The organism is Mesorhizobium sp. M8A.F.Ca.ET.208.01.1.1, assembly GCF_004791315.1.
GTDB lineage: Bacteria > Pseudomonadota > Alphaproteobacteria > Rhizobiales > Rhizobiaceae > Mesorhizobium.
This window is the reverse complement of record NZ_SRUT01000001.1, coordinates 687,085-799,461: the sequence shown is the minus strand read 5'-3', so window position 1 is coordinate 799,461 and position 112,377 is coordinate 687,085. Positions and strand designations below refer to the sequence as shown.

Here is a 112,377-nt window from a genome sequence, read left to right as displayed (position 1 = left end):
GGAAGAACAGGCTGGCGACCGTCCACCACAGCGTGTTGACCAGCGCCTGCCCCAGCACCTGGTCCGAAAACATCGCCTGATACTGCCCGAGCCCGACATATTCCGACTTGAAGGCGGAGAACTTGCGGAAGGAATAGCTGATGCCGATGACCAGCGGCACGAGCAGCACCACGACCAGCAGGATGATCGCCGGGCTGAGATAGAGCCAGGGCTCGATGGCAGCGTGTGTGAGCCACTTACGTCGCGGCTTGCCGACAGATCGTATTTCGGACACGGCATAGGTCATTGGCTGTGGAACGTCCTTTGGGAGCGCGGCGTTGGCGACAAGCGTCCTTCTCCCCGTTCAACGGGGAGAAGATGCCGGCAGGCAGATCACGGGCGGCGCCAGCTTCTGAGAACTCAGCGCTGCCCCTCATCTGGCCCTGTCGGGCCACCTTCTCCCCGTGAACGGGGAGAAGGAAAAGCCTGCGCTTACTTCTTGTTCTTCGCCAGCCAGTCCTGCTGCTCCTTGGTCAGGAAGGCAGCCCACTGGTCGGCGACGTCCTTGGCCGTCTTCTGGCCAAGCAGCACTTCCTGGAAGTTCTTGATCGCCACCTGGTCGACGAAGTTGCCAAGGTTTTCGAGGTGCGTCGGCGGCGTCACCATCTCATATTTGGCGCCGTCGCTCAGTTCGGTGAACCAGCCCTTGAACTGCTCGGTCTTGAAGTGGGCGTCCTGGTCGGCGCCCTTGTGGATCGGGATGACGCCGACTTCCTTGGCCCATTCCAGATTGTCCTTCGGCGAGAGCAGCGTCGCCATCAACTTCCAGGCATCATCCTTGTGCTGCGAGTTGGCGAACATCGCCCAGCCGGCATAACCGAGCGTCGGATAGGACTTGCCGCTCGGACCGGTCGGCATCGGCGCCACGGCGAAGTCGTCGGCGCTCATCTTGTCGGCGATGCCGAGCAGTGCATCCGGATCCTGGTTGAGCATGGCGCAGGTGCCGGAATAGAAGCCGGTGACCGTTTCGTTGAAACCCCAGCTCACGGCATCCTTCGGCGCCAGGCCGTCCTTGTACATGTCGGCCAGCATCTGCAGGCCCTTGACCGAGCCCTCTTCATTGATGGTCGAGGTGCCGTCCTCGTTGAAATAGCCACCCTTGCCGGCGGCGATGTTCATGAACATGTGCATGCCGTTGAAGGCGCCCGGCCCGCCGCGCAGGCAGTAGCCGTATTTGCCGGGAATGGCCGAGATTTTCTTGGAATCGGCGACGAATTCGTCAAGCGTCGCCGGCGGACCGTCGAGGCCGGCTTGCTTGAACAGCTTCTTGTTCCAGAACAGCGCGTTCACATAGTAGCCGTAGGGGATCATGAACTGGGTGTTGTTGACCGTCGAGCCGAACTGCTTGGCGCGGTCGCCGAGCGTCTTGGCGTCGTCCCACTTGGCCATATAGGGGCCGAGATCCTCGAGCTGAGCGTTGTTGGCGTAAAGCCCCATCCAGCGTTCCGGCATCTCGACCACATCGGGCGTATCGCCGGCCTGCACCATGGTCAGGAATTTTTCAAATGCCTGCCCCCAGGGCAGCGAGACCAGCTCGACCTTGACGCCCGGATTGGCCGCCTCGAACTCGGCAATCTGCTTTTTCAGGAACTCCGTGCGCGGCGGGCTGGTGATGACCTCGACCATTTTCAGGGTCGAATCGGCGAGCGCGCCCCCGGCGGAAATTGCCAGCCCCGCGACGGTGGCAAGCATGACGGTCAGTTTTTTCATGTTCAAGACTCCCATTTTGAACCCGCTTGTTATTTTCTGGCTTTTTCGAAGGCCTGGGCGACATCCGCCCATAGATCCTCGACACTTTCCAATCCGACATTGAAGCGGATGGTTCGGGGGCTGACGCCGAAGCGCGCCATCGAATTCAGTCCCGGCGTCTGCTCCAGCGACGCCTTGGCCGGCACGACCAGGCTCTCATGCCCACCCCAGCTGACGCCGATGCGGAAATATTTCAACGCGTCGACGAAGACGGGAATGTCGATATCCTCGGTAACTTCGAACGAGAACAACCCGCCATAGCCGGCAAGCGTCGCCTTGCCCGGATGGTTCGAATAGACGGGGTGGTTGACCCGCTCGACATTGCCATGCGCCTTCAGCCGTTCGGCGATGGCGAGCCCGCTCTTCATGTGGTGCGGCAGGCGCAGCGGCAGCGTGCGCAGGCCGCGCAGCAAGAGCCAGGCCTCGAACGGTGACAGCTTGCCGCCGAGATAGGAATAGGTCTGCTCGTTGATGTGTTTGATGTGCGCGGCCGAGCCCGCCACCACGCCGGCAACGGTGTCGCTGTGGCCGCCGAGATATTTCGAGGCCGAGTGCAGCACGAGATCGACGCCGTGCGAGATCGGCTTCTGGAACACCGGCGTCGCCCAGGAATTGTCGATGGTGGTGATGATGCCCTGCTCCTTGGCCAGCCGGGTCAGATGCGGCAGGTCCTGAAGCTCGAACATCATCGAGGTCGGGCTTTCCAGATAAAGCAGCTTTGCGCCGGGCAATGCCGCCGCCACCGCATCCGGGTCCGAGCCGTCGACATAATCGACCTTGATGTTGAGCCGCGGCAGGAGCCGCTCGAACAGCCGGTAGGCATCGCCATAGCAGTTGCGTACCGCGACGATGCGCTCGCCCGCCCCGACGAAGGCAAGCACGGTGGCGCTGATCGCTGCCATGCCGCTTGAAAAGCCGCGCGCGGCCTCGGCGCCTTCGAGCGCCGCGACACGCGCCTCGAACTCCATGACCGTCGGATTGTCGCCGCGCGAATAGATCGGCTGCTTTCGCTTGCCGGCAAAGGTATCGGCCATTTCGGCGTAATTGGCGAAGGTGAACAGCGACGTCTGGTAGATAGGCGGCACGACGGCGCCGCCGGGGAACGGTTCATCATGCGCCAAAAGCGTCGCCGCCTCGGCGAGATAGTCTTGATCGAAACCGGCTGGGTGCTCGTTCATCTCAGGTCCGAAAGTTTGAGTTTGGCCGCACCGCGCTTCAGGTCGTCCTCGACGGTGGCGATGAGCTTCAGCGCCTCGCCGCGGGCGCCTTGCGGATCACGCGCGGCGATGCACTCGTAGATGGTGCGGTGATAGGGAAAGCTGGCATGGCCGAAATCGCGCACGCCGAGTGGATGTTCCCAGAAGCGGTGGAACAGTTCGTGCATGGCCGCGATGATCTGTTCGAACAGCGGATTGCCGGAGACCCGGTAGATCGCCTGGTGGAATTCCCAGTCCTCTTCCGATGACATGCCGTCCAGGGTGCGAAACGCCTGCTCCATGATATCGAGCTTGCGTTCGATCTCGGCAATGTCGGCGGGGCTTGCCCGCTCGGCGCACAGTGCCGCCGCTTCCGCTTCCAGTGCGCGGCGGATTTCCAGCGTCTGCATCAGGCTGGTGAAATCATTGCCGCCCGCCAGCGTCAGCGGCAGATGCAGCATATCGGGCGATACGGCCGCCTTGAGATAGGTGCCGCTGCCTTGCCGGCGCTCGACCAGGCCCAATCCCTCCCACCGCGTCAGCGCCTCGCGCACCGTGTTGCGGCTGACCTTGAGCCGTTCGGCCAGGATGCGCTCGGTCGGCAGTCGCTCACCAGGCTGCAAGGCCTCGGCGCGGACGAAGCCCACCAATGCCTTCAGCACGGCGTCGTCGCGCGCCGTCGTCTGAATGGGTGGCAGGCTGTTCTGGTCCACACTTCCTCCAAGTGGTCCAATGGTCCAACCAATTTCTGCATAGATGGAGCCTCCTGTCAATCGCTTGTCAGGAGGCAGCCGCCTTCAGCCTGTGGAAGCCAGCCTTCAGCCCGTGGAAGAGTGTGACGCGCTGCGTTCGGAAGGACACCCGGCTGCGGCAGCCGGTCCGAACCATCTGGTCAGCGCATCGGCCAATCCCTGTGGAGTCCCAACTCCTACCCAGGCCACATATCCATCGGGCCGGATCAAAACCGCGCCGGGCGCAGCGACCGTTCCGAGTACGGGAAGCTCCCAGGCGCCGGCATACCTGGCGTCGATCTGCCGGATCCGGCCGGCCCAAGGCGCACTGTCCAGTCTGCCTGGTTCACCGAAATGGAGGAGCACCGGCCGCGCGTCGTGCAGCAAGGTAAACACCCGCAACGGCCCGTTGGCGGTGAGCAGATCGAGGTCGGGCATTCGCCGCCCAAGCAGCGCGTGCCCTTCCCCGAGGTCGTAGTGGACACCCAGGCCGGACATCTCGGCGGCGATTCGTTTGCGTGGCCCGTCCATGGCGAGCAGTTCGGCAAACGTGTCGCCCAGAGCCTTGGTGCGGTCGTCCCTGCGACGAAGCGCGACCTGCGCCATCGCATTGCGCAGCACGCGGGCGGCAACCGGATGGCGTTCGGCATGGTAGCTGTCGAGCAGGCTTTCAGGGGACGTCGCCTTGACCACCTGGGCCAGCTTCCATCCCAGGTTCACCGCGTCCTGCACGCCGATATTGAGGCCCTGTCCGCCCATTGGGGGATGGATGTGCGCAGCATCGCCGGCGAGCAGAATACGTTTGTTGCGGTAAGACGCGGCCTGGCGTGTCATGTCGGTGAACCGGGAAATCCAGGTCGGATTGTGGACCCCGTAATCGGTGCCGTAAACCGCGACAAGCGCCTCGCTGAGATCGCGCAGCGTAGGTTCGCCGCCAATGGTCAGATGCCTCTCGGTCAACACCACACCCACGCGGTCGCTTTCTTCAATCTTGCCTATCGCATGAATACCGTAGGCGTCGCTGCGAAAGCCCCATGCAGGTTCCTCAGACATCTCGACGTCGGCGATCATCCAGCTCATCGTCGGATCCCACCCGTCGAACGCGATGCCCGCCGCCTTGCGGATGATGCTGCGTCCTCCGTCGCAGCCGACGAGATATTGCGCTCTCAGGCACCGACCACCGGACAGTTCGACGTCGACGCCATCGTCATCCTGTGCGAGGCCCGTGACGTCCTGTCCGCGATAGATCGGCACCCCCAACTGGCTGATCCAGTCGGCCAACAGCCGCTCGATATGGTTTTGCCGCAGCGCCAGCAGATAATTGTGCCGCGTGGGAAAATCGCTGATGTCCAACCGGATCATGTGGAAGCCCACGGACGGCGATAGCTGTCCCTGTGACAGGAACCGGTCGGCAATTCCACGCTGGTCGAGTACCTCGATGGTGCGTGCGTGCAGGCCACCCGCTCGCGAGCCGATGAGTTCCTGGTTGGGCCGCCGCTCGACAATGGCCACATCGACGCCCGCCAATGCGAGTTCGCCACCCAGCATCAACCCGGTCGGACCGCCTCCGGCGATCACCACTGCACGGTCCCGACCTACTTGGCCTCTTGGCAACAATTCCGGCATTCGCCACTCCCGTTTCGGTTAACTTGGGTCGTGGTTTTACGGGAACAGCCAGGTCTTGCAGCAAGCCCCTTGTACGCCATATGTATGAAATGGAGGGGGTAGCCTCTCGCCTTCCCCTCTGCATACGGCAGTGAAAAGGTCGCGCGTTGCGAAGCGATAGCGCGCGAGGTGCCGTTAGAACCCAGGAAAGCGTTCTTCAGATCCTGCCGCGCACAAAAAAGCCCCGGCACTTCCGGGGCTTGGCGCGGAATCCTGATGTCATGTCGGACAAGAGGGGGCCGGTCGGCGTTTGGCAGCGGTACGAGGAGGCCACTATGTGCCAGCGCCGGCCGGCCGACCCCACGGACCCAGGAGATGCGGCGGACCTGAGCATCATGGGGTATTCCTGAGGGACCGAGCCGGCTGTCTACCCTCGTGCCGGCTTCGTCTTGGCCTGCACATTTGCGCAAGAGCTTATGAAAATCAACAGTTTCTTAACCAAGGCTCGCGAATCGCTTGGATTAAGGTAAATGGGTAACCCTGTTGGGTTGACCGGATAATCGGGCCCGGACCGTCAGGCCGCCTTGGCAACGACGCGGTTGCGGCCGCCGCTCTTGGCTTCGTAGAGCGCGAGATCGGCGCGCTTCATCAGCGCGGCCGCCGTATCCACGCCCTTCAGCACCGATGACACGCCAACGCTGACGGTGACCTCGATCGTCTTGCCGTCGGCGCCGATGGCGAAAGGCTTCTGGGCGATTTCGGCACGGATGCGTTCGGCCACCTTCTCGGCCACGGTGCCGTCGGTGTCCGGCATCACCACCACGAACTCCTCGCCGCCGAACCGGCAGGCAAGGTCGATACCCCTGACGTTCTTGCGCAGCCGCCGCGCGAATTCGCGCAGCACCTCGTCGCCGCCATCATGGCCGTGCGCGTCATTGATGGACTTGAAGCGGTCGAGATCGGTGATCATCACCGACAGTGGCCGGCGCCGCGCCACTGCGCGGTCGAACAGCGTCTGCAGATGGCTGTCGAGATAGCGGCGGTTGTGCAGCCCGGTCAGGCCGTCGGTCACGGCCATTTCGATGGTCTGGGTGACGCTGGCGCGCAATTGGTCGTTGTAGCGCTTGCGGCGCACCTGGGTGCGCAGCCGCGCCGTCAGTTCCTGCTGGTCGATCGGCCGCATCAGATAGTCGTTGATGCCGAGTTCGAGCCCTCGGATGAGGCGCTCTTCCTCGCCCTCCTCCGCCAAAAGGATGATCGGCACAAAACGGGTGCGGTCGAGCGAGCGCAGTTGCGAGCAGAGCCTGAGCGGATCGAAATCGGCGAAGGTGGTCGAGATCATCACGCATTCATAGGGCGTTTCGGCGGCCTGGAAGAACCCGGCATGCGGATCACCGGTGACGTCGAGATCGGCACGGTCGCGCAACATCTTCTGGATGCGCTCGACCGACGATTTGCGCTCATCGATCAAAAGTACTTTCGGCGTCGTGTCCTCGGACGCGAAATTGCGGCTCAAAAGTTCCTCGATGCCTATGTTGCGTGTGGTCGAGGCGCGTAGCCGAAGCTCGTCGGTCAGCGACTTCAGGCGGACCAGGCTCTTGACGCGCGTCATCAGTTGCAGGTCGTTGACCGGTTTGGTCAGGAAATCGTCGGCGCCGGCCTCCAGCCCGCGCACGCGGTCTGAGACCTGGTCGAGCGCGGTGATCATCACCACCGGAATGTGCGACGTCGCCGGATCGCTCTTCAGCCGCCGGCAGACCTCGAACCCGTCCATATCGGGCATCATCACGTCGAGCAGCACGACATCGACCTTGCCGTTCTCGCAGGTCTCGATCGCGTCGGGCCCGTTGGTGGCGGTCAGCACCTCGAAATATTCGGCCAGCAGCCGGACTTCCAGCAGCCTCACATTGGCAGGGATGTCGTCGACGACGAGGATCCGCGCGGTCATTTCACAAGGCTCCGGCTCGGCTGGAAGGGCACATCAGGCATCGCCCAGATAGGATTTGATGGTTTCGATGAAGCGCGGCACCGAGATCGGCTTCGAAATATAGGCCTCGCAGCCACCCTGGCGGATGCGCTCCTCATCGCCTTTCATCGCGAAGGCAGTCACGGCAATGACCGGGATAACGTGCAAATCATCGTCCTCCTTCAGCCATTTGGTCACTTCCAGCCCCGACACTTCGGGCAGTTGGATATCCATCAGGATAAGGTCCGGCCGGTGTTGGCGCGCCAGGTCGAGCGCCTCGAGACCGTTGCGGGTTCGCACCGTCTCGTAACCGCTAGCTTCGATGAGGTCCCGAAAGAGCTTCATATTGAGCTCGTTGTCCTCGACGATCATGACCTTCTTAGGCATCGACATCCCGTCCCGACCGTCCTCCGCCCGGAGGTGACCGTCATGCGCTCTTTCCTTGAACGCACCAAACCCTGCTTCACTATACGGCAATATGATTGACGAAACGGAAACCCGCGGCCTGCAAAGCAGCACGAATTCCGCCTCGACTCCCTGCGCGTCCAATAGGCGCGCCACACTCTAATGGCTTGCCGCAAGCAACTCTTGCCATTACTGCGGGAGAGACTCATTCCACACACCGAAGGTAGTGATGGCAAACGCAGCGTCAATGCGCGAAGAGGCGGAAAACATTGCCGTGAAGGCATTGGGCTTCGTTGCCGCCGATCCCGAGCTTCTACCGCGCTTTCTGGCGATCACGGGAATAGAGGCGCATTCGATCCGCCGGGCGGCAGGCGAGCCGGGTTTCCTGGCCGGCGTCCTGCAGTTCATTCTCGCCCACGAGCCGACCTTGATGCGTTTTGCGGAGGAAACCGGCACCCCGCCGGCGGCAGTCGGCAAGGCGCTGCGCGCCTTGCCGCTCGGCGACGACAATCACGAGCGTTCCACATGAGCGATGATCCCGAAACCGCGCGCCAGATCGAGGAACTTGCGGCCGACGACCGGCCGCTGCTGGTGCTCGACGTCGACGATGTGGTGCTCGAATTCATCCGCCCGTTTCCGTATTTCCTCAAGGCACGCGGCTATGGCCTGACACTGGCTTCCTTCCGGCTGACCGGCAACATTGCCGAAACGGCCAGCGGCCGCCTGATCGAACAACCCGAAGTCACGGCACTCCTGGGCGATTTCTTCGACGCGCAAGCTGATTGGCAAAGCATCACCGATGGCGCCGCGGAGGCCCTGACGGGACTTGGAGGTCGCGCGGAAATCATATTGCTGACGGCCATGCCGCACAGGCATCGCGCCGCGCGCCGCGCCCATCTCGATGCGCTGGGACTAGCCTATCCGCTGCTGACCACCGAGATGGCCAAGGGCCCGGCGGTGGCCAGGCTGCGCGGCAAGACCGGGCGGCCCGTGGTCTTCGTCGATGATCAGCCGCACAATCTGGCGTCGGTGCGGGAATCGGTCGCCGACTCAAATCTTTTCCACCTGATGGCCGACAATTCGCTGCGCGCGTTCCTGCCCCCGGTCTCGGACGATGTCATCGTCGTCCAGGACTGGCACGAAGCCGCGCCGAAGATCGCGAGCGCTCTGGGACTACAGGCGCTTTGACGCAATTCCGGGGGGAATTGCTGGAGGGCTACCCCCTCAAGGGTTCAGCTTGGCCCCTGCTCCGCCATTATCGGTGCCGCCGCTATTGCTGCCTTCGTTAGCGCTACCGCCGTTAGCGCCACCGCCATTGTCATCGCCGCTCTCATCGTCCGCGCCGCCACCATCATCGACACTGTCATCCACCGCCGGATCGGCCGGCTTCAGCATGACGCCGTTGACAGTGACCGAACCGTCGGCCTTGGTGTTGATAGCCCATTCCAGCTTGCCGTCCGGCAGCGTCTTGGCAAAACCCTTCGCCATGAGAGCGACAGGCACGTACTGCCCGACCTCCGGCTCCGCCTTCGCCGCTTCCTGCAGGTGCTCCATGATCTTGTCGAAACCGGCGACATCGACGGTCAGATTTGCATCGGGCTTCTGGCCGAAGGTCGTCATCTCGCCTTCGAGCGCGATCTCCATGTCCTTGTTCTTCACGGTGCTGTGGCCGATGACGACCTTCGGAGTCTTGGCCAGGAAGTCGGCCTTGAGCTGGTCGCCAAACTCGGCCGGCAGTGGCGGATCCTGATTGAGATCAAAGGCTTCGATCGCCTTCTTCGCCATACTGTCGAGATCGATGCTGGCGCCGCCGAAGTTCAGGTCGATATCGGTGGGCAGCAGTGCCACGCTCCAGCTCGGCAAGAGCTGCTGCGGCACGGTCAGCCCCGAAGCCTTGATGCCATAGCTGATCTTGCCATTCTGGGCGACGCCGTCGGAGCCGAACGCTATGCCGAGCTGGGTCGCTCCGAACGTGCCGATCGGGCTGTCGACCGCAAAATCCTTGAAGCCATAGGTCCCGTCGATACGCTCCCACACCGGAAGCGCGGCGAGCAGAAGCGACTTGAGCTGCGCCTGGTTTGCCTTCAGCGTCTTCTCGTCCTCATTGGCCACGGCAAACGCCAGGAGATCGAGCAGCGGCTTGGTCTCGACGCCCTTGCCGCTGGCCTCCACCGACAATTCCGGCGACTTCACGGTAACGGGAAAATTCAACCCGCTCTCGGGATCATTGAATTTTATCGCTTCGACGAAGTTCGCAATCTTTTGCGTCGTCGTGAAATCGACGCCGCCATTGGCTGCCTTGGCCGCGGACAGGGTCGCGGTGCCGGCACCGGCGCTCGCATCCATCTGCTGCTTGGCGTCCTGCGACGACATCGTCATCCCGGCAATCGAACTGGTGGCGCTGCTGAACGCCGCCAGCTTGGGGTCGTAGACGCCGCTGCCCTTGCCGTCCTTGATCGAAAACCGCGTGCTCTGCTTTCCCTCGGGACCGTTGAACTCGAATGAGGCGCTCTGCGAAAAGTCCATCGAGACATCCCAGGACCCGTCGCTGCGCGGCTTGACCAGCAGGGCGTAGGGCGCAAAGTCGAATTTCACCATCTTCTGGTCGGGGAAGGTCGCGGCAAGCGCCTTGAAATCAAACACGATCTTGTAGGCGTCGCCTTCGGCCGAAACCTTCAGGATACCCTTGTCGAGTGCCTGTTTGCCGACATAGCGCGACAGGTCATCGGACAATTGCTTCGCGCCCTGGCTGTCGACGGTCTGGCCGAAAGCAGGCGCGCTGAGCAGAAACGCGGTAAAGGCAATTGGCAACATACGGTTCACGGGAATTCTCCGTTCGGTCGAAGGCAAAAATCGTTTCGTATCTCTGGTAGGGAAATACCATCCCGACTGCAAGACGATGACAGTCAGGCAATCGGCTTCAACGTCAGCCGCATCAGCGGCCGGCGGATGGTTTCGTCGACGACCAGCCGCACACTCTGGCATCGCTGCAATAATCCAATAATCAAGGATTCAGTTTCGCCCCGCCCTTGCCGCTATCGTCCACGGCCGGATCGGCGGGCTTCAACATACCGCCATTGACCATCACGGAGCCATCAGACCTGGCGTTGATCACCCATTCCATCCGCCCATCCGGCAACATCTTGGCAAATCCTTTGACGGCCAATGCGAAAGGAAAATATCGTGCCGCTTCCGGTTCGGTTTTGGCCGCAGCCTGCAGTGCCGCCACGATCTTGTCATAGCCCGCGACGTCGACGGTCATGGTTGCATCTGGCCGCTGGCCGGGAAAGGTCGCCTCGCCCTCCAGCGCGATCTCGGTGCCGCCATTTTTGATGACGCTGTGGCCCATGATGAATTTTGGCGTGTTGGCCATGAAGTCGGACTTGATCTGATCGCGGAACCCCGCCGGCAGCGGCGGGTTCTTGCTGAGATCGAATGTCTCGATCGTCTTTCTGGCCATGCCGTCGAGGTCGATGTTGGCCCCGCCGAATCTCAGATCAAGCTCGGTAGGGAGCACTGCGGCGATCCAGCTCGGTATGACCTCAGGAAAGGTCAAGCCGGAGACCTTGATGGCATAATCGACCTTACCGTTCTGGGCGATGCCATCAGCCCCGAATGCAGTGCTCAGTTCCGCTGCACCCCAATTGCCTGCGTAGGTATCAAACGCAACGTTCTTGAATGTATAGGTCCCGGCCACCCGATCCCACAGCGGCAGCGCGGCGAGCAGAAGCGCTTTGAGCTCGGCTTGGTCGGCTTTCAACCGGGCCTCGTCTTCATCGGCTACGGCGAATGCCAACAGGTCCAGCAACGGCTTCGTCCGCATAGCTTTGGCGGTTACATCCACGACGAGATCCGTCGTCTTGATCGCTCCGACGGCCCGGCCGTCGATTTTGACCGTTTCGACGAAGTCGGCCATCGCTTGTGTCAGATTAAGGTCGACCCCACCGCTCGCCGACTTGCTGGCGCCGAACTTGGAAGTGCCCGCGCCGACGCTGAGGTCCGTTACTTGCCTGGGCATGCGCGAGGTCATCGTCATGCCGGCTATCGAACTGGCACCGCTGGTAAATGCCGCCAGTTCAGGATAATAGGCGCCCGTGAACTTGCCATGCTTGATGACGATCTGCGCGCTTGTCTGGCCACTCGGATCATTTACCTGGACTGACCCGCTGGTCGAAAAATCCGAGGAGACGTCCCAGCCGCCGTCGCCGCGCGGTTTGACCAGCAGCGTGTAAGGCGGGAAATCGAACTTCGGCAGATCCTTCTTCGGTAAGCCCGCTGCGATCGCCTTCAAATCGACGGTGATCTTGTAGGCATCGCCTGCGGTCGAAACCTTCAAAATGCCTTCGTTGAGCAACTGTTTGCCGACATAGCGCGACAGCTCATCGGAGAGCTGCTTTGCGCCCCGATTGTCAACCGCCTGCCCCCAAGCGGGCACGATCACCGCAAAAACAAGCACAACTGGCAGAATACGCCTCACTTCAACTCTCCCTCTTCAGCCCGCATGAGCAGAATCGCTTCACCGCTAGTAAAATACCGGTGCAATCGCAAGATGAGGTTCTCCTCTACAGCATCAGCCGCATCAGCGGCCGACCGGCCTTGCGCTCCACGAGCCTCTCGAACCCGGCCTTCTCGAACACCCCAGATGAGCCGACGAACAGGCCGATCGAGCGCGAATCGCGGGACAGGTCTATCGGGCAGGCCTCGACAAGCCGTGCCCCGTTCCTGCGGGCGAAATCGATGCCGCCTTCGACGAGGCGGTGCGTGATGCCCCTGCCGCGCGCCTTGGCGCGGATGAAAAAGCAGGAGATCGCCCAAACGGCCGGATCGGAAGCGTCGGCGGGATCGATCGGCGCCGACCCCCTGCCCTTGTTGTTCCATTCGGGCACGTCGGCGCGTGGACCGATCTGCATCCAGCCAACCGCCTTGCCGTCCTCGAAGGCCAGCAGCCCGGGCGGCGGGCCAGCCTCGATGCGCGCCTTGATGTGATCCTTGTTGCGTTCGCGACTGCTCTCGCGCCGCGCCGCCGGGGCCAGCCGGAAATGCGTGCACCAGCAGCCGTAGCAGGCGCCCTGCTTGCCGAAAAGGTCCTCGAATTCAGGCCAGAGCTCTGGTGCCAGCGGCACTATGGTCGTGCTCATGCGTTCTCCCCAGGCCAGGCTTGTCGCTGGCCCTGCGCTGTCGTACCATTGCATTTGTTCTCTTTATGTTCGCAGTGATGGCGGCTCCTGTCAACAATCCCGATCACGGTTTTTGTCGTGACTGCCTGACGTTTCAGCGTGGCGAAACGCGCCGCTGCGAACGCTGCGGCAGCCCTCGCCTTGCCCGCCATCCCGAGCTTTACCGGCTGCACCTCGCCCATATCGATTGCGATGCCTTCTACGCGGCGATCGAAAAGCGCGACAATCCCGCGCTCAAGGACAAGCCGCTGATCATCGGCGGCGGCAAACGCGGGGTCGTCTCCACCGCCTGCTATATAGCGCGCATTCGCGGCGTGCGTTCCGCCATGCCGATGTTCAAGGCGCTCGAGGCCTGCCCCGAGGCGGTGGTGATCGCACCCAACATGGAAAAATATGTGCGTGTCGGCCACGAGGTGCGCGCCATGATGCAGGCGTTGACGCCGTTGGTCGAGCCGCTGTCGATCGATGAGGCGTTCCTCGATCTCGCCGGCACCGAGCGGCTGCACGGCCTGCCGCCGGCGGTGGTGCTGGCGCGCTTCGCGCTGGCCGTGGAGAAGGAAATCGGCATCACCGTGTCGGCCGGCCTGTCCTATTGCAAGTTCCTCGCCAAGATTGCATCGGACTTCCGCAAGCCGCGCGGCTTTTCGGTAATTGGCGAGGCCGAGGCGGTCGGCTTCCTGGCAACGCAGCCGGTGACCGTGATCTGGGGCGTCGGCAAGGCGTTCAACGCCACGCTGGAACAGGATGGCATCCGCACCATCGGTCAGCTCCAGAAGATGGAGCGTAGCGACCTGATGCGTCGCTACGGGGTGATGGGCGAACGGCTCTACCGGCTTTCGCGCGGTGAGGATGTCCGCCGCGTCGACCCCGACCAGGATGCCAAGAGCGTATCGGCCGAAACCACTTTCGACACCGACATCGCCTCGCTGGACGAGCTGACCTCGGTGCTGAGGGGCCTTTCTGAAAAAGTCTCGGCGCGGCTGAAGAAGTCAGGCATTGCGGGTCGCACCGTGGTGCTGAAGCTGAAGACCCAGGATTTCAAGCTGCGCACGCGCAACCGTCAGCTTGGCGACCCGACCCGGCTCGCGGACCGCATCTTTTCGACCGGCGTGGAGCTTCTTCGCAAGGAGACGGACGGGACAAAATTTCGATTGCTTGGCATCGGCGTCAGCGACCTTTCGGATGTCGACAAGGCCGACCCACCGGATCTGGTCGATGTCCAGTCGCGCAAGCGCGCTATGGCCGAAGGCGCCATCGATGCGTTGCGCGACAAATTCGGGCGCAAGGCGGTGCAAACCGGCTACACCTTCGGCAAGGGCCGCGACGCCCATCCGCCGGAGCCGCTTGAGGATTGAACCAGATCAGCTGCGTCGAAGGTCGATGCGGCTGGTCACGACGCTCTTTCCGGTCTTGGGATCACGGTCGACCACGGTCAAAACAATGCCGTCCGCCCCGTTTTTCTGTACGGTAAGCTGCGCGGTGCGGTCGCCATTGACCTCCTTGGCCCAGCGGATGGCGAGGTTTATGGCATTGCCAGAACGATTTCCGTTCAGCTGCGCCGGTCCGGTGCGCGATCCCACATAGACGCCGCTGTATTTGGCGCCGCTGGTCTTCAGACGGGCGCTGATGGCGCGTGTCACCAGGATCAGGCCGCGGCAGTTGCCGTCGAGCGACAGCGAAGACGATGTCGCATCCGATTTGAATGTGCAGGAAACGCTGACCGTCGGCGCCTGCGTCGTCACCTGAACAGTTCCCTTGCCGGCGAAACTGCCCTGGAAGGACTGGAGAAATTTGCTGTCGTCGGCACGCGCGGCAGTGGCCGCGACGAGCAGGCATCCAGCAAGCGCAAACCGCGTGAGTGATGTCATCGAAGGTCTCCTTGTGACTGGGTGGAGGGGCAATCGGCGATGCTCAGGCGGGATCCAGCGACTCAACGCACCTTGCCATGTCAGGTTCCGACAAGACTGTTTTGCAGCAGCGCGCAAAGTCTCTGGCCCAGTCAAATGGGGCGGCTAGTGGTTGCGGCAAAAACCCCGGCTTGCGACATAGCGGACATGGCACCCACCCCTTCGATCCCCAAGGCCGCGTTCTGGATGGCGCTGTCGATCACGTCGTTCCTGGCGATGTCTGTCGCCGGCCGCGCCACCACGGCCGAACTCAACGTCTTCCAGGTGCTGGAACTGCGCTCGGTGATCGGCTTCTTTATCCTCTTGCCGCTGGTGTTTGCGAGCGGCGGGTTTGCGGCGATGCGCACGCAACGTCCCCTCGCCCATCTCGCCCGAAACGTCATCCACTATACCGGGCAGGCGGCATGGCTCTACGCCTTGACCTTGATTCCGCTGGCCGTGCTGATTTCGATCGAATTCACCACACCGATCTGGACGGCTATCCTGGCGGTGACTTTTCTTGGTGAAAGGCTGTCCAGGCCAAAGCTTGCCGCGATCGTGCTGGGCCTGATCGGCGTGGTGGTCATCGTTCGGCCCGGTGTGGGCTCGGTCGATCCGGGCCATCTCGTCGTGCTCGGCGCCGCGGTCTGCTTCGGCATCTCGGTGGTCATGGTCAAATCGCTGACGCGGACGGACAGCGTCGTACGCATCATCTTCTGGATGCTGATCATCCAGTCGGTGGTCGGCCTCGTTCCAGCCCTTTACGAGTGGCGCAACCCGCCACTGCAACTGTGGCCGTGGATCGTGCTGATTGCCTTCACCGGCATGTCGTCCCACTTCTGCATGGCCCGCGCGCTTGGCTATGCCGACGCCACCGTCATTTCGCCGATGGATTTCCTGCGCGTGCCGTTGTCGGCGCTGATCGGCTGGCTGCTCTACAGCGAACAGATCGACGCTTTCACCGCCGGCGGCGCACTGCTCATCCTGATGGGCAACCTGCTCAATCTACAGCGGAAACCGGCAAGGCGGGCGGAAGTGGCCGCTTCGTAAAACCGCCGCCGATCAGTCGCCCTCGTTCGGTATGTTGAGGACGTGTCCGCAGGCCTTGCAGTGCACGGCGTCCGGTTCATGCCGCTGCAACCCGCACTGCGGGCATGGAAAGAACACCTTGGCCGGCCGAAAGATCGCCTGCGCCAGCCTGACGAACAGCGATATGCCGATGATCATGGTGACGATCGCCGTCAGCTTGCCGGCGATGCCCGGCAGCACGATGTCGCCGAAGCCGGTCGTCGTCACGGTCGCGACGGTGAAGTAGAGCGCGTCGATGTAGTTTTCCAGCCCGGCTCCGTTGCGGAAGAAGAACGTGTAGACGAAGCCCGTGATGACAAAGAGAAAGGTCAAAAGATTGATGACCGCGTGGCTTGCCTCGCGCCAGGGTCTCAGGCCGCGCATCTCGAAATGCCGCCAGATCGAACCGCTGCGCGATAGCGACCACAGCCGCAGAATGCGCAGAAAGCCTAGATTTGCGAGCGCCGTCGGCATCAGCAACGTCAGAAGGATGAAGGCATCCACCCAGAAGGTCGGCTGCTTCATCAGGCGCAGCATGTCGTTTGAGGCCAGCAGCCTGGCGCCCAGATCGGCGGCGACGAGGGCCGCCACGGCATAGTCCAGCCACAGAAACGAGGCCGATTGCTGGATGACCGGCGTGGCGATGAAGAAGGCGATGATGGCGAGGTCGATGATGACAGCGACCAGTTGGAACCGGAACGCGGCGGGCGAGCGTCCATGATAGAGCCTGCGCAGCGTGTCGCGCAGCTGTGCTGTCGCGGAGAGATTCTGCGGTGCCTTGCTGTCGGCGCCTCTCATGCGGATCGCGACAGCGTGAGCAGCGGATGCCTTCCCTGGGATTGCCGTCTGGCAAGCGCGCGGATCACACCAGTTCCACTTCGACCACGCCCGGCACGGCGCGCATCGCCGAGGCGATCTGCGGAGAGACGCGATAGCCGCCCTGCAAGGCAATCTCGACCTCGCCCTGCGCCTCTTCCTTGATCACGATGATGCTCACCTGGCTCTCACCGCGCTGGGTGAGCTGGGATTGGATCATCGAGGCAGGCCCATCGTTCCGGACGAAAATGCGCAGCGCCTTCTGGATGCGGCTTGCTTCGTCTTCCAGCGATTGGACGGAGTTGATGCGCAGGTTGACACCCTCGGGCCTGTCTTCCGCCGCGACGGTGATGACAACGGAGCGGCCGGCTTCGAGGAGATCGCGGTACTGGGCCAATCCTTCTGAAAACAACACGGCCTCGTACTGGCCGGAGGTGTCGGAAAAGGCCACCACGCCCATCTTGTTGCCGGTGCGCGTCTTGCGCTCCTGCTTGCTGGTAACGGTGCCGGCAAGCCTGCCGGCGGAAGCGCCGCGCTTGACGGCAGCGGAGAACTCCGCCCAGTTCTGCACCCGCATCTTCTGCAGCGCCGCCTTGTACTCGTCGAGCGGATGCGCCGAGAGATAGAAGCCGACGACCTGGAATTCGCGGTGCAGCCGGTCGGCGGCGAGCCACGGATCGGTCGGCGGCAGGTTGAGCGCCTGCGACTGGGCGCCGAGCGAGGCGCCGAAAATATCGGCCTGGCCGGAAACGGCGTTCTGCTGGGCGAGTGACGCCAGCCCCATCATCCGCTCGACGCCAGCCAACATCTGGGCGCGATCGTGGCCGAAGCAGTCGAGCGCGCCGGCCATGATCAGGCTCTCGAAAACCCGCTTGCCGACGATCTTCGGGTCGACCCTCTCGCAGAAATCGGCCAGGCTCTTGAACGGCTTTTCTCCGCGAACGGCGACGATGTGCTCCACCGCGGCGTCGCCGACGCCCTTGAGGGCAGCCATCGAGTAATAGATACGGTTCTCGCCGACCTCGAAGGCACGAAAACTGGTCATCACCGACGGCGCCAGGACCTCGATGCCGAGGCGCAGCGCATCCTGGCGGAAGTCGGCGAGCTTGTCGGTGTTGCCCATGTCGAGCGTCATCGACGCCGCCAGGAACTCGACCGGATAATGCGCCTTGAGATAGGCGGTCTGGTACGAGACGACGGCGTAGGCGGCAGCGTGCGACTTGTTGAAACCATAGTCGGCGAACTTGGCCAGCAGGTCGAAAATGAAGTCGGCTTGCGGCTTGGCGACGCCGCGCTCGACCGCGCCGGAGACAAAGCGCTCGCGTTGCTTGTCCATCTCGGCGCGGATCTTCTTGCCCATGGCGCGGCGCAGAAGGTCGGCTTCGCCGAGCGAATAGCCGGACAGCTCCTGCGCGATCTGCATCACCTGTTCCTGGTAGACGATGACGCCTTGCGTTTCCTTCACCAGATGGTCGATCTTGGGATGGATCGAGGCCATCTCCTCCTCGCCATGCTTTCTGGCGTTGTAGGTCGGGATGTTTTCCATCGGGCCCGGCCGGTAGAGCGCGACCAGCGCGATGATGTCCTCGATGCAGTCGGGCCGCATGCCGATCAGCGCCTTGCGCATGCCGGCGCTTTCCACCTGGAACACGCCAACCACCTCGCCGCGCGAGAGCATCGCGTAGGTCTCGGGATCGTCGAGCGGGATGGTCGCGAGATCGATGTCGATGCCGCGGCGACGGATCAGCTTTACGGCGGTCTCCAGCACCGTCAGCGTCTTCAGGCCGAGGAAGTCGAACTTCACCAGCCCGGCCTGCTCGACATATTTCATGTTGAACTGGGTGACAGGCATGTCCGAGCGCGGATCGCGGTACATCGGCACCAGTTCCGACAATGGTCGGTCGCCGATGACGATGCCGGCGGCATGCGTTGAGGCATGGCGGTAGAGGCCTTCCAGCTTCTGCGCCATGTCGAGCAGCGTCTGGACGATCGGCTCCTTCTCGGCCTCCTCGGCAAAGCGTGGCTCGTTGGCGATGGCATCGGCGAGCTTGACCGGATTGGCAGGGTTCTGAGGTACCATTTTTGAGAGCTTGTCGACCTGGCCATAGGGCATCTGCAGAACACGGCCGACGTCGCGCAGCACCGCGCGCGCCTGCAGCGTACCGAAGGTGATGATCTGGCCGACCTGGTCGCGGCCGTATTTCTGCTGGACGTAGCGGATCACCTCCTCGCGGCGATCCTGGCAGAAGTCGATGTCGAAATCGGGCATCGACACGCGGTCCGGATTGAGGAAGCGTTCGAACAGCAGTGAGAAACGCAGCGGATCGATGTCGGTGATGGTCGTCGAATAGGCGACCAGCGAACCGGCACCCGAACCACGCCCCGGCCCGACCGGAATGCCTTGTGCCTTGGCCCATTTGATGAAGTCGGCGACGATCAGGAAATAGCCGGGGAATTTCATCTTCTCGATGATGCCAAGCTCGAATTCGAGCCGCTCACGATATTGCTCGACCGTGTAGCCCGGTGTCGGTCCGTGCAGGGCAAGCCGGGCATCGAGCCCTTGGCGCGCCTGGCGGGCCAGTTCCTCGGCCTCGGCCTTTTCGGCGGCGTCCTTGTCGGAGGCATCGCCGCCCGTGAAACGCGGCAGGATCGGGCTACGGGTTTTCGGATAGTAGGAGCAGCGCAACGCGATCTCGACCGTGTTGTCGATCGCTTCCGGCAGGTCGGCGAACAATTTCGCCATGTCGGCCTGGCTGCGCAGAAAATTGTCCGGCGATAGCCGGCGGCGGGTGTCGACGGCGACGACCGAACCTTCGGCGATGGCGATCAACGCATCGTGCGCCTCATACTCGTCGAGCGACGAGAAGAAGGCCTCGTTGGTGGCGACCAGCGGCAATTCATGGGAATAGGCGAGATCGATCGAGGATTTCTCGATCATGCGATCATAACCCGAAACCCGGTCCAGTTCGACATAGAGGCGGTCGCCGAACATCGCCTTGAGCGTGAGCAGGCGCGCCTCGGCGAGATCGCGGCGGTCTTCCTTCAGGGCTATGCCGATCGGACCGCGCGGCCCGCCACTGAGGCAAATCAGGCCGTCACATTGGCCGTCCATCATTTCGGTGGTCAGGTGCACCGCTTCACCGGGCGGTGTTTCGAGGTATACGCGGCTGACCAGCCGGACGAGATTGGAATAGCCGGCTTCGGTGGCCGCGATCAGCACCACCGGCCGCATGTCGGGACCTTGCCGACGGCGATCACGCTGGCCATCGCTGTTTTCGCCGGAGAAGGCGAGAGCGATCTGGCAGCCGATGATCGGCTGGATGCCGTCCTTCACCGCCTTCTGCGCGAACTCCAGCGCGCCGAACAGATTGTTGGTATCGGTGACGGCGATGGCCGGCGCTTCGTCCTTGACGGCATGGCCGACGATCTTGCCGAGTTGCAGCGCGCCTTCCAACAGCGAATAGGCCGAATGCACGCGCAGATGGACGAACGGCCGTGCCGGTATTTCAGGCCGCGCGGCAGCAATCGCGGCTTCGCGCTTCAGTGGGTCGCGTGGAAGTCTGTCGTCCGCCATGGTTTTTCGCGCTGCCGAAGGTCTTTGAGTCGATGAGAATGTATTGTCCGGGACCGGGCGATACCAGTCCAGCACAAACGACTACTGACCACAGGCTTCCAGCCCGCTCACGCGAATTCCATGATTACCGCGTCGACAGCCAGGCTGTCGCCCGGCTTGGCGTTGAGTTTCGAGACGACAAGATCGCGCTCGGCGCGCAGCACGTTTTCCATCTTCATGGCCTCCACCACGGCCAAGGTTTCGCCGGCCTTGACCTCCTGGCCCTCGGCAACGGCGATCGACACGACAAGCCCGGGCATCGGGCAGAGCAGCAGTTTCGACGTGTCCGGCGCCACCTTTTCCGGCATCAGCCGTTCAAGCTCGGCGTTGCGCGGCAGCATGGCTCGCGCCGTCACAGACATACCTTTCCAGGCGATGCGCAGGCCGTTCGCGACAGGCCGGATCTGGGCGGCGACCCTGTGCTTGCCGACCGTACCGCGCCAGATGAGGTCGCCCGGCCGCCAGTCGGACGAAACGGTCAGCGCCTTGCCGCCATCGATGGACAGGTCGATTTCCATCGGGATGGAAATCATGCCTTCGAGGATCGACGCCGAGAGATAGTCCTCGCCGATCTTGACCACCCAATCACGCTTGAGCGCTCCCGAATGCGGCGCCAGCCGCCCACCCAGCCGGTCGAGACGGTCGCGGCGCAGCAGTTCCACCGCGGTGGCGATCGACGCCAGCACGGCCTTTTCCTCGCTATTCGGCACGATGGGGGCAAAACCGTCGGGATATTCCTCCGCGATGAAGCCAGTCGATATCGCCCCTTCCCGCCAGCGCGGATGCTGCATCAGTGCCGCCAGGAACGGGATGTTGTGCTCGATGCCGTCGACCACAAAGCTGTCGAGCGCTTCCGACATGGCGTCTATTGCCTCGAGCCGAGTCGGCGCCCAGGTGCACAGCTTGGCGAGCATCGGATCGTAGAACATCGAAATCTCAGAGCCTTCCGTGACGCCTGTGTCGTTGCGGATGACGATGTCGCCGAATTGCCCTTCCTCCGGCGGCCGGTAGCGCGTCAGCCGGCCGATCGAAGGCAGGAAATTGCGGTACGGGTCTTCGGCGTAGAGCCGGCTTTCCACCGCCCAGCCGTTCAGCTTGATGTCGCCCTGCTTCAAGGTCAGCTTTTCGCCGGCGGCGACGCGGATCATCTGCTCGACCAGATCGATGCCGGTGACGAGTTCCGTCACGGGGTGCTCGACCTGCAATCGTGTATTCATTTCAAGGAAATAGAAGTTCTTGTCCTTGTCGACGATGAACTCGACGGTGCCGGCGCTCTGGTAGTCGACGGCCCTGGCCAGCGCCACCGACTGTTCGCCCATGGCCTTCCTGGTCTTGGCATCGAGGAAGGGCGATGGCGCCTCCTCGGCGACCTTCTGGTTGCGGCGCTGGATCGAGCATTCGCGCTCGCCGAGATAGAGCGCGTTGCCATGCGCGTCGGCCAGGACCTGGATCTCGATATGGCGGGGATCGACGACGAATTTCTCGATGAACACCCGGTCGTCGCCAAACGAACTCTTGGCTTCAGAGCGTGCCCGATCGAACCCGTCGCGCACTTCAGACTGGTCCCAGGCGATGCGCATGCCCTTGCCGCCGCCGCCGGCCGAGGCTTTGATCATGACGGGATAGCCGATCTCGCCGGCGATCTTTTCGGCATGGTCGGCATTTTCGATGACGCCGAGCCAGCCGGGCACGGTGGAAACCTTGGCGGCGTTGGCGAATTTCTTCGATTCGATCTTGTCGCCCATCGCCTTGATGGCTTTGGGTTTCGGCCCGATGAAGACGATGCCTTCCGCTTCCAGCGCTTCGCAGAAGGCGGCCCGTTCGGACAGGAAGCCGTAGCCGGGATGCACCGCCTGAGCGCCGGTTGCCTTGCAGGCGGCGATGATCTTTTCCGGCACGAGATAGCTCTGCACGGCCGGCGAAGGCCCGATATGCACCGTCTCATCGGCCATTTCGACATGCACGGCATCGCGATCGGCGTCGGAGTAGACGGCGACCGTGGCAATGCCCATCTTGCGCGCCGTCTTGATGACGCGGCAGGCGATCTCGCCACGGTTGGCGATCAGGATCTTGGTGAACATGCAGGCAGAATTCCCCTCCGGCGAACAGTTTAGTTCTATGGACTATGTCGCCATGTCTCAAGTACCGCGATGGACGACATGAAAGCCGCGCCTGCGACCCGCCATAGCGCTCCCTGCTGAGCCGGTTGTCGAATGGTGTGCTATCTGCGTCAACAAAGCCGACATTTCGTCTCATCTGACAGTTGATGAGCAGCCCAAAACCTGAAAACTTGGACACAAAAATCGCCTTGGAGGAATTGCCCGATGAAAACCCGCGCTGCTGTCGCTGTCGCCGCCGGAAAGCCGCTGGAGATCATGGAGGTCGACCTCGAGGGTCCGCGCGAGGGCGAGGTGCTGGTCGAGATCAAGGCGACCGGCATCTGCCATACCGACGAGTTCACCCTGTCGGGCGCCGATCCCGAAGGCCTGTTTCCGGCGATCCTCGGCCATGAGGGCGCAGGCGTCGTCGTCGATGTCGGCAAGGGCGTCACCTCGGTCAAGAAGGGCGATCACGTCATCCCGCTCTATACGCCCGAATGCCGCCAGTGCCCGTCTTGCCTGTCGCGAAAGACCAATTTGTGCACGGCGATCCGCGCGACCCAGGGGCAAGGCCTGATGCCCGACGGCTCGTCGCGCTTCTCAATCGGCAAGGACAAGATTTTTCACTATATGGGCTGCTCGACCTTCTCCAACTTCACCGTGCTGCCCGAGATCGCGGTCGCCAAGGTCAACCCCGACGCTCCCTTCGACAAGATCTGCTACATCGGCTGTGGCGTGACCACAGGCATCGGTGCGGTCATCAACACCGCCAAGGTCGAGCAAGGGGCCACCGCCGTCGTCTTCGGCCTCGGCGGTATTGGCCTCAATGTCATCCAGGGCCTGAAGCTTGCCGGCGCCGACATGATCATCGGTGTCGATTTGAACAACGACAAGAAGGCCTGGGGCGAGCGCTTCGGCATGACGCATTTCGTCAATCCGAAGGAGATCGAGGGCGACATCGTCCCCCACCTCGTCAACATGACCAAGCGCGGCGCCGACCAGATCGGCGGCGCCGACTACACCTTCGACTGCACCGGCAACACCAAGGTGATGCGCCAGGCGCTGGAGGCTTCGCATCGCGGCTGGGGCAAGTCCGTCGTCATCGGCGTCGCCGGCGCTGGCCAGGAGATTTCGACAAGACCGTTCCAGCTGGTCACCGGCCGCAGCTGGATGGGCACCGCCTTCGGCGGCGCGCGTGGCCGCACCGACGTGCCCAAGATCGTCGACTGGTACATGGACGGCAAGATCCAGATCGACCCGATGATCACCCATACGCTGAAGTTAGAGGACATCAACAGGGGATTCGACCTGATGCATGAGGGCAAGTCGATCCGGAGTGTCGTGGTTTACTGAAGACGGCCACATGCCGCCTGCCAATCGGCCAGCGACCTCTGTGGTGAAACATGGGAGGAAATGGAATGGCGGAGAAACTGCATCCGAAAATCGACAATGGGCTGCCAAGGGAAAGCGCGAGCTTTGCCGGCGGCACGCTGGTCTGCGCCTGCACCAGCAAGCCGGTCAAGGTGAAGGTCAAGGGCCAGATCGCCCACAACCATGCTTGCGGCTGCACCAAATGCTGGAAGCCTGACGGCGCGGTGTTCTCGGTGGTGGCGGTTGCCGGCACCGGCGACGTCACCGTCACCGAGAACGGCGACAAGCTCAAGGTGGTCGACCCCTCGGCCTTGATCCAGCGCCATGCCTGCACCGGCTGCGGCGTCCACATGCACGGGCCGGTCGAGCGCGACCATCCATTCAAGGGCCTGTCCTTCATCCATCCCGAGCGCTTCGAGGAGGATGGCTGGTCGCCACCGGGCTTCACCGCCTTCGTCTCGTCGATCATCGAATCGGGCGTCAACCCGAAGCGGATGGACGGCATCCGGGCCCGGCTGAAGACAATCGGGCTGGAGCCTTATGACTGCCTCAATCCGGGCCTGATGGATTACATCGCCACCTGGACGGCGAAGAAGTCCGGCGCGCTGCCCGCCTGACAACTGTGACAATTCAGGTATGGGGCCGGATGCGTTTCCGGCCCCTGCTTGTTTCTGGAGAGACAATGCCCGCACCAGCCATCTACGTCGACGCCGATGCCTGCCCGGTCAAGGCCGAGGTCGAAAAGGTCGCCGGACGCCATGGCGTCATCGTCACTTACGTTTCCAATGGCGGGCTGCGTCCCTCCCGCGACCCCATGATCCGCAATGTCGTGGTGTCCAAGGGCGCCGACGCCGCCGACGACTGGATCGTCGAGAACGCGAAGCCTAACGACATCGTGGTGACGGCGGACATTCCGCTTGCCGCCCGCACGGTGGCGCTCGGCGCGCATGTGCTGGGACCGACCGGGCGGCCCTTCACACCGGAAACGATCGGCATGGCGGTAGCGATGCGGGACCTCAAGCAGCATCTGCGCGAAACCGGCGAAAGCAAGGGCTACAATGCCGCCTTCGCGCCGCAGGACCGCTCGCGGTTCCTCGGCGAACTCGACCGTATCTTGCGGCGCGCGCTGAAATCCGCCACACCGGACTAGCAACAAAGCGCCATCCAGGTAGAGACCGCCATGGCCGCCGAAACCCCGATCGAGAAACCCATGCAGCGCCACATGCTGTTTGCGGTATCGGCGTGTCTCGGTGCGTTTGCGCTGCTTGTGGCGTTGCTGCTGCACGCCCCGCTCGCCTATTCGATCGGCGCCAACGCATTTTTCGCCGCGTACGTCATTCTTGTCGTTAGCCAGATGCCCAAACTCACCGGCAAGTATCTCAGCAAGAATGCACGCGCCACCGATCAGCCGGTGCTGGTCATCTTCGCGGTGACGCTCGTTGTCGTCGCCTTTGCCGTTGTCTCCTTGTTCCTGCTGATCAATCGGAAAGATGGGGATCACCCGATCCAACTCGGCTTCGCGCTGCTGTCGATCCCGCTCGGCTGGTTCACCATCCATGCCATGGCGGCGCTCCACTATGCCCATGTCTACTGGATGGACGGCGACGCGGTCGACGCCGAAACCAAGAAGAAAATCCCGGTCGGCGGCCTGCTGTTCCCGGGCGACAAACGCCCCGAGGGTTGGGACTTCCTCTATTTCTCGACCGTCATCGGCATGACGGCACAGACGGCCGACACAAACATCTCGACGACGCACATGCGTTGTGTCGTGCTTGTCCACTCGGTCCTGTCGTTCTTCTTCAACACCGTCATCGTCGCCGCGGCCGTCAATCTCGCCGTCAGCCTGGGCGGTCCGTAATAAATCCGTGATCGGATGAAACATCGGTTTGGATCGCGACGTATCAGGAGGACAATGAACACGTAGACCAAGCCGCAGGGCCGGGAGACCAGACAAGATGGAATCGGTTGCCAGAAGCCAATCCGAAATTGGACCGGGTGTCCCCGCTTCAAAAGAGAAAACCTTGATCTACCGGCAGTCGCGCTGGACGCGGCTGACACACTGGCTCTGGGCCATCTCATTGTTTTTCATGCTGCTGTCCGGCCTGCAGATTTTCAATGCCCGGCCGCAGCTCTACATCGGCAAGCAATCCGGCTTCGACTACAGCAACACCATTTTCGCCATAGGCGCCGAAAACACCAATGCCGGTCCGCGCGGTTACACCGCAATCTTCGGGCACCGCTTCGACACGACAGGCGTCTTCGGTTGGTCGGGCCCTGCCGGTAACGAGACGGCGCGCGGTTTCCCATCCTGGGCGACGATCCCCTCCTATTATGACCTCGGCACAGCCCGCGTGATCCATTTCTTCTTTGCCTGGATCCTGACCACGACTTTGCTGGTCTGGCTGGTCGCCAGCCTGATCAACGGTCACATCCGCCGCGATCTGGCGCCGCGCCTGGATGACCTCAAACGCTTGCCACAGGACATCGCCAATCACGCCAGGCTCAAATTCCACCACACGCGCGAATACAACACATTGCAGAAAATGGCCTATGGCGGCGTGCTGTTCGTGCTCTTGCCGCTGATGATCATCACTGGCCTGGCCATGTCGCCGAGCATGAATTCGGTGCTGCCCTTCCTCAACGATCTGCTCGGCGGGCGGCAGACGGCACGCACTATTCATTTCACCGTCATGGCTCTGCTGGTTGCCTTCTTCATCATTCACATCCTGATGATTCTGGCCGCCGGTCCGATCAATGAGCTGCGTTCGATCATCACCGGCTGGTACCGCACCGATCCTCCCGCGCATGACGACAACACATCCGAGAGGAGTGCCTGACATGGCAAAATTCGAGATCAGCCGCCGGAAATTCCTCACCGCCGCCAGCCTTGGCGCTTCCGGCATCATGCTGTCGGGTTGCGACGCCTTCGACAGCCAGCTCAGCATCGGCAGCGGCCTGCGCGGTTTCCTCGAAAACGCCAATGGCCTCACCCACAGGGCACAACGGTTGCTGGGCGGCGGCAGTTCGCTGGCGCCGGAATTCACTGAAGCCGATATTCGTCAGCCAATGCGGCCGAACGGCGTCACCGCGCCGGATGACGACGCATACAAGGCCCTGCTCGCCAACAACTTCGCCGATTGGCGCCTGGAGGTGTCGGGCCTCGTCGAAAAGCCGCTGTCGCTCACCCGCGAGCAGCTCATGAACATGCCGAGCCGCACCCAAATCACCCGCCATGACTGCGTCGAGGGCTGGAGCTGCATCGCCAAATGGACGGGCACGCCGCTGTCGCTGCTTCTTGACCAGGCGGTGGTCAAGCCGCAGGCGCGCTATGTCATGTTCCACTGCCTCGACACGATCGACCGCAGCCTGTCGGGCGACATCAAATATTACGGGACGATCGACCTGATCGATGCCCGCCATCCCCAGACGATCCTTGCCTATGGCCTGAACGGCAAGCCGCTGCCGGTCGAGAACGGCGCGCCGCTGCGCGTCCGTGTCGAGCGCCAGCTCGGCTACAAGATGCCGAAATATCTCTACAAGATCGAACTGGTCGACGGCTTTGCCAATATTGGCGGCGGCCGCGGCGGCTATTGGGAGGACAACGGCTACGACTGGTACGGCGGGATTTGATGGCCGTCCGCATAGAGGTCGAGCACGATCTGTCGCCCATCGAGTTGAGTTCGCTCGAGGAGCGTCTCCATCGCGACAACCGGCGTATGACGGACCGCGACGACGACCGGGAACTGGCCTTTGTCATCCGTGATGATGCGGGACACGCGATCGGAGTAGCCGCCGGCTATTCCTGGGCGGGCACGTGCGAGCTCACATTGACGTGGATTGACGAGGCTCACCGAGGCCGCGGCTACGCAAGGCAATTGCTCGACGCTTTTGTCGCCGAGGCGGCCGATCGCGGCGTCAAGAAGATCTGGGTCGCCAGCCACGACTTCCAGGCACCAGCCCTGTATGAAAAGGCCGGCTTCGAGCGCATGGCCGAACTGGCGGGATGGCCCGAAGGCCATTCCAACATCATCCTTTGTAAAACGGTAGCGGCGGCCGGCGCGGCTTAGGCAACCTTGTCGAGCAACGGCTTCAGCGCCGGATGGATTTCCGGCGAGGCATGCTTGATCAAGGTCAGCAGTGCACGCTCATTCTCGTACAGAGGCCGGTTGACCCCGATATATCCGACCAGCCAGCCGGCTTCACCGGCATCGATCGTCTCGGCGCGTCGGGCCAGCGCCTCGGTGGCCCTGTTCTTCGCCTCCCACTCGGTCTCTATGTCGTCAGGTGACCGATAGGCCTCGATGATGCCGGCAAGACCACCGGAGACCATGCGGCTGAAGAAACCGCCGATTTCCGGACCCGCGTGATCGAGGAAGGTTTCGTGGCGCAGCGCCACCTCGCGGGTGGGCGCCTCGTAACCGGCCGAGCACATGACGAAATTGGCGATCGCCTTGACGAACAGATCGTTCCAGGACGGATCGTTGTTGGCCTGGGCTGTCCGCTCGTTGATCCTGAACAGCACCTCGGCCTCGGCCCGGGTGATGGCGATGTTGCCGTCGCCACCATGGGCATGGAGGATACGGCGAAGAAGCTCGACTTCCGTTTTGGCGATCAGTCCGGGCACCAGCACACCGCCGAGCATCAGCGGTCCCTTGCCGTCGACGACCGCGTGGGCGACTTGCTCCAGCGCGTAGACGCAAAGCCGGCTCGGCGATGATTTCGCCTCTTCCAGCACGTGGACCAGCAATTCGAGTTCGGTCCGGCTGTCGACCATGCCGTCGCGCGAAATCGTGCGGACCAGCCAATCGGCATTTTCCTGCGAAATATAGCCCGAGGGCTTTTCCTGGTGGACGATGTAGTCGGTGACCGCCTCGACGAAGAACGGTGCCCATTCCGCGCATTTGTCTCGCGCCGTCTGATCGAGCGCGAACAAGGCCTCGGCTTCGCCCCGGGTCACCACGCCGTCTGCGAACACGTCGCGGCGCAGCATCACGACATCCTCCGCAGCAATCCGGTTCTTCGACGTCAGCCCCGCCACCGGAGCGCTCATGATCAATTCGCCCATCTGTCGTCCCCGTCCGCCCAACGCGTCACATCGGCCTGCTATATCAAGAGTGTCTTGAAAAACCGCCAAATGGCGTGGTTAGCGAAGACTTGTGAGATCAATGTCGCCCAAAAGTGTGCAGCGGTTTTGGGAGAACGACATGCATCAACAAAGATCTAAAGCGCGGGACGCGCTTAGATGTCGCTGGGAGGTGACAAGGTGTCGCCGACGGGCTATGGATGGCGCGTCGAGGGCTCAGGGTTTGAGTCCTACCTGTTTGCGGGAGAGAGCAGCGAGAGCTGCCGCCGAAGGGGAAATCGCCCGAAATCTCTCAGGCAAAAGAACCGTAGACGGGAAAGACACTCTGGAAAGTCGGGGCTTGCCCCCGCGCCGAAGGTGTAAGCGCCGCTGACAGAGTTCCGGCTGCGCGAGTCTCTCAGGCTTCAGACAGAGGGGCACGGACTGGTCGCCATCAGCGACCGATTGCGTGCGACTCTGGAGACGACATGACGGGCGACGACAAACACCTTCCCCTCGAAGACATCCATACAGCCGCCGGTGCGCGCTTCGGCGCCTTTGCCGGCTGGTCGATGCCGTTGACCTATCCGGCCGGCGTCATGAAGGAGCATCTTCACACCCGCGAACATGTGGGGCTGTTCGACATCTCGCATATGAAGCTGTTCGAGGTCGGCGGGCCGGAAGCGGCTGCGCTGTTGAGCCGCGCTTGCCCGCTGGACGCCGGCACGCTCGAGATTTCGCAGTCCAAACTGACGTTCTTCCTGAATGAGGCAGGCGGCATTCTCGACGATCTGATCGTCACCCGACTTGGCGACGACCGCTTCATGGTCGTCGCCAACGCCGGCAACGCCATCGCCGATGAAAAGCATCTGCGCGCGCTGGCGGCTGATTTCGATGTGCAGGTCGAGCCGCTCGACCGTGTCTTCCTGGCCATCCAGGGCCCTGAAGCCTGGGCCGCCCTTTCCCGCGCAGGCATCGAGACCGGCTCGCTGCTGTTCATGCATGGCGTCGAGCCACGGAAAAACTGGTTCATGAGCCGGTCGGGCTATACCGGCGAGGACGGTTTCGAGATCGGCCTGCCGGAGGCGGACGCACGGGACCTGGTCGCCAAACTGCTCGAGGACGAGCGCGTGCTCTGGATCGGCCTTGCCGCGCGCGACAGCCTTCGGCTCGAAGCCGGCCTCTGCCTGCACGGCCAGGACATCACGCCGGAGACCGACCCGGCCGCGGCGGCGCTGATGTGGGCAATCCCAAGGGATACCAGGGCTTCCGGCGCCTTTATCGGTGCCGACGCCTTGCGCGCCGCCGTGGAGCGGGGCCCGGCGCAAAAGCGCGTTGGGTTGAAGCCCGAAGGCCGCCAGCCGGTACGCGCGGGCGCGGCGCTATTCGACGCCGACGGCAACCCGGTCGGCCATGTCACCTCGGGCGGCTTCGGCCCGTCCGCCGGCCATCCGGTGGCCATGGGCTATGTCACCACATCGTTGGCAAAGACGGGAACGCGAGTTTTCGCCGATGTGCGCGGCACGAAGATCCCAGTCGAAATCAGTTCCCTGCCCTTCACCCCTCATCGCTACCGCAAAGGATGAATTCCATGGCAACAACCTATTTCACATCAGACCACGAATGGCTCCGCGTCGAAGGCGGCACCGCTACCGTCGGCATCACCGATTATGCGCAGGAGCAGCTCGGCGACCTCGTCTTCGTGGAACTGCCGGAAACGGGAAAGAAGCTCGCCAAGGGCGATACCGCCGTCGTGGTCGAATCCGTCAAGGCGGCCTCCGACGTCTACGCGCCGGTCGACGGTGAAGTCACCGAGGCCAACGGCACGCTGTCTTCCGACCCATCACTGGTCAATTCGGCGGCGACCGGCGCCGGCTGGCTGTGGAAGATGAAGCTCGCCAACGAAAGCCAACTCGCCAGCCTCATGGATGAGGCCGCCTACAAAGCCCATATCGCCTGACATCAGGAACTTGTTGACATGACCGCTGCCCCCTACCCGTTCTCGGCCCGCCACATCGGACCCGGCCTTGCCGACGTCAGAGCCATGCTCACCGTCATCGGTGTTCCCTCGGTGGAGACGCTGATCAGTCAGGCCGTGCCGAGATCGATCCGCCTCGACCAGCCGCTGGACCTGCCAGCGCCAGCCAGCGAAGCCGAAGCGCTTGCCGAATTGTCCGCGACCATGGCGAAGAACAGAGTGCTGAAGAGCTTCATCGGCGCCGGTTACCACGGCGTCCACGTGCCGCCGGTCATCCAGCGCAATCTGTTCGAGAATCCGGCCTGGTACACCGCCTACACGCCTTACCAGGCCGAGATCAGCCAGGGCCGGCTGGAAATGCTGTTCAACTTCCAGACGCTGGTCACGGAACTGACCGGCCTGCCGGTGGCATCGGCTTCGTTGCTCGACGAGGCAACAGCAGTCGCCGAAGCGGTCGGCATTGCCCTGCGCCACCATCGCGACAGGCGCACCAAGGTGGCGCTCGCCGGCACGCCGCATCCGCAGACACTGGACGTGGTGCGCACCCGCGCCGAGCCGCTCGGCATCGAGATTGACGGCGAGGAGATCGACGACAACACCGCCGCCCTGCTCGTCTCATGGCCTGACACCTTCGGCGTCTATGGCGACCACAAGGCGGCGATCTCCAAGGCTCGCGCTGCCGGCGCGCTGGTCGTTTTCGTCGCCGATCCGCTTGGCCTGACGCTGACCGACGCGCCGGCAAAGCTCGGCGCCGACATTGCGGTCGGCCCGATGCAGCGCTTTGGCGTGCCGATGGGTTTTGGCGGCCCGCACGCCGCCTATTGCGCCGTCTCCGACAAGCTGACGCGCCTGATGCCCGGTCGCCTGGTCGGCCAGTCGACCGATAGCAAGGGCCGGCCGGGCTACCGCCTCGCCTTGCAGACGCGCGAACAGCATATCCGCCGCGACAAGGCGACCTCCAACATCTGCACCGCGCAGGCGCTGCTTGCCAATATGGCGACCGCCTACGCGATCTGGCATGGTCCGGTCGGCTTGCAGGCGATCGCCGGGCGCATCCACGCGCTGGCCAACCGCCTGGCAAGCGGCCTCGAGGCTGCGGGTGTATCGGTGCTCGGCTCCAGCCGTTTCGACACGGTGACGGTGGAGACCAAAGGCAAGGCTGCCCAGATCGCCGCCGCCGCCGAAAAGAGCCACCGGCTGCTGCGTGTGCTCGACGCCGACCATGTCGGCATCAGTTTCGACGAAACCTCGACCAATGCCGATCTCGAGGCGATCGCAGCCCTGTTCGACGCCAAGGCTGCTTCTTCGGCCGACAGCACGGTGCCCGGCAAGCCGCGCGGCAAGGAGTTTTTGACCCAGCCGGTCTTCCACGAGAACAAGTCGGAAACCGAGATGATGCGCTTCCTGCGCCGGCTGGCCGACAAGGACCTGGCGCTCGACCGCGCCATGATCCCGCTGGGCTCCTGCACCATGAAGCTCAATGCCGCGGCGGAGATGATGCCGGTGAGCTGGCCGGAAATCGCCAACCTGCATCCCTTTGCGCCGGCAGCGCATTCGGCCGGCTACCGCGCCATGATCGGCGAGTTGGAAGGCTGGCTGGCGGAGATCACCGGCTTCGACGCCGTGACCTTGCAGCCCAATGCCGGCAGCCAGGGCGAATATGCCGGGCTGCTGGCCATCCGCGCCTATCACCGCTCGCGCGGTGAGGGTCATCGCACCGTCTGTCTGATCCCCTCTTCCGCGCATGGCACCAATCCGGCGAGTGCCGCGATGGCTGGCATGAGCGTCGTCGTCGTTCGCTGCCTGGAAGACGGCAACATCGACATGGACGATATGCGCGCCAAGGCCAATGAGCATTCCAGGAATCTCGCGGCGCTGATGTTCACCTACCCCTCCACGCATGGCGTCTACGAAGAAGGCGCGCGCCATCTCTGCGCGCTCATCCATGAGCATGGCGGCCAGGTCTATTTCGACGGCGCCAACCTCAACGCGCTGGTCGGACTTGCCCGTCCCGGCGACATCGGCGCCGACGTCTGCCACATGAACCTGCACAAGACCTTCTGCATCCCGCATGGCGGCGGCGGACCGGGCGTCGGTCCGATCGGCGTCAGGGCGCATCTGAAGCCCTATCTGCCCGGCCATGTCAGCGAAGGCTCGGCGCATGCCGTGGCGGCCGCCCCGTTCGGCAGCGCTTCCATCCTGCCGATCACCTGGATGTACATCCGCATGATGGGCGCTTCCGGCCTCAAGCAGGCGACCGAGACGGCGATCGTCTCGGCCAACTACGTGGCGACGCGGCTCGCCCCGCACTTCCCGCTGCTTTACAAGGGCAGGAGCGATCGTGTCGCCCATGAATGCATCCTCGACACCCGCGTGCTCAAGGAGAGCGCCGGCATCAGTGTCGAGGACATCGCCAAGCGCCTGATCGACTATGGTTTCCACGCGCCGACCATGTCGTTCCCGGTCGCCGGCACGCTGATGGTCGAGCCGACCGAGTCCGAGCCCAAGCGCGAACTCGACCGTTTCTGCGAGGCCATGATCGCCATAGCCGGCGAAGCGGCGAAAGTGGCCAAAGGCGAATGGCCCTTGGCCGACAATCCGCTGGTCAACGCACCGCATACGTCAGCCGAGGCGCTGGCCGGTCAATGGACCCACCCTTACTCGCGCCTGGAAGCGGCCTATCCCGCCGGCGACGCCGACACCGCCGCAAAGTACTGGCCGCCGGTATCGCGCATCGACAATGTCGCCGGCGACCGCAACCTGGTCTGCTCCTGCCCGCCGCTGTCGGATTATCTGGGTGCTGCGGAATAGCTACGCGGAGCGCAAGGCCGGCTTGATCGGTTCGGCCTTGCCCATCCTATTGTGGCTGATGACGCAGTTTCGGCCGGCGCGCTTGGCCGCGTAGAGCGTGGAGTCGGCCCTGGCCAGCACCTCGTCGAGGGTGCTGCCGTCGGCCTCGCCGAACCCGATCCCGCCGCTGACCGTGCTGCGCAAGGGGCCGAGCGGCGTGGGCACGACTTCCGTGCCGAAAGCGACACCGATCTTGCTGGCAAGATCATAGGCCCGCTCTTCCGTCATCCGCGACATGACGATCGCGAACTCCTCGCCGCCCAGGCGAAAGGCGTCGACCCCGGTCCTGGCATATTTCCGGATGACGGCACCGAAACGGCACAGGACCTGATCCCCGACCGGGTGTCCATAGATGTCGTTCGTCCGTTTGAAGTGATCGAGATCGAACATGACGATCGCCATGAACGGGCCGAAGGTGCGCTCGCCATAAAGCGACGTCAGGCCCCGGCGGTTCATCAGCCCGGTCAACGGATCGGTCATGGTCTCGGCCTTCAGCTCGATCTGCGCCTGCAAATGATGGAGCGAAAGCGTCAACGCGCCGAGGCCGGTCATACAGGCCACCGCCACGACAGAGTTTAGGCGTTCGGCCCAATTGTCGGGCGCGACACCGAGCGTCCACTGCCCTTTGGCCATCAGAACCACGCCGCAAAGGGCAAACGACAACGCACAGGTGCCGCTCAGGAACGAAACCACCAGCAGGATGCGGCGATCGTGACTGCCATTGATCCAGAACATGGCCCCGATCGTCGAGAGCAGCACGGTAACCGTCGCGTAGGTGATCACGAAACCGATACCGTCAAGGCCCGTGAAGGTCACGGCCGCACAGACGGCCATGGCGGCAAATGTCGGAGCAATCACACGCCTGTGGTCCGGCACACCGAGATATTGCATGGCCGAAATGCAGATGATCAGAAAACCCAGGCTGAGCAGCGCCAGCGCGATCTGGCAAAGCAGCGGATCGGGCTCCCTGGTATAGCGCCAAAACAGGATTACATGCGCGACGAGCACGAGAATGCCGCATGCCACCGTCAGCACGAATCCGGCCCGCGGCGCGGTGGCCCAGATCGCGAACATGGTGACACTGAGACAGATGCCCGACAGCGCGGCTGCGAGCAGGAGCGAACTGAAATCCAGCATATCGGGCGGGGGCCTCTCGAGCGTCGGCGGTTGCGCCGCATTCTAGGTCAGCGGCAGCCCTCGGACATGGTTTTCAGGCAATCTCTCGACCCAACCTGCGGATAGGGTTTACAAAGCGTCGATGCCACCTGTGCCGAAACCGCACCCCTGGCCGGCGCGCGGATCAACCGGCATCAGCCCTTGTTGAGCAAGGCGAGGTTGGCGTCGACAACGGTGGGATCGGCCATGCCGGCCTTCGCCTCCAGCAGCAGTGCCCTGGCCTTCGTCTTGTTGCCGCGCAACAATTGCGAATAGCCCATATTGTTGACGATCCGCGGTTTGCGGCCGGCGACTTTCAAAAGCTGGCCATAAGCGCGGTCGGCGAAGTCGAAGCGGCCGAGTTCGTCATAGGAAGCCGCAAGCCCCATCCAGGCCTCCGCATTGTCGGCCTTCAATTCGACGGCCTTGCGGAAATGCTGTTCGGCAAGACCATAATTGGCGTCGCGAAACTGCGCCTTGCCTTCCGCCAGGTCGGATGTGTCGACATCCTTGGCAGTCGGCTGGATGGCGGTTGTCTTGGTCGTGTCGACGTTGGTGTTCGTCGTGCACCCGGTGATCATCAGGGCGGTTGCCATCGTGGCCACCGCCGCAAATTTTATCTGACGCATGCCCTGCCCCGTCGCCCGATTTGCCGGGTCGTTCTTCAGGGAAAGACACTACAGCACAGCGATTAAGCTTCGGTGCCGAAATGCGGCTAACTTTTAGTGTCCCGAATACCGGCCATTAACCACGGGTCGCGACGCCCTCGATACCGCAGGGTTCTTACGGCTCCATGGCCCTGAGCTCGCCCGGAACCGGATAACGGCTGCCGTCATAGCGCAGCCGGTAGGTTCGGTTCACAGGTTTGCCGGGATGAGACTGGCACTCGCCATCCGTGTCGGGGGACGGCTCGTCGGTATCCGTCCGCTCGACCGCGGTGATGTCACGATAGCCGTGATGTCTCGCCGCGCCCATCGTCAGGCTGACCCGACTGGAATGAAAGGATCCCGCGCAATTGGTATCGCCTTCGCCACCATTACCGGCAACGACAAGGCCATCGAGCACCATGCGCAGTGCATCGCCGGCGACGGCATAGAGCCGCAGGTCGGTTTCGCTGAAGGGATCGGCCTGCGAATGATTGGCCATCTCGATACGCAGGCCAAAGGCGGTGACACCGGGCGCCAACCCATAGCGGCCGGTATCGAATTCGATCTTGCGGATAGCGATGGCATCGTCGGTTACCAGCCCGGGCTGGAGCAAGCGCTGGCGCACTTGCTTGCTGTTCCTGTCGACGACCAGAAGCTCGATATCGCCAACATGCCCGTCGTCCCTGGATTGGGCGCTGTCGGTCAGCGGCACCGCGACCAGCAGCAGATCGTCATGGGCGGGCCAGATCTTGCAGATCAGGCGGAATGGCGAATCGCTGTCCTGAGGCGCCAAGGCGATGCTGGTGTGGGGCTCGAGCGTGAATGAGGCACCATCGGCGCTCTTGAGAGCCTTCGGATAGGCCTGCTGCACCAACGCGGCGGCATCGCCGCAATCGCCAGCCGCGGCCTGGGCGGGTGACAAGCCCGCCGCGGCGAGGCCCAGCAACAGAGTGGGCAACAGTATTCGCATGGACTTCTCGCTGATTACGGACGTTACAGGTCCCGATTGCGTGCATGTCGCGCGAATCGGTCGCGACCGGCGCGCTTTAGTGACCCGTCATTTTGACGATGATGGGAATGACGGCGATCATCAGCACCACCGGCAGGATGCAGACCACGACCGGCACGGACATCTTTGCCGGCAAGGCGTGCGCCTTCTCCTCGGCCAGCGACATGCGCTTGTGGCGCATTTCATCTGAAAACACCCTGAGCGCGCCCGACAGGCTGGTGCCGAGTTCCTTCGACTGCTGCAGGAGCGTGGCGAAGGAGCGCACCTCGTCCAGGCTGAGGCGATCGGCGAGCGCCTTCAGCGCGTCGTCGAGGCTGCGTCCCGCCCGAAGCTCCAGCGACACGAGCTGCAAATTCTGGCTGAGCGACGGATAGGTCTTGGCGAGTTCTTTCGAAACGCGCTCGACGCCCGCTTCCATGCTCATGCCGGCATCGGAGCAGACGATCATCAGGTCCATGAAATCGGGGAAGCCGTTGCGGTATTCGCGCATCTTTTCCCGAACCTTCTGGGTCAGCACCAGACCCGGCAAGAAATAGCCGGCAGCGCCCGACAGGATGATGAAGGTCCACCGACTGGTCATGGTAGCGTCCGGGCTGGCCATCCACCGGTTGAGCACGAAGACGGCGAACGTCGTGCCGATCATTGCCGTGAACCGGATGAGGAAGAACATGCCGACGGCGCGCGGCTCCATGTAACCGGCCTGGATGAGCTTCAAACGCAGGCGGGCGACATTTTCCGGGTCGCTCTTGGCGTAGAATTCCTGCGCCCTCTTCACCGCCTTCTCGCGCACGACGCCGCTATTCTTCTTCTGCACCGGTTCGGGCTTGGCCGCCACCGGACCGTGGTCGACCTTGAGCCGGCGCTTGACTTCATTGCGGTCACCCTTCGCCGCCACCATCGGCCAGGCGACCGCGGCGACTCCGACGAGCAGCAAGAGGACCGCAACCGGCATCAGCGAGGCCGGCGCGAGCGAGGCGAGGAATTCGATGACGCTCTGCATGTCAGAACCTGAAGTTCGACATCTTGAACATGATCAGATTGCCCAGCATCAGCCAGGTAACCGAGCCGCCGATCATGTACCACGTCTTCGGCACGCCCCAGACGTCGCTGTAATATCCCGGCATCATGGCCATGATGGCGGTGAACAGCAGCGCCGGCACGGCAGTCAAAATGTAGGCCGACAGGCGGCCTTCGGTCGAAATCGCGCGCACCTTGCGGCGCAGCTTGCCGCGTTCGCGGATCGTCGTCGACAACCCATCGAGGATTTCGCGCAGATTGCCGCCCGAACTGGTCTGGATCGACACGGCGGTGACGAACAACGGCAGGTCCTCGTGGCCTACCCGGTCGAAAAGCGAGTTCAGCGCCGAGACCAGGTCGGAACCATAGGTGACTTCGTCGGCAATGACGCCGAATTCCGTACCGATCGGATCGGGCATCTCGCGCGACACCATGGCAATCGCCACCGGAACCGGATGACCGGCCTTGAGGCCCCGCGTGATCAGTTCCAGCGCCTCCGGCAACTGCATGCCGAAACGTTTCAGCCGGCGCTTGCGCATGGAGCGCATCGCCATGACCGGCAGCAGCGGCACCAGCATGACGAACAGAATGAGCCCCATCAACAACGGCAAGCCGCGCGAGATGGCGAACAGCGTCATGGCCATCGCCACGCCGCAGGTGATCGTCAGGAATTTCGACAGCGGCATCACCATGCCCGACTGCGTGCGCAAGGCACGGAACCGGTCCGGCGAGAACAGCGACGTTCCCGCGTCGAGACCGCGCTCCTTGCGCAGTTGGATCAGCACCTGCTCCTGGCTGATCTTGTTTTCCTGAAGTTTCATGCGCCGGTTGATGGCGGTGCGCTTGTCGCTGCGGCCGGCATAGAGCAGGTAGACCGCCTCGGCGACCAGGATGCCGGTCAGTGCGGCCCCGGCATAGACGACATAGATCGCGCTGAACCCGTCGAACACCCCGGCTACTCCTGCGGCCGGCCGGGTTCGAAATAGCGTCCCGGAAAGTCGATGCCCATGGCGCGCAGGTCCTCGAGGAAGCGCGGCCGGATCCCGGTTGCCTCGAAGTAGCCGAGAATGCTGCCGTCGGCATCCATGCCGGTGCGCACGAAGCGGAAGATTTCCTGCATCTGGATGACATCACCCTCCATGCCGGTCACCTCGGCGACGCTCGTCACCTTGCGCTTGCCGTCGGAAAGCCGGGTCAATTGGACGATGATGTCGATGGCGCTGGCGATCTGGCTGCGGATCGACTGCACCGTCATCGGCATGCCGGTCATGCCCAGCATCTGCTCGAGGCGTGAAATGGCATCGCGCGGCGTGTTGGCATGGATGGTCGCCATCGACCCTTCATGGCCGGTGTTCATCGCCTGAAGCATGTCGAATGCCTCCTCGCCGCGGCACTCGCCGAGGATGACGCGGTCTGGACGCATGCGCAGCGCGTTCTTGACCAGGTCGCGCTGTTTGAGCTCGCCATGGCCTTCGATGTTGGCCGGGCGCGTTTCCATGCGCGCGACGTGGGGCTGCTGCAATTGAAGCTCCGCCGCGTCCTCGATGGTGATCAGCCGCTCGTCTTCCGGAATGAAGGCCGACAGCGCGTTGAGCATCGTCGTCTTGCCTGTGCCGGTGCCGCCCGAAATGATCGTCGTCTTGCGGGCATGCACGGCCGCGGCCAGCACTTCGGCCATGTTTTGGGTGATGGCGCCGAATTCGACCAGCCTGTGCAGGCCAAGCTTGTTCTTGGAGAACTTGCGGATCGAAACCAGCGGACCGTCGACGGCCACCGGGCGGATGGCTGCGTTGAAGCGCGAGCCGTCCAGCATGCGTGCGTCGACCATCGGCTGCGATTCGTCGACGCGGCGGCCGACGGCCGCCACGATCTTGTTGACGATTCTGAGCAGATGCGCCTCGTCCTTGAACGGGATGTGGACCTGCTGCAGCTTGCCTTTCTTTTCGACGAAACAGTTCTGGTGGCCGTTGATCAGGATATCGTTGATGTCGGGGTCCTTGAGCAACGGCTCGAGCGGGCCGAGGCCGACCATCTCGTCGACGATATCGTCGACCAGCGCGTCGAGTTCGGCGGTATTGATCGCCATCCGCTCCTGGCGGGTTTTTTCCGATACGAAATCATGCACTTGCCGGCGCATCTCGTCCTTGGGCAAGCGCTCCAGCGCGACGAGGTTGATCTCCTCGAGCAGCATCCGATGGATGCGCACCCGGGCATCGAGCACCTTGTTGGCATTCTTTGCCGGTGCCGCTTCCGGTTTCGCCGGCAAAGCCTTTCGGCTGGTCGGGATAACGACGGCATGATGCGCGACCGGTGTCGATTCCGCCGGTCGCTGCGGGCGGGCGTCGCGATTCTGCAGGGTGGAAAAACGGCTGGTCATCCAGCTTTCCTTTTCAACAGGCCCCTGCCGAAACCGAATAGCGACTTCGACTTGCTCGCGGTCGCCACCGACTCTTCCGGAAGGATGATCTTCTTCAGGTCGTTGACGACATTGGCGTTGGGATCGATCTCGTGCAGCGGCACGCCGCGGTCGACCGCCTCGCGCACCAGCCGGTAGTTGTTGGCGATGCCGCCGACAAAATGCTCGCCAAGGATTTCCTGGACATCCGCCTGCTTGATGCCGTTGTCGAACATCTTCTGCTCGAAACGGTTGACGATCACGTTCGGCTTCACTTCCTTGCCGGCGGTCTCATAGACGGCCTGGATCAGCCGCTGCGTATGGCGCAGGCACGGCACCGTCATTTCAGCAACGATGTAGAGCTTGTTGGAACCGAGCAGCACCGTTTCCGTCCACGGAAACCAGGTGCGCGGCATGTCGATGACGACATTGTCGAAATAGGCCGAGACGAGGTCCAGCATGCGCACCACGACATCGGTCTTGAACGAGCGCATTTCGGCCGGATGGGTCGGCGCCGCCAGCACGCAAAGTCCGCTGGCGTGCTTGGACAGCATCACATCGAGCAGCTGCCGGTCGAGGCGCTCGGGTTGGTTCTCGATTTCGGTGATGTCGAAACGCGGCTCCAGATCGAGATATTCGGCGCAGGCACCTTGCTGGAAATTGAGGTCGACCACACAGGTCGAGGCGCCGCGCGTCACCGAATGATGCAGCTGGAACGCGGTCTGCAGCGCCAGTGTCGTGGTGCCGACGCCGCCGGCGGCGGGCATGAAGGTGTAGATTTGCGACTCGGTGTTTTCCTCGCGGCCGGGTCCCTGCAACGCTCGCACGACCGAACGCACGAGGTCGGCCGTGGTGATCGGCTTGACCAGCAAGTCGGCGACCTTGAGTTGGACCAGGATGCGGACAGCGGCGGCGTTGAACTCCTGCGTGACCACGACCACCGGTGCCTTGCCCTCGAGCCGGCGCATCACACGTTGCAGTGACTCGATTTCTTCCAGCTTCGCCGCATCCATGTCGACGATAACGACGCCGAACTCGGCCTCCTGAACCTCGCCGCGCAGTTCGGTGACGTTCTTCTCGACCGTCATGAGCTGGATGATCTCGGAGGCGGCAAAGGCCGTCTTCGTGTCCTGCGCGAAGGTCCGGTCTGTCGATACGAGCAGGATCTTCTTGGTGCTGTTTGCCATTCTCGCCGCCTGTGAGGTCGATCGCCGTCTGGATCAGTTGCCGGTGGTCGTTTGCGCTGCCTTGGCACCGGCCGCCTGGTCGGGCGTGGCGGCCCCGGCATCGCCACGCTTGGCAGGCACGAGAAGCCTCGTGTTCTGGACGCCGTACTTCCACGGGTCAACCATCTGCATGACGGTGTTGGCGGCCTGCGCCTCACCGGCGGCTGTCGTCACGCCTTCGCTGCGCACATAGTCGTCGCTGGTACAGCCGCTTGCCAAACCGGCAAGAAGCAGTGCGATGCTCGATCTCAGGACCAGACGCATGGCTTCAGTCCTTCGGCAGGTCGAGGAAATGGCCGACTTTGGTCGCGGAAGCGCCCCGCGCAGCGCTGCCGTCAGCCAGCGCCAGCGCACGGTTGGTGTCCGGCGCCTTCACTTCCTCGGTGTTGTTGAGGAAATAGTCGACATTGCTGGCGGGCTGCGTGCCATCGGTCGGCTCAGCCATTTTCTTCGACGGATCGACCGGCTTGACCAGATAGGGCGTGACGATGATGACCAGGTCGGTCTCGCGCCGCTGATAGGATTTCGACGAGAACAGCGACCCCAGCACCGGCATCTTGCCGAGACCGGGTATGCGAGACGTGATGATGTCGTTCTGGGACTGCAGCAGCCCGGCGATCATGAAGCTCTGGCCGTTCTTCAGGTCGACCGAAGTCTTGGCGCGGCGCACGATGAACCCCGGCACCGAAATGTTGCCGATATTGTACGATGCCGACGCATCGATCGAGGAGACTTCCGGCGCGATGTCGAGGCTGACCAATCCGTCCTTCAGCACGGTCGGCGTAAAGTCCAGGCTGACGCCGTAGTTCTTGTAGCTGACGGAGATATTGCCATTGTCTTCGGAAACCGGGATGGGAAATTCGCCGCCGGCGAGAAAGCTCGCCGTTTCGCCGGAGCGAGCAATCAGGTTCGGTTCGGCCAACCTTCGGGCAAGGCCGCGCTCCTCCAGCGCCTTGATGGCGATATCGATCGAGACGCCATTGGACAGCAGCCGGCCGATGATCTCGCCGGTGCCGGCCGCCGGGACCGGGCCTGGATTGATCGAGACGTCGCGACCGCCGAAGCCGTAAGCGAAATTGGCGCTGTATTTCGCGCCCAGATCCTGCCCGGCCTGGCGATTGATCTCGACGAAGCGGACATTGAGCTGGACCTGCTGCGACGAGGAGATATTGACCGAATTGATCACCTCCTCGTTGCCGGAGAAGCGGGTGGCGATCTTGTTTGCCTTTTCGGCGGCGACCGCGTCATCCGCCTCGCCCGAAAGCACCACGCGGCCATTGGCCGAGCCGACCTTGATCTTGGCGTCCGGCACGCTGGCGCGGATGGTGCTCGCCAATTGGTCGGTGTCGAGCGTCACTTCGATGTCGATGGTGCCGACGAGCTGCTTGTTCTCGTCGAACAGCGCAATGCCGGTGGTGCCGAGATTGTTGCCCAGCACATAGAAGGATTTGTCGGTCAGCGGATTGACGTTGGCGATCTCCGGATCGCCGATGACGATCTGGTAGAAGGCCGCGCTCGTCATGATCGTCTTGGGCTTGCCCTTGGCGACCTTGATCGACGCATTCCTGGTCGACGAGACATGGACGATGTCGTTGTCCGCGTTGGCCGCGCCGACGAAGGCGAGCATGCCGCTCGCGGCCAGTGAAGCCGCCATCGCCAAGGCGCGCACCAAACGCAACCGATCCGTCATTCGATATAGGGTATGCATCGCCATTATCCCGTCCCGCCCGGTCCCCACCGGTCTTTACTTCTGATCCCGCGAAGGAACCTTGTATTCCTCGGCCTGCGTGCCGCGTGTCACGATGACCGTCTTGAACTTCGGCTTCTCCGGCTCCTTTGCGACGGCATCGAACAGGGAGCCGGCCGCCGCCTGGGCCTTGGAAGCCACAGATCCGCCGAAGGAAGAGATGGTGGTGACGCCGTTCTTGCCGTCGCCGCCTTCGCTGGCGGAGCGCAGCGAAAGCGACAGCGTGCCGACGGTGCGGGCCAGCGCCACTTTCTGCGCGCCGTCGCTCGTCACCTCGATGGTCACGGAATTGGCCACCTGCGGCGTCGTCTGGCGCTCGTCGGCGCCCTGCCCGACGCTCAGCACCTTGGCGTCGGCAACGACGATTTCCGAGGTGATGGTCGAACCGGCCGCGCCTTGCGCGTTCTTGGCGACTTCCTGGATTTCGCCGGCATCGCGGGTCAGCACGACATCGACCCGGTCGCCCGGCGTGACGAAGCCGCCGACGCCGGCGATCTCGTCGGTGCGGATGGTGACCGCCCGCATTCCGGGCGTCAGCATATTGGACAGCGTCGCGCGGCCGTTCGGTCCGGACAGCTTGGTGAGCAGCACCGGCTCGTTGACCTCGATCGGCGACAGCACGACCCGGCCACCTTCGCCGAGCAACCCGTCGATGGTCGCAAAGGCGCCCTGCGGCAGGGAATCCTGCGGCCACGGGATTTCGCTGAGTTTGGTGCGATCGAGCTCCATGCCATAACGCAATGGCGCGGTCGCCACCACGATCGTCTTGAATTCGATCCTGGGTGAGGCCGGAGCGGCGATCGAGGCCGTCTTTTCCTGGGCATCGGCCTGGGCCTGGCTCTTGACCCAGAAATCCGCGGCAAAGATCGAGATCGCGCCGAAAACGGCGGCGATGCCGATCATCGTTATGGCCTTGCCCCTCACACCTAAACCCCTGACGCCCGCAGTTTCTTGTTATGTTGGGCTCACGCTAGTCGGCATTGTTAAAGAATCAGGAATCTTGTGCGGTGGCATTCGACCTATTTCCGCCCGCTTGGTTATCGAATGGTTTTAGGGTAAGAGGGGTTAAATCCCCGAACGTAACAGGAACCTCCGTCGCTTGGCGCCGAAAAGCGTGGCAGTATCGACGGGTGATTCGCAGCACCGGACCCTTATGGTTGGCATGGACGACAACAACGATCTCTTCGGCAACATCGACAAGCAGCCGCAGCCGGTTCGCGCGCCGGCGCGCCCAGCGGATCCGCTGGTGCAAGCGGCCGCCAGGCGCCCGGCCGCGGCCAAGGATGGCAGCGAGGGTTACAGCGCCGCCGACATCGAGGTGCTCGAAGGCCTGGAGCCGGTGCGCCGCCGGCCTGGCATGTATATCGGCGGTACCGACGACAAGGCGATGCACCATTTGTTCGCCGAGGTCATCGACAATTCGATGGACGAAGCGGTTGCCGGCCACGCCACCTTCATCGATGTCGAGCTTTCGGCCGACGGCTATCTCACCGTCACCGACAATGGCCGCGGCATCCCGGTCGATCCGCATCCGAAATTCAAGAAGCCGGCGCTCGAAGTGATCATGACGACGCTGCATTCGGGCGGCAAGTTCGATTCCAAGGTCTACGAGACCTCCGGTGGCCTGCACGGCGTCGGCGTTTCCGTCGTCAACGCCCTGTCGGACCATCTCGAGGTCGAAGTCGCGCGCGGCCGCCAGCTTTATCGCCAACGGTTTTCACGCGGCATTCCGGTAAGCGGTCTGGAGCACCTCGGCGAGGTGCACAACCGCCGCGGCACCAGGACGCGTTTCCATCCCGACGAGCAGATCTTCGGCAAGGGTGCGGCCTTCGAGCCGGCACGGCTCTACCGCATGACGCGCTCCAAGGCCTATCTATTCGGCGGCGTCGAAATCCGCTGGACCTGCGATCCTTCCCTCATCAAGGAAAAGGATCAGACGCCGGCCAAGGCGGAATTCCATTTTCCCGGCGGCCTCAAGGATTATCTGAAAGCGTCGCTAGGCGACGAATTCCAGGTGACGCGCGAAATCTTCGCCGGCAAGAGCGACAGGCAAGGCGGCCATGGTTCGCTCGAGTGGGCGGTGACCTGGTTCGGCGGCGACGGCTTCATCAATTCCTACTGCAACACCATTCCGACCGGTGAAGGCGGCACGCACGAGGCCGGCTTCCGCAATGTCCTGACGCGCGGCCTGCGGGCCTATGCCGACCTCGTCGGCAACAAGCGCGCCTCGATCGTCACGTCGGAAGACGTCATGATCTCGGCCGCCGGCATGCTGTCGGTGTTCATCCGCGAGCCGGAATTCGTCGGCCAGACCAAGGACAGGCTGGCGACGATCGAAGCGATACGCATCGTCGAGACCGCGATACGCGACCCGTTCGACCATTGGCTGGCAGACAATCCGCAAGAAGCCTCGAAACTGCTCGACTGGGTGATCGCGCGCGCTGACGAACGGGTGCGCCGCCGCCAGGAAAAAGAGGTGTCGCGCAAGAGTGCGGTGCGCAAGCTGCGCTTGCCGGGCAAGCTCGCCGACTGCACGCAGAACGCGGCGGCAGGTGCCGAACTCTTCATCGTCGAAGGCGATTCCGCCGGCGGCTCCGCCAAGCAAGCGCGCGACCGTGCCAGCCAGGCCGTCTTGCCGCTGCGCGGAAAAATCCTCAACGTCGCCAGCGCCGGCAATGACAAGCTGGCCGCCAACCAGCAGATATCGGACCTGATCCAGGCGCTTGGCTGCGGCACGCGGTCAAAGTATCGCGACGAGGATTTGCGCTACGACCGCGTGATCATCATGACCGACGCCGATGTCGACGGCGCCCACATTGCTTCGCTGCTGATCACCTTTTTCTACCAGGAGATGCCGGCGCTGGTACGCGGCGGCCATCTCTATCTGGCGGTGCCGCCGCTTTACTCGATCAGGCAAGGCGGCAAGGTCGCCTATGCCCGCGACGACGCCCACAAGGACGAGCTTCTGCGCACCGAATTCACCGGGCGCGGCAAGGTCGAGCTCGGCCGCTTCAAGGGCCTGGGCGAAATGATGGCCTCGCAGCTCAAGGAGACCACCATGGACCCCAGGAAGCGCACGCTGCTCAGGGTCGACGTGATCGACGCCGAGGCGGCGACCAAGGATGCGGTCGATGCACTGATGGGCACCAAGCCCGAAGCCCGCTTCCGCTTCATCCAGGAACGCGCCGAATTCGCCGAGACGGAAGTGCTGGATATCTAGCCGCTGGCGAGTTTAGCTTGCGTCCCTGACATGGAGACCGGCATGTGACCTGGGCGCGGCTGAAAACCTATTTCGAGACGAGCCTGGCCGGCCTGACGCAACCGACGCGATCGGACTGGATCTTTGCCCTGCGCACCGTTTCGGCTGGCATGATCGCGCTTCTCGCCGCCTATGCGCTGAAGCTCGACCATCCGCAATGGGCGATGATGACGGTGTTCATCGTCGCCCAGCCGGTTGCCGGCATGGTGCTGGCGAAAGGCTTCTACCGGCTGCTCGGCACGCTTGCCGGGGGTGTCGCGGCAATCGGCATCACCACGGCGTTCGGCACCGGCCCCTGGATTCTGGTGACGGTGCTTGCCGTCTGGATAGGCATCTGCACCTTCGTCTCGTCGCTGCTGCGCAATCCCGAAGCCTATGGCGCCGCCCTTGCCGGCTACACCGCCATGATCATCGGCCTGCCCGCTTTCGGGCAACCGCATCTGGTCGTTGACCTAGCGGTCGCGCGTTGTGCCGAGATCGTGCTCGGCATCGTCTGCGCCGGCCTCACCAGCCGGCTGATCCTGCCCAAACTGGCCAGCGACGCCATCATCTCGCGGCTGAAACGCTGCATTCTCGACCTCGCCACTTACGCCGGCGGAGCGTTTTCCGGCGGGGATCGGGCAACGCTGATCGGCCTGCACCGGAAGCTTGTCGCCGACACCCAGACGCTTGGCGAGATGCGCGCCTATGCCAGGCTCGAAGCGCCGAGTTTCGCACCGCGCGCGCATCCGGTGCGACGCACGATCGGACAACTGCTCTCGGCTCTTTCGGCGGCGCGCGCGCTCTATTCGCATGCCGCTCCGAAAAACGCGGCCCTCATCCCGGTGCGCTCGGAGCTGCAAGCCCTTGTAGGCGAACTGGCAACCAAGCCGGGAGCGCTGGACGATACCTCGCCCTGGTTGGCGCGGCTCGACGCGATCTCAACCAAGGCCCGGCAAATGCCCGATGCCTCGGTCGATCAGGGTGAGGACAGGGTCGGAACCATCACCCGCCTCACCATAGCGGCCGATTTCGCCGAGGCGCTGAAACAGGTGCTTCGTGGCCTGGACGCGCTGCGCGCGCCGGTGACCCGCCGACCAGGTCCTGGCAGCCAGCAGCCGGCCCTGGTGGTGCATCGCGACTATCCCGGTGCCGCACGCAACGCCATCCGCGCGGCCGTTGCCACGCTGTTGGTCGCGGCTTTCTGGCTGACGACGAAGTGGTCGGAGGCGGCCGGCACCGTCATCCTGGTTGCCGTCGTGTCGAGCCTGTTTGCCGCTCGCCCCGATCCCGTGCAGGTATCATGGGGTTTCTTCAAGGGAACGCTGCTCGCTTTGCCGTTCGCCTTTCTCGTCGGCCAGATCGCGCTTCCCGCCCTGCCCGGCTTCGGGTGGTTCATGCTGTTCGTGGTGCCCATCATGGTGCCGGCGGCACTCGCCATGGCCAATCCGCGCTATGTCGGCGTGGCGACGGCCTTCGCCATCAATTTCCTGGCTTTCCTCAGCCCGCATCAGGCGATGACCTATGATCCCGGCCCCTTCTTCGCCGGCTCGGCATCGATCCTGGTCGGCATCCTGCTGGCGATCGGCGTCTTCATCGTCGTGTTGCCGGCGGATCCGTGGCTCGCGGCCGACCGCATCGTGCGGGCCATGCGCGAGGATCTGGCGCGGCTTTGCCTGCATGAGCGCGTGCCGAGACGTTCGGCTTTCGAGAGCCTCGCTTATGACCGGGTCAACCAGTTGATGCCGTTGGTGCAGAATTCCGGCGGGAAGGGCGAGGCTGTGCTGGGCGGCGGGGTCGCCTCGGTCACGGTCGGCCTGGAAATCCTGCGGCTGCGCAGTGCCAGCCAAAACCACGCCATCCCATCGGAAACGGCGCTTTCAATCACCAACTTCCTGAGGGGACTGGCGCGCGAGCTGCTTTTCCGTGCCCCTGGCGATCCGCAAACAGCGACCGTCGCCGTCGCCCGGCAGTATGCGGCGGGCATCGCCCAGCGAAACGCCACCGGCGACATGCTGCAGATCGCGGCGTCTCTGCGCATCATCGCCGCGGCGATGGAGGATTTCCCGGATTTCTTCGCGAGGGATAAAACCTAGGCTGCGGCGATCGCCAGTGCGTGCCCCCGCGCATTCTCGCGCAGGGCGTCAAGGTGGATCGACTTGACCAGAGCGGCAAGATCGCCTTCGGCGGATTGCCCACCCAATTCCTTGAGCATCAGCCAGCTGACCTCCTGAACGCCGGCGACGCGCTTGCCGTTGGCAACCTCACGCCAGATCTTCAGGGCGCGCAGGATGACCGCATGCGTGGCGGCAGCCAGGCCGGCACTGCGGAACAGCGCCTGCAGGACCACGTCGTGCCCGCCGGCCAGCAGCGCCCTCACCCGTGGCTCGGACTGCTGGCTGAGCGCGACCAGCGCCGAGCCGAAGAAATCGACCTTGCCGTGCGCGATAGTGCGGATCAGGAAGCTCGCGGTCAGATCGCCACGCAGCCTGAGATGCTCGATCAACGCCGCATGCTCTTCCTGGCGCGTGCCTTCGATCAGCGTCACCGAGGCCTTGACGCAGGCCTCCCGCATGACGCGTTCTGCACGCGCGGCTCCCATCAACGCCATGACCAGCGGCGATGTCTTCAATGTCTCGCCAAGCTTGATGAGCAGCATGTGCCGGCAGTCGGCGGGCAGCCTGATATCCGATATCAGCGCCTCGCGCACCAAAGGCAGATGCCCATGGCGCTCCGCCATGCGGCGGAAACTCATCGAAGCGATGGCGGCACCGGTGTTGGCGAGAAGCACGGCGCAGGCCTCCGCCTCGCCGATCTCGGCGATGGCCGCCGACAGCGCCATCGAGACGAGCGGCCGATCGGCGATCAGTTTCTGCGTTGCCTTCTGGCTCGCCGCCACGCGGTTGATCAGATCGGCGTCGGTGAGCAGTGGCGAGCGCGCCAGCACGACACCGGCGACTTCCGGCTGGTCGGCGGCAAGCACGCTTATGATCTGCAGCGGCGCGTGGTGGCTCATCGAGAGCGCTTCCGCCATCGCCAGGCGCACCTTCGACGAGGCGTCGTCGAGCAGCAGCGTCAGCGCCGCTTCGGCGGCGCAGCGGTCCTCGAACGGCAATTCGGAATTGACATAGGCCCGGGCCAGCGCATTGGCCGCGGCGGCGCGCTCCGACACCCTGGCCGTGTAGATCCATTTCAGAAAATGCGAAACAACAACCATGCCCGTCTGCTTACGCCCCTAGCCGGAAGGTTTCCGGCCCCGTGAGGACGGTAGGCAGAAATGGTTTACGAACGGTTCACCATGTTCATTAACTGGCTTGCGAGCGCTGGATGCAGCGCCTATCAACCGTCAGACAGCGCAGGAGACGGAAATGGCCGGGCTATATCTCGAGGAGTTTGTTGTCGGCCATGTCTTCCAGCACACGCTGCGCAAGACCGTCACCGAGAGCGACAACATGCTGTTTTCGGTGATGACGCTGAACCCGCAGCCGCTGCATATCGACTTCGATTTCGCCGCCAAGAGCGAATGGGGCAAGCCGCTGGTCAACTCGCTGTTCACGCTCGGCCTGATGATCGGCATCTCGGTCAACGACATCACGGTCGGCACCACGGTCGCCAATCTCGGCATGAAGGAAACCGTGTTTCCGCATCCGGTCTTCCATGGCGACACCATCCGTGTCGAGACATCTGTCGTCTCGGTGCGCGAGTCCAAGTCGAAGCCCGACCGCGGCATCGTCGAATTCGAGCACCGCGCCTACAACCAGCATGGCGATCTGGTCGCCAAATGCACCAGGCAAGCGATGATGCTGAAGAAGGCGGCCTGATGCGCTCGCTGCTGTTCGTTCCCGGCGATTCCGAGCGGAAGCTGGAAAAGGGATTCGGCGCCGGCGCCGACGTGGTCATCGTCGATCTCGAGGATTCCGTGGCGCCGCGGAACAAGGCGCAGGCGCGCGAGATAGCGGCGCGCTTCATCCTCGAACGCAGGGGGCAAACCAACCCGGCGATCTATGTCAGGGTCAATGACCTCTCGACCGGGCTGACGGACGATGATCTTGCCAAGCTCGTTCCGGCAAGGCCGGACGGCATCATGCTGCCAAAATCGAACAGCGGCCAGGATATGCAGCAGCTCGCAGCCAAGCTCAGGGTTCGCGAGGCCGAGAACGATCTGCCCGACGGTTCGATAAAAATCCTGCCGATCATCACCGAAACTCCGGCGGGCCTGCTGGCGGCCGCGACCTATGCCGGCGCAAGCGTGCGGCTTGCCGGCCTGACCTGGGGCGCGGAAGACCTGTCGGCCGCGGTCGGCGCGCGTGCGGCCCGCGACGAGCGCGGCCACTACACCGACCTCTTCCGTCACGCCCGCCTGACAACCATCCTCGCGGCCGGGGCCGCGGAGGTCGCCGCGATCGACACCGTGTTTCCGAATTTTCGCGACATGGCGGCCTTCGCCGTGGAATGCACCGAGGCCGAACGCGACGGCTTCACCGGCAAGATGGCGATCCACCCGGATCAGGTGCCCGTCATCAACACCGCCTTCACGCCCTCGGCCGCGGCGGTGAAACAGTCGGCGGCCATCGTTGCGGCGTTCGAGGCAGCGGGAAATCCCGGCGTCGTCGGCATCGACGGCAAGATGTTCGACCGCCCGCATCTGCGGCTGGCCGAACGCCTACTGGCGCGCGCAAGGGCGGCCGGTATACACATCTGACAGCTACTTTTGTTCCCAGCGCGGTCGGCGCATCGAAAAGACCTCGTCGACGCTGGCATAGTCCATATAGCCGAGACGAGCGACATTGCCGGCCTTGGTGATGTCGAACAGGCCATCCTTCAGGAAGGCATCGTCGATATGCACGCCGATCACTTCACCGGCGACGACGACGGCGCTCGTTGGCGATCCGTCGAGCGCCTTTGGGCGAAACACTTCCGTCACCCGGCATTCGAGCGCCGCGGGTGCCGCCGCCACGCGCGGCGGCCTGACGAGACGCGACGGCGCCATGGCGAGATCGGCATAGACGAACTCGTTGACCCCGCGCGGCGCGGCGACGGACGTGTAGTTCATCTTCTCCGCAAGGTCGCGGCTGACCAGATTGGCGACGAACTCGCCGGTTTCCTGCGCGAACGAGGCGCTGTCCTTCTCGCCCTCGGAGGAAAACCAGACGATGAAAGGCCGGGTCGAGACGGCGTTGAAGAAGGAGTATGGCGCGAGATTGACCTCGCCGGCCTTGTTCAGCGTCGATATCCAGCCAATCGGACGCGGCGCCACGATCGCCTTCGACGGATCATGCGGCAGGCCATGCCCCTTGGACGGCTCGTAGAACATTCAGCCCGCCCAAGGTCCGGTATAGTCCGCATAGAGTTTTGCCGGATCGGGCCGTGGCCGCTCCGGCGCCTGGCCCGCATAAGAGCCGATATGGATGAAACCAACGACGCGCTCCTGCGGCGCCAGTCCGAGGATCGCCCTGCCCTCCGGCACGTCGGAATACCAGTTGCTGATCATGTTGGTGCCGTAGCCAAGCGCATTGGCAGATATCATCAGATTCAGCGCCGCCATGCCTCCGGACAGGAACATCTCCCATTGCGGGATTTTCGGGTTCTCCCTGGGAATTGATACGACACCGATCACCAGCGGCGCGCGCGAGAACCGCGCCAGTTCCTGGTTGCGGCGGCCTTCCGTCAACGGTCCTTCACGTTGTTCAGCCAGCGCCGCCAGTTGTCTGCCGATCTCGATGCGGGCCTCGCCGCGATAGAGGATGAAGCGCCAGGGTTCGAGCCGTCCATGGTCGGGCACGCGTGTGGCGGCGGCAATCATCGTGGCGATATCGGCGTCGCTGGGCGCAGGCTCCTTGAGATCGGGAATCGGCGCTGAATTTCGGGTCAGCAGGAAGTCGATGATCGGCGACGCCATGGGCGCAAGTCTCCTGGACATTCTGTCTTGAGCTGAAGCGCACCATCGGGAATTCGGGCGGCTCGGGCAAAGGCGCGCTAGCGCCGGGCTGAAGAGTCACGGATCGGACTCTTAAGCCTTGAAATTGCCACCGCCATGGGCTTCAACGCAAGGCATGTTTGAGGGGCGACTGCGTCTTTTCCTGGTCCGGCTCTGCGCCGCGCTGTTCCTGCTGCCGGTCTCCATGGCTGTCGCGCAGGAAAAGGATGGCGTTGGCGACCTGAAACTTCCCGGAATTTCGAGCTATGCGACGCCGAAGAGCGGGACCCCGCTGGCGCTTGGCGGCGGTGGCGCCATCACCCTGTCGGCCCAGTTGACCGACAAGGGCACCGACATCACCCGCGGTCTCGTCTGGCGCGTCTTCAAGCCTGAAGCCGTCAACGGCAAATTGCCGATGGTCGCCTCCGCGCATGGCGGCAGCGCCGTCTTTCAGCTCGAACCCGGCAGCTATCTGGTCCACGCCTCTTATGGCCGCGCCGGCGCCACCAAGCGCATCACCGTCGGCAAGGAAGCCAAGCGAGAAAGCCTGGTGCTCGATGCCGGCGGCCTGAAGCTCGACGCGGTCCTGTCCGGCGGCGTGCGCATTCCGCCGAAAAAACTGCGCTTCTCGATCTATGAGGGCACCGCCGAGGCCAATGGCGACCGCGCGCTGATCATCCCCGATGTCGAACCCAACAGTGTCGTGCGGCTCAATGCCGGCATCTACCACGTCGTCTCGACCTATGGCGCGGTCAATGCCGTCATCCGCTCCGACATCCGCGTCGAGGCCGGCAAGCTGACCGAAGCCACCGTCGAGCATCACGCGGCCGAAATCACGATGAAGCTGGTGCGCGAAGCGGGCGGCGAAGCGATCGCCGACACATCCTGGTCACTGCTCAACGAATCCGGCGATCCGATCAAGGAAACCGTCGGCGCTTTCGCTTCGATGGTGCTCGCCGAAGGCGACTACACCATCATCGCCAAGAACCGCGACCGGATCTATCAGAAGGATTTCACGGTCGTGGGCGGGCAGAACCAGGAAATCGAGGTTCTCGCCACCGAAGCAGCGGCCATGGATCCGGAAGAAGGCGCGGACTGAAGCAATTCCAGCAAAGGTGCGAAGCGGTTTCGCGTCCGGAATTGCGTAAAAGCAAAGAGATAGAGCATTGGAGGCGACCTCGTTTTCGCCGGAGATGCCCTTTCAGGCCGCCAGTTTCGTTCGGGCCGGCAGGAAAGGAATGCGCCGGCGAGGCAGCTCTGGCGCCAGGTCGAACACGCCGCGATAAAGGCGATCGAGCAACGCTTTGCGGTCGCGCAACGGCTCCAGTTCGCTCCAGCTGAGCACATTGCCGACGCGCACCTCGATCGCCTTGCCGGACAACCGCGCGAATTCACGGATGAGCAGCGAGGTGCGCAAGGTCAGCGAGGCCTTGCCGACGAATTTGGCCACACGCCCGTCGCGCTCGGCCATGTTCATCGGCCCGCTGACCAGATGGAACAGCCTGCCGTTCTGCCCGGAGAAATGCATGGGGATGACCGATGCCTTGGCTTCCTGGACGAGACGGGCCGGAAACATCTTCCATGGCAGGTCGCGCGCCCGGCCAAAACCCTTTGGCGCGGTGGCGACGCCGCCGGCCGGAAACACCACGATGGTGACACCTTCCTTGAGCAGCCGAACCGCTTCATGGCGCACCGCCATGTTGTTCTTCACAGCTTCCTTGGTCTCGGAAAAGTCGATTGGCAGCGAATAGGGCCCCATCTCGCGAATCCTGAGCAGATCCTTGTGGATCATCACTCGAAAAGGTCGCCCGAGTTGCTCTGCCAGTGACAGCACGGCGATGCCGTCGCCAATGCCGAAGGGATGGTTGGCAATGATCACCAGCGGCGTGTCGGGCAATTGCGCGGGCGGCCATTGGTCGGGCGTTCGCACGCCTACATCGATGAGGTCCAGCATGCGGCTGAACACACGCTCACCGGTCGGCACAACCTGATGGCGCCAGAATTCATAGAGCGCTGCGAACCGGTCGCGGCCCGAAAGGCCTTCCACCGAATGAATGAACCAGCGCGCCAGAGCCGGCTGGTGCGGGTTGGCATAGGAAAGCTCGGGAAATGGTCGTTCGCGCGATTTCAGCTTGAGCATAGCGTTCCAGTACAACATCGCCGTGACAGGGATATGAAAATGGCGGTGGATCGCTCCACCGCCATTCGATCGAAAACAGTCCGAATTAAGCAGCGCGCTTGCGTCGGCGATCAGGTGTGACCGCTTCTTCGGTCAGCCGTTCGATCGCTTCGGCAAGGCCAAGCGATTCCTGGTCGCGCGAACCGAGCCGGCGGATATTGACGGTCTGCTCCTCCGCCTCGCGCTTGCCGCAGACGAGGATGACCGGCACCTTGGCCAGGCTGTGCTCACGGACCTTGTAGTTGATCTTCTCGTTGCGCAGATCGGCTTCCGCCAACAGCCCGGCGGCTTTCAGCTTCGCCACGACCTCGTTCGCATAGCTGTCGGCGTCCGACGTGATGGTCGCCACCACCACCTGCAGCGGTGCGAACCACAGCGGGAAATGGCCGGAATAGTTCTCGATCAGGATGCCGAGGAACCGCTCCATCGAGCCGCAGATGGCGCGATGCACCATGACAGGCTGCTTCTTCTCGGAATCCGAGCCGATGTAGAAGGCGCCAAAACGCTCCGGCAGGTTGAAGTCGACCTGCGTCGTGCCGCATTGCCATTCGCGGCCGATCGCATCCTTCAGCACATATTCGAACTTCGGCCCGTAGAAGGCGCCCTCGCCCGGATTGATCGAGGTCTTGATCCGATTGCCGGAGCGCGTCCTGATCGTTTCCAGCACGCTGCCCATGATCGCCTCGGCATGATCCCATGCCTCGTCGGTGCCGACGCGCTTGTCCGGCCGCGTCGACAGCTTGACGCTGATTTCGTCGAAACCGAAATCGGCGTAGGTCGACAGGATCAGGTCGTTGATGCGCAAGCACTCGGAAGCCAACTGTTCCTCGGTGCAGAAGATATGCGCATCGTCCTGTGTGAAGCCGCGCACGCGCATCAGCCCGTGCAGCGCGCCCGATGGCTCGTAGCGATGCACATTGCCGAATTCCGCAAGTTTTACGGGCAGATCCCGGTATGACTTCAACCCATGCTTGAAAATCTGCACGTGACCCGGGCAGTTCATCGGCTTCAGCGCGAAGACGCGGTCATCGTCGGTTTCATCGCCGGCGACCGTCACCTTGAACATGGCGTCGCGGTACCAGCCCCAGTGGCCCGACGTCTCCCACAGGCTCTTGTCGAGTACCTGGGGGGCATTGACCTCCTGATAGCCCTGCTCGTCGAGGCGGCGACGCATGTAGTTGACCAGGTTCTGGAACATCTTCCAGCCCTTGGCGTGCCAGAAAACCACGCCCGGCCCCTCTTCCTGAAAATGGAACAGGTCCATTTCGCGGCCAAGCTTGCGGTGGTCGCGCTTCTCGGCCTCCTCCAGCATCGTCTGGTAGGCTTCGAGCTGCGCCTGGTCGGCCCAGGCCGTGCCATAGATGCGTGTCAGCATCGGGTTGTTCGAATCGCCGCGCCAATAGGCGCCGGCCACCTTCATCAGCTTGAAGGCGTTGCCGATCTGGCCGGTCGAGGCCATGTGCGGACCACGGCAAAGGTCGAACCAGTCGCCCTGCGCATAGATCTTGAGATCCTGATCCTCGGGAATGGCGTCGATCAGTTCGAGCTTGTAGCGCTCGCCCTTGTCGGCAAAGACCTTTTTTGCCCTGTCGCGCGACCAGACCTCTTTGGTGAACGGCTTGTTGCGCGCGATGATCTCGCGCATCTTCTTCTCGATCACCGGGAAATCGTCCGGGGTGAACGGCTCGTTGCGGGCAAAGTCGTAATAGAATCCGTTCTCGATCACCGGCCCGATGGTCACCTGCGTGCCCGGCCACAATTCCTGCACGGCTTCTGCCAACACATGCGCGGTGTCATGGCGGATGAGTTCCAGCGCACGCGGGTCTTCGCGGGTGATGATCTCGACCTTGCCGGATTTGCCCACGGGATCACTGAGGTCGCGCACGGTGCCGTCGATGGCATAGGCCACGGCCTTCTTGGCCAGCGACTTGGAGATCGACTCGGCAAGGCCGGCACCGGTCATTGCCGCGTCATAGTCGCGGACGGAGCCATCGGGAAATGTCAGGGAAACGGAATTCAGCATATGGTTCTCCTATCCAGTCCCGCAAACGAGCGCGGGTGGTTGAAATGCATGTCGCCCAAAAATGTATGGCGGTCCTGGATTACGACATGCACAAGATAAAGCCGGAAGCGCCAATCACATGGACAAACGGCAGCGCGCGGGTTTTAGAGGCAGTGCCGGGCCAGGTAAAGAGTGCTGACTGGCCCGGCCGTCAGGAAATGTCGGCAGAGATGTCGCAGACACGTCGCCCAGGCTTGCGCACATCCCCGCAATCGTCTGGAATTGTCGATATGGAAAACGCAACACCCAGCCGAACCGCCCTTGGCGTCGCCCGCATGAGGGCTCTGCATCAATTTTCACCGCAGGCAGGGTTGTTTCGCGATGCCTACGCGATCGCGATTCTGGGTGAAGCCGCTCCCGCGGCGCAGGAGCTTGAGGAGGAAGACGAGCGCCGCCTGCGCATGCGCCTGTTCGTAGCAGCGCGCGCCCGCTTCGCCGAGGACTGGCTGGCGGCGGCAGTGCGTCGCGGTGTCCGCCAACTCGTCGTACTTGGCGCCGGCCTCGATACGTTTTCGCTGCGCAATCCGTATCCGGACCTCAGCGTGTTCGAAGTCGATCACCCGGCCACGCAAGCCTGGAAACGCAGATGCATTGCCGATAGCGGTCTTGCCGAGCCAGCCGCCACCAGATTCGTGCCGGTCGATTTCGAGCGGCAAAGCCTGTCTGCGGAACTGGCCGAGGCCGGTTTGCAGTCGACCGCGCCGGCCTTCTTCATCTGGCTGGGGGTCGTACCCTACCTGACGAAGGAAGCGATCTTCAACACATTGTCCTGGATAGCCGGTATCCCCGGCTCGGAGGTCGTGTTCGACTACAGCGAGCCGACCGAGAACCGCGATGCGGCGGGACAGGCGGCCCAGGCCTTCCATGCGGCGCGCGTCGCGTCTGTCGGGGAGCCTTGGATCAGCTTCTTTGTTCCGGCAGAGCTGGCGAAATCCCTGACTGAACTCGGCTTCGACGAGATCGAAGATCTCAAGAGCGGCGATATCGCCGCTCGCTTTTCCGGAGCACCGAAGGCAATGACGAGCAATTCCGGCGGCCACATCATCCGCGCCCGCCGAAGCGCTTAAGCAAATCCAGGAAAAGCGTGCAGCGGTTTTCCCGGGAGAAGCGCGTAGCGCTTCCCCTTGGGAATTGCGTGGAAATCAAACTCATTTCATCAGCTGCGGCAGGTCCTTCAGGAACGCGGCCCGTGTCGCCAACCCCTTCGGCATGTCGGTCCGCTTCGCATCGACGACGAGCCGGGCGAACACGATCTGGCGGCCGTCTTTCCGCGCCCAGCCGACAAACCAGCCGAGCGAGCGCTTGTCCTTGCCGCCCTCGCCGAGCCTGGTGCTGCCGGTCTTGCCCTGAACGGCCCAATTGCCGGCCTTGAAGCTCGGTATGATGGCCCGTGTCATTTCATGCGCCTTGGCCGACACTGGCATAGTGCCGGCGAGCAGTTGCCGCAGGAAGGCGACCTGTTCGACCGGCGTGATCTCGAGCGAGGAGTTCACCCAGGAATGGGTCAGTCCGTCATCCTTGCCGGGTTTGCCGGAAACGTCGCCGTTGCCGTAGTTGAGCTTCGATACGTAGCCGGCAAACTTCTCGGCTCCAAGCCTGCGGGTGATCTCGCGTGAGAACCAGATGATGGAATCACGTTCCCAGATCGTCGGATCGACGGTTTTCTGGTCGCGCTTCACCGCCTTGAACTCAGGCTTGTAGTCCCATGCCGGAGTGTGTTGATCGGTGAGGATGCCTGCGTCGTAGCCGATCAGCGAAAGCGGCACCTTGAACGTCGATGCCGGGCTGAAGCGCTGGTCGCAGGTACCGTCCTGGTAAAGCGTCTTGCCGCTCTGGGCGTCGGCGATGAGCGTGCAGTGCACATCCGCGAGCGGCGCCGATTGAGCGCGCATCGGAAACCCCAACAGCCAGGCAAGCAGGAACAGGATTCCGGCAAAGATGAAGGGAAGACGGTCGATGTTGCGCATGGGATGCTCGCTCCAGGAGGGGTTCGCGAGCGGGCTTAGCGAGGGCTCTTGTCTCGATTTTGTCTCAAATGCGCAGTTGTTGTGCAGGCTTGCGTTAACCCTACCGGATCGTAAACCGGCGCGGCTGGCGCCGCGTGAGCAGCTTCCTCATCCCTGCGCTTCGCCTCGCTTACGGCCGATCCCCCAGTACCGCCATGGCATGAACCAGGCATAACGGGGCGCCAGAACCTCCGGCACGAGGTCGATGCCGTGCGTGCCGAATGGACCGCAGCGCAGCACGCGGAACAACCCCATCCAGCCACCGGCCCAAAGACCATGACGGGCGATTGCCTCATGCGCATATTCCGAACAGGTCGGCAGATGCCGGCAGGAATTGCCGACAAAGCCGGACAGCGTCAGTTGGTAAAGCCGCACGAGCGAGGTGCCGAGCACGCGGCCGGGCGTCTTGCGCCAAGGGCCGGGCCAATTGCGGCCGCGCATCGACGCTCCGGCTGTATGCGCATGCCCGTGCTGGTCGCCCACTGCGATCTCCGCGTTTCCAGCTGATAGATGTGCGCTTGCGCCGGAGAACGCAATCCCGCTCGCCCCGCCGTCACGGGCGGTAACGGCGAAATGGCTGCCGGTCGACCGGAGGTGCCCACCGGCCAGGGTGGTGGAGCCACTCTTCGTGATGCCTTGCATCGCGTCTTTCGTCACGCCATTGAAACGTCGCGATCCGCATGACATCGCCGAGGATGTTCAGGAACTGGACCATGGCCGTGTCTCCTTTGACCGGATTAGACCGCTGCTGGCCTTCGCCTTCAAACGAGTATAATTTCCCCTTCGGATAATCCTGGGTTATGCGAAAATGAAGCGTGGACGCCTGCCTCTGACGGCATTGAGGAGCTTCGAGGCGGCTGGGCGGCATGTGAGCTTCAGCAAGGCCGCCGAGGAGCTTTTCGTCTCGCAGGCGGCGATCAGCCGGCAGATCCGCGAACTCGAAACCTTCCTGCGCCAACCGCTTTTCGAACGGCACCATCGCCGCGTCGAACTGACGGATGCGGGCCGCCGGCTGCTTGCTCAACTGGTCAGGAGTTTCGATGCGATTGACCGCCTGCTCGACGATCTGGCCGCCAGCCCGGCCCAGTTCGTGGTTCGCGTCAGCGTCGAACCTTCGCTCGCAGCGGTGTGGCTGGTGCCGAGGCTCAACCGGTTCCGGCAGTTGCGGCCCGACATCGACGTTTCCCTCGAAGTCGACCCAAGGCTGATCGAGTTCCGCAGCGACCAGCCCGAACTTGCCTTGCGTTTCAGCTCACGCTCGACGTCATGGCCCCGTAGCGAGGCCGAACGGCTGGCTTCAACGGTCGATTCGCCGGTTCTGTCGCCGGCGCTGCTTTCATCGGGCCCAACCCTCGAGAAGCCGGCCGATCTTGCTCGCTTCACGCTTTTGCACGAGGAAAACCGCCAGGGTTGGGCGCGCTGGTTCGAGGCGGCGGGCGTGCCTGCCGATGCCGTGCCCGCGCGCGGGCCGATGCTTGCGGACGCCTCGCTCTCGAAGCAGGCCGCGCTGCTTGGACATGGGGTGGCGCTGGGCGATATCCTTCAGATTGGCGAAGAATTGGCGACCGGGGCACTGGTCAAGCCGTTCGACATCGATGTCGCGTCCGGCGCTTATTGGCTGGTGGCCAGGAGTTTGCACGATCTCTCCGAACCGGCAGCGGCCTTCGCCGATTGGCTGAGGGGCGAATTTGCCGACAGCAGGCTGGCGCTGAAAGCGCCGGCCTGAGCCATTGCCCTGGCAAGATTCCGCTACTTTGCTTTGTATTTTCGAAAAGTTTGTCGAGATCGTTGACGTCCAGGGGCGGATGTCCCGCCGCAGGGTCGTCTGCCGGGTTGAATGTGACGACGATGTCCCGCCACAAATCATAGTGGGCGGCGTAGGATGCCAGCCCGGGAAACGGCGCGCAGCGTGTGATTGCCCGAATGGCGGCTTCGGCTACCTTGTCCCGTGGCGGTGTCACGGGGCCGACGATTTTTGGCGGGCCGGAGAGCGATCCGTCCTTGTTCAGGCTGATCCGAACGCGTGCAATGCTTGTGGGCATGCTCCAACAGGCTTGGATAGCCTTCATGAGATAGTCGCCGATATCGCGCTGGACCGCTGGTTCCGCCCCGCACGAGCCGCCGCTCGACACAAGTGAAGCGGCAAGAATGCCGGCGAACATGAGGTTATTGCATGAATGACCGGCTGTGCCCTGGCTGGACCCGCCTGCCGCCGTAAGGCCAAAGCCCACGCTCAGGCCGCTTCGTCGGCGCGCTTCTTCTCGATCTGGCCGATCGCGTCGACCACCGCGTCGAAGGTCAGCATGGTGGACGCATGGCGCGCCTTGTAGTCGCGCACCGGCTCCAAATAGCCGAGGTCGGCGAAGCGGCCTTCCGGCGGCGCGCCGTTCTCCTTCAGCATCTTCAGCATGGTCTCGCGCACCGCCCGCAATTCCTCGGCGCTGGCGCCGACGACATTTTGCGCCATGATCGAGGACGATGCCTGGCCGAGCGCGCAGGCTTTCACGTCGTGGGCGAAGTCGGTAACCACGCCGTCCTCCATCTTGAGATCGACGATAACGGTCGAACCGCACAGCTTGGAATGCGCCTTCGCGGTCGCGTCGGGATGATCGAGCCGGCCGATGCGGGCGATGTTTCCGGCAAAACCGAGAATTTTCGCGTTGTAGACGTCGTTGATCATTATTTTCCAATCCGTCGCCGCCAAGCGAACAGCGATTGCCGTTGTTGCGTCTTTCATTCGCTCGGCACGACCATATATAATGCTGGCAGTCCGGTATCGACAAGGCGGCGAACGCCACCGTCGTTGCCGGGAAGTTCACGCCGCTTACGGGGCTGGAAACGGGGCGAGTTTCCGACACCGAAAGGTCGTGGTCCGTTCAACTCGTTCCTCCTGAGAGAGGAACTACGGGAGACGCCTTTTATGGATGCCGTCATCAAGAAGCTCATGCCCCAGTCCGCCTACATGGAAAAGCCGGTCACCGACCGCCCGAGCGAAGCCGAAGTCGAGGCTGCCGTGCACACCTTGCTACGTTGGACCGGCGACAATCCGGATCGCGAGGGTTTGATCGACACCCCCAAGCGCGTGGCCAAGGCCTACCGTGAAATGTTCGGCGGCTACGACATGTGCCCGGCGGACGAGCTCGGCCGCACCTTCGAGGAGGTCGCCGGCTACGATGACCTGGTCATCGTCAAGGACATCCAGTTCCATTCGCATTGCGAGCATCACATGGTGCCGATCATCGGCAAGGCGCATGTCGGCTATCTGCCCGACGGCAAGGTGGTCGGCCTGTCGAAGATCGCTCGCGTCGTCGATATCTTCGCCCATCGCCTGCAGACGCAGGAAGCGTTGACCGCGCAGATTGCCGGTGTCATCCAGGACGTACTCAACCCGCGCGGCGTCGCCGTCATGATCGAGGCCGAGCACATGTGCATGGCCATGCGCGGCATCCGCAAGCAGGGCTCAACCACGCTGACCTCAACCTTCACCGGCGTCTTCAAGGATACGCCTGAAGAGCAGGTTCGTTTTGTCACCATGGTGCGCGGCGGCGGGGCGTGAGCCCCTTGCCGACGTCACGGTCAACAGGAAAATAGACCTGATATGTCGGCACTGGAATTCCCGAAAGCTCCGTCAGACAAGAAGACCCTGGAAGAAGGCGCGGTGTTCTCGCCGCGCTTCGACGCCAACGGCCTGGTCACCGTCGTCGTCAGCGATGCCGCCGACGGCATGCTGCTGATGGTCGCGCATATGAATGCGCAAGCGCTGGCACTGACGCTGGAGACAGGCATCGCCCACTACTGGTCGCGCTCGCGCAACACGCTCTGGAAGAAGGGCGAAACCTCTGGCAATTTCCAGCATGTCGTCGAGATGCTCACGGATTGTGACCAGGATGCGTTGTGGTTGCGCGTGAAAGTGTTGGGCCACGACGCAACTTGTCACACTGGCCGACGTTCATGCTTTTATCGGACGGTGGGGCTGATCGACGGCAAGGGGACGCTTGCCGACGACGGCAGCAAGCCGCTGTTCGATGCGGAAAACACGTATCGGAAGCCATCAGCTTGAACCTTCTGCCTCACATCAACCACACAGATTCATCATTTCGATACGGCCCATCCGTATATTAGCTTTGGGACAAGGGAGATCATGATGCTCGAATGGGCGTCATTGCGTAGCAGACCAGACGTCAGGGAGGCCAACGGCCTGTCCTCGACCGGCGGCGCATCCGAAACAAAATCCCCCAAGAAAACAGGTATTTCGCTGGCGCTCGGCGGCGGTTGCGCCAGAGGCTGGGCGCATATCGGCGTGCTGCGCGCGCTCGATGAAGCCGGCATCGAAGTTTCGATGATTGCCGGTACCTCGATCGGTGCTCTGGTCGGCGGCTGTTATCTTGCCGGCAAACTGGATGAGTTGGAAGAGTTCGCCCGCAGCCTCACCAGACGGCGCATCTTCGGCCTGCTCGATCTCAACCTGCGCGGCAGCGGCCTCTTCGGCGGCATGAAACTGGACGCGCGCCTGCGCGAGCACGTGGCCGGTATCCGCTTCGACGATCTGTCAAAGCCATTTGTCTGCGTCGCATCGGAAATCCGCACCGGCCACGAGATCTGGCTGTCGAGCGGTTCGCTGATCACGGCCATGCGCGCATCCTACGCACTGCCCGGCGTGTTCGAGCCGGTCGATTGCAACGGTCGTGTGCTGGTCGACGGCGCGCTGGTCAATCCGGTGCCCGTTTCGGTCTGCCGCGCCTACGAGCAGCCGCTCGTCGTGGCGGTCAACCTGCACTACGACCTGTTCGGCCGCGCCGCCGTGATCAAGCACAGTGCCGGCGAACTGGTTATCGAAAAGGACGCCCCAAGGCCCGGCCAGGTCAACGCCCAGCACCAATCGCACCAGACGCGTCTGGGCATCACCGGCGTGATGGTCGAAGCCTTCAACATCATCCAGGACCGCATTTCGCGCGCCAGGCTTGCCGGGGATCCGCCCGACATGTCGCTGCAGCCCAAGCTCAGCCATATCGGCCTGACCGAATTCCACCGGGCCGACGAAGCGATCCAGCTCGGTTACCAGGCGACGATGGCGCAGATCGGCGAACTGACGCGGCTGCAGACGGTTCTCGCCTAGATCATCTAACTCTATTCGCTTGCGCACAAACTGATTGCAAGATGCAATTGGTCATGGTGATCTGCGCCAATTGAAGCGGAGGTGCCGATGGCCAGGATTGTCTATTCCATGCTGACGTCGTTGGACGGCTACATCGCCCGATCGGACGAGGACATCGGCTTGCCGGTACCCGAAGCAGAGCTGCACCAGCATTTCAACGACATGATGAGACAGGCCTCCGCCGTGCTCGCGGGACGGCGCATGTACGAGACCATGCGCTTCTGGGACAACCCTGAGCGCGAGACCGGCGCCACCGAGGTCGAGCGGGATTTTGCCCGTGCATGGCGGGAGACGCCGAAGATCGTCTTCTCGACCACGCTTCAGCAAGTCGGGGCCAATGCCCGGCTGGTGGATGACGATGCCGAGAACACGGTAAAGTCTCTCAAGGCACGGGCCGATGGCCTCGTCATCCTCGGCGGCGCCGATCTTGCGGCGTCCCTGGCACGAGCCGGTCTCATTGATGAATACCGGCTCTACATGCATCCTGTGGTGGTGGGTGGCGGCAAGCCATACTTCCAATCCGGCCTGTCGCTGACGCTGAAACCGCTCGGCACGGAAAGTCTTACCCAGGGCGTGACGTTGCTGCGTTATGCACCGGCCAGCTGAATTGCCCGGTTTCCGCCGCGCGGCTATGCCCGCGCAGCATCGATGATGCGAAACTGCACCGTGCGGTTGCCGTTCCAGTGATTGCCCGACAGCGAGCCGGCGACATGCACGGTCTTGCCTCGGTTCTTGAACAGGAATTCGCCGAGCACGGTGTCGACGGCGCGAAAGGCGATCGCCTGGATGCGGCCGCCGCTCTCCGACTGCAAATCAGCCCGAATATGGTTGGTGCCGACCGGCCTGATATCGACCAGCCGATGGCGCGGCAGCACGAAAACCGGCGCGACATGCCCGGCGCCGAAGGGGCCTGCCTTTTCCAGCGCGTCGAGCAGGCCGAGCGTCGCGCCTTCCGCGGCAAGCGCGCCGTCGATCGCCAGGCTTTCCTCATCCTGCAACCGGAAAACGTCGGCAGCCGCGCGCTCCTCGAAGAAGGCCCTGAGTTCGCCCAGCCTTGCGCGCTCGACGGTGATGCCGGCGGCCATGCCATGGCCGCCGCCCTTGACGATGAGCCCGGCAATGGCCGCCTCGCGTACCAGCCGGCCAAGATCGAAACCCGACACCGAACGGCCCGAACCGGTACCGATGCCCACAGCGTTGAAGGCGATGGCAAAAGCCGGCCGGCGCGCATGATCCTTCAATCGCGAGGCCAGCAGGCCGACAATGCCGGGATGCCAGTTGTTGCTGGCGGTGACGACGATCGCCGGGCCGCTGCCGCCCGCCAGCTCGGCATCGGCCTCGGCGCGCGCGGCGGCAAGCATCTCCTGCTCCATCAGCTGCCGCTCCTGGTTCAGCCGGTCGAGCGTCTCGGCGATGGTCTGCGCCTCGACCGGATCGTCCGTTGCAAGCAGCCGGCTGCCGAGCGCCGCATCGCCGATGCGTCCGCCCGCATTGATGCGCGGGCCGATCAGATAGGCGAGATGGAAGGTGCTGATCGGCTCGCCGATGCGCGACACCCGCGCAAGGGCAGCCATCCCTTCATTCTTCTGCTGCCGCGCCATTTGCAGGCCCTTGACGACGAAGGCGCGATTGACGCCGGTGAGCGGCACCACGTCGCAGACGGTCGCAAGCGCCACGAGATCGAGCAGGGAAAGCAGGTCCGGCGGCGCGGCGTCGGTCATCGCGCGCAGCACCTTCGCAGTCTGCACCAGAGCGAGAAAGACCACGCCGGCGGCACAGAGATGGCCCTGCCCGGAAAGGTCGTCGTCGCGATTGGGATTGACGACGGCATGCGCCGCCGGTAGCGCGCCGCCAACCTGGTGGTGGTCCAGCACCACGACATCGGCGCCCGCCTCCTTGGCTGCCTCGACGGAAGCGGCGCTGTTGGTGCCGCAATCGACGGTGACGATCAGCGTCGCGCCGCGCGAGACCAGTTCGCGCATGGCATCGGGATTGGGACCGTAGCCTTCGAAAATACGATCCGGGATATAGATTTCCGACGGCACCGAGAAATGCGCGAGAAACCGCTTCAGCAAGGCCGACGAGGCCGCGCCATCGACGTCGTAGTCACCGAAGATCGCTATTTTTTCCCGGGCCACGACGGCGGCGGCGATGCGGATGGCGGCCTTGTCCATGTCGGTCAATGAGGCCGGGTTCGGCAACAGGTCGCGGATCGTCGGGTCGAGAAACCGCTCGGTCTCATCAGCGGTCACGCCGCGTCCGGCAAGAACGCGCGCGACGATGTCCGGCACGCCATGGCCTTGCGCGATGGCGAGCGCGATCATGTCCTGCCGTTCGGTCAGCCGGTGCTCCCAGGAGAGACCCGTAGCCGACTGCCTGACATCGAGGAAGAGGCGCCTTTCGCCTGTCATGCGCTTTGCCAACTCATGGTTGGCCGCAGAATAATGCATGTCGCCAAAAAGTGTGCAGTGGTTTTGGGATAACCACATGCACAAACAACACCCGAAAGCGCGTCGCGTTAACGCGACGCGCTTTAGGGCCAAAGGCCGGCAAAGCCAAGCGGTTCGCGGCAGTAGGCGTCGCAGAAGAATTCAAGAACAACTACGCTTTCCGCTTTTCAGCCTGTCGTCGGCTGCATCTCCCTTCGTCTTTTCCCGACCGTCCTTGAGCCAGGCCATGAAGAGTCGATCGAACCTGAACGTGACGCCGCATTCACGGGTGAGAAAGCGGCCCGCGTTCTGGGTGTTGCGATAGGATTTTGTGATGGGAGTGGCACGCAGGATCGGATCCGCGTGCCAGTCAAACGCCTTCATCGTCAATCCTTGCGCGGCCAGGTTCAGATACCGCCAATGGCTAACAACTGCGACCCGGCTCCGCAAGCAGGTCTAGAACTTATCCAAATCCTGGTGCCGGGCCTTGATCTCCCGCACGGTGCGCGACGAGGAGCGCAGCACGATCGTATGCGTGGTGATGTAGGTGCGGCCGAACCTGACGCCGGCCAGCATGTTGCCGTCGGTGACGCCGGTGGCCGCGAACAGCACGTCGCCGCGCGCCATGTCCTCGGCCCGATAAACCCGCTTCGGATCGGCAATGCCCATCTTTGCCGCACGGGCGATCTTCTCCGGCGTATCGAGGATCAGCCTGCCTTGCATCTGGCCGCCGGTGCAGCGCAGCGCGGCCGCGGCCAGAACGCCTTCCGGCGCGCCTCCGGTACCGAGATAGATGTCGATGCCGGTTTCTTCCGGGTCGGTGGTGTGAATGACGCCGGCGACGTCGCCGTCGCCGATCAGGCGGATCGCGGCGCCGGTGGCACGCACGGCGTCGATCAGCTTGGCGTGGCGCGGCCGGTCGAGGATGCAGGCCGTGATGTCGGATACGGCGGCGCCCTTCGCCCGGGCGACACTGGCGATGTTGTCGGCCGGCGAGGCATCGATGTCGATGACGCCTTCTGCATAACCAGGGCCGATCGCGATCTTGTCCATGTAGACGTCGGGTGCGAACAGCAGGCTGCCCTTCTCGGCGATCGCGATCACGGCGAGCGCGTTCGGCAGGTTCTTGGCGCAAATCGTCGTGCCTTCGAGCGGATCAAGCGCGATATCGACCGCCGGGCCTTTGCCGGTACCGACCTCTTCGCCGATATAGAGCATCGGCGCCTCGTCCCGCTCGCCCTCGCCGATCACCACCGTGCCCTTGATGGCAAGGCGGTTGAGCTCCTCGCGCATGGCGTCGACGGCGACTTGGTCGGCAGCCTTTTCGTCGCCGCGGCCGCGCAGCCTGGCGGCCGCGACGGCAGCCCGTTCGGTGACGCGCACCAGTTCCATGGTGAGTATCCGGTCAAGGCCGGCGACGATATTCTGGGCCACATTCATTTCGGCAAATCCTCGTTTGACGCCGCCTCCCGCCGGAGGCGCGCCTGTTTTGTCAAACGAGCATGACAACGGCAAGACCTGCCGGTGGATTTATCGAAAGGATAGCAATATCAATCGATTGAACCTTATTCTTGAAACAATGCCGGCCCGGTTCGAGACGAACCGGGCCGGCACGAAACGGGAAATTGCAGTTCTTGGCGGCCTAGAAAACCGCGAGGTATTTGAGCAGCGAAATAATGCCGATGATGATGACGATGATCTGCACGATCTGCCTCATCCTGGCGTCGAGCGGCAGCCGCTGCACCAGATAGAGAACGAGAATGATGACGAGAAACGTGATCAGGATGCCGATCAACACGGACGAAGCCATGGTGCCCTCCTTCAATGATGTCCTGAAAAGAAACGAGCCGGCATAGCCGGCTCAATACCGACGCGCTCAGTACCAGCGGCGCGACGTGTCGTTCATCGACTGGCCGACGGCGATCCCGGCCAGAAAGCCGAGCAGGCCGATAAGGCCAACCACGGCGGTCGTCGTGCCCGGATTTTCGCGCGCGACGTCCGAAACCGCCTGGGCCTGGCTGCGCAACTGTTGTGCCGTCCGCGAGGCACGCGAAGCGGCTGTCTCGTAGAAATCCGATGCCTGTTCGCTGGCATCATCGAGCATTTCCGCGCTGCGCGCCGAAATGCTCTTGTTGATCTTGGTGATCTCCTTGCGCAGGTCTGCGATCTGCTTTTCCAGCGTCTTCTGGATGTCGCCGATGTCAGGGCTGTCGGATTTGTTGGTATCGGCCATGAAGCGGCTCCCTTGGTTGCTGACCAAGAGAACGGCGCCGACGCCAATTCGTTCCGGGATATCCTCATCGAACCGAAATGCGCCGGCAGTGGTTATGCCCAGAGATTCCGGGGGCCTGCTACCCTGCCCGCTCGATGCGGATGACCTGCGGCTTGTCGGTCAGATGGCCGTCCTTGGTGATGCCGTCGACGGCCTTGCGCACGGCGGCCTCGGTGGTCTCGTGGGTGACGAGGATCACTGTCTTCTGCGCCGCCGCCTCGCCGCTGACCGCATGCTGGACGATCGATTCCAGCGAAATATCATTGTCGGCCATACGCTTTGCGATCGCCGCGAACACGCCGATGCGGTCATGCACGGTCAGCCGGATGAAGTAGCCGCCGGCATGGCTGCGCATCTGCGCCTTCCTGTAGGGTTTCAACTCCTTCGCCGGCCGACCGAAGACAGGACCATGCTGGAAGCCGGGCCGGCTCTTGGCGATGTCGGCGACGTCGCCGATGACCGCCGAGGCGGTGGCATTGCCGCCGGCGCCGGGGCCGGAGAGCAGCAACTCGCCCAGAATATCGGTCTCGATGGCCACCGCATTGGTGACGCCGTGCACCTGCGCGATGACGGAAGCCGTCGGCACCATGGTCGGATGGACGCGCTGCTCGATGCCGCTCTCTGTGCGCTGGGCGACGCCGAGCAGCTTGATCCGGTAGCCGAGATCGCCTGCCGCACGGATGTCGGCCTGGGTAATGTTGGAAATGCCTTCCATGTAGATGTCGTTCGCCGCGATCCTGGTGCCGAAGGCTAGGCTGGTCAGAATCGACAGCTTGTGCGCGGTGTCATGGCCCTCGATGTCGAAGGTCGGATCGGCTTCGGCATAGCCCAGCCGCTGCGCGTCCTTCAGCACGACGTCGAAGGAGACTCCCTCGGCCTCCATGCGGGTCAGGATATAGTTGCAGGTGCCGTTGAGAATGCCGAACACACGGTTGACCGAGTTGCCGGCCATCGCTTCACGCATCGTCTTAATGACGGGAATGCCACCGGCTACAGCGGCCTCGTAGTTGAGCAGCACGCCCTTCTTCTCGGCGATTTCGGCAAGCGCCACGCCATGCTTGGCAAGCAGCGCCTTGTTGGCGGTGACGACATGACGGCCGGCTTCGAGCGCGGCTTTCACCGAGGCCCGCGCCGGCCCCTCATCGCCGCCGATCAGCTCGACGAAAACGTCGAGCTCGGCGGTCTGCGCCATCTTAACCGGATCGTCGAACCAGTTCGCGGCGCTTAGATCGATGCCACGGTCGCGTTTCCGGTCGCGCGCCGAAACCGCCGACACGATGATGTCGCGCCCGCATTGGCGGGTCAGTTCCGTCGCCTTGTCGCGCAACACGCGCGCCACCGATGCGCCGACCGTGCCGAGTCCGGCAATTCCAACACGCAGTGCTTCAGCCATGGAAGGCGACGCCCCTCAAATCAGATCGAATTTGTATTTACCGGTGGGCGGAAAGCGGCACCACATTGTTGGGCTGCTTGGCGCTGGTCGACAGGAAGCGCTTGATGTTGCGCGCCGCCTGGCGGATCCGGTGCTCGTTCTCGACCAGCGCCACGCGCACGAAATCATCGCCATGCTCGCCGAAACCGACACCAGGCGCCACCGCCACATCGGCGTGTTCGATGAGCAGCTTGGAGAATTCGAGCGAGCCGAGATGACGGAACGGCTCCGGGATCGGCGCCCAGGCGAACATCGAGGCCGCTGGTGCGGGAACGGTCCATCCGGCGCGGCCGAAGGCATCGACCATCACGTCGCGGCGCTTGTGATAGATGTCACGCACCTCGGCGATATCGGCACCGTCGCCATTGAGCGCGTGCGCGGCCGCCACCTGGATCGGCGTGAAGGCACCGTAATCGAGATAGGATTTGACCCGGGTCAGCGCCGAGATCAGCCGCTCATTGCCGACGGCGAAGCCCATGCGCCAACCGGGCATGGAGAAGGTCTTCGACATCGAGGTGAACTCGACGCAGACGTCCATGGCGCCCGGCACCTGCAGCACGGAAGGCGGCGGATTGCCGTCGAAGTAGATTTCCGAATAGGCAAGGTCGGACAGGATGATGATGTCGTTCTTCTTGGCGAAGGCCACCACGTCCTTGTAGAAATCGAGCGAGGCCACCAGCGCCGTCGGGTTCGACGGATAGTTGAGGATCAGCGCCAGCGGCTTCGGGATCGAATGGCGGACGCCGCGCTCGAGCGCCGGGATGAAGCCGTCATCGGGCTCGACCTGCAGCGAACGGATGACGCCGCCCGACATGATGAAGCCGAAGGCGTGGATCGGATAGGTCGGATTGGGGCACAGGATCACGTCGCCGGGCGCGGTGATCGCCTGCGCCATGTTGGCGAAGCCTTCCTTCGAGCCAAGCGTGGCCACCACCTGGGTGTCGGGGTTGAGCTTCACGCCGAAGCGGCGGGCATAGTAGTTTGCCTGGGCGCGGCGCAGGCCGGGAATGCCGCGCGATGAGGAATAGCGGTGCGTGCGCGGATCGCGCACGACCTCGCATAATTTGTCGACGATGGCCTTGGGCGTCGGCAGGTCCGGATTGCCCATGCCGAGGTCGACGATGTCGGCGCCGCGCGAACGGGCGCTGGCCTTGAGCCGGTTGACCTGCTCGAACACATAAGGCGGAAGCCGGCGGACCTTGTGAAATTCTTCCATGGCAGTTCCAGACAGCAAAGGGAGCCCCGGATATGTTAGGGCATTGGGCGCGCGCTATATACTCATTTGCAGGTAGGGTCGAGGGCGGGGTCGCATTTGCCTTCGATCTGCGTCAGCGTCTGCGGACCATGTTTCTTCGCGAGATCGGTTAGCGCCGCCTGGTTGGTGACGGCAGCGCCGCCTCTTTTGGCACGCTGCGCGTTCTCGTCGGCCTTCAACTGGGCCAGCTTGGCGTTCTTCTCGGCCTCGGTGAACTGTTTCGCCGCCACTTGCGGCGGGATGTTGAGGTTCGGAAAGGTGCCGGTATCCTTCGGCCCCGCGTCGGTGGCCATCGGCACCGGACCGCCGGTATTCGTGCTCGAGCACCCGGCGATGGCCACGAACATGATCGCAGCGCCGATGCGGAAAAAATGGCCCGCACCGAAAAAAACAGTCTCGCCAAACTTAATCGTCATATTGTTTCCTTGGCAGCCGGGGTAGAGCGAGATTGGACCCTGTCGGATGTCCCATGTTAATATGTCAAGAAAACGCTTCCGGAGGAACCCCGCGAACCATGTCCAAAACACCCGATTCGGGCAAAGCGGAAGATGGCGGACCTTCGACGGTCGAGCAATATCTGGTGAAGGACCCGGAACGCTTCGCGCTGAACATGGCGCGGATGATCGAACAGGCCGGCAAGGCGGCATCCGCCTGGGCTGAACCGCGCGAAAAGGGTGAGGTGCGCGACCACGTCGCCGAGCCTGTCGTCGACATGGTCAAGACTTTCTCCAAGCTCAGTGAATACTGGCTTGCCGATCCGCAGCGCGCGCTCGAAGCGCAGACGCGGCTGTTCGCCGGCTATATGACGGTTTGGGCGAACGCCATCCAGCGCGTCAGCCCCAACGCCGAGGGTGCCGACGATGCCGTCAAGCCGGAGCGCGGCGACAAGCGCTTCCAGGATCCGGAATGGGGCCGCAACGCCTTCTTCGATTTCCTCAAGCAGGCCTATCTCGTCACCTCGCGCTGGGCGTCCGAACTGGTCGACCACGCCGAAGGCCTGGACGAGCATACCCGCCACAAGGCGAGCTTCTACGTCAAGCAGGTATCCAACGCCATCTCGCCGTCCAATTTCATCCTGACCAATCCCGAATTGTTTCGCGAAACCGTCGCCTCCAACGGCGAGAACCTGGTGCGCGGCATGAAGATGCTGGCCGAGGACATCGCCGCAGGCAAGGGCGACCTGAAATTGCGCCAGGCCGACTATTCGCCCTTCGAGATCGGCAGGAACATCGCCACCACGCCCGGCAAGGTGGTCGGGCGCAGCGATGTCGCCGAGATCATCCAGTATGATGCGGCGACCGAGACGGTGCTGAAGCGCCCACTGCTGATCTGCCCGCCCTGGATCAACAAGTTCTACATCCTCGATCTCAACCCGCAGAAATCCTTCATCCGCTGGGCGATCGAGCAAGGCCACACCGTTTTCGTCATCTCCTGGATCAATCCGGACGAACGTCACGGCGCCAAGAACTGGGAAGCCTATATCCGGGAGGGCCTGCAATACGGCCTCGACACGATCGAGAAGGCGACCGGCGAACGCGACGTCAACGCGATCGGCTACTGCGTCGGCGGCACGCTGCTGGCGGCGGCACTGGCGCTGATGGCTGGGGAAGGCGACGACCGCATCAAGTCGGCGACCTTTTTCACCACGCAGGTCGACTTCACCCATGCCGGCGATTTGAAAGTGTTCGTCGACGAGGAACAGGTCGCGGCGGTGGAAAAGTCGATGAACGAAAAAGGCTATCTCGACGGCACCAAGATGGCCACCGCCTTCAACATGCTGCGCTCGGGTGACCTGATCTGGCCCTATGTCGTCAACAACTACATGCGCGGCAAGGATCCCCTGCCCTTCGACCTGCTCTACTGGAACGCCGATTCGACCCGCATGGCGGCGGCCAACCATTCCTTCTACCTGCGCAACTGCTATCTCGAGAACAACCTCTCGCGCGGCACGATGGAGCTGGCGGGCCACACGGTCTCGCTCGGCGATGTCACCATCCCGGTCTACAATCTCGCCTCCCGGGAAGATCACATCGCGCCGGCTTTGTCCGTCTTCCTCGGCTCGAAATATTTCGGCGGCCCGGTCGAGTACGTGATGGCGGGATCGGGACATATAGCGGGCGTCGTCAATCCGCCCGCATCCAACAAGTACCAGTACTGGACCGGCGGCCCGCCGAAAGGCGACTTCGATCAGTGGATAGAAAGGGCCACGGACCATCCCGGATCCTGGTGGCCGCATTGGCAAAGCTGGATAGAGGCCAAGGACAACACCCGCGTACCTGCCCGCAAACCCGGCAAGCATATGAAAACCTTGGGCGATGCTCCCGGTACCTATGTCAAGGTGCGTGTGTAACGGACTGTAATGTGTGGTGAGTTGACGGCCCCCTAAAAGCGGGCGAAATGGTGTCGTCAACCATCAAGCAGCCGCAATTCGGCAATCGCTGCAAAAATACTTACAGGCTTGCTGATTTGACACAGGTCTCGTTTCCGGATCGGAGACAAAGGTCACCCTGACGCGGACATGCCAGTCAGCGACACGGATGTACCGACCGGACGTCGAGGGGGAATTTGACTTTGAAATCAGCAGGATGGAGCCTCGCAAAGGGAGAACGCCGCGCCATTGTGGCAGCGCTCTGCTCCGTGCTTCTGGCCTCCTGCACATCGGCTGGCGACCCGACGATGTCGGTTGGAATGCCGGGCTATAATGCTTCCGCATCGGACATCCACGCCGCCTCCACGGGCAAGCCCCCAGCCGCCACCGATTCGTCGTCGCAGGTGGCGACGGAGCAGACGACCGTGATGAGCGAAAGCGACGCGGCACTCCCCGAGACAGTTGCCTACGTACCCGTGGCCAAGCCCCAGGCCGCTTTCCCGCTTCCCACGCCGGCCGGCGCGGAAACGATCGCGGGACAGACGCCGCAGGCCCTGCAGCAGCCGGTACAGACGGCGCAGCAGACCGACGCGGTCGCCCAGAAGATCGCCGCCGCCGATGCCGCCGCGACGGCGCCGAAGCCGGCTGCGGCACCGGTGATGAACAATCCGGTCTATGTGACCGCCGGCGAGGCGCCGCAAGCCGAGGCTCCGAAGAAGAAAGGCTTCCTGGCCTCGATGTTCGGCGCCACCCCCGCTTCGGCGACGCCCGCGCCGCTGCTCAACCCACGATCGGGCGAACAGCCGACCGTGCAGGCCAAGCCCGCTCCGGCAAAGCCGATCATCACTTTGGCCTCGGCCGATTCCACGGCAAAGCCGATACAGTTGGCTTCGACCGGTGACGAAGCCGGTCACATCACCGGTAGCGATGCCTTGCCCGGCGTGCGCCAGACGGCCCTGTTCGAGATCAAGCGCAAATCCGGCCTCGACGACGAAAGCGACGTCGACCTCAACGAGGACGAAGGCTCGGGCGGCAGCTATCAGGTTGCGTCGGCCGCCGGCATGGCCCGCCTGGCGCCCAACGGTCTCCTGAAGCAGAATGAGAGCGTGGACGTCGCCTGCCTGAAGCCGTCCCTCGTGCGCGTGCTGAAGACGATCGAAGGCCACTACGGCCGCAAGATGATGGTGACCTCCGGCTATCGCGACCCGGCCCGCAACCGCCGCGCCAACGGCGCCAAGAATTCGCTGCACATGTATTGCGCCGCCGCCGACATCCAGGTGCCCGGCGTCTCCAAATGGGAGCTGGCGAACTACATCAGGACCATGCCAGGCCGCGGCGGCGTCGGCACTTATTGCCACACCGAATCGGTCCATGTCGACGTCGGCCCCGAGCGCGACTGGAACTGGCGCTGCCGCCGGCGCAGTGGCGGTGGCGACGGCTGACAGCGTCAATGGACCTGAGCCTGTTGGGCTCCGCCAATAGCGCTCCCGTGAACCTTCAAGATTGGCCGAAGCCGGCTCGACTTCGTCACTCCTGTGCGAAGCAGACGCGAAGCCTTGTCGCGACGGCCCGAGGACGACGAAGCGACTGACGTCACCGCAAATTGCCAGGCCCTGCCAACCCTCGCGAAATCGCTGATCTGGCGGGCCGGAAAAAAGTTGTCCAAGGCGGCACCTAACGGGTTGCCGGTTGCGCGCAACGTCAGTATAAGCCGCTTCGTCTGAGCGCGCCCATCGTCTAGCGGTTAGGACACCGCCCTTTCACGGCGGTAACAGGGGTTCGATTCCCCTTGGGCGTACCACCTTCATTTAATTACCCTTTTTCTTCAAAGCCTTACGGCGGTGAATGTCCAACCTTTCGACACGGTTGGACAAACCTTGTTCGCTTTTTGCCCTCGCGACCTTCTCCATGCCGGTATCGCCGAGGCGGCTGCGATTGAACTTCTTGACATAGGTCCGCGCCTCGTCCGGTGTGCGATGGCCGAGGAAAGCCATGATTTCGAGCTCGCTAGCGCCGGCGTTGGCAAGGCGCGTAGCACCAGCTTTGCGAAGGCCATGCGACGAGCAGTGTGGCAGACCCGCGGCGACGCACTGGTCGTGAAACCAATTGCCGAATGACGTCGCCTTATAAGGCCTGTCCCCGGTATGGGTAAGGAAGAGAAGGCGGTCGACCGGGAGATTCCGGAGCACCTCCAGCAATTCCTCCAGGATCGGCAGATCGACTTCACCTCCGGTCTTCTTCCTGCGATAGCTGATGCGCCCGTCCCTGACGTTCTGACGGCCGAGAGAGGCAACATCCTGGCGCGCAGCGCCGGTGTTGAGGATCAGCCGCAGGGCCAGTACGGGCTTGCTTGCAATCCCGTGATGCTCTTCAAAGTGCAGCACCTCCGGCTCGGTCCATGTGTGGAAGCCGTCCGGGTTCTCCTTGTAGCGCTCAGCGCCAATAGTAGGGTCATCGGACCGCAGGCCCTTCTTGATCCCGAATCGTGACAGGCGACGAAGCAGCTTCAGCAGCCGGTTGGCGGCAGCAGGCGAATCCGCCTTCTTCGCGATGATGGCTTCGACGTGTTCGGGTCGAAGGGTCGAGAGGTGGCGCGTGCCGTATTCCCGGCTGAAGCGGTCGAACTCGTTACCGAGATTCTTCTGGGAGATCGGCGCGAGCTTCTTCCATTTCGGCGTCCGCTTGTAGTGCTCGATCAGCCAATTGAAGGTGCCGTGCTGGTGATGGCGCACCGAGGCCTCCGCGGGGTCGCCGCTGGCGGCTTTCAGATAGGCCGAACGGAATTCCTCCGAGCCATATTCGCCGGGGATGTAGGCGCTCGCCCTGCCCTTCCTACGGAAGCGCCAGCGGGCTTTGCCGTGGCGATCGAACACGCGTGCAATGCCAGGGAAAGGGTTCTGCGCGCGCCGCTTCATTTGAGCACGTCGTCCCATTCGTTGGGTTTGGCATCGACGGAGGGACCGCGTTCGACGGCGGCCGTCTCGACCAAGACTTCGATGCGGCCATCAGGATGAGAGACGAAGCGCGCACGATCATAGCCAGCGAGCTTTGCCGCCTTGAAAAGGCGGGTCGCGTCAGCCTGGGTGATCAGCGCAGCGCGGTTTGCCATCGCCTTCTCAGCCCACCCTGACCAGAGCCAACGCATCCATGACGTGCTGCACTATCGTCTTCAAATTGACGAAAGTGACCGCACCTGTCGGGTTCGACAGACACGAGATCAAGGGATCTTCGCCAGCTCCGAAAATGAGAAAAGTCAGCCTCGATTTAGGGCGATCCGCGGCATCGACGGTTTCATTCGAATCAAAATCGAATATCCGGTCGCCCGGCTTTGTCCCATCCCCCATGAAAAAGCCGACAATGCTGTCCCTAATGGAGCGACCGTCGTTTAGGAAAAACTCTTCAATGTAATGGCCGAGACCCATGCCAAAATACTGGTCTTGGGCGAACTCAATAGCGTCTTCGGCGGCTAGCCCATGATGGGTAAGCACGACTATGGCGCGAACGATGCAGACGTCAGTCAACGAATAGAAATGGTTCTGTCTCCGATCAGTTTGGGTCTCTGGAAAAAGGCCGTTGCGCCGGCGCCACGCACGCAGCGTCACCTGCTTGCATCCAGCCGCCTCGCACACCTGAGGGGCAGAAAATTGCTTGCCGCTAGCCGCAATCACCTTGGTCGCCTCCGAAAAACTCACGCTACAGGTGTAGCGCAGATTCGCAGACGATACAAGCGTAGCAAAAATAGAAACTGGTGACATTCCTCAGGGTAAAGCTGCCGACAGTCGGCGGCTTTTGCAGCGTTCCGGGACGGAACGGTCTGTCGCCACCACAGCCGGGTCTGCAATTTGCTGACCCACATGACAAAGGTGCGGAATCCGCACCGACACGGTGCGGTGGGGAAATTCCCCACCGCTTGGCGAACTGCGGAATTTCCGCAGTAGTTTCGACAAAGGGAGGCCAATTTAGCCACCCAATTAACCTGTTACAGCAGCCGTTCCCCGTGAAACATTTGAGCGTTGCGCCTTGGCGACCCGGCGGATATCGCTGCCCAAGACCTGCGTGATCTTGTCGCCTTCATCGAATACCCACCTGCCATGCACTTCGAGCTTGATCTGGATGTCTTCCAACGACACGGCCTTGAAGCGCAGGATTCTGCCGGCCGCCCGATCAGTTCGCCTGAACTGAGCCACGAACGCTTTGTCGACGGCAGCAAAGCCGCTCTTGTGTCGCGCCACCTCATAGGCAGCGTCCCAGGCCTCATCCTGGGCTCTGTTGACTTCTTCCAATGATGTCCGTTTCGGTTGAGCCGGACGCATCGCAAAAAACCGCTGCTCGGCCGCGGTGAAAATCTTCCGGTGCTTGTTGAGCGTTCGAAATTCGACGTTGAACGCTTTCTGCAATGCCTGCAGCTCGAGAGCCACGCCGCCAGCTTGGCGAGTCTGCAAATTTCCATCGGCCGCGACCGCGACGGCAGTAGGCATAGAGATCGCCGCGAGGCCGGCTGATGCGCCCATGATGGTCCGGCGGGACACGTGTTGGTTCAAAAAACCCTCCATCGGTTGGCCTCCTACCGCCAGTGGAATCATAAGCCGTCGCGTCCCAGCGACGAGACCATGCCCCTCTGCTTTTTGGGCGTATCCCCCGGCGCCGGCCGACGTGGTTTCTACTTTCTCAACTCTGCGCTGGTTTTCCTCGGCGGATCGCCGTGCGTGGTCGAGGACGAGCTGCTGAAGATCGGGCGGAGCCTTGAGGTATTCTGAAAGCAAGGTGACGAAGGCGTGCTTGCGCTGGCCATCGGCCGCCACAGGCTTGATGTTCGACATGATGGATTTTCCTCTCGCGGTTCGAACCGGCTGTTCAAAGCCGGCGGGAAAACCGTTCTGGGACAGAACGGTTTCCCAACATCCGGCGGGCGGCGCCGGAGCCGGGGGTTGAACACTGGCCGCGAGACCAGTCAGAACGCCTTTAGGCTCTCGCCCTGGACATATTGCGTCCTGCCCCCGGCCGCGATAACGTGGCCGAAGTCGGACGCCCGCTAGGGCGGCCATGCGCATCGCAAGCCCGCCAAGGCCCGCGAACGCGCCTCAGCAGAGCCTTACGGCGCCAAACCGTAGTTTTCTGCAGTATCGCGGTCAGGGTGTTCAAACCCGCGATCAGATTCCGCTTATTCGCCAAGATCGTCAACTCCCCTCCCGGGGGAAAACAGACGGGCCGAAAACTATTCCAGACGGGAAGAGTTTTCATCCGCCACAAGTCTTTCGACCTGGTCTTGCGCGCGTAAAAATGTCAGCGCAGTATTCAAGTGGGACGTGTGGGGATTGGCCTATGTGGCTTCCGTATCTTTCAATCATCGCAAGCATTGTCGCGGCGGCGCTCGGCTTTCGAGCCTCGACTGTCAAGATTCGGGACAGTATCGACGACATGATGCCGGACATAGCCCGGCAAGGGAAATGGGCGAGCTGGGCAGCTTCGGCCGCCGCCGTCGCCGTGGTGCTGCAATCGCTGGATCGGCTTCTACAATGATCTGCCGCACACGATCAGCCGGCGAGCGCCAGGCCGACACCGATGCCGAGGCCGATAGCCACGCCGGTGGCGAGGTTGCCGGCGAACTTCAGGACGAAAAGGCCGTAGCGGTCTCGCAGGCTGGGCTGCGGGGCTTTCAGGAGGCGGGCAAGCTCGTCGAGAGCGGTTTCCATGGTCGGGCACCATAAACCGACGTGATTCGGCTGTGAATCCCTCGTTTGCAACTTTTGTGCTTGTTAGGAATTATGTCCTCTAGGTGGGGCGATTCCTCAAACGAGAGAGATCGCAATGGCTAGGTCAAAGCCGTCAAAGCAGTTATCCCAGGCTGAAATCGAGCGCTTCCTGGCAGCAGCGGAAGCGCTGCATAAGAGCATCGTCAAGCCGTTCATATCGCCTCACTGCGACCATTACCGGTCTACCCGTGTCTTGCATGAGGTTCTGCTGAAAACCGTGCGGGACGTCACCGGTAAGGAAGTCGAGTTCATTCAATGGAACACCACGGGGCCGGTTAGGACGCCTATGGCTGGCTAGCGCAACCGGCTCGGCGGCGCGTTGGCGGCCCGCCGGCCGAGCCGCTTAGATCGAGGCTGGCGACACCTTCTTGATCGTGCCGAGCGTGTAGGCGGAGGACACGATACCCAGCCAACTGTCATGGAAATTTGTGCCGTCATCAGAATACTGCATGACAAACCATTGAGGCGAGCGCCCTACAGCATCTTTGTTCGGCGCGATGCCAACCTGGTTCAGGATCTTGCTCTGACCTGAGCCAAAATCCATGATGACATCGAACGACTGGCCGTCCCATTGAGCACGGTCTGCTGACAGGTTACCATTCGTGAGGTCGCTAAGTGCACCGTCTCTAAGTGCGACAGACGTTGACAGGGTCGCCGAACTCATCGCGTTGGCTCCACCGATGGTCTCATAGACCTCCAGCTCTGACATGCCTGAATAATTCTCGCCACGCGTCATGACAGTAAAATTCACCATCCGCCACCATCTGTGACTGGTCAGGGGGTTGTCTACGGGTGTGTCACCGATATGCGGGCGAGCGCTTGCGTAGGGGTGAATTTCGGGAAGCGTCACCGTGGCCCAGCGGTTCTTCAGATACCCCTCGATGCGCTTAATGTCATTGTCGGAGGGCACCGCATTGAGGACTATTATCTCCGCCCAATCGGCCCCGCCACGCGAAGTTCCACGGTCAAAATTGATGCTGTCGAATGATCCAGCAGCAGAACCGGCTGTCTTGAGTCCTACGATGTTCCAGGTGCTTTGGCCCGTAAAACCCTGAATGCTGGGATTTACCGTGGCACCGTTGCGACGTGCTGCCGTATCCCGCCAGTCAGCATCGCCGTACAGGACATTCACGAGGGGGTCAGCCACCAGATAGCCTTCCTGATGTGAAGTCCCGCCACGATGGAATGGGTAGGTTGACCCGGTACTGCCGAACAGGAACCCGCCGCCCTCCAAGCTTGCATTAGCGCCGGTGCCAACCACCGCAAATATCGCTTTGGCCGTGGTGATCGCGCTTGTCCACGACATCTTCCTCCCGCTCGAAACAGGAGGATTGCCCACCGGCCCGCAATCTATGACATTTACTCCGCCCAGCTGTGCCGACGAGGAGTAATTGGGCTTGTTGGTCGCTTCGGTAAGGTGGTTGTTGTTGCCGCTCTTGTCGTTCCAGGCCGAGATCAGGCTGCTCGCGGCGGTGATCGTCGCCAGATCCTTGGCGTCGTGCCAGGCCAGCAGCCCTGTGAGATTTGCTGGCGTCCATGCAGCGGGTGGCGGCACGGCTCCCCGTTGCCATGTCTTTCTGTCATTGAGCATGTGGACGAACATGGGAATTCCTTTTCCTTAAAACGGCCAGGCCAGCGCCAGCACGACGCCAGCGGCCAAGGTGAACGTGAGATAGGCGGTCATGCCGCGTCGTCCGGTAGCTTGCCGCCGGGCACCACCGTCAACAAGGGCTTGGCGTCCTGCAGAAAGCTGACCACGATTGAGCCGGCAAACAACGGCTCTAAGCGCACCCGAACCTGTTCGGCCAGGTCCGGCATGATCTGCTGACTTCCGTCGCCGCGCTTGTTGGCGTCAGTCATGGCGCAGATAATGAAGCCGGTCAGATGCGCCATGGCCGCGTGTGCCGGATCGCATCCGGGTGCGTTCAATTGGTCCATCGATATCTCGCGCACAAAGCCGCGCGTGACGTGCGCTGACCAGTCCGCATTCTCGGCCTCGAATGGGCCGAGTCCTGGGTTCGGGAAGGTCATTTTGGCCTCCGACCGTTCCGCGTCGTAGCCTCTCGCTGCAAGAACTGCTGCAGTCGGGTGAGCGCGATATCACCGATGGTCAAGTCGGAGATCTGTTCCCCGCCCGGCAACTGCAGGACGATAGGTGTGCGCTGGTTGCCTGCGCCCGACGGTGCAACAGACGAAACCAGCCCGCCGCCAGCGTATCTCGGGATCGCCATTGAGCGATTGAAGTTGTCGACGAAGCCGCCAAGCGAGAACCCGCGCAGCGCGTCGAGCGGGATAGCCCCTTGGTTGAGCGCATTGAAGAAGTTGAGGCCGTACTTCCGCACAGCTCGCGCTTGCATGACGAATTCGGTGTCGGACAACCAAGCCAAGATGGAATCGCTCGTCGGACCGCCGGGACCGCTGACGAAGCCGCCGCCGGCAAAGCCACCATGTGAGCCACCGGACTGCGAAGCCGACGAGGAGCCGGCCTGTGCGCGCAACGACGAGGCTGCCGCTGCGGCCTCCCGCAATGCCGACAGGATGCGCGCGATCGCGGACTCGATCTGACTGGCGAGGCTGGTGACAATGCCTTGCAGGCCCGTAAAGCCGCCTTGCAGCAGTGCCCGGATGCCGTTGAGGATGGCGCTGAACTTTCCGGGCAGCGTCGTGAACGGTGCCACGATAGCCTCTGCGGCGGCCTGAGCGGCACCAGCGTCAAGATTGCCGAGCGAACTGTTGAACCCGCTGGCGGCCTCCTGTGCAGCCGGCGCGATTGCGCTGATGCTGTTGGTGATTTCATCCGAGACACCGCCCACAGCATTGCTGGTGTCGTCGACGCTGGACTTCAAGCTGTCGAGAGCCTGCTTCCCCTGTTCGGTGCGCTGGGCGATACCGTTGACGACGTTGAAAGTCTCGGCGGTAAGCTTGTCGCCGCCGCCTCGGATGACCGTAATCGTCTGGCCCAACGCCTCAACCTTGGCCTTCGTCGTGTCGGCAGCGGCTCCCGCATTGGTGAGTCCCGCGTTGGCATCGGTGCCAAGAGCCTGGAAGCCGGCACCAGCCTGGCGCGCCTGGAAGGCGGCATCGGTGATCTTACCGGTGAGCAGATCGAGGAAGTCCGCCGACGGCTTGATCTTGTCCTGCAAACCGGTGGCCTTGTCGGTCAAGTGCACAAAGGCATCCGCTGCGGCGTTGAGTTCGGGATTGGCGGCGCCGATCTTCTTAATCGCGGCGAGATAGGCCTCGAGGCTCCCACCGGCGGCGAAGTCCCGAAGGGCTTGGCTGAAGGGGTTTTCCTTGGCTGGCGCGGCGGCCAGGTCGCGCAGGCGCTTGATCTCGGCTTCGAATGCCGGCACCAAGTCTTGCAAGGCCGCACGCTGTTGAATGATCAGACCGTTGCGAATCTCGTCGGTCATGTTTTTGACGGCATTGCCGGCCCGCCCGTAGGCGTCCTTAACGCCCTCGACCAAGCCCTCGTGACGCTGGAGTGCTGCCGTAGCCTGGTCTGTGCGCGTCGCCCAAAGCAGGATGCCGCTGCCGATGAGGGTGATTGCCGCGATCCAAGGATTTGCCCTGGCCAAGCCGAACAGCAAGACAACGGCATCCTTCGCCGCGATGACGGCAGAGTAGAGCGCCTTGAAGCCGCCCGTGATCTGCCCGGCAATAAGCACCAGCCCGATAGCGTCGCCAGAAACGTGGGTGCCGAAAATGCCGTTGAGCGCCGTTGCCGTCAGGTCGAGCCCGGCGCGCAACTTGTCGATCGCGGCAAGAACGATGGTGGACGCTTGGGCCATCGATTGCCCGAAGGCGATGGCGCCGTCTCTCCATTCCAAAACCCATTTGTTCGACACATCCGCGTCATTGCCGGTCAGGGCGTTGACGAAATCGAGCATGAGCGGAAGAGCCTTGGTGGCGATGTCTTGGGCAAAGCCTTGGATGGCGGGCCGAAGCTGCTTGATCCGTTCTGTCAACGCCGTGGCGGCTTGAGTGATGGCAGGCGCAAACAGCAGACCAAGCTGAAGTTTCACGCCGCCGGCTGCAGCAGACACGCTGTCGAGCGCGTCGCCGAGATTGTCACCAATCTTTGCCTGGGCATCGGTAAGCGTGACGCCGAGCGCCTTCGCTTCCGCGCCAAGGTCGATGAGGCCCTTCTTGCCTTCGTTGAGAAACGGCAGCAACTTCGCGCCGCTCTTTCCGAATAGCTGAATTGCCAGGGCCGATTTCAATGCACCGTCTGGTAGTTTGGAAAAAGCGTCGGCGAGGTCGAGCAGGACGACGTCCGGGGTGCGCAAATTGCCCGCCGAATCGCGGATGGAAACGCCGAGTTTCTTGAACAACTCGATTGCCGACTTCGAACCGTTGGCAGCCGCACCAAGCGTCTTGTTCAACTTCGACATGCCGGCGTCGAGGTCGGCCTGTTCGAGGTTGCTCATTTTCGCAGCAAAGGCGAGTTCGGTATATGCCTGGGTGGTGACACCAGCGCTTTGCGCAGCCTTGCCAGCCTGGTCGGCGGCTTCGCCAGCCGAAGACGCCAATTCCAACACAGCGGCGCCGGCGCCCGCCGCAGCGGCGGTGATGGCCGTTCCCAGGATGGCGACGTTCTGGCCGAATGCGACGAGGTCGGTGCGCGCCTTGCTGAGCGATGCCGACAGCTTTTGGAAATTCACTGATGCCGCGATCTTCTGCAGGTCGCGGAAAGCTCGCTCGCCGGCTTCGCCCATGCTCTTGAGCTGCGCCTCGATCGCGGCGCCGCCTTCCAATGCCACTCTTTGGACAATTGGTGCTTTGGCCATGTGTCAGCCCTCCGGATTTAGATGCTTGAAATAGAGATCGCCCAAGCGGCCCGCGGCGCGCTCGGTGATCTCGCGGATTTGCAGTTTGTCTTTGATCGATGCGCTCGGGATGCCGATGAACAACGGCACCGCCTGTTTGGCGCCAGTGCCTGACGCACCCTTGCGCAATCTCGCGTTGGAAACCTTGCCGACGTTGCCAGCCGCGCGCTGTCGTGCCGAGACCCCTATATTGGCCGCCAGGAGTGGCGCCTTGCCAGGGCGTTCGATTGTGAATAGCGGACCTATCTGCCGGACGTACAAAGCCGGCGTCATTTTCTGCCGGCCGATCCTCTTCGGTGTCGACGGCAGAGGTAGCCACAGGAGCGGCTTGCCGCCGATCTCACCGCCAGTCTCGAAAATATTGCTGTGACGGACTTTCGAATAAAGCACCGCGGCGGCGTCTATCGAGTTCCGGTCGGTCGGATAGATCTGCCCGCGAAACGTGTTCTGGAAACGGTTGGAGAAGCCGGCAGAGGCCATGTTCTGCCGGCCTTCACGCTTCACGATGTCGGCGAGTTCCTTCATGGCGCCAGTGCCGGCAGCGGCGATCGGGTCCTTGATCGACGCCATCGCGGAGGCGAACTCGCCCTTGCCATAGCTGTACCGGAAGCGCGCGGTCATGGTGCTGTTGCTGCACTACGGTTGATACTGGACATGTCGAGCCCCTTTCCTTCCGTTGATCCTTTAGTGCCGCGCCAACGATAGGGCCGGCGAAGGCGAATTCCGTTGCGCTCCAAGGCGCCAGCATCAGAGCATCGTCACCGCGAGGATGACGCCGCAGGCCAGAGCGAAGACGAGCCAGTGCAAATGTCTCTCAATGCTCCGTTTCAGACTGAGGATGCAGCGAGGCAAGGCGGCGTACTGCCAAGCGGTAGGCCCTCGGCGTTTCCAGCCGGATCGTGGCGCTAACTTGCTTGGCGTTCGGATCGCTCTCCCGGCGGCCAAGGACGTCGAAGCAGCAGAGGAACGCGAAGGCGGCCATCTCCTGCCCGGTCATTTCGCGGAGGTCCATGCTTTTTCAGGGCCTCACTTGAAGACCGAGGCGAGCGTTCGCCTTGTCGATCGCGGCTTCCCACGACTTATCGATGGCAGCCTGGTCGCGGGCTGTCGCCGATGCGCCTTGAAAATGGCTCTCGACGCTCGCGCCGCCGCCATAAGTCCTTAGGGCCGTCGCTTCGTAGGCAGAGACGCGCTCCGCCTGAAGCTGAGCAAATGCCGCCTTTTGGGTAGTTCCGGCTTTGATAAACGCAAGTACCCGCTCCGGTTTTCCCATCATCGCGCAGGTGGCAGCCATGTCGGTCATCTCGCGGCGAATGGCTTCTGCCTGGACGGCCCATGTGGCGTCGATGGCCGAGAAATGCTGGAGTGAAGGCGCCCAATCGGCGGCCGGCATATCATCCAGCTGCGCCGCGTTCCAGATTTCGGCGAAAGCCAGGTTCGACGCCATCTGCTGGCCCTTGAACTGTGCATCGAATGAAGCGGCCAACGCCTCGACGGCCTTGTCGTGCGACCGGACGAACTGCCAGAACTTCATTGCCATCGTGGCCGGGGTTTCCAGGATCGGCGGCGGCGGCGGCGGAGCCCATCCCCCGGCCAGCATGCTGGCGATCGGATTGGAATAGCGGGAATAGTCAAATGCCGCGGCACGCACCGCCGGCGCGGCCAGCACTTTGGTGGCGTACTTTTTCGCTACCGCCTGTTCGGGGTTCATCCAGGTCTCAGCCGTGACCTCGGCCTCGATCTCGGCGCGGGCGCGGCCCGTGCGTGCCGTGTAAATGTCGACCATGTTGTTGTCGGTTGCCTTGAGGCTCTCGAGATTCTTCTCATGGTCGTCGACATTGCCGATCGAAACCATACTCGCCCGGTGGACCATCATCAGCGTGCCGGTGTTCATCGTTATGGTGTCGCCGGCCATCGCAATGAGCGAACCCGCCGAGGCTGCGACGCCGTCAATGGTGACATCCACCTTGCCGGGATGATCCTTCAGCATGTTGTAGATGGCAACGCCGTGGTCAGCATAACCGCCGCCCGAATTGATGCGGACGCTGATGTCCCTCGTCCCGACCTTTGCCAGGGCGTTCTTGACGTCGATGTCGGTGAAGAACTCCTCGTCCGGCAGGAGCTTGGCGCCGACGGTGCCGAAGAGAACGATTTCGCCTTTGATGAGCACATCCATTTTCTGATTCCTCCTTGGAAAGTTTAGGCCGGCAGCGCGCTGTCGGCCGCAAGAACGGCACGTGGATCCGCGTCGATCCGGCGCAGTATTTCGATGCCCGCAGCCTCGGCGGCACGCAGAAGCGCTTCCTCGGCCATTTCGAGCTCGAGGAGCTCGGCGTCGAGCTTGGCCAGCATCTGCTTGTGTGCTTCAGCAGTCGGACCGTCGCCGGCGGAATATTCTGCGCTGATCTCTGCAGCCAGGCGCTCGCGCATCAGAGGAGCCGCAAAGGCAAGGGCGAAGAAACCCGCGGCGCTTTCGATCACGGCCGGCGCCCTGTAGCCGTCGCGCTCGGTAAAAACGCGGGCGCTGAAAGCGCGCTCGGTCATGTTGGCCACGAAGAGGTCGCTTGAGCGCTTCGGCTTTCGGCACAGGCGCAAATTCGATCGTCGCGCGTTTCGACTTCAACTCGGCGATCTGATTTTGGAGGGCATCGAGCCCGCCTCTGATTTCGACCGCCGCGCTGCGCGTCGCCTTCACCATCCCGGCAAGCTTGGCTACCAAGGCGTTCATGCGATCCTCCCTGTTTCCGCGAAGCGTTCGCAACGGACCAATAGATTCCCTGCCGTGTTGGAGCGCTCCCTGGCGGATTCGAGAGCCGCAGACAGAGAGATGAGCTTTGTTTCCACCATCGCCAGGGCTGCCTTGGCCTGCGTCAGGCGTGGCTGGAACGTCTCCGGATCGCGGACGTGCCGGGCGTTATCCTCAAGATCGGCGATCTGGCGCTTAATGTCGGTCCGCTGGCCGATCAGCGCGTTGTGTTCGTCGGTCATTTTGGTGAGCCCCCCCAACTCGCGGGTTCTGATCCTGCGGATGTGATCCATCCGCGAAAGGTCGATCTTCACTTTAGGTCTCCTTTGCAACTTTAGCGGGTTGTTTAGACTGCTGTTTAGGCTTGTTAAAAAACGTCAGACTGGAGGAGTGTCGGGCTACGCCGTCCCGCATACGGTTTTGTCGTCGGGAGGACCCGCGGGCAGCTCGGCAATCGCGATGCGCAGGCGCTCCAAACCCTCGCCACCGTCCTTTGGGAAGTAGGCGACACGCTGCTTTCCGAGATGCGGAAGCCATGGCCAACCACGCTCGGCATGGATCGTCTTCCATTAACTGAAGGCGACCGCGTGGGATGGAACGGGCTCGAACATCGAAACGAGCCGCTGCAGCCTCTCGTCGACCGTGCAGCCCTTCGCGTCGGCCGCGTCCTGCAACATGAACGACACCGCCTTGAAGCCATTGTTGGCCTGATGCTCGAGTCGGTAGCGCTCGGCGAGGTCACCGCCCTTTGCGATCTCGGCAGCCACAAAGCGGGACGGGGCGCATAGATCCTTGTCAGGTCCCGCGATCAGGAGCGCATAGAGCTTCACGCCCCACAGCGGACCGAACGGAGGCGCATAGGCCCGGGGACTGGCCGCAGTGCCATCGCCGTTCGCAACCGCCCTGAGACGGGCAGCGAACTCCTCTGCAGTCGGAAGCTTTGAACGCCGACCTGCCGGGCGATCGACGGCGCCGGTCAGGAAGTCGGCGACAACCTTGCCAACGAGGTTCGCAGAACGATCGGCACAGGCCATCTTGTAGCCGGCAACCTTCTCCTTTGCGGTCTCGCTTCCCTGGCCGAAAGGAACGTCGTAGTTCGCGAACAAGGTCGCCAGATGATCTTTGACGGTGGTCATGACCCGAACACCTCGTCGAGCGCGTTCATCATTGGGTTGCTTTCTTTTCCCGATCCCTTCTTCGAATGAGGGGGACGCGCGCCCCGCGCGCGCTCTGGAGTGGTGTTGGAAGAAGATGGAGTGGTAGTCGGAACGTCGTTCCGGTCCTTGAGGAACGTGGTTCCGGTCTTACCGGAACGTGGTTCCGGCCCTTCGGCGGGCAAGGCCGGAACGTCGTTCCGGTCGTCAGGCCAAATCGCGAAGTATTCGTAATTGCTCCAACGGCGACCCTTGAAGCCGTGCAGACGGCGTTCAAGCCATCCATTTTCAACGGCGATTTCCGTGTGCTTGCGGATGGCCCGGTCTGTAAGGCCAGTGGCAACTGCCAGCTGCTCTTGCGTTGGGTAGCAACCACCACCGACATCGTTCATGAAGCAAGAGAGGCTCAGCAGCAAATGCCGTGTAGTCGGCGGCAGGTCCGACTTGATGATTGCGTGGCGCCATGTCCAAGAGCGAGAGGCGGGAGCGCTCATGCAGATGGCCTTCCGATAGCCTCGGTGACTACATCGCGCACGCGGCCAAGTGCATCGAGCATGCGGTCGGCTGCTTCCTCGCCAGCCGCACGCTGGTCGCATTTCGCGGCCATCCAACGGACAATGCGGAGCACCTCTCGGAAGTCCATCGCAACTTCTTCGAAGTTGCTGACGATCTCGGCGTCAGTGAGCCTGGTCACGATGAACATCAGGCACCCCTGCAAATGGACGGACCCCCGCCAGCGAACGGCCCGGAAGCCTTCGCCGACGGGAGCGGATCGCCATGATCCAGCTCACGGTTCGCTTGAGCGCTTTCCAACGCCCGCAGACTGGCGCCGAGGGGACGCAGCGAACCTTTTCGATATTCGGCCGAGCAAATAGCCGTCAGGAATTCCCCTCGCAATGAGCGAAGGTGGTTGGACATCGCCGAGAAAACGCTAATGTTTTCAATTGCACTGGTCGGGGCGGTTGGACAAGCTAAGTTGTTGAAAAGCTTGGAAACCGTCACGCCCCTTGGGCGTACCAGATCTTTCAAGCACTGAGCTCCGTTTTGAGACGATGCGTCGAATATCCGACGAATAACGCCAGTGAATTTGCTTGAACAGTTCGGCTGCGGACGGAGGAATACCGGCGCCGGCTTTCCATGGTGTCCAGCCCTTGGTCGGCGGTCCTTCAGTCCGTGGTCGCGCACGCAGTGCCTCCAATTCGAACGTCTGGTAATCGCGCTGATTATCCATGAAAGCCGTGCAAAGAGAGGTTGACGTTTGCGAGGGACCGTTCAGCGGACCGCTCGTTCATGCTTTGTTGGGACTATTTGCTCATCATCCCTGGCGGCAGAGGGGACCGGTGCCGATGGAACGACTATCTTTTGGACGAGTCTGCGGTGTAACGACCGTCGTGCTGATCGCCATTTGGGGCGTGCAGAAAGCCGGCGATCATATATGGCCGAGGCATCCAGCCGCCGTCGTAAACTCGGCATTGGTGCCGGAATACGAACTGAGGCGTCAAAGAGACGAGGCATGGATAAAGCGTTACGCGCTTTGGCTGACCTAGCGCCGAACAGGAATTAACCTCCTATACACCTTCCGCCTTGCACGGCAGTGATCGCGGTGCTTTGGATATCCTCTCTGTCCGTTGGGAGGGTTGGGGGCGTGGATGCGATACAGCAGATCGCCGACCTGTTCGGCCTGAAGGCGGTCGCGATCGGCCTGCTGATCTTCATTCCGCTGGAACGGCTGTTTCCGTTGCGGCGGCTGCAACGGATTTTTCGCAAGGGCTTTTTCAACGACCTGTCCTACGCGGCCTTCAACGGCTTCGTCGTCAACTTCGTCGGCGGCCTGATCTTCGTGCCGATCTTCAGCGCGCTCGCCTTGCTGGTGCCGGACAGGGTGACGACGGGGGTGGCGGGCCAGCAGACCTGGATGCAGGTACTGGAAATCATCGTGCTGACCGACCTTGGCGTCTACGCCGCGCACCGCACCTTTCATGCCGTCCCGATCCTCTGGCGCTTCCATGCCATCCATCACAGCGTCGAGGAAATGGACTGCCTCGCCGCCTTCCACGTCCACCCCGTCGACCAGATCGTCACCAAGGCAACGGCGCTGCTGCCGGTGTTCCTGCTCGGCTTCAGCGGCGAGGCCATCGCGCTCTATTCGGTGATTTATATGGGGCACACGATGCTGGTCCATTCCAACACCAAGATCGGCTTCGGGCCGCTGACCTGGCTGATCGCCGGTCCGCAGTTCCATCACTGGCACCATGCCGGCGAGCGAGCCGCCTATGACCGCAACTTCGCCGGCCAACTGGCGCTCATCGACCTGGTGTTTGGCACCTATCGCGTGCCTACAGCCTCAATGCCGGCCAAGTACGGCGTCGACGATCCGATCCCCTCAAACATCTTTGGCCAGATCGGTTATCCCCTGGTACCGCGCAAGGCGGTCACGACCGGGGATAGACCGCGGTCGGAACCGTGAAGCTTGCGCTACGGTTAGATGATTGCGCACTCCTAATTTAGACGATGCTTGCGCTCCTGCCGTGATTACGCGATGCTCAGTTGGGGCAAATGGGGGCGGGTTTTGCGTAGATACCGACATTTCGTGTACGTCGCGCACCGCGGCGGCGCATGACCACAGACCTATTTCTCACTGGCGTCGCCGCTTTTTCCATCCTCATCCCAATCTACTTCATCCTCAAATGACAACCCGGGTCTCGGCTCTTTCGCTCGTGGCGGGATGGTCGATCGGCGCGGCAAAAACGAGCTTGCGAGGCCGCAACGGCGCGCTCCTCATGGCCACCAACGCCAGTCTATCAGACCTCGGTCTCTCTCCCGATCCTACGCGGCGAATGCCTGGCCGATGCGATTTGGCGGGGGCGGCACCATGTCGATAATATCGCGGGTTACGACGTCGGCTGCAGCCATGCCTTCGCGCTGACCGCTCGGCTCCTCTATCTTGTCGAGCGGGCGGGCCGGTGATTAAATGGATGCGAAAGGAGCGCTCATATGACGGTTCACCTTTCGGCCGATGTACGCGCTCCCGCGGCAACGCCCCCAAAATATCTCTTTGGTCCGCTCGCGGATTTTCTGATGCTTGGCGGCAGCGCATTCCTGATATTGCCGGCGCTGTACTTCGTGCCACTGAGGTACGAAAGTCTGGTGGCGGCGACGATGCTCTTCCTGGCTTATGTGATCAACTATCCGCACTTCGCCCACTCATACCAACTCTTCTACCGCAATTTCGGACGGAAGCTGCGCGGCGACGGCTACGACAGGAACCTCCAGCTCCGCTACATCTTCGCCGGCATCGTCGTTCCCCTGCTCATGGGCGCATTTTTTGCCTACGGCTCGATCACGGCGAACGCCCGGCTGCTGGGAAACGCAACCAACGCGATGTTCTTTTTCGTCGGCTGGCACTACGTCAAGCAAGGCTACGGCATGTTGATGGTGGATGCCGTCCTGAAGCGCAGGTTCTTCACCGATCCGGACAAGAAAATCCTGCTGATCAACAGCTATGCCGTCTGGCTGTTCGCATGGCTTCAGACCAACACGGCGGTCAGCCGGGGAAAGTACCTGGGACTGGAGTATTATACGTTTGCCACCCCTGCATGGCTCAATGCGATTGCGCTGTCGGCCGCGGCCGCGTCAACGGCCGCCACTGCCGTGATGCTGATCAATCGTTGGGGCAGGAATGGCGGCAGCCTGCCATATAACGGCGTCATCGCCTACGTCGCGTCGCTCTATCTCTGGATTCTGATTGTAAGGACAAATCCGCTCTGGCTGCTCGTGGTGCCGGCGCTCCATTCCTTGCAGTACCTGGCGGTGGTATGGCGCTACCAGAGCAATGTCGAGCGTGACGGGCGCGATGCCGAGAAAGTTCCGCCGTCCGGAATCCTGTCCATTCTTGGTCCGGCCTACAGGGTGCGGCTTCTGGAGTTCATCAGTGCTGGCCTCCTCCTCGGCGGTCTGGGTTTCTGGCTGATTCCGACCGCGCTGACGGCCCTTATCCCCTATGACCAGGAGGTGCTGGGATCGTCGCTGTTCTTCTTCATCGTGTTGATTTTCATCAACGTGCACCACTATTTCCTGGACAATGTGATGTGGCGCCGCGGCAATCCCGAGGTCTCGAAATATCTGTTCCGATAGAGCTTTTTGCGGCCACGCGGAATCGCTCGGCGTGACGCGGAAATGAACCGGGAATGGGATTTACTTCCGCCCGAGCCAGTCCATTGCTTCGGAATTTTGGAGGCCTCGCCTCGGAATCGAACCGAGGCTTCCGAGATTTGCAGTCTCTAGCGTAGCCGCTCCGCCACGAGGCCATGCGTGCTTTGGTAACGTGCAGAAGTTTAAAGATTCTTCATGTCTTGGGTAAAAGTTTCGGCAACACCCCATTGCGGAAAAGAGCCTGACCACGGGGCTCGAGGCCAGCAGCTTCGTGGTCAGACTGCGTGTCTAACTGCCGACCAGCGGCACGGTCACCGTCGTCGCGTAATTGATCGGGAAGTCGTCGAAGTATGGGAAGTCTATGACGAAGGCATAGGTGGCGGTCAGATGCGCCATGCGAAAGCCGCCGCTCGCCGGATCGATGGCGATCGTGACGTTGACATCGTGAAGGCCCAGGGCCTGCAATTTCTGCGTCGCGATCGACTGGAGGGCAGTTTGGGACAACGTGTTGTTAAGTTGCAGGGACCGTGCGGACGCCTCCAGCGTGTAGCGAACGCTGGAGGCCGAATTCATCGACCAGCCGAAGGCGAAGATTCCGAATAGCAGCATGATAAGGAACGGTGCGATGAGCGCGAATTCGAGCGCGGCTCCGCCCGATCGATCGGCCTTGAAGCCTCCCGCATTACCGAACACGGATCAGCTCCTGCTGGCCGATCGTGCTGGGGGCGGAAAAGACGCCGAAGGTGAAGGGAGGTGTCCATGTCGCCGATGCGTCGATCTGGACAAAGACCGACGGTGCCTTCGGCCCGCTGCACAAGGTCGAAGCGTCGACCACGGTCGTTCCGCATTTGTAGATCCGGCTCAGCGTGACCTGACCGTCGTCCGGCATCCTCTCCCAGTTCGCCAGTGCTGCGGCCTGCGTCGCGCTGTCGTCGGCCGAGCCCGCCAAGAGCATGTTCGCTGCCGTCTTCACGCTGGCGCGCATCGACAGCGAACTCGTGACGTATGACCAGCCGTCGGCTATGCCGAGCAGTACCAGACACAGGATGGGCAAGACCATCGCGAACTCAACCGCGGCAGTGCCCGCGTCTTCGCGAATGGCTGGAATCAATCGATAGGCCCCGGGCTTCATTCGACAATCGCGACTGACGCCGCCGCCGGGAGGTCCTTCATTCCCAGACTCGAGCAGTCCTGATTGATCGTGGAATGGCCGGACCACTGGATAGTGTCGGCGACAACCTGTGTGCAGCCATTCTTGCCTGAGAAGTTGCCCAGGTAGTTGACTTGCTGCTTGGAGAAATAGATGGCGCCTGTCAGCAAGGAATCTGCAGTACCGTTGAAGGTGCTCTGCGCCGCCATGCCTGTCCTGTCACCGTAGAACAGCATACCGGAATAGGTGCCCGACTGAGGCGCGCTGAGCGTCACGGTCGCATTCCCGTTCATGCTGACGGTGCTGCTGCCCGCCATGAAGATGGTGACGCCGCTGCCCGTGACGACCGCTCCCGCGTTGATCTTCAAATTCCCCTGAACGACATAGACGCCGGGCGAAAGCGTGACATTTCCGGAGAGGTCCATGCCACTGCAATAAGTCCCGGGCTGGATTGTTTGCGTCGTCTTATTATTTTTGAGAGTCTGGCATGGGTTGCTGGCGGCAGGCGCTGGCACGCTGGCGAACGGATCGGGTATGGGCAAGGCCTGGGTGATCGGCGCCTTGCAGATCGTGGTCACCGGATTGTTCAGCACGACGCCGCCCGCCGAGATCAGGCAGTCGGCCTGGAGAGCCGCCGATCCCTGCACCTTAATGGCGTCTTGGGCGATCGAATTCGTCATGATGACGCAGCCGGTGAGCTTCATGCTGGCGCTGCCGGAGACGAGCACCGACTGCGAGGCCGAGGGATCGAGCGCCCGGAGGCAGGCCTTGGATGCGTCAGTGATGAGCGCCACCGCCCTCGCCTGTTCTGGAACCTGACTCTGGGTGAAGATCAGGGTGAACATACGATTGAGCTTTTGGCCGACGATAACTTCAACCGCTTTCTTGGCCGTGTTCGGCCCGGATGCCGGCGGTGTATTGACGACGATCGTGCCGGCGCCAAGACCATTCGTTGCAGCAGACTGGGTCGCGGCAGCGACGATCGTCGGCGTATCCGAACCCGAGATCTGCTCCAGTGCGCCGGCATAGGCCGCGGCATCCGCCGTGGCCTGCAGTCTCAAGCTGTTATAGTACCAATAGGAGGTTTCCACGCCAAAACCCGCCGCACCGACAACGATCGGCAAGGTGAGGGCAAAGATGGTGGCGACATTCGCCGATCTGCTGCGGCGCATGCTGGCCGCCATGAGCCGGATTCGGGTGAAGCAGTTGAACGCCATAATCCATTAGAAAACACGCATGTATGAATGAACGCTAAAAACTTTGGCTCATTTTTGATGAAGGCCGCCATTCTTAATGGGTGCACGCGGCCATCTGGACGAACAGGGGGCCAACGGACGGGGCGCCGGCTGTTTACCGTTCCCGGACGAAACGACCACGCCGCGCTGCATGGGGGAGCCGGTATGGGGACAGGATCAAGCGGCCCGGCTTAGGACCTATCACCGCGAACTGGGATCAGCGCCGTCTGGCCCCAACAACATGCGACGGCACCGGCAGTGGCCGACTCGAAGGATGAGCCAAGAAAACTCGAACCAGTAGCGCGATCTTTGGGATGATATCTGCTTCAGGCGGAAAGAACTGGAGCTGGCTCAGCAACCGACCCAGCCAACAGTTCTCTTTGTACGGCAACGAAAAACCTGCGTACTTCGTCACTGGCCGCCGTTCTGTCCCTGCCCGTCCCGACAACGAGATCGAGCAACTCCGCCGCTTTTGCCTTCCAGAACGAGGTGGCGGTCTCGCCATGCAGATTGCCGAGCCTGGCGGCAACTTCCCTGACCAAGAATAACTGACGATCGATCGGGAACGCACGGACTTTTTCTGGGGACATCTTCCGAACCATGAAACTGACGCAACGAATCAACCATTGCCGAACAAGCAATGGCTAACCGCGAAAGTGGAAACGGAAGCTTAACGGCGCCGGCCAATGCATTCCCCGCACGCGAATTGTCATACGCACTCGAAGCTGAACTGGTTTACGCCATTCGGCGCGGCTCTCAAGCCTGCAGTGCTCGCGCCTCACCGCCGCGCTTGCGTGGCGCCATCATGTCGCCCGCCATAAGTCCGGTGACGCGGCAGAACGCCATGAACGCCCGGCAGGCGTCTTCGGTCTTGACCACATCGACGGTCGCGCCAAAACAGGCATTGAAGGCTTTCTGATACACGGGCCCCTGCCGGCGTGCCGGCCAGTCCTGCAGAAAATCGAGCGCCTGCTCGACGCCGTAGATTTCCTCGACGGGCAAGCCGGGGCCTGGTGCAATGCGCACCGGCACCTCGAATTGCAATCTGTCCATCCGACATCTCCCGAACCGGCATAGTCCCATGCAACGCCGCTCGTCGTAAAAAGTTGCTCGAAGCATCTTATGCCGTGAGAATGTGTCGCTACTGCGGAAGCGGACGTTTTGCCGCGGTCAACCGCGGCCGTTTGCTACGGCAAGGACTCAGACGCCCGTGAACTTTCGAACACGGGCGTCTTGAACCCTTCGGTCACTGGTTAGCCGGATCGGTCTCCGCGTCGAAGGCCATCCGCGCCACCGTCAGCAGAACGTAGGCTGACGGCAAGGCGAACAGGGCGCCGAGGACGAGCGCTCCGGTTCTCGACAAATAGAGCGTCTCGGCGATCGCCCAATAAACGGTTCCGATACCGATGAGCGCCTGGACGGAAAGAAATGAAGCAGCCGAGGCCGCGCGTGACAGGCTTTTGAATGTCTTGATACGCTGTTGCATTGCATTGATCCGAAAATGACGCGCCGCGCCACCAATGCGCGGCTCTCGGCCGCCGCACGGGTTGCGACGCGAATGGCTTGGAATGGAGGTGAACGTGCGGTCCCGGACCGCTCAGGCTCGCGTGGAGGGAGGCGCACGCGGCTGGTTGGTGCTGACACGGGGCGGGCAGACCGGCCCATGGCCGGCGACAAACATCTCCGGCGACGTCGGGGCGGGGCGACGGAAGACAGCCTGCGGAACCGGGAGGGCCGGATGGCCGCCGGCGAACTTCGCAAGCACCGGCCGGGCGCCGCGAACCTCCAGCGCGTGGGCCTTGTTGGCGACACGCAGCAGCGCTGCGACCTCACCCGACCGTTCAAGGCCAACGCTGGCACCGCCTTGCGCGGCATCCCAGGAAATGGGCGTGTCCGGCCGGCCGAGACACAGCATCGCTAGCAGCACCAGGCCCATCAGACATGAGCAGGCTGCCGTCAGTGGCGATTCAAGGGACTTGATGCGCCTGACCGCCGGGAACGGATGCGATCTCCAAAACATCAATCCGCCTAACGCACGATGGCCACAAAGGAAAGCGAACGCCATGCAAAACCGGGAAAAGGATCGCCTCGGCATGCGAATATCCCGGCGCTGGAGCCGCATCAGGCAGTTCTTCCTTGAACCTTTCGCCCCCAAGTGCCAAATCTGGTGACATCTTAGCGCCAGCACTCCTGCGGCGCGCCACCTTCTATACGGACAAAATGGTCACCTATCTCGACGCCGCCACGGCACCGCTCAGAAACACCGGCCAGATCCGCCTTTATGGCGAGGAAGGCTTTGCCGGCATGCGCAAGGCATGCGACCTCACCGCGCGCTGCCTTGACGAACTGGTGCCGATGGTCGGCCCCGGCGTCACCACCGACACGATCGACCGTTTCGTCTTCGAGTTCGGCATGGACCACGGCGCACTGCCGGCCACGCTCAACTATCGCGGCTATACGAAATCGTCCTGCACCTCGATCAACCACGTCGTCTGTCACGGCATTCCCGACAACAAGCCGCTGAAGGATGGCGATATCGTCAACATCGACGTGACCTACATCCTCGATGGCTGGCACGGCGATTCCTCGCGCATGTATCCGGTCGGCACGATCAAGCGGGCGGCCGAACGCCTTCTCGAGGTCACCCACGAATGCCTGATGCGCGGCATCGCCGCTGTCAGGCCAGGCGCGCGCACCGGCGCCATCGGCGCCGCCATCCAGACTTATGCCGAAGCCGAGCGCTGCTCGGTGGTGCGCGATTTCTGCGGCCACGGAGTCGGCCAGCTGTTCCACGACGCCCCCAACATCCTGCACTACGGCAATGCCAATGAAGGCGTGGAAATGCGCCCCGGCATGATCTTCACCATCGAGCCGATGATCAATCTCGGCCGGCCGCATGTGAAGGTGCTGTCGGATGGCTGGACGGCGGTGACACGCGACCGCTCGTTGTCGGCGCAATATGAGCACACTGTCGGCGTGACCGACACCGGCTGCGAGATCTTCACGCTGTCGCCCAAAAAGCTCGACCGCCCCGGCTTGCCAGCCTAGGAGGCCGCCGCCCTCCATCATCTGGTTTGTTTCGCGCCTATTTCCAGTGTTAGCGTGGCCGCCAGTCTTCGTCCTCGTCCTGGTCTGGGACCAGCGCATTATTTCCCGGCAACTGCGCGGACGGCCATCGCTGACCCTGCCATCGGTGCATGGATCGAAGCGTTCGCGCGGGTAATAGTCGTGCCTTTCCCGATAACGCTCGCGGCGATCCAGCATGCGCAGGATCTCCCGGCTTGCGCGCCCCCCATTGCCGCAACATTGCGCGAAAGTTGGAGACTACTCATTCCTTGCCGACTGGGGAGCAATTCCGGCTGCTCGACGGCTGTGGGCTGATTGACAGCGTTGAAAAGACAAAAGACCTCGACCGCCCCTGTCCGCCGTCCTAGTATTTCGTGGGGATCAGCGATCATTGCTCAGCTGCGGGCTGGATATGGGCGGCACATGGCGACACAAGGCGACGACGATGAGCGGAGTTTCTTCTCCGAGGTGCCGGTGCGGCCGGCGGCGAGAGCCAAGGCGGCAGCCGATGAAAAGCCGCATTATCTCGGCCATCGCGATCGTCTGCGCGAGCGCTTTGCGTCGGCCGGTCCGGATGCCTTGCCCGACTATGAGCTTCTGGAACTCCTGCTCTTCCGCCTGATCCCGCGCGCCGACACCAAACCGGTGGCCAAGGCGCTGCTCGCCCGCTTCGGCACCTTGGCCGAGGTGCTCGGCGCGCCCGTCGGCCTGTTGCAGGAGGTCAAGGGCATCGGCCCGGCCGTGGCGCTCGAACTGAAGGTCGTCGCGGCGACCGCCCAGCGCATGGCGCGCGGCGAGATCCACGGCCGCGAAGTCCTGGCCTCATGGCAGCAGCTTCTCGACTATTGCCGCTCGGCCATGGCGTTCGAGGCGCGCGAGCAATTCCGCATCCTTTGACAAACCATTGATTTAATTGAAGGACGTCCCGCACAGCGGAATAGCGTTCTTGCCCGTTGGATCGAGCCAACCGACGCCGCAACCCAACTTCCAACTGGAAATAACGACTTTGCAGATTCTGCGAATAACACCCGAGCCACCAGGCAACGGGAACGTCATCGCGCGCTTCGACATCGCGCTCAATGACGACATCCGCCTATTCGGCTTACGCATCACAGAGCGCACCGCGGGCGGATATTCAATCTACGGACCTAATGCCCATGGCGGGCGGACGGTGACGTTTTCATACAACCTAGTCGACCAGATGGCCCGCGCCGCACTTGCCGCGCTTGAGGAGCAGAAGCCGCATGTCAAAGCCGCAGCCTAACAAAGTTGGTGAGTCTCAAGCCTATTGGACTCACAAGGTCGACACCTTTCCCAGCCCGGTTGCGCAGTTTCGCATGGCGCAGCTTATCGACCTCGACGATCGCCTCTACGAGACGGCTAGGATCGTCTACCGCTTTCTCGTCGGCTGGTATCACGATGACCATGGCGATGCCCTCCTGTCACAACGCCACGTCGCTAAGGTGATGAAGCAGCGCGCTCCTGCCGGCGCAACCGTACCCTCTCGCAACGCCGTACAGCGCGCCATCATTGCCCTGATGGATACTGGTTGGGTCGTGCGTACATTCCAAGGGCGAGGCAAGGGTAAAGGTGCCAGCCGATACGTGCCGGTGCTCAACGTGCTCGAGCTTGCCGCACAGGGCAAATTCCCCGAACCGGCCCACACCACCGGGCCAGTTGAACCGGCCCACGATAATGGGCCAGTGGTGGCCCACGTCACCGGGCCAGTTGATGCCCAAGTGGCCCACGTCACCGGGCCAAAGACCCTCATACCCGACACGGCTACTGAGCCGATGACGGGGAATGAGGATATTGATTGCCCCAGCCCCGCGGTTGGCCTGTCGGCCACCGCAGTGGGGCAAGAGGGGCTTGACGAGCTTTACGCTGCATATGGCCTGCGAAAAGAATACGCAGCAGCCAAGGTGCAGTATGAGAAGCTAGCGCCAACCAAGACCCTACACGCTGAGATCGTGATGGCTGCAAAAGCCTGGCGGGAGGCAGCTGGCGGCATCGAGCGAATGCATCTAGCCAGATGGCTGCGCGAGGAACGCTATCGCGAGGATCCGAAGGGCGAGCGGAAAGCAAAGCCTGCGGCAGCCAAGCCGGCCGTGCCTGTGGAGAAGTACCCCACCCGCCAACGCCTCACCATCGTAGGGTCTCAGGTATGGAGCAACGGAGGCGATACGGTTCTGTCGCTTGACGTGGTGGACGACACCGGCCAGCCAAGCGACATCAATATCTTTCTCGAGGCGCAGAGCAAAGACAAACAGGAGCGCGGTCAGAAGCAATTCTCATCACTGTGTAACGCTGCAGGGGTGCACAGCATCAACGACAGCAGCGAGCTTCACGACACGCAATTCATACGACTGCTACGCGGCAAGTTTGCCGAATACGAATACGAGCCGGTGCCGGCCAACGACAACCAACCTGTGTCGGAGGCCGCATGATGCTGGAACAGGAAGATGTCTATCATGCCATGCTTGCCGCACTCACAGAGCACCAGAGGCAGCGCAACGAAGACGCGCCGAGCCTTGGCCAGATGATGCCAATCGCGCCGTTCGATGCTGAGACGTTCGATGATGAGCGCGTCAAGGTTGTCGGAGTCATCAGAAACCCAGGCATGGATGTCCTTGACTTTGTGGTCATCAAGACACTTGAGGGCGGCGAGATGACGCCCGCCACAGAAAGCAGCGTTTGGCCATTGACTAAGGAAGCAGCATGAACCTCTTCGACACACCGACCGACGCTGCCATAGCCAAATTCGATGGCGCGGTGCGCGGTCGCCCCATTAGTTGGGAGGCGTTCTACAAGATCCGCCCTGACTTGCGGCCCGCGAACGACGATCAGGACGACCGCGATGTCCGTTTTGGCGGCGGGGTTAGAAGCGCCACAGGTGCTTGTTCAGCCTCCACCTCAGCCACGGCGCGGCCATACCGATAGGCGCCATAGAGCGCTAGGCCAAACAACATCCATCGAAACATCGATCCGTCTCCTAGTTGAGCCGGTCAACGTCGCCGCGCCGCACCGGTTCCGACCAGCCCCCAAGGGTGGGGGTACCTCAAGGCTTAGGACCGTCGCCGCCGGGGACCGGCGGGCCCCCACAGTGCGCATTCGCCTTGCCCCGGTTCAAAATATATTCGGCCTTCTCCTTTGCTAGCCAAGGCTTTGCGGCCAGAAACAGGATGAAATTACATCATGAAAGACAGCATAAATGCCCCGAAACCGCCCACGCATCTGCGTCCATCGACCAAAAAATGGTTCAAGTCGGTTGTCGAAGACTACGCGCTGGACGGCCACCATATCCGCCTTTTGACGCTTGCTGCGGAGGCGTGGGATCAAGCGCAGACGGCCCGTGAGGTTCTAGACCGCGACGGCCAAACGTTTCTTGACCGCTTCTCGCAGCCGAAAGAGCGACCACAAGTTTCCATCCTCAACGCAGCACGCATCGCCTTTGCGAGGTTGATCCGCGAACTGGCGCTAGATGGCGTTGACTCTCCGGAAGCGCCGCGCGTGCCGAGAACCGCGGATTACCAGGGCAGTAGGAGGTACTGATATGCCGGTTAGAAGACGCATTGACCGATACCGGCCAGCCGAACTCACCATCTGGAGGGATTGGTTTGCGTGGGGGCATTGCTACTTTGGCAACTTGCTAGACGCTGGCATTACCAATGAACGAATCCAGCAGCCTGACGAGGCTACAGCGCTGGCCGCATGGCAACGATGTGGCGAGGCCTTTCTAGTGGAATATGCCGCCGAACAAGCTCGGGAACGTTACCCGCGCACGGAACCGCCGCATGCTCTCGCCGTGTTCGGCGCACCGAACGGGAGGCGCCGTCATGCCCATTAAGCGACGCGTGAACAAGCGGGCCGAGCGTGCGGACTTCCCTGTGACGCCAGAGTTGATGGAAGCGTTCCGTAACTACATCGCGAGCGAACCGGTCAACCCGGTTGCAGTGTGGCCGGAATATTGGCGCCTGGCCGACCTGCTCGAACAGGCTCGCGCGCCAGTTGAGCCGCTCCTCGGGGGTTGCATGTGTTGGCACCCGCGCGAGGGTGGCATGGCGATGCCGGAAGAGGTTGCGGTGTATCGGAGGTTGGCGAGCGGCTAGCGCGCAGCGTGTCTATTCGTGATTTGACGCATGCCGTCGCGATGGTGCTAAAAAGAAACCGGGCGGTATCACCGGCAAAGCGAATCCGCCCGGCTCTCTAGGTCGGCATTGCCGCCTACTTGCGCTTAATCGTCTCAACGATGTGGGTAGCGGGTTTGTTCGTTGCGGTTTTTACCGTGGTGAACTGCCCGTTTCCTGCGTTGCGTCCAATCTTCTGATTCTTGCTCATTCCAATCACCTCCTCCCCGCCGGAAGGCTCCGACTACAATTGGTGCATTGTAACAGAACATTTGCGGAACTGAATACCATATCTAGATTTGACGATCGCTAATGCCCGCTACCCACAGGCCTCAAGCTTCTGTGGAGAACGGTCAGGGAATACGTTGTCAAAATACTAGATATAGCGTATGATGAGGCGATCATATCTATATCTTGACAACATACCGGTAAAACGGTATAATGTATGGATGTGAGTCGTGCCTTATGTGCGAACTCACCAAGCAAGACCGCCGTCGAGGCGGCAAGCCGGGAGCCGAGGGGCTCCTTACGTAGACCCCGAAAATCGAGCAATCCTCTGGAACAGATTGAGAAGACCGCCTCGGCGGCAGGTCGCATTGCGGCCAATGACAACATGCGTTCTACCCAAAGGGACGACCTTTGGCGCGACGCTAATGCCATTCTAGCAGCGAATCCCGACACAAAACGACCTAAGGCAAGGATCCGTTACCGCGGCGGACTGCCGGCGATGAATTGGCTAGCGAAGCACGACGCAGTTGGCGCCGCCTCGCTGTGGCGCATCGCAAGAGAGCGTCAACCAGCAGCCGCCAATGACAATCAGGCAGGTGCCGAGGGTATGAGCGTCGACCGGAGCCGAAAAGACGGCAAACCTCGCGGTAAGAATCCCGATCCCCGCTCCCTAGACGGATACCTAGCGCTGCCTGCCGTTCAACTTCGCTTGGGTGACGCCGCCCCGCTGCCGGCGAGCCCTGGCGGGTGGGACGGAAGAACCCGTGGCATGACTATCAAATCACAGGAATGGATACACCCTGACGCAGTGTTCACCGACGCAACCCGCTTCAGTTTCCATCCCGCTCAGATCGCATACGGCGCGATCTTTCTTGGCTCGATCGGCGGTCTCGGGCAGCCGAAGATGGGCAAACGACGAGGCGACGTTCGCCGACAGGATGAAGCTGAAATGCCGACACCTACTGAAGAGATCGATATCGTCATTGAAGCGATCCTGGCGCGGGCGAATGTTGCCGATGTGGGAAAGGCGCTAGGAGCTAAGGGAGGCGGTGCCGATCGCAAGGGTGGGAAAGCGCTGCGTGAGGCCGGACGATGGGCGACAAAGGCACTTGCTGCCTAGTGTGCCAAATCGTGGACGGCAAAAGCCTATAGGGCAACGAAGACAGAAACAGGGGCCGCTCAATTGCGGCCTCTTTCATTTCGGCGGCTAGGTTTTTTGCTCGATTCCTGATCGCCGGCCACACGGGTCCCTCGTCGTGTCGGCATCCCGTCATTGCTGCAGTTCAGCAGGCGGGACAATCAAGCTCGCGCTTCGGCGCGGGCTTTTTTACGCTCAACATTCGCAATTTGCGAAAATTCCAAAAGGACAACTCATGGCTACCCTTGCTGCCGCCTCGGCGGCGCTTGAAAAATACTGCGGCTTTCCCGCGTCTCGCACGCGCACAGTCGCGCGCCGTCTTCTCGAGGAAGAAATCCTCACACCCGGCGCCCCTGGTGTCGCGGTCGATCTCAACGAAGCGGACTTTGCACTGCTTCTCCTTGGTGTGGCATCTGGCGCACCACTGTCTCGCGTCGCCGACAAAACCGCTGAGCTTGCTGAGGCCGTGTCCGATCGGTTCGACACCAGAGTCATGCCCGCTCACCTGCGGCCTGAAAGCGCAACCGCATTTGAAATTCTACATGGCCAGCTTTTCAACGCGGCGCGAAACATCAAGGCGATCGTTTCCGACGTAGAGGTGGTCGAAACTTATCCCGAAATCGTCCTTCACCTCGACAACAAGTGGATTTCAATCTTCCGCCCTGTCGGCGCAGACGTACCTCGCGTTGGTACGAGCAAGCAGCGACGCTCCACGCGCATTCCAGCAACAGCAATTGTCCTGGCTGCACACAATCTCTTTTCGGAGGCCAACTAAATGGCAAAACCCGCACAGATCACCATCCCCGCGCTTGTCGACGTCGATGCCGAATACAAGGATCTTGTCGAGCGCTCGGCCTCCCTCAATGTCCGGATCGGAGAAATCCGCCGCGAGATCGCCGAAACCGAAGCGGCCATTGCCGCAGAAGCAAAAACGGGCGGCCCGCGGCTGCGGTCGGCAGTCGCTGAACTTGTCGGCGATGCTGACTCGGCCGCTGTGGATCGCCGCAAGAAGTTACGTGATTTGCGTCATGATGAGCACAATCATTCGGAAGCGCTCGATGAGATTCAGAAGCGCATTTACGCGCGGCGAGGCTTTGCCTCCCGCGCCGTTATCGCGGCTGTGCAGAGTGAGATTGACAAGCGCGTAGGCGCCATCGTTGCCGCAACAGACGTTGCACTTGCTACGCAGGCCGACCTTGAATCGCTGCTGCGCGACTTGGAAAGCGAAGGCGTCGAGACTGACGCGGTGCGTTCCGCCAAGGTGCCGTTCTTCCTGACGAATGGCCAGGCTGCCCGGTACATCTCGGACCATGGTGGTGGCAATGGCTGAGCGTCGCGAATACGAAAAGGCCGATGGCAAGAGCGACCGTCCCTCCAAGCGGGTAAAACTGCCTGGTGAACGCAAGCACGAGATTCGCCACGAAACTGCGAAGGAAATCGCGCTCAAGCTTTCACTGGCCAAGATCGACAAACAGATCGAGGCGCTCAAGGATGGCTGACCCGTTCATCTCCGGTTATGCGATTCAATGGCAGCAGCCCGCTAATATTGGCGGGCTTTTTCTTGAGCGGTTCGCGCGTGGGGCCTTCGATAGATCGCAGATCGAAAATCCGGACGTTGCGTGCCTCTGGGCGCACGATGTCAGTCGCCCTTTGGGTCGCGTAGGCAACGGCACGCTCACCCTACGGTCGGACTCGATCGGGCTTTGGTATGCCGTCACCCCAAATCCAGACTCGCCCAACGGCCAGGAGGCGCTAGCCTCGGTCGGCCGCGGTGATGTTGCCGAGGTTAGCGTTGGCTTTTGGAGCGAGATCGAGGAATGGGACGACAGCGGCGACATCCCGCAGCGCCTCATCACACAGGCCGGTCTGATCGAGATTAGTCTAGTGCTTTGGGGTGCTTACGGCAAAGCGACGTCGGCTAGCCTGTCATCCACCGACAACGCAGCCAACGCCAGGCGCCGCACGATCGAGAAAATGGAGCGGGACCAACGGTTAAGGGGGATCCGATGAGACCACGCGAACATGGACAGTTCGTAGCGGTAGCCGACCCGAAGGTCGCACTGCCGGACGGCACTCGGGTGAAGATTGCCGGGCCGTGTGGCTCGTTTCGTGACGGTGAAGCGGTCTCGTTTTGGATAGCCCAAGACTACACAAGCCATGCGGCGCGCATGGTGGCGCATAGCCTGGAAATAGCCTAAGCCGGACTGACGAGATATTCGACAAAATCCTCGCGGAAATTGTAGCGAGGCACTTTGTTGAATGAGACATCGAAGATGGCGCCGTAATTGAGCATCACATCGACGATACCCCGCAAGTTCTCGTGTTCCTCCAAGAAATACATGAAGATTAGCTTGCCGCTGCCCATGTATGTCACCTTCTTGGACAGGATTATAAATTCACGAACAAGCGGATTTTTCGTTAGGTCTTGACGCATCTCCGCGACAAGAGCAGGTGCCTTCTTTTCCAGATCGGCGAATGACCTACCGCGGCGGATGACAAACCCAGCGGCCTCAACTTTGGCCATAGCTTAAGCGGTCGACTTCCATTCCTGCAGGACTGCGGGCGTGTAAGTCAGTTCGTCATCGTCAATCAGCTTGGCATGTGTTTGACAAAGCCAGATCCCGTTGGTGATGGCGGACCGCTGCTCTGGCGTCATAACTTCATCGTACCGAGCGCCTCCTGGCGAGGCCGCGGCGATATGGGCGGCGACGCCAGTGTTTGTTGTGCCTTCGGCCGCATCAGGCCCAGCCGTTGGTAGCCGGCAATCTGGATTGGAGCACTTCATGCCCACTCGCCTAGCGAGCCGGTCGACTACATCGCGCGGAAAGTTGTCACGTGGCATTGGTCTATGACCGTCGTTTTCGCCGTGGGAACTGCTCCCGTCTCTTTCGAAGCGCCGCCCTTCGTCCGCTATTAACGTCACTTCGTCGCCTAGAAGGTGCTTTGTTATGCTCTATCTTATGACTTTCGCTGCCGGTGCTATTGCTGGTGGAATGGGGGCCTGTGCGCTCATGATTGCCCTTGGTATCCTGCGGCTTGTTGCGTAGATCCGGCTCCTCTGCCTCTTCCGCGTGTCCAACAGCCTGGTCGACAAGTTTGTTGATGTCCAACGACACATTCACGTTAAACTGGCAGTGAGACAGAGCAAGCATAAGAACAAGGAGAACCGCGCCAAAAAAACCAAGGCCTTTACCTCTCATCGTTTTGACGAGAAGGCCTAGCTTGGGATCTATCTGTGCAGCCTGTTTCTCTAGATCGTCTTCAGAAATCTCCCTCAATTGCGCTCGGCCCATCAGCTTGTGGAACCGCTCCAGGGCAATCTTCGGTAACTGCGCTTCTTTTATCTCTTGCAGGGCGCCATCCACGACATCAAAAACGCCGCTGGCAATGTCAGCCATATGACCGCAACGGGGGCAGTTCTCTTTGTTTCCTCGAAGAGTAAGGCTCCGCACGTTTCCGGAAACTTTTATAGCTCGTGACGCGAATACGTTACCGCAGGTCGGACAGTAAACCGGAATAGCAACCATCAACGCCTCCGCACAGTGGGCTGAGAGAATCTCGACTCGAAGCCGCCGCACTATGCTTGTTTTTGCTTAGTCCGGCTCCTCTGATTTCCAAGGATTCACAACAATGACCAACCAACCAGCTGCGGCGGGATCGCTGCCGCATGACCATAAGTACGCCTCGGCGCGACTGCACAGCCATGCCCGCGAGCAGGCACTCCTCGACACCCTAGAGAACATCGTTGCATCGGCCGCCGTTACCGGCCTTGTGGACGACCTCCGCAACCGAGGCTTCAGCGATGCCTACGTAGCGGCCAGCCTACTTGCCGCCGCAAAGAGCCTCATCCGCACCCAGCCGAATCCAGCCCCATGGGCGGCATTGCTCGCGAACATGGCCACGGAGACTAGCAATGGCCGCTAACGGCGACGATCTCGTTATATCGGTAAGCACAGACACGTCGACCATAAAGCGCCAGCTCGCGCAACTCGGCCAGGATATCGGTCAGACCACAAGCAAAATCAGCAACCAGTTTGCAACGATGGGCGCGTCCATCGATAAGTCGATGACGCCGATGCAGAAGCGCATCAATACAATGGTCGGTTTGCCGGTCGGCCCGAAGCTTAAGGAGTGGACCGGCGCGCTTGCCAACGCGGGCGGCGAAATGGGAAAGACAGGGCATGCTGCGGAGGGCGTATCTACGTCAATGCAGGCGATGCTGCATTCCATCCGATCCGTCAGCGAGCAGCTTGCACTCGGTGTATCGCCGGCACAGGCGCTTACCGGACAGCTGTCGCATCTGTCGTACGTCGCCAGTCAGCCAGGCGGCATCACTGCCGCGCTGAAGGGCGTTGGCGACATGGCGCTTGGCATTGTTACCAAGTTCCCGTGGGTGACAGCAGCGGTGGCCGCGGCGGGTGTGGCGTTCGTCGCCTACGAAGCCATTGGCGGCAAGACTGTCGCAACAGTAGACGAAGCGCTGACAGAGCATGCTAAGACGATCAAGGCCCTTCGCGAGGCCTATGGTATCGCTGGCGACGGCGCAGAGGATTATGCGCGCCGGTCGGTGTCGTCGTTGGAGTCGGCGCAACGCCGCGCACTGGCAGCACTTCGCGAGTCGGTCGCGGCGGCGGAAAAGACCGTCAAGGCAGGTCTGTCTGACAATGGCGGCTACAGCGGCTTCGGCTTGCTTCAGCAGATGGGTCTGCTGGGAGACAATGACCTCAACGCAGTGAAGACCAAGTTTGCGGCATTTGCCGAGCCGATCAATACATTGAGGGAGCAGATCAAGGCTGGCAAGCCGGACTTCGACGCGTTCCAGCAATCCCTTGATGCGATAGCGGCGACGGATCCCGCCAGGTTGAGGCCGATTGCCGATCAAATCTCGGGCATCATTGATCCTGCTGCGCGCGGACGAGAAGAGATTGACAACCTTTCGGTTGCGCTCGGCCAGTTGACGCAAGCACAGATCGACACGGGCCACATCGCAGCGCAGTTGGCTAACATCGAGGAAGCTGCGCAGGGCGCGCAGGGCGCGGTCGGCGCGCTGAAGGCAATGTTGGCCGACATGTCCCGGCTAGGCTCAGGCGAAGGCGCACGTGGCGACGCAATTGGCGGGAAAGGCTCTATGGACCGCGCTCAGGCGTCGTTCAATGAGCAGTTGGAGATGTTCCGCCGGTTTGGCTACGACAATGATAGCGGCATTGACCCTAATAAGCCAAAAGCCGCCAGGAAAACTCGGGCATCACGCGCACCGGCCAAGACCGCGGACGATCGCTTCTTCGAAGACATCGAGGCTATTCGCCAGCGAACCATTGCCCTGGCTCAGGAGCAGTCTGCGTTGGGTTTGTCGTTTGAGGCGCAGACTAAACGCAAAGTCGCGTTTGACCTTGAAACGACTGCGCTCAAGCAGGTCCGCGAAGAGGCCCGCAAGAAGGGCGATGCGGACTGGCAGAACGCGCAACTGACGCCGGCACAGGTCAAGGCGATTGATGACGTGTCGGACGCCTACGCTCGGCAGGCTGACGAATTGCGCAAAGCGCAAGAAATGTACGACCTGCAGAAGGACGTCATTAAGGGCGCGTTTGATGATCTGCGTTCGGCACTGGACGACGGCAAGCTGGATTGGCAGGACTTCGGCAAGATAGCCGAGGGCGTGCTCGATAAGATCATTGACAAGATCGAGAATGATTTGGTCGACGCCATCATGCAAGCCTCATCAAGCGGTGGCGGCGGTGGCGGCTGGCTTGGCAGCATCTTGGGCGCCGTTACGGGCGGTGGCGGTAGCTCATCGTCGTTCGGTACGCCTGGCGGCTTTGCGCAGATGCTGGGCATCCCCGGCTACGCGAGCGGCACATCCAACCATCCTGGCGGCTTAGCCATTGTAGGCGAACGCGGTCCGGAACTGCTCAATCTGCCGCGCGGTGCGCAGGTGATGCCGAAGGTTCCGACAATGCCGCGCTTACTGGCACCCGCAAACGACAACGGCGGCTACCAAGACAACCGCACAATCAGCATCGACGCCCGAGGCGCCCAACAGGGAGTTGGCGAAGAGATCAAGAAGGCCCTTGCCGAATACGACCGCGGAACCGTCCCGCGCACCGTTGCGGCCCTGCGGCAGGCTAAAACGCGAGGGATGGCATGACAACCGAAAACAAGCCGCCACCCATGTCGGCAGCTGAAGCAATCAAATCCATTAACGAACTGCTGGACGCTTTCATTGAGCGCGTTGCGGCCGAGCGGGCTGCCCGTCAGAAATAAGGAATCCCTACATTGTCGACTTACAAAACCGGCACGGTATCCGTGACGAATGGCAGCGCTGTGGTTACTGGCAGCGGCACGGCTTGGTCGGTCGCGCTTGTGGCTGGCGGCATGTTCTCGAGCGCCGGCATAGCCGTGCCGATCGCTTCGGTGGGCAGCGACACATCCATTACGCTTGACTACCCATGGCCAGGCACCACGGCGAGTGGCGCGGCTTATTCGATCGCGCTGGAGAATTCGTCCGCGGCCAGCGTTGTCGGGATGAACAGTATCGTGTCCCGACTACTGGTCACGCTCAGTCTGGCCGGCATCACGCCCAACTCATCTGGCAGCCTAACTGACCGCGCTGCGCTTACGCTGACGATGGCCGATAAGGGCTATCTCTTCCTGCGCGCCGAGATCGGCGTTGCGTTCGCGTTCTATCGCTGGACGGGTACGTCTTGGGACGGGCCGTTTGCGGTACAAGGGCCAGCCGGCGTCGGCACTGGCGGTTACGGGCTTCCAACTGGCGGCACGACCGGCCAGTTCCTCCGCAAGGCCAGTGGCACGGATGGCGATTCCGCATGGGCCACGCCCGCCGCAAGCGCCATTAGCAACGACAGCGGTGTTTCGGGCGCGACCACCAAGGACGCGCTTGACAGTCTAAGCTCGTCTATCGCCCTCGCGGCTGCCAACGTCGCAAAGCGCGGCACTGTGCGCGCAGCCACTACGGCCAACGTGACGATCTCTACCGCACTCAACAATGCTGACGTTATCGATGGGGTTACGCTGGCTACGGGCGACCTTGTATTGGTGAAAAGCCAGACCGCTCCAGAGCAAAACGGCGTGTATCTCGTCGGCGTCACGCCTGTGCGCTCAAGCGAATACGACACTTACAACGAGCATCCCGGCGCCCTGCTTGTCGTGCAGGAAGGCACAACGCTCGCCGATACGTTTTGGTACTGCACATCGAATGTCGGCGGCACGCTAGGCACAACGGCAATTGCCTTCAGCCAGTTGACCGTCACGCTCTCCGATGGGTCCGTTACCAATGCCAAGCTGGCGAATATGGCCAACGCCACGATCAAGGGGCGCGCAACCGCGGGCACTGGCGCGCCGGAAGACCTGAGCCTGACCCAGGTTCTCGACATGGTTGGGTCGGCGGCACAAGGAGACATCCTGTACCGCGGTTCTTCAACATGGTCCCGGTTGGCCAAGGGTACGGCTCTACAGGTGCTGCGTCAAAACACGGCCCTCACGGCACCAGAATGGGCATCCGCGCGTGAAGTCCTCACGGCTAACCGCACGTACTACGTTCGCACTACCGGGTCGGACAGCAACGACGGCCTTACAGCTGGCACTGCATTTTTGACCGTTCAGAAGGCAATCAACGTTGCGATCGCGCTCGACATGAGCATCTATGCCGTGACGGTCGATGTTGGCAGCGGCACGTTTAGCGAGGGGATATACCTCAACATCTCGGGCAATGGAAACGCGCGCATCACTCTGCTGGGCGCCGGGTACACGTCAACCGTGATAAGCGGCTCAACCTATGGACTGCTGGCGACCGGCGGGCTTTCTCTCACTGTCAAAGATTTGAAGGCAACGGGCGGGACCGTTGCAATTTGGTCGCGCTACGGCGCTCAAGTCTTCCTGATCGGAAATGTGGCGCTCGGTGGTGGAAGCGCCAGATTGATCGGCGTAGATAATGGTGGGTATCTCGAGTGCGCCGGATCGGGTAACAACATCTATCTTGATGCGAACTCCGCATATGCCTTCTATGCAGCCGCTTTCGGTCACATCTTCATAGGCTCTAGCGCTGGCGTACTGACGACTGCCGCAAGAACCTTCACAGCCACCGTGAATGCCTTGAATGGCGGGATCATCGAATTGCCATCCGTGACTTTCACAACGACTGCCGGAGCAATAACCGGGTCTCGTTACGCGGCAAGCAATCTCGGGATAATTAACACCACCGGGGCTGGCACATCCTACATCCCCGGCTCGACGGCCGGCACAGGAACGAACCCAAGCGCCTCACCTTATGGACTGTACATATGATTGGCGGAAGGCTTTGCCGCCATGGGCTTTACGCCTGAGCAGGTCGATGCATTTTTTTCGGCCGCTGCAAAACTGTAGCGCAGCGATTGGGCGGAACATTAGGCGCCTCTAAAGCTTTCTTTTGGCGGCGGGGCGGTGTCACCCGCCGAAGATCGGCGACAGCCTGATCGGCCCGCGTGCCCGCCAACGCACGCGGGCTTTTCTACACTGCCTTTGATAGAGTCGGCCGACGCTCATTGGGCGGGGGGCTTGGGGTTTAAATGAGCGCCGGCCGGGCGGTTCGCTCGGATCCGCCGCGGGGCAGATGTAGCGCTAGACGGGGGACGGTCAAGCGGTGTGATCGCGGAATGTAGGCAATTTCCTCGCTTGACCATAGGAGGAATTTATTCCTAGATCCTCTTTACAGGTATGGGAGATCGCAATGGCTAGGTCAAAACCGTCGAAACAGTTGTCGCAGGCTGAAATTGATCGCTTCTTGGTGGCGGCGGAAGCGCTGCATCTAAGCATCATCAAGCCGTTAATATCGCCACATTGCGACCACTACAGGCAGACACGCGTCCTGCATGAGGTGCTGCTGAAGGCGGTAAGGGAAGTGACCGGCAAAGAAGTCGCGTTCATCCAGTGGAATACGACTGGGCCGGTCAAACAAGTTGTTGGGTAGTGCCGGCGGAGGCGCAAGTTCGCTTGCTCGGCAGCCTTCGCACTCCACGGTCTTGCCGGGGCAGCCCATACGGACAGCGCCTTCCGGACAGCACGTGCCGCCCGAGCGCTCCCACTGCGGGCAGACGAAGATAGTGGTGGCGCCGAGGCAATGGGGGCAATCAGGGTTGGTCATTGGCGGCGTCAACGTTGGCGGCTTGCCGTTGTTCCGCCTCGAGCTTTTTGCGCTCGCGTTTGGGCACCCACACTTTCTCTTTGCCGTCCGGTGGTGGCGCTATTACGAAGCCTTGGGCGATCCCGAGGTAACGCGCATAAAACTGCCGCACCTGCGGAATTGGTCGACCCTGGTGGAGTGCGTCAAAGCGTGGAAATCCGCTACGCTCCAGGATCGGGAGAGCATCGCGTTTCCAGAGTGAAGCGTACTTCTTCCCGACGATCGCGATTGCGATTTCCAAGTCGCTGGCGAACAACGGCAGCTTGTCGAGGGCGGTGTTTGTGACGGTGCGGGGCTCGCTCATCGATCTTCACCAACATGTTCTTGTATTCTCGCTGCGCGCTCACGCCGGAGCGCCTTCTTTCGCTCATCCGTCCAGTAGGCGGGATCCCGATTTTTGAGGTCTAACTCCGAGGCCGGCACTGATCGCGCCGCCCGCCGCGCAGCCATCTCTTGCGCTTTGGCTTCGCGTTTGGCTATCCGAGCATCAAGTTTTGCACGTGT

115 protein-coding genes, 2 tRNA genes, 1 pseudogene and 1 riboswitch (2 of these 119 cut by a window edge) are annotated in these 112,377 nt (G+C 62.2%); of the genes and pseudogenes, 49 read left to right on the top strand and 69 right to left on the bottom strand.

What is annotated here, in order from left to right:
* From EN851_RS03945 to EN851_RS03910, 7 genes are all read right to left on the bottom strand, one after another.
* Nucleotides 1-286: the beginning of a sugar ABC transporter permease gene (locus EN851_RS03945; protein WP_135928624.1), read on the bottom strand. The gene continues 638 nt to the left of window position 1, outside the view; only the first 286 of its 924 coding nucleotides appear in the window; the start codon lies at nt 284-286; the stop codon falls past the left edge of the window.
* Between the two features lie 185 nt (nt 287-471).
* The gene (locus EN851_RS03940; protein ID WP_127280536.1) at nt 472-1,749 is read right to left on the bottom strand and encodes a sugar ABC transporter substrate-binding protein; all 1,278 of its coding nucleotides are present in this window, start codon (nt 1,747-1,749) and stop codon (nt 472-474) included.
* Nucleotides 1,750-1,778: 29 nt separating this feature from the next.
* Complete coding sequence (locus tag EN851_RS03935) at nt 1,779-2,966, bottom strand: PLP-dependent transferase (RefSeq protein ID WP_135880493.1); 1,188 nt, start codon at nt 2,964-2,966, stop codon at nt 1,779-1,781.
* A complete protein-coding gene (locus EN851_RS03930) occupies nt 2,963-3,697 on the bottom strand; it encodes a FadR/GntR family transcriptional regulator (protein ID WP_127872597.1) in 735 nt (244 codons plus the stop codon). The genes EN851_RS03935 and EN851_RS03930 overlap by 4 nt, the downstream gene beginning before the upstream one ends.
* Before the next feature lie 105 nt (nt 3,698-3,802).
* Nucleotides 3,803-5,341: an FAD-dependent monooxygenase gene (locus EN851_RS03925; protein ID WP_135928623.1), complete on the bottom strand. Its 1,539-nt coding sequence runs from the start codon at nt 5,339-5,341 to the stop codon at nt 3,803-3,805.
* 553 nt (nt 5,342-5,894) lie between these two features.
* The gene (locus EN851_RS03915) at nt 5,895-7,268 is read right to left on the bottom strand and encodes a PleD family two-component system response regulator (protein ID WP_127278638.1); all 1,374 of its coding nucleotides are present in this window, start codon (nt 7,266-7,268) and stop codon (nt 5,895-5,897) included.
* A 33-nt stretch (nt 7,269-7,301) separates the two neighbouring features.
* Nucleotides 7,302-7,673 carry a response regulator gene (locus EN851_RS03910; protein WP_006334976.1) on the bottom strand — a complete coding sequence of 124 codons (372 nt, stop codon included), beginning with the start codon at nt 7,671-7,673 and terminating at the stop codon, nt 7,302-7,304.
* A 247-nt stretch (nt 7,674-7,920) separates the two neighbouring features.
* Between EN851_RS03910 and EN851_RS03905 the strand changes: the two genes are divergently transcribed.
* Nucleotides 7,921-8,220: a DUF3572 domain-containing protein gene (locus tag EN851_RS03905; RefSeq protein ID WP_127278639.1), complete on the top strand. Its 300-nt coding sequence runs from the start codon at nt 7,921-7,923 to the stop codon at nt 8,218-8,220.
* Nucleotides 8,217-8,879, top strand: coding sequence for a hypothetical protein (locus EN851_RS03900; protein WP_127278640.1), 663 nt, complete (start codon nt 8,217-8,219; stop codon nt 8,877-8,879). The genes EN851_RS03905 and EN851_RS03900 overlap by 4 nt, the downstream gene beginning before the upstream one ends.
* Before the next feature lie 36 nt (nt 8,880-8,915).
* On the opposite strand, the gene EN851_RS03895 is transcribed toward EN851_RS03900, so the two are convergent.
* The 3 genes from EN851_RS03895 to EN851_RS03885 form a co-directional block, all read right to left on the bottom strand.
* Nucleotides 8,916-10,505 carry a hypothetical protein gene (locus EN851_RS03895; RefSeq protein WP_135929154.1) on the bottom strand — a complete coding sequence of 530 codons (1,590 nt, stop codon included), beginning with the start codon at nt 10,503-10,505 and terminating at the stop codon, nt 8,916-8,918.
* A 190-nt stretch (nt 10,506-10,695) separates the two neighbouring features.
* Nucleotides 10,696-12,168 carry a hypothetical protein gene (locus tag EN851_RS03890; RefSeq protein ID WP_135928622.1) on the bottom strand — a complete coding sequence of 491 codons (1,473 nt, stop codon included), beginning with the start codon at nt 12,166-12,168 and terminating at the stop codon, nt 10,696-10,698.
* Between the two features lie 85 nt (nt 12,169-12,253).
* Entirely contained in the window at nt 12,254-12,829 is a 576-nt protein-coding gene (locus EN851_RS03885) for a GNAT family N-acetyltransferase (RefSeq protein WP_135880498.1), read from the bottom strand.
* Nucleotides 12,830-12,894: 65 nt separating this feature from the next.
* On the opposite strand from EN851_RS03885, the gene EN851_RS03880 reads away from it, so the two are divergent.
* Nucleotides 12,895-14,223 carry a DNA polymerase IV gene (locus tag EN851_RS03880; RefSeq protein WP_135928621.1) on the top strand — a complete coding sequence of 443 codons (1,329 nt, stop codon included), beginning with the start codon at nt 12,895-12,897 and terminating at the stop codon, nt 14,221-14,223.
* Nucleotides 14,224-14,229: 6 nt separating this feature from the next.
* Here the strand turns inward: EN851_RS03880 and EN851_RS03875 are convergent, their stop codons facing one another.
* Nucleotides 14,230-14,736: a hypothetical protein gene (locus tag EN851_RS03875; RefSeq protein WP_135864383.1), complete on the bottom strand. Its 507-nt coding sequence runs from the start codon at nt 14,734-14,736 to the stop codon at nt 14,230-14,232.
* Nucleotides 14,737-14,922: 186 nt separating this feature from the next.
* On the opposite strand from EN851_RS03875, the gene EN851_RS03870 reads away from it, so the two are divergent.
* Entirely contained in the window at nt 14,923-15,804 is an 882-nt protein-coding gene (locus tag EN851_RS03870) for a DMT family transporter (RefSeq protein ID WP_135928620.1), read from the top strand.
* Between the two features lie 12 nt (nt 15,805-15,816).
* Here EN851_RS03870 and EN851_RS03865 read toward each other — a convergent pair whose 3' ends face one another.
* From EN851_RS03865 to EN851_RS03855, 3 genes are all read right to left on the bottom strand, one after another.
* The gene (locus EN851_RS03865; RefSeq protein ID WP_135928619.1) at nt 15,817-16,620 is read right to left on the bottom strand and encodes a potassium channel family protein; all 804 of its coding nucleotides are present in this window, start codon (nt 16,618-16,620) and stop codon (nt 15,817-15,819) included.
* Between the two features lie 64 nt (nt 16,621-16,684).
* Nucleotides 16,685-20,212 (bottom strand): DNA polymerase III subunit alpha, encoded by a 3,528-nt coding sequence (gene dnaE / locus EN851_RS03860; RefSeq protein WP_127872606.1) that lies wholly within the window; start codon nt 20,210-20,212, stop codon nt 16,685-16,687.
* 107 nt (nt 20,213-20,319) lie between these two features.
* The gene (locus tag EN851_RS03855) at nt 20,320-22,332 is read right to left on the bottom strand and encodes an acetyl/propionyl/methylcrotonyl-CoA carboxylase subunit alpha (protein ID WP_135928618.1); all 2,013 of its coding nucleotides are present in this window, start codon (nt 22,330-22,332) and stop codon (nt 20,320-20,322) included.
* A gap of 243 nt (nt 22,333-22,575) precedes the next feature.
* On the opposite strand from EN851_RS03855, the gene EN851_RS03850 reads away from it, so the two are divergent.
* The 7 genes from EN851_RS03850 to EN851_RS03820 all read left to right on the top strand — a co-directional run bounded on the left by EN851_RS03850 (nt 22,576) and on the right by EN851_RS03820 (nt 27,788).
* On the top strand, nt 22,576-23,703 hold the full coding sequence (locus tag EN851_RS03850; RefSeq protein WP_135928617.1) for an S-(hydroxymethyl)glutathione dehydrogenase/class III alcohol dehydrogenase: 1,128 nt from the start codon (nt 22,576-22,578) through the stop codon (nt 23,701-23,703).
* Nucleotides 23,704-23,768: 65 nt separating this feature from the next.
* On the top strand, nt 23,769-24,338 hold the full coding sequence (gene gfa, locus EN851_RS03845; RefSeq protein WP_135928616.1) for an S-(hydroxymethyl)glutathione synthase: 570 nt from the start codon (nt 23,769-23,771) through the stop codon (nt 24,336-24,338).
* A 65-nt stretch (nt 24,339-24,403) separates the two neighbouring features.
* Nucleotides 24,404-24,871, top strand: coding sequence for a YaiI/YqxD family protein (locus EN851_RS03840; RefSeq protein ID WP_135928615.1), 468 nt, complete (start codon nt 24,404-24,406; stop codon nt 24,869-24,871).
* A gap of 30 nt (nt 24,872-24,901) precedes the next feature.
* Nucleotides 24,902-25,579: a DUF1345 domain-containing protein gene (locus EN851_RS03835; RefSeq protein ID WP_135928614.1), complete on the top strand. Its 678-nt coding sequence runs from the start codon at nt 24,902-24,904 to the stop codon at nt 25,577-25,579.
* 97 nt (nt 25,580-25,676) lie between these two features.
* Nucleotides 25,677-26,558 (top strand): cytochrome b/b6 domain-containing protein, encoded by an 882-nt coding sequence (locus EN851_RS03830; RefSeq protein ID WP_135928613.1) that lies wholly within the window; start codon nt 25,677-25,679, stop codon nt 26,556-26,558.
* A gap of 1 nt (nt 26,559) precedes the next feature.
* Nucleotides 26,560-27,351, top strand: coding sequence for a molybdopterin-binding protein (locus tag EN851_RS03825; RefSeq protein ID WP_127872613.1), 792 nt, complete (start codon nt 26,560-26,562; stop codon nt 27,349-27,351).
* Nucleotides 27,351-27,788, top strand: a complete 438-nt coding sequence (locus EN851_RS03820; RefSeq protein ID WP_189521809.1) for a GNAT family N-acetyltransferase — start codon at nt 27,351-27,353, stop codon at nt 27,786-27,788. Before EN851_RS03825 ends, EN851_RS03820 begins: the two co-directional genes overlap by 1 nt.
* On the opposite strand, the gene EN851_RS03815 is transcribed toward EN851_RS03820, so the two are convergent.
* Nucleotides 27,785-28,786: a hypothetical protein gene (locus EN851_RS03815; protein ID WP_135880509.1), complete on the bottom strand. Its 1,002-nt coding sequence runs from the start codon at nt 28,784-28,786 to the stop codon at nt 27,785-27,787. The two genes, EN851_RS03820 and EN851_RS03815, sit on opposite strands and share 4 nt — an antisense overlap.
* A gap of 249 nt (nt 28,787-29,035) precedes the next feature.
* A riboswitch (glycine riboswitch) is annotated at nt 29,036-29,122 on the top strand.
* A gap of 149 nt (nt 29,123-29,271) precedes the next feature.
* Here EN851_RS03815 and gcvT point away from each other — a divergent pair.
* The 3 genes from gcvT to gcvP are packed head-to-tail and all read left to right on the top strand — an operon-like array spanning nt 29,272 to nt 33,572.
* Complete coding sequence (gene gcvT / locus EN851_RS03810; protein ID WP_127277661.1) at nt 29,272-30,369, top strand: glycine cleavage system aminomethyltransferase GcvT; 1,098 nt, start codon at nt 29,272-29,274, stop codon at nt 30,367-30,369.
* 5 nt (nt 30,370-30,374) lie between these two features.
* On the top strand, nt 30,375-30,743 hold the full coding sequence (gene gcvH, locus EN851_RS03805) for a glycine cleavage system protein GcvH (protein ID WP_135915790.1): 369 nt from the start codon (nt 30,375-30,377) through the stop codon (nt 30,741-30,743).
* A gap of 18 nt (nt 30,744-30,761) precedes the next feature.
* The gene (gene gcvP / locus EN851_RS03800; protein ID WP_135928612.1) at nt 30,762-33,572 is read left to right on the top strand and encodes an aminomethyl-transferring glycine dehydrogenase; all 2,811 of its coding nucleotides are present in this window, start codon (nt 30,762-30,764) and stop codon (nt 33,570-33,572) included.
* On the opposite strand, the gene EN851_RS03795 is transcribed toward gcvP, so the two are convergent.
* The 10 genes from EN851_RS03795 to cpaB all read right to left on the bottom strand — a co-directional run bounded on the left by EN851_RS03795 (nt 33,573) and on the right by cpaB (nt 43,710).
* Nucleotides 33,573-34,748 (bottom strand): GGDEF domain-containing protein, encoded by a 1,176-nt coding sequence (locus EN851_RS03795; protein ID WP_135928611.1) that lies wholly within the window; start codon nt 34,746-34,748, stop codon nt 33,573-33,575.
* 173 nt (nt 34,749-34,921) lie between these two features.
* Nucleotides 34,922-35,395, bottom strand: a complete 474-nt coding sequence (locus EN851_RS03790) for a hypothetical protein (protein WP_135928610.1) — start codon at nt 35,393-35,395, stop codon at nt 34,922-34,924.
* A 154-nt stretch (nt 35,396-35,549) separates the two neighbouring features.
* Nucleotides 35,550-36,383, bottom strand: a complete 834-nt coding sequence (locus tag EN851_RS03785; RefSeq protein WP_189521761.1) for a hypothetical protein — start codon at nt 36,381-36,383, stop codon at nt 35,550-35,552.
* Between the two features lie 76 nt (nt 36,384-36,459).
* On the bottom strand, nt 36,460-37,422 hold the full coding sequence (locus EN851_RS03780) for a type II secretion system F family protein (RefSeq protein WP_127279841.1): 963 nt from the start codon (nt 37,420-37,422) through the stop codon (nt 36,460-36,462).
* Between the two features lies 1 nt (nt 37,423).
* A complete protein-coding gene (locus tag EN851_RS03775; RefSeq protein ID WP_135928609.1) occupies nt 37,424-38,389 on the bottom strand; it encodes a type II secretion system F family protein in 966 nt (321 codons plus the stop codon).
* 5 nt (nt 38,390-38,394) lie between these two features.
* Nucleotides 38,395-39,816, bottom strand: coding sequence for a CpaF family protein (locus tag EN851_RS03770; protein WP_127872618.1), 1,422 nt, complete (start codon nt 39,814-39,816; stop codon nt 38,395-38,397).
* Nucleotides 39,813-41,021, bottom strand: a complete 1,209-nt coding sequence (locus EN851_RS03765; protein ID WP_135928608.1) for a response regulator/pilus assembly protein — start codon at nt 41,019-41,021, stop codon at nt 39,813-39,815. The genes EN851_RS03770 and EN851_RS03765 overlap by 4 nt, the downstream gene beginning before the upstream one ends.
* 33 nt (nt 41,022-41,054) lie before the next feature.
* Nucleotides 41,055-41,324 carry a hypothetical protein gene (locus EN851_RS03760; RefSeq protein ID WP_127280814.1) on the bottom strand — a complete coding sequence of 90 codons (270 nt, stop codon included), beginning with the start codon at nt 41,322-41,324 and terminating at the stop codon, nt 41,055-41,057.
* A 4-nt stretch (nt 41,325-41,328) separates the two neighbouring features.
* The gene (locus tag EN851_RS03755) at nt 41,329-42,714 is read right to left on the bottom strand and encodes a type II and III secretion system protein family protein (RefSeq protein WP_245512062.1); all 1,386 of its coding nucleotides are present in this window, start codon (nt 42,712-42,714) and stop codon (nt 41,329-41,331) included.
* A 90-nt stretch (nt 42,715-42,804) separates the two neighbouring features.
* Nucleotides 42,805-43,710 (bottom strand): Flp pilus assembly protein CpaB, encoded by a 906-nt coding sequence (gene cpaB, locus EN851_RS03750; RefSeq protein WP_127872724.1) that lies wholly within the window; start codon nt 43,708-43,710, stop codon nt 42,805-42,807.
* A 259-nt stretch (nt 43,711-43,969) separates the two neighbouring features.
* Between cpaB and parE the strand changes: the two genes are divergently transcribed.
* Both parE and EN851_RS03740 read left to right on the top strand, forming a co-directional pair.
* Nucleotides 43,970-46,027, top strand: coding sequence for a DNA topoisomerase IV subunit B (gene parE, locus EN851_RS03745; RefSeq protein ID WP_127872620.1), 2,058 nt, complete (start codon nt 43,970-43,972; stop codon nt 46,025-46,027).
* Nucleotides 46,028-46,071: 44 nt separating this feature from the next.
* A complete protein-coding gene (locus tag EN851_RS03740) occupies nt 46,072-48,141 on the top strand; it encodes an FUSC family protein (protein ID WP_135928607.1) in 2,070 nt (689 codons plus the stop codon).
* On the opposite strand, the gene EN851_RS03735 is transcribed toward EN851_RS03740, so the two are convergent.
* On the bottom strand, nt 48,138-49,262 hold the full coding sequence (locus EN851_RS03735) for a DUF2336 domain-containing protein (protein WP_135928606.1): 1,125 nt from the start codon (nt 49,260-49,262) through the stop codon (nt 48,138-48,140). The two genes, EN851_RS03740 and EN851_RS03735, sit on opposite strands and share 4 nt — an antisense overlap.
* Before the next feature lie 151 nt (nt 49,263-49,413).
* Between EN851_RS03735 and EN851_RS03730 the strand changes: the two genes are divergently transcribed.
* Both EN851_RS03730 and EN851_RS03725 read left to right on the top strand, forming a co-directional pair.
* Complete coding sequence (locus tag EN851_RS03730) at nt 49,414-49,866, top strand: MaoC family dehydratase (RefSeq protein ID WP_056572267.1); 453 nt, start codon at nt 49,414-49,416, stop codon at nt 49,864-49,866.
* Nucleotides 49,866-50,747, top strand: coding sequence for a CoA ester lyase (locus EN851_RS03725; protein WP_127872725.1), 882 nt, complete (start codon nt 49,866-49,868; stop codon nt 50,745-50,747). Before EN851_RS03730 ends, EN851_RS03725 begins: the two co-directional genes overlap by 1 nt.
* Before the next feature lie 3 nt (nt 50,748-50,750).
* On the opposite strand, the gene EN851_RS03720 is transcribed toward EN851_RS03725, so the two are convergent.
* Nucleotides 50,751-51,359, bottom strand: coding sequence for a flavin reductase family protein (locus EN851_RS03720; protein WP_127277448.1), 609 nt, complete (start codon nt 51,357-51,359; stop codon nt 50,751-50,753).
* Nucleotides 51,360-51,944, bottom strand: coding sequence for a nitroreductase (locus EN851_RS03715; RefSeq protein WP_127872623.1), 585 nt, complete (start codon nt 51,942-51,944; stop codon nt 51,360-51,362).
* A 154-nt stretch (nt 51,945-52,098) separates the two neighbouring features.
* On the opposite strand from EN851_RS03715, the gene EN851_RS03710 reads away from it, so the two are divergent.
* On the top strand, nt 52,099-53,061 hold the full coding sequence (locus tag EN851_RS03710; RefSeq protein WP_127277443.1) for a hypothetical protein: 963 nt from the start codon (nt 52,099-52,101) through the stop codon (nt 53,059-53,061).
* A gap of 102 nt (nt 53,062-53,163) precedes the next feature.
* Here the strand turns inward: EN851_RS03710 and EN851_RS03705 are convergent, their stop codons facing one another.
* Together EN851_RS03705 and thrS are read right to left on the bottom strand one after the other, a co-directional pair.
* Complete coding sequence (locus tag EN851_RS03705; protein WP_135921478.1) at nt 53,164-54,102, bottom strand: GNAT family N-acetyltransferase; 939 nt, start codon at nt 54,100-54,102, stop codon at nt 53,164-53,166.
* An 85-nt stretch (nt 54,103-54,187) separates the two neighbouring features.
* Nucleotides 54,188-56,164, bottom strand: a complete 1,977-nt coding sequence (thrS, locus tag EN851_RS03700) for a threonine--tRNA ligase (protein ID WP_127277439.1) — start codon at nt 56,162-56,164, stop codon at nt 54,188-54,190.
* A 44-nt stretch (nt 56,165-56,208) separates the two neighbouring features.
* On the opposite strand from thrS, the gene EN851_RS03695 reads away from it, so the two are divergent.
* Nucleotides 56,209-57,270 carry an SAM-dependent methyltransferase gene (locus EN851_RS03695; RefSeq protein WP_245520719.1) on the top strand — a complete coding sequence of 354 codons (1,062 nt, stop codon included), beginning with the start codon at nt 56,209-56,211 and terminating at the stop codon, nt 57,268-57,270.
* 81 nt (nt 57,271-57,351) lie between these two features.
* Here the strand turns inward: EN851_RS03695 and blaOXA are convergent, their stop codons facing one another.
* Both blaOXA and yidD read right to left on the bottom strand, forming a co-directional pair.
* Nucleotides 57,352-58,170, bottom strand: coding sequence for a class D beta-lactamase (blaOXA, locus tag EN851_RS03690; protein ID WP_135915784.1), 819 nt, complete (start codon nt 58,168-58,170; stop codon nt 57,352-57,354).
* Between the two features lie 147 nt (nt 58,171-58,317).
* A complete protein-coding gene (yidD, locus tag EN851_RS03685) occupies nt 58,318-58,692 on the bottom strand; it encodes a membrane protein insertion efficiency factor YidD (RefSeq protein ID WP_135928605.1) in 375 nt (124 codons plus the stop codon).
* A 325-nt stretch (nt 58,693-59,017) separates the two neighbouring features.
* Between yidD and EN851_RS03680 the strand changes: the two genes are divergently transcribed.
* The gene (locus EN851_RS03680; RefSeq protein ID WP_135928604.1) at nt 59,018-59,935 is read left to right on the top strand and encodes a LysR substrate-binding domain-containing protein; all 918 of its coding nucleotides are present in this window, start codon (nt 59,018-59,020) and stop codon (nt 59,933-59,935) included.
* 507 nt (nt 59,936-60,442) lie between these two features.
* On the opposite strand, the gene EN851_RS03675 is transcribed toward EN851_RS03680, so the two are convergent.
* A complete protein-coding gene (locus tag EN851_RS03675) occupies nt 60,443-60,889 on the bottom strand; it encodes an iron-sulfur cluster assembly scaffold protein (RefSeq protein WP_135928603.1) in 447 nt (148 codons plus the stop codon).
* Nucleotides 60,890-61,129: 240 nt separating this feature from the next.
* On the opposite strand from EN851_RS03675, the gene folE reads away from it, so the two are divergent.
* The 4 genes from folE to EN851_RS03655 all read left to right on the top strand — a co-directional run bounded on the left by folE (nt 61,130) and on the right by EN851_RS03655 (nt 63,970).
* Nucleotides 61,130-61,765, top strand: a complete 636-nt coding sequence (gene folE / locus EN851_RS03670) for a GTP cyclohydrolase I FolE (RefSeq protein WP_127277424.1) — start codon at nt 61,130-61,132, stop codon at nt 61,763-61,765.
* A 42-nt stretch (nt 61,766-61,807) separates the two neighbouring features.
* Nucleotides 61,808-62,269, top strand: coding sequence for a phosphoribosyl-AMP cyclohydrolase (gene hisI / locus EN851_RS03665; RefSeq protein WP_127277422.1), 462 nt, complete (start codon nt 61,808-61,810; stop codon nt 62,267-62,269).
* Between the two features lie 84 nt (nt 62,270-62,353).
* Nucleotides 62,354-63,325, top strand: coding sequence for a patatin family protein (locus EN851_RS03660; protein WP_135928602.1), 972 nt, complete (start codon nt 62,354-62,356; stop codon nt 63,323-63,325).
* Between the two features lie 87 nt (nt 63,326-63,412).
* The gene (locus tag EN851_RS03655; RefSeq protein ID WP_135928601.1) at nt 63,413-63,970 is read left to right on the top strand and encodes a dihydrofolate reductase family protein; all 558 of its coding nucleotides are present in this window, start codon (nt 63,413-63,415) and stop codon (nt 63,968-63,970) included.
* 23 nt (nt 63,971-63,993) lie between these two features.
* On the opposite strand, the gene recJ is transcribed toward EN851_RS03655, so the two are convergent.
* The 8 genes from recJ to EN851_RS03615 all read right to left on the bottom strand — a co-directional run bounded on the left by recJ (nt 63,994) and on the right by EN851_RS03615 (nt 71,168).
* Nucleotides 63,994-65,775 carry a single-stranded-DNA-specific exonuclease RecJ gene (recJ, locus tag EN851_RS03650; RefSeq protein WP_135864349.1) on the bottom strand — a complete coding sequence of 594 codons (1,782 nt, stop codon included), beginning with the start codon at nt 65,773-65,775 and terminating at the stop codon, nt 63,994-63,996.
* A 180-nt stretch (nt 65,776-65,955) separates the two neighbouring features.
* Nucleotides 65,956-66,177, bottom strand: coding sequence for a DUF6434 domain-containing protein (locus EN851_RS03645; RefSeq protein ID WP_135928600.1), 222 nt, complete (start codon nt 66,175-66,177; stop codon nt 65,956-65,958).
* Nucleotides 66,178-66,249: 72 nt separating this feature from the next.
* The gene (gene glpX, locus EN851_RS03640; RefSeq protein ID WP_135864345.1) at nt 66,250-67,233 is read right to left on the bottom strand and encodes a class II fructose-bisphosphatase; all 984 of its coding nucleotides are present in this window, start codon (nt 67,231-67,233) and stop codon (nt 66,250-66,252) included.
* 202 nt (nt 67,234-67,435) lie between these two features.
* Nucleotides 67,436-67,603: a Thivi_2564 family membrane protein gene (locus tag EN851_RS03635; protein ID WP_081295122.1), complete on the bottom strand. Its 168-nt coding sequence runs from the start codon at nt 67,601-67,603 to the stop codon at nt 67,436-67,438.
* Nucleotides 67,604-67,669: 66 nt separating this feature from the next.
* Entirely contained in the window at nt 67,670-68,026 is a 357-nt protein-coding gene (locus tag EN851_RS03630) for a hypothetical protein (RefSeq protein WP_127280821.1), read from the bottom strand.
* Between the two features lie 118 nt (nt 68,027-68,144).
* Nucleotides 68,145-69,458, bottom strand: a complete 1,314-nt coding sequence (locus EN851_RS03625) for a homoserine dehydrogenase (RefSeq protein ID WP_127280820.1) — start codon at nt 69,456-69,458, stop codon at nt 68,145-68,147.
* A gap of 37 nt (nt 69,459-69,495) precedes the next feature.
* The gene (locus tag EN851_RS03620; protein ID WP_127872635.1) at nt 69,496-70,713 is read right to left on the bottom strand and encodes an LL-diaminopimelate aminotransferase; all 1,218 of its coding nucleotides are present in this window, start codon (nt 70,711-70,713) and stop codon (nt 69,496-69,498) included.
* Between the two features lie 62 nt (nt 70,714-70,775).
* Nucleotides 70,776-71,168, bottom strand: coding sequence for a hypothetical protein (locus tag EN851_RS03615; protein WP_127279869.1), 393 nt, complete (start codon nt 71,166-71,168; stop codon nt 70,776-70,778).
* A gap of 98 nt (nt 71,169-71,266) precedes the next feature.
* Between EN851_RS03615 and phaC the strand changes: the two genes are divergently transcribed.
* From phaC to EN851_RS03600, 3 genes are all read left to right on the top strand, one after another.
* Nucleotides 71,267-73,102, top strand: a complete 1,836-nt coding sequence (phaC, locus tag EN851_RS03610) for a class I poly(R)-hydroxyalkanoic acid synthase (protein WP_127279868.1) — start codon at nt 71,267-71,269, stop codon at nt 73,100-73,102.
* Between the two features lie 215 nt (nt 73,103-73,317).
* Nucleotides 73,318-74,562, top strand: a complete 1,245-nt coding sequence (locus tag EN851_RS03605; RefSeq protein ID WP_127279867.1) for a YcbK family protein — start codon at nt 73,318-73,320, stop codon at nt 74,560-74,562.
* Between the two features lie 284 nt (nt 74,563-74,846).
* Nucleotides 74,847-74,921: transfer RNA gene (locus tag EN851_RS03600), tRNA-Glu, on the top strand.
* A 7-nt stretch (nt 74,922-74,928) separates the two neighbouring features.
* Here the strand turns inward: EN851_RS03600 and EN851_RS03595 are convergent.
* From EN851_RS03595 to EN851_RS03580, 4 genes are all read right to left on the bottom strand, one after another.
* Nucleotides 74,929-76,035 (bottom strand): site-specific integrase, encoded by a 1,107-nt coding sequence (locus EN851_RS03595; RefSeq protein WP_135928599.1) that lies wholly within the window; start codon nt 76,033-76,035, stop codon nt 74,929-74,931.
* Nucleotides 76,032-76,229 carry a hypothetical protein gene (locus EN851_RS03590; protein WP_135928598.1) on the bottom strand — a complete coding sequence of 66 codons (198 nt, stop codon included), beginning with the start codon at nt 76,227-76,229 and terminating at the stop codon, nt 76,032-76,034. The genes EN851_RS03595 and EN851_RS03590 overlap by 4 nt, the downstream gene beginning before the upstream one ends.
* Before the next feature lie 7 nt (nt 76,230-76,236).
* A complete protein-coding gene (locus EN851_RS03585; protein ID WP_135928597.1) occupies nt 76,237-76,875 on the bottom strand; it encodes a MerR family transcriptional regulator in 639 nt (212 codons plus the stop codon).
* Between the two features lie 216 nt (nt 76,876-77,091).
* Complete coding sequence (locus EN851_RS03580; protein WP_135928596.1) at nt 77,092-77,940, bottom strand: hypothetical protein; 849 nt, start codon at nt 77,938-77,940, stop codon at nt 77,092-77,094.
* 502 nt (nt 77,941-78,442) lie between these two features.
* On the opposite strand from EN851_RS03580, the gene EN851_RS03575 reads away from it, so the two are divergent.
* A complete protein-coding gene (locus tag EN851_RS03575) occupies nt 78,443-78,640 on the top strand; it encodes a hypothetical protein (RefSeq protein WP_135928595.1) in 198 nt (65 codons plus the stop codon).
* Between the two features lie 14 nt (nt 78,641-78,654).
* Here the strand turns inward: EN851_RS03575 and EN851_RS36170 are convergent, their stop codons facing one another.
* Complete coding sequence (locus EN851_RS36170; RefSeq protein ID WP_189521759.1) at nt 78,655-78,813, bottom strand: hypothetical protein; 159 nt, start codon at nt 78,811-78,813, stop codon at nt 78,655-78,657.
* Nucleotides 78,814-78,928: 115 nt separating this feature from the next.
* Between EN851_RS36170 and EN851_RS36995 the strand changes: the two genes are divergently transcribed.
* Nucleotides 78,929-79,171, top strand: coding sequence for a hypothetical protein (locus EN851_RS36995; protein WP_135928594.1), 243 nt, complete (start codon nt 78,929-78,931; stop codon nt 79,169-79,171).
* A gap of 45 nt (nt 79,172-79,216) precedes the next feature.
* Here EN851_RS36995 and EN851_RS03565 read toward each other — a convergent pair whose 3' ends face one another.
* From EN851_RS03565 to EN851_RS36165, 11 genes are all read right to left on the bottom strand, one after another.
* Nucleotides 79,217-80,476, bottom strand: a complete 1,260-nt coding sequence (locus EN851_RS03565) for a hypothetical protein (RefSeq protein WP_135928593.1) — start codon at nt 80,474-80,476, stop codon at nt 79,217-79,219.
* Between the two features lie 77 nt (nt 80,477-80,553).
* On the bottom strand, nt 80,554-80,904 hold the full coding sequence (locus EN851_RS03560; RefSeq protein WP_135928592.1) for a hypothetical protein: 351 nt from the start codon (nt 80,902-80,904) through the stop codon (nt 80,554-80,556).
* Nucleotides 80,901-83,663, bottom strand: coding sequence for a hypothetical protein (locus EN851_RS03555; protein WP_135928591.1), 2,763 nt, complete (start codon nt 83,661-83,663; stop codon nt 80,901-80,903). Before EN851_RS03555 ends, EN851_RS03560 begins: the two co-directional genes overlap by 4 nt.
* 3 nt (nt 83,664-83,666) lie before the next feature.
* Entirely contained in the window at nt 83,667-84,323 is a 657-nt protein-coding gene (locus EN851_RS03550) for a DUF6441 family protein (protein WP_135928590.1), read from the bottom strand.
* Nucleotides 84,324-84,516: 193 nt separating this feature from the next.
* Complete coding sequence (locus EN851_RS03545) at nt 84,517-84,714, bottom strand: hypothetical protein (protein ID WP_135928589.1); 198 nt, start codon at nt 84,712-84,714, stop codon at nt 84,517-84,519.
* A 6-nt stretch (nt 84,715-84,720) separates the two neighbouring features.
* Nucleotides 84,721-85,878: a head maturation protease, ClpP-related gene (locus EN851_RS03540; RefSeq protein ID WP_135928588.1), complete on the bottom strand. Its 1,158-nt coding sequence runs from the start codon at nt 85,876-85,878 to the stop codon at nt 84,721-84,723.
* 23 nt (nt 85,879-85,901) lie between these two features.
* On the bottom strand, nt 85,902-86,255 hold the full coding sequence (locus EN851_RS03535; protein ID WP_135928587.1) for a hypothetical protein: 354 nt from the start codon (nt 86,253-86,255) through the stop codon (nt 85,902-85,904).
* 171 nt (nt 86,256-86,426) lie between these two features.
* Complete coding sequence (locus tag EN851_RS03530) at nt 86,427-86,762, bottom strand: hypothetical protein (protein ID WP_135928586.1); 336 nt, start codon at nt 86,760-86,762, stop codon at nt 86,427-86,429.
* 255 nt (nt 86,763-87,017) lie between these two features.
* Complete coding sequence (locus tag EN851_RS03525; protein ID WP_135928585.1) at nt 87,018-87,584, bottom strand: hypothetical protein; 567 nt, start codon at nt 87,582-87,584, stop codon at nt 87,018-87,020.
* Nucleotides 87,581-88,096 carry a helix-turn-helix domain-containing protein gene (locus EN851_RS03520; protein ID WP_189521758.1) on the bottom strand — a complete coding sequence of 172 codons (516 nt, stop codon included), beginning with the start codon at nt 88,094-88,096 and terminating at the stop codon, nt 87,581-87,583. The genes EN851_RS03525 and EN851_RS03520 overlap by 4 nt, the downstream gene beginning before the upstream one ends.
* Entirely contained in the window at nt 88,093-88,305 is a 213-nt protein-coding gene (locus EN851_RS36165; RefSeq protein ID WP_189521757.1) for a hypothetical protein, read from the bottom strand. Before EN851_RS36165 ends, EN851_RS03520 begins: the two co-directional genes overlap by 4 nt.
* 942 nt (nt 88,306-89,247) lie before the next feature.
* Here EN851_RS36165 and EN851_RS03510 point away from each other — a divergent pair.
* Nucleotides 89,248-90,069, top strand: coding sequence for a sterol desaturase family protein (locus EN851_RS03510; protein WP_245520682.1), 822 nt, complete (start codon nt 89,248-89,250; stop codon nt 90,067-90,069).
* A 527-nt stretch (nt 90,070-90,596) separates the two neighbouring features.
* Nucleotides 90,597-91,736: a hypothetical protein gene (locus EN851_RS03505; protein WP_135880521.1), complete on the top strand. Its 1,140-nt coding sequence runs from the start codon at nt 90,597-90,599 to the stop codon at nt 91,734-91,736.
* A 97-nt stretch (nt 91,737-91,833) separates the two neighbouring features.
* Here the strand turns inward: EN851_RS03505 and EN851_RS03500 are convergent.
* The 8 genes from EN851_RS03500 to EN851_RS03465 all read right to left on the bottom strand — a co-directional run bounded on the left by EN851_RS03500 (nt 91,834) and on the right by EN851_RS03465 (nt 96,159).
* Nucleotides 91,834-91,909, bottom strand: a tRNA-Cys gene (locus tag EN851_RS03500).
* A gap of 133 nt (nt 91,910-92,042) precedes the next feature.
* Complete coding sequence (locus tag EN851_RS03495; RefSeq protein WP_135921474.1) at nt 92,043-92,447, bottom strand: TadE/TadG family type IV pilus assembly protein; 405 nt, start codon at nt 92,445-92,447, stop codon at nt 92,043-92,045.
* On the bottom strand, nt 92,437-92,886 hold the full coding sequence (locus EN851_RS03490) for a TadE/TadG family type IV pilus assembly protein (protein ID WP_127276692.1): 450 nt from the start codon (nt 92,884-92,886) through the stop codon (nt 92,437-92,439). Before EN851_RS03490 ends, EN851_RS03495 begins: the two co-directional genes overlap by 11 nt.
* Entirely contained in the window at nt 92,883-94,121 is a 1,239-nt protein-coding gene (locus tag EN851_RS03485; protein WP_189521756.1) for a pilus assembly protein TadG-related protein, read from the bottom strand. The genes EN851_RS03490 and EN851_RS03485 overlap by 4 nt, the downstream gene beginning before the upstream one ends.
* Before the next feature lie 344 nt (nt 94,122-94,465).
* Nucleotides 94,466-94,729, bottom strand: a complete 264-nt coding sequence (locus tag EN851_RS03480) for a DUF6074 family protein (RefSeq protein WP_127276698.1) — start codon at nt 94,727-94,729, stop codon at nt 94,466-94,468.
* A 166-nt stretch (nt 94,730-94,895) separates the two neighbouring features.
* Nucleotides 94,896-95,192, bottom strand: coding sequence for a DUF982 domain-containing protein (locus EN851_RS03475; protein ID WP_127276690.1), 297 nt, complete (start codon nt 95,190-95,192; stop codon nt 94,896-94,898).
* A 193-nt stretch (nt 95,193-95,385) separates the two neighbouring features.
* Nucleotides 95,386-95,625 carry a hypothetical protein gene (locus tag EN851_RS03470; RefSeq protein WP_127872640.1) on the bottom strand — a complete coding sequence of 80 codons (240 nt, stop codon included), beginning with the start codon at nt 95,623-95,625 and terminating at the stop codon, nt 95,386-95,388.
* Between the two features lie 111 nt (nt 95,626-95,736).
* The gene (locus tag EN851_RS03465) at nt 95,737-96,159 is read right to left on the bottom strand and encodes a hypothetical protein (protein WP_135928582.1); all 423 of its coding nucleotides are present in this window, start codon (nt 96,157-96,159) and stop codon (nt 95,737-95,739) included.
* Between the two features lie 200 nt (nt 96,160-96,359).
* Here EN851_RS03465 and map point away from each other — a divergent pair, with 200 nt between their 5' ends.
* The 13 genes and pseudogenes from map (at nt 96,360) to EN851_RS03405 (ending at nt 104,708) form a co-directional block, all read left to right on the top strand.
* Nucleotides 96,360-97,187, top strand: a complete 828-nt coding sequence (gene map, locus EN851_RS03460) for a type I methionyl aminopeptidase (protein WP_135880661.1) — start codon at nt 96,360-96,362, stop codon at nt 97,185-97,187.
* Nucleotides 97,188-97,628: 441 nt separating this feature from the next.
* A pseudogene (locus EN851_RS03455) lies at nt 97,629-98,099 on the top strand (UPF0758 domain-containing protein); the annotation flags it as partial.
* A gap of 52 nt (nt 98,100-98,151) precedes the next feature.
* Complete coding sequence (locus tag EN851_RS03450; RefSeq protein ID WP_135928581.1) at nt 98,152-98,469, top strand: hypothetical protein; 318 nt, start codon at nt 98,152-98,154, stop codon at nt 98,467-98,469.
* Complete coding sequence (locus EN851_RS03445) at nt 98,450-99,652, top strand: hypothetical protein (protein WP_135928580.1); 1,203 nt, start codon at nt 98,450-98,452, stop codon at nt 99,650-99,652. The genes EN851_RS03450 and EN851_RS03445 overlap by 20 nt, the downstream gene beginning before the upstream one ends.
* Nucleotides 99,649-99,927, top strand: a complete 279-nt coding sequence (locus tag EN851_RS03440; RefSeq protein WP_135928579.1) for a hypothetical protein — start codon at nt 99,649-99,651, stop codon at nt 99,925-99,927. Before EN851_RS03445 ends, EN851_RS03440 begins: the two co-directional genes overlap by 4 nt.
* On the top strand, nt 99,924-100,145 hold the full coding sequence (locus tag EN851_RS03435; RefSeq protein WP_135928578.1) for a hypothetical protein: 222 nt from the start codon (nt 99,924-99,926) through the stop codon (nt 100,143-100,145). Before EN851_RS03440 ends, EN851_RS03435 begins: the two co-directional genes overlap by 4 nt.
* Before the next feature lie 255 nt (nt 100,146-100,400).
* Entirely contained in the window at nt 100,401-100,757 is a 357-nt protein-coding gene (locus tag EN851_RS03430) for a hypothetical protein (protein WP_135928577.1), read from the top strand.
* Between the two features lie 284 nt (nt 100,758-101,041).
* Complete coding sequence (locus tag EN851_RS03425; RefSeq protein ID WP_135928576.1) at nt 101,042-101,314, top strand: hypothetical protein; 273 nt, start codon at nt 101,042-101,044, stop codon at nt 101,312-101,314.
* 1,015 nt (nt 101,315-102,329) lie between these two features.
* Complete coding sequence (locus tag EN851_RS03420) at nt 102,330-102,680, top strand: hypothetical protein (RefSeq protein ID WP_135928575.1); 351 nt, start codon at nt 102,330-102,332, stop codon at nt 102,678-102,680.
* Between the two features lie 253 nt (nt 102,681-102,933).
* Nucleotides 102,934-103,473, top strand: coding sequence for a hypothetical protein (locus EN851_RS03415; protein ID WP_135928574.1), 540 nt, complete (start codon nt 102,934-102,936; stop codon nt 103,471-103,473).
* A complete protein-coding gene (locus EN851_RS03410; protein ID WP_135928573.1) occupies nt 103,474-104,028 on the top strand; it encodes a hypothetical protein in 555 nt (184 codons plus the stop codon).
* Nucleotides 104,021-104,197 (top strand): hypothetical protein, encoded by a 177-nt coding sequence (locus EN851_RS36160; RefSeq protein WP_189587322.1) that lies wholly within the window; start codon nt 104,021-104,023, stop codon nt 104,195-104,197. Before EN851_RS03410 ends, EN851_RS36160 begins: the two co-directional genes overlap by 8 nt.
* Nucleotides 104,190-104,708 carry an HK97 family phage prohead protease gene (locus EN851_RS03405; protein ID WP_135928572.1) on the top strand — a complete coding sequence of 173 codons (519 nt, stop codon included), beginning with the start codon at nt 104,190-104,192 and terminating at the stop codon, nt 104,706-104,708. The genes EN851_RS36160 and EN851_RS03405 overlap by 8 nt, the downstream gene beginning before the upstream one ends.
* Nucleotides 104,709-104,892: 184 nt before the next feature.
* Here the strand turns inward: EN851_RS03405 and EN851_RS03400 are convergent, their stop codons facing one another.
* Both EN851_RS03400 and EN851_RS03395 read right to left on the bottom strand, forming a co-directional pair.
* The gene (locus tag EN851_RS03400; RefSeq protein WP_135928571.1) at nt 104,893-105,222 is read right to left on the bottom strand and encodes a hypothetical protein; all 330 of its coding nucleotides are present in this window, start codon (nt 105,220-105,222) and stop codon (nt 104,893-104,895) included.
* Between the two features lie 322 nt (nt 105,223-105,544).
* The gene (locus tag EN851_RS03395) at nt 105,545-106,096 is read right to left on the bottom strand and encodes a hypothetical protein (protein ID WP_135928570.1); all 552 of its coding nucleotides are present in this window, start codon (nt 106,094-106,096) and stop codon (nt 105,545-105,547) included.
* A 232-nt stretch (nt 106,097-106,328) separates the two neighbouring features.
* On the opposite strand from EN851_RS03395, the gene EN851_RS03390 reads away from it, so the two are divergent.
* The 4 genes from EN851_RS03390 to EN851_RS03375 all read left to right on the top strand — a co-directional run bounded on the left by EN851_RS03390 (nt 106,329) and on the right by EN851_RS03375 (nt 111,660).
* Nucleotides 106,329-106,622: a hypothetical protein gene (locus EN851_RS03390; protein ID WP_135928569.1), complete on the top strand. Its 294-nt coding sequence runs from the start codon at nt 106,329-106,331 to the stop codon at nt 106,620-106,622.
* Nucleotides 106,612-108,843, top strand: coding sequence for a hypothetical protein (locus tag EN851_RS03385; RefSeq protein WP_135928568.1), 2,232 nt, complete (start codon nt 106,612-106,614; stop codon nt 108,841-108,843). Before EN851_RS03390 ends, EN851_RS03385 begins: the two co-directional genes overlap by 11 nt.
* A gap of 128 nt (nt 108,844-108,971) precedes the next feature.
* On the top strand, nt 108,972-110,999 hold the full coding sequence (locus EN851_RS36990; RefSeq protein WP_245520681.1) for a hypothetical protein: 2,028 nt from the start codon (nt 108,972-108,974) through the stop codon (nt 110,997-110,999).
* 421 nt (nt 111,000-111,420) lie between these two features.
* Nucleotides 111,421-111,660, top strand: a complete 240-nt coding sequence (locus EN851_RS03375; RefSeq protein ID WP_135928567.1) for a hypothetical protein — start codon at nt 111,421-111,423, stop codon at nt 111,658-111,660.
* A gap of 160 nt (nt 111,661-111,820) precedes the next feature.
* Here EN851_RS03375 and EN851_RS03370 read toward each other — a convergent pair whose 3' ends face one another.
* Together EN851_RS03370 and EN851_RS03365 are read right to left on the bottom strand one after the other, a co-directional pair.
* Nucleotides 111,821-112,177 (bottom strand): hypothetical protein, encoded by a 357-nt coding sequence (locus tag EN851_RS03370; RefSeq protein WP_135928566.1) that lies wholly within the window; start codon nt 112,175-112,177, stop codon nt 111,821-111,823.
* Nucleotides 112,174-112,377, bottom strand: the final stretch of a protein-coding gene (locus EN851_RS03365; RefSeq protein WP_135928565.1) for a hypothetical protein. Its footprint extends 366 nt past the window's final position; the window shows 204 of its 570 coding nt (coding positions 367-570); its start codon lies beyond the right edge, outside the window; it ends in the stop codon at nt 112,174-112,176. Before EN851_RS03365 ends, EN851_RS03370 begins: the two co-directional genes overlap by 4 nt.

Bases quoted from the DNA above. Each gene is read 5' to 3' on its own strand.
- EN851_RS03905 (WP_127278639.1), top strand. From the start codon at position 7,921: ATGGCAAACGCAGCGTCAATGCGCGAAGAGGCGGAAAACATTGCCGTG.
- thrS (WP_127277439.1), bottom strand. From the start codon at position 56,164: ATGCTGAATTCCGTTTCCCTGACATTTCCCGATGGCTCCGTCCGCGAC.
- EN851_RS03710 (WP_127277443.1), top strand. From the start codon at position 52,099: ATGTTTGAGGGGCGACTGCGTCTTTTCCTGGTCCGGCTCTGCGCCGCG.
- EN851_RS03680 (WP_135928604.1), top strand. From the start codon at position 59,018: ATGAAGCGTGGACGCCTGCCTCTGACGGCATTGAGGAGCTTCGAGGCG.
- EN851_RS03885 (WP_135880498.1), bottom strand. From the start codon at position 12,829: ATGAGCACGACCATAGTGCCGCTGGCACCAGAGCTCTGGCCTGAATTC.
- EN851_RS03565 (WP_135928593.1), bottom strand. From the start codon at position 80,476: ATGTTCGTCCACATGCTCAATGACAGAAAGACATGGCAACGGGGAGCC.
- EN851_RS03915 (WP_127278638.1), bottom strand. From the start codon at position 7,268: ATGACCGCGCGGATCCTCGTCGTCGACGACATCCCTGCCAATGTGAGG.
- EN851_RS03865 (WP_135928619.1), bottom strand. From the start codon at position 16,620: ATGAGAGGCGCCGACAGCAAGGCACCGCAGAATCTCTCCGCGACAGCA.
- EN851_RS36170 (WP_189521759.1), bottom strand. From the start codon at position 78,813: ATGGAAACCGCTCTCGACGAGCTTGCCCGCCTCCTGAAAGCCCCGCAG.
- EN851_RS03410 (WP_135928573.1), top strand. From the start codon at position 103,474: ATGGCAAAACCCGCACAGATCACCATCCCCGCGCTTGTCGACGTCGAT.
- EN851_RS03540 (WP_135928588.1), bottom strand. From the start codon at position 85,878: ATGGATGTGCTCATCAAAGGCGAAATCGTTCTCTTCGGCACCGTCGGC.
- EN851_RS03730 (WP_056572267.1), top strand. From the start codon at position 49,414: ATGGCCGGGCTATATCTCGAGGAGTTTGTTGTCGGCCATGTCTTCCAG.
- parE (WP_127872620.1), top strand. From the start codon at position 43,970: ATGGACGACAACAACGATCTCTTCGGCAACATCGACAAGCAGCCGCAG.
- EN851_RS03520 (WP_189521758.1), bottom strand. From the start codon at position 88,096: ATGAGCGCTCCCGCCTCTCGCTCTTGGACATGGCGCCACGCAATCATC.
- EN851_RS03725 (WP_127872725.1), top strand. From the start codon at position 49,866: ATGCGCTCGCTGCTGTTCGTTCCCGGCGATTCCGAGCGGAAGCTGGAA.
- EN851_RS03575 (WP_135928595.1), top strand. From the start codon at position 78,443: ATGTGGCTTCCGTATCTTTCAATCATCGCAAGCATTGTCGCGGCGGCG.
- EN851_RS03850 (WP_135928617.1), top strand. From the start codon at position 22,576: ATGAAAACCCGCGCTGCTGTCGCTGTCGCCGCCGGAAAGCCGCTGGAG.
- EN851_RS03630 (WP_127280821.1), bottom strand. From the start codon at position 68,026: ATGGCCGATACCAACAAATCCGACAGCCCTGACATCGGCGACATCCAG.
- EN851_RS03715 (WP_127872623.1), bottom strand. From the start codon at position 51,944: ATGGCGTCGCCGATCATCGACTTCCTGCTGACCCGAAATTCAGCGCCG.
- EN851_RS03620 (WP_127872635.1), bottom strand. From the start codon at position 70,713: ATGGAAGAATTTCACAAGGTCCGCCGGCTTCCGCCTTATGTGTTCGAG.
- EN851_RS03475 (WP_127276690.1), bottom strand. From the start codon at position 95,192: ATGGACAGATTGCAATTCGAGGTGCCGGTGCGCATTGCACCAGGCCCC.
- phaC (WP_127279868.1), top strand. From the start codon at position 71,267: ATGTCCAAAACACCCGATTCGGGCAAAGCGGAAGATGGCGGACCTTCG.
- map (WP_135880661.1), top strand. From the start codon at position 96,360: ATGGTCACCTATCTCGACGCCGCCACGGCACCGCTCAGAAACACCGGC.
- EN851_RS03485 (WP_189521756.1), bottom strand. From the start codon at position 94,121: ATGGCGTTCAACTGCTTCACCCGAATCCGGCTCATGGCGGCCAGCATG.
- EN851_RS03505 (WP_135880521.1), top strand. From the start codon at position 90,597: ATGACGGTTCACCTTTCGGCCGATGTACGCGCTCCCGCGGCAACGCCC.
- EN851_RS36995 (WP_135928594.1), top strand. From the start codon at position 78,929: ATGGCTAGGTCAAAGCCGTCAAAGCAGTTATCCCAGGCTGAAATCGAG.
- EN851_RS36160 (WP_189587322.1), top strand. From the start codon at position 104,021: ATGGCTGAGCGTCGCGAATACGAAAAGGCCGATGGCAAGAGCGACCGT.
- EN851_RS03595 (WP_135928599.1), bottom strand. From the start codon at position 76,035: ATGAAGCGGCGCGCGCAGAACCCTTTCCCTGGCATTGCACGCGTGTTC.
- EN851_RS03430 (WP_135928577.1), top strand. From the start codon at position 100,401: ATGAAAGACAGCATAAATGCCCCGAAACCGCCCACGCATCTGCGTCCA.
- EN851_RS03655 (WP_135928601.1), top strand. From the start codon at position 63,413: ATGGCCAGGATTGTCTATTCCATGCTGACGTCGTTGGACGGCTACATC.
- EN851_RS03770 (WP_127872618.1), bottom strand. From the start codon at position 39,816: ATGACCAGCCGTTTTTCCACCCTGCAGAATCGCGACGCCCGCCCGCAG.
- EN851_RS03395 (WP_135928570.1), bottom strand. From the start codon at position 106,096: ATGGCTGACATTGCCAGCGGCGTTTTTGATGTCGTGGATGGCGCCCTG.
- EN851_RS03675 (WP_135928603.1), bottom strand. From the start codon at position 60,889: ATGATCAACGACGTCTACAACGCGAAAATTCTCGGTTTTGCCGGAAAC.
- EN851_RS03415 (WP_135928574.1), top strand. From the start codon at position 102,934: ATGGCTACCCTTGCTGCCGCCTCGGCGGCGCTTGAAAAATACTGCGGC.
- EN851_RS03385 (WP_135928568.1), top strand. From the start codon at position 106,612: ATGGCCGCTAACGGCGACGATCTCGTTATATCGGTAAGCACAGACACG.
- EN851_RS03875 (WP_135864383.1), bottom strand. From the start codon at position 14,736: ATGACATCACTCACGCGGTTTGCGCTTGCTGGATGCCTGCTCGTCGCG.
- EN851_RS03780 (WP_127279841.1), bottom strand. From the start codon at position 37,422: ATGCAGAGCGTCATCGAATTCCTCGCCTCGCTCGCGCCGGCCTCGCTG.
- EN851_RS03880 (WP_135928621.1), top strand. From the start codon at position 12,895: ATGTTCGCAGTGATGGCGGCTCCTGTCAACAATCCCGATCACGGTTTT.
- EN851_RS03720 (WP_127277448.1), bottom strand. From the start codon at position 51,359: ATGTTCTACGAGCCGTCCAAGGGGCATGGCCTGCCGCATGATCCGTCG.
- EN851_RS03555 (WP_135928591.1), bottom strand. From the start codon at position 83,663: ATGGCCAAAGCACCAATTGTCCAAAGAGTGGCATTGGAAGGCGGCGCC.
- EN851_RS03935 (WP_135880493.1), bottom strand. From the start codon at position 2,966: ATGAACGAGCACCCAGCCGGTTTCGATCAAGACTATCTCGCCGAGGCG.
- EN851_RS03855 (WP_135928618.1), bottom strand. From the start codon at position 22,332: ATGTTCACCAAGATCCTGATCGCCAACCGTGGCGAGATCGCCTGCCGC.
- EN851_RS36165 (WP_189521757.1), bottom strand. From the start codon at position 88,305: ATGTTCATCGTGACCAGGCTCACTGACGCCGAGATCGTCAGCAACTTC.
- EN851_RS03795 (WP_135928611.1), bottom strand. From the start codon at position 34,748: ATGCTGGATTTCAGTTCGCTCCTGCTCGCAGCCGCGCTGTCGGGCATC.
- EN851_RS03625 (WP_127280820.1), bottom strand. From the start codon at position 69,458: ATGGCTGAAGCACTGCGTGTTGGAATTGCCGGACTCGGCACGGTCGGC.
- EN851_RS03835 (WP_135928614.1), top strand. From the start codon at position 24,902: ATGGCCGCCGAAACCCCGATCGAGAAACCCATGCAGCGCCACATGCTG.
- EN851_RS03435 (WP_135928578.1), top strand. From the start codon at position 99,924: ATGAACCTCTTCGACACACCGACCGACGCTGCCATAGCCAAATTCGAT.
- EN851_RS03635 (WP_081295122.1), bottom strand. From the start codon at position 67,603: ATGGCTTCGTCCGTGTTGATCGGCATCCTGATCACGTTTCTCGTCATC.
- EN851_RS03420 (WP_135928575.1), top strand. From the start codon at position 102,330: ATGACTATCAAATCACAGGAATGGATACACCCTGACGCAGTGTTCACC.
- EN851_RS03760 (WP_127280814.1), bottom strand. From the start codon at position 41,324: ATGCGTCTGGTCCTGAGATCGAGCATCGCACTGCTTCTTGCCGGTTTG.
- EN851_RS03550 (WP_135928590.1), bottom strand. From the start codon at position 84,323: ATGACCGCGCGCTTCCGGTACAGCTATGGCAAGGGCGAGTTCGCCTCC.
- EN851_RS03820 (WP_189521809.1), top strand. From the start codon at position 27,351: ATGGCCGTCCGCATAGAGGTCGAGCACGATCTGTCGCCCATCGAGTTG.
- cpaB (WP_127872724.1), bottom strand. From the start codon at position 43,710: ATGATCGGCATCGCCGCCGTTTTCGGCGCGATCTCGATCTTTGCCGCG.
- EN851_RS03755 (WP_245512062.1), bottom strand. From the start codon at position 42,714: ATGGCGGCTTCACTGGCCGCGAGCGGCATGCTCGCCTTCGTCGGCGCG.
- EN851_RS03785 (WP_189521761.1), bottom strand. From the start codon at position 36,383: ATGCGAATACTGTTGCCCACTCTGTTGCTGGGCCTCGCCGCGGCGGGC.
- EN851_RS03735 (WP_135928606.1), bottom strand. From the start codon at position 49,262: ATGGTTGTTGTTTCGCATTTTCTGAAATGGATCTACACGGCCAGGGTG.
- EN851_RS03545 (WP_135928589.1), bottom strand. From the start codon at position 84,714: ATGGACCTCCGCGAAATGACCGGGCAGGAGATGGCCGCCTTCGCGTTC.
- EN851_RS03695 (WP_245520719.1), top strand. From the start codon at position 56,209: ATGCATGTCGCCCAAAAATGTATGGCGGTCCTGGATTACGACATGCAC.
- hisI (WP_127277422.1), top strand. From the start codon at position 61,808: ATGTCGGCACTGGAATTCCCGAAAGCTCCGTCAGACAAGAAGACCCTG.
- EN851_RS03370 (WP_135928566.1), bottom strand. From the start codon at position 112,177: ATGAGCGAGCCCCGCACCGTCACAAACACCGCCCTCGACAAGCTGCCG.
- EN851_RS03705 (WP_135921478.1), bottom strand. From the start codon at position 54,102: ATGCTCAAGCTGAAATCGCGCGAACGACCATTTCCCGAGCTTTCCTAT.
- EN851_RS03765 (WP_135928608.1), bottom strand. From the start codon at position 41,021: ATGGCAAACAGCACCAAGAAGATCCTGCTCGTATCGACAGACCGGACC.
- gfa (WP_135928616.1), top strand. From the start codon at position 23,769: ATGGCGGAGAAACTGCATCCGAAAATCGACAATGGGCTGCCAAGGGAA.
- folE (WP_127277424.1), top strand. From the start codon at position 61,130: ATGGATGCCGTCATCAAGAAGCTCATGCCCCAGTCCGCCTACATGGAA.
- EN851_RS03390 (WP_135928569.1), top strand. From the start codon at position 106,329: ATGACCAACCAACCAGCTGCGGCGGGATCGCTGCCGCATGACCATAAG.
- EN851_RS03400 (WP_135928571.1), bottom strand. From the start codon at position 105,222: ATGGCCAAAGTTGAGGCCGCTGGGTTTGTCATCCGCCGCGGTAGGTCA.
- EN851_RS03440 (WP_135928579.1), top strand. From the start codon at position 99,649: ATGATGCTGGAACAGGAAGATGTCTATCATGCCATGCTTGCCGCACTC.
- EN851_RS03925 (WP_135928623.1), bottom strand. From the start codon at position 5,341: ATGCCGGAATTGTTGCCAAGAGGCCAAGTAGGTCGGGACCGTGCAGTG.
- glpX (WP_135864345.1), bottom strand. From the start codon at position 67,233: ATGAATGTGGCCCAGAATATCGTCGCCGGCCTTGACCGGATACTCACC.
- EN851_RS03660 (WP_135928602.1), top strand. From the start codon at position 62,354: ATGCTCGAATGGGCGTCATTGCGTAGCAGACCAGACGTCAGGGAGGCC.
- EN851_RS03470 (WP_127872640.1), bottom strand. From the start codon at position 95,625: ATGCAACAGCGTATCAAGACATTCAAAAGCCTGTCACGCGCGGCCTCG.
- gcvP (WP_135928612.1), top strand. From the start codon at position 30,762: ATGACCGCTGCCCCCTACCCGTTCTCGGCCCGCCACATCGGACCCGGC.
- EN851_RS03900 (WP_127278640.1), top strand. From the start codon at position 8,217: ATGAGCGATGATCCCGAAACCGCGCGCCAGATCGAGGAACTTGCGGCC.
- gcvH (WP_135915790.1), top strand. From the start codon at position 30,375: ATGGCAACAACCTATTTCACATCAGACCACGAATGGCTCCGCGTCGAA.
- EN851_RS03645 (WP_135928600.1), bottom strand. From the start codon at position 66,177: ATGAAGGCGTTTGACTGGCACGCGGATCCGATCCTGCGTGCCACTCCC.
- EN851_RS03590 (WP_135928598.1), bottom strand. From the start codon at position 76,229: ATGGCAAACCGCGCTGCGCTGATCACCCAGGCTGACGCGACCCGCCTT.
- EN851_RS03375 (WP_135928567.1), top strand. From the start codon at position 111,421: ATGGCTAGGTCAAAACCGTCGAAACAGTTGTCGCAGGCTGAAATTGAT.
- EN851_RS03815 (WP_135880509.1), bottom strand. From the start codon at position 28,786: ATGGGCGAATTGATCATGAGCGCTCCGGTGGCGGGGCTGACGTCGAAG.
- EN851_RS03445 (WP_135928580.1), top strand. From the start codon at position 98,450: ATGTCAAAGCCGCAGCCTAACAAAGTTGGTGAGTCTCAAGCCTATTGG.
- recJ (WP_135864349.1), bottom strand. From the start codon at position 65,775: ATGACAGGCGAAAGGCGCCTCTTCCTCGATGTCAGGCAGTCGGCTACG.
- EN851_RS03560 (WP_135928592.1), bottom strand. From the start codon at position 80,904: ATGACCTTCCCGAACCCAGGACTCGGCCCATTCGAGGCCGAGAATGCG.
- EN851_RS03580 (WP_135928596.1), bottom strand. From the start codon at position 77,940: ATGTCGAACATCAAGCCTGTGGCGGCCGATGGCCAGCGCAAGCACGCC.
- EN851_RS03910 (WP_006334976.1), bottom strand. From the start codon at position 7,673: ATGCCTAAGAAGGTCATGATCGTCGAGGACAACGAGCTCAATATGAAG.
- EN851_RS03490 (WP_127276692.1), bottom strand. From the start codon at position 92,886: ATGAAGCCCGGGGCCTATCGATTGATTCCAGCCATTCGCGAAGACGCG.
- EN851_RS03825 (WP_127872613.1), top strand. From the start codon at position 26,560: ATGGCAAAATTCGAGATCAGCCGCCGGAAATTCCTCACCGCCGCCAGC.
- EN851_RS03615 (WP_127279869.1), bottom strand. From the start codon at position 71,168: ATGACGATTAAGTTTGGCGAGACTGTTTTTTTCGGTGCGGGCCATTTT.
- EN851_RS03425 (WP_135928576.1), top strand. From the start codon at position 101,042: ATGCCCATTAAGCGACGCGTGAACAAGCGGGCCGAGCGTGCGGACTTC.
- EN851_RS03830 (WP_135928613.1), top strand. From the start codon at position 25,677: ATGGAATCGGTTGCCAGAAGCCAATCCGAAATTGGACCGGGTGTCCCC.
- gcvT (WP_127277661.1), top strand. From the start codon at position 29,272: ATGACGGGCGACGACAAACACCTTCCCCTCGAAGACATCCATACAGCC.
- EN851_RS03405 (WP_135928572.1), top strand. From the start codon at position 104,190: ATGGCTGACCCGTTCATCTCCGGTTATGCGATTCAATGGCAGCAGCCC.
- dnaE (WP_127872606.1), bottom strand. From the start codon at position 20,212: ATGGCGGACGACAGACTTCCACGCGACCCACTGAAGCGCGAAGCCGCG.
- EN851_RS03870 (WP_135928620.1), top strand. From the start codon at position 14,923: ATGGCACCCACCCCTTCGATCCCCAAGGCCGCGTTCTGGATGGCGCTG.
- EN851_RS03895 (WP_135929154.1), bottom strand. From the start codon at position 10,505: ATGTTGCCAATTGCCTTTACCGCGTTTCTGCTCAGCGCGCCTGCTTTC.
- EN851_RS03480 (WP_127276698.1), bottom strand. From the start codon at position 94,729: ATGTCCCCAGAAAAAGTCCGTGCGTTCCCGATCGATCGTCAGTTATTC.
- EN851_RS03585 (WP_135928597.1), bottom strand. From the start codon at position 76,875: ATGTCACCAGTTTCTATTTTTGCTACGCTTGTATCGTCTGCGAATCTG.
- EN851_RS03525 (WP_135928585.1), bottom strand. From the start codon at position 87,584: ATGACCACCGTCAAAGATCATCTGGCGACCTTGTTCGCGAACTACGAC.
- EN851_RS03465 (WP_135928582.1), bottom strand. From the start codon at position 96,159: ATGTTTTGGAGATCGCATCCGTTCCCGGCGGTCAGGCGCATCAAGTCC.
- blaOXA (WP_135915784.1), bottom strand. From the start codon at position 58,170: ATGCGCAACATCGACCGTCTTCCCTTCATCTTTGCCGGAATCCTGTTC.
- EN851_RS03790 (WP_135928610.1), bottom strand. From the start codon at position 35,395: ATGCGTCAGATAAAATTTGCGGCGGTGGCCACGATGGCAACCGCCCTG.
- EN851_RS03940 (WP_127280536.1), bottom strand. From the start codon at position 1,749: ATGAAAAAACTGACCGTCATGCTTGCCACCGTCGCGGGGCTGGCAATT.
- EN851_RS03840 (WP_135928615.1), top strand. From the start codon at position 24,404: ATGCCCGCACCAGCCATCTACGTCGACGCCGATGCCTGCCCGGTCAAG.